Annotated in this window: 114 protein-coding genes (1 of these 114 running past the window's edge); 98 read left to right on the top strand and 16 right to left on the bottom strand. The window is 43.5% G+C overall.

The features are described 5' to 3' along the window. The 3 genes from BUB11_RS13770 to BUB11_RS13760 all read left to right on the top strand — a co-directional run. A protein-coding gene (locus tag BUB11_RS13770; protein ID WP_073030338.1) for an RHS repeat-associated core domain-containing protein crosses the window boundary here: on the top strand, positions 1-2,616 show its 3' portion. It extends 2,097 nt beyond the left edge of the window; 2,616 of the gene's 4,713 nt are visible here — the last part of the coding sequence; its start codon lies off the left edge, out of view; the stop codon is at positions 2,614-2,616. 12 nt (positions 2,617-2,628) lie between these two features. Then, positions 2,629-3,051 (top strand): Imm44 family immunity protein, encoded by a 423-nt coding sequence (locus tag BUB11_RS13765; RefSeq protein WP_073030337.1) that lies wholly within the window; start codon positions 2,629-2,631, stop codon positions 3,049-3,051. A 297-nt stretch (positions 3,052-3,348) separates the two neighbouring features. Continuing rightward, on the top strand, positions 3,349-3,891 hold the full coding sequence (locus tag BUB11_RS13760) for a hypothetical protein (protein WP_207650039.1): 543 nt from the start codon (positions 3,349-3,351) through the stop codon (positions 3,889-3,891). Positions 3,892-4,072: 181 nt separating this feature from the next. Here the strand turns inward: BUB11_RS13760 and BUB11_RS13755 are convergent, their stop codons facing one another. Both BUB11_RS13755 and BUB11_RS27565 read right to left on the bottom strand, forming a co-directional pair. Then, a complete protein-coding gene (locus BUB11_RS13755) occupies positions 4,073-4,450 on the bottom strand; it encodes an Rpn family recombination-promoting nuclease/putative transposase (RefSeq protein ID WP_073030335.1) in 378 nt (125 codons plus the stop codon). A 420-nt stretch (positions 4,451-4,870) separates the two neighbouring features. Next, complete coding sequence (locus BUB11_RS27565) at positions 4,871-5,011, bottom strand: hypothetical protein (protein ID WP_159436937.1); 141 nt, start codon at positions 5,009-5,011, stop codon at positions 4,871-4,873. Between the two features lie 208 nt (positions 5,012-5,219). Between BUB11_RS27565 and aroQ the strand changes: the two genes are divergently transcribed. From aroQ to BUB11_RS13495, 52 genes are all read left to right on the top strand, one after another. Beyond that, positions 5,220-5,660: a type II 3-dehydroquinate dehydratase gene (aroQ, locus tag BUB11_RS13750; RefSeq protein WP_073030334.1), complete on the top strand. Its 441-nt coding sequence runs from the start codon at positions 5,220-5,222 to the stop codon at positions 5,658-5,660. Positions 5,661-5,725: 65 nt separating this feature from the next. Further along, entirely contained in the window at positions 5,726-6,787 is a 1,062-nt protein-coding gene (locus BUB11_RS13745) for a M24 family metallopeptidase (RefSeq protein ID WP_084110289.1), read from the top strand. Positions 6,788-6,968: 181 nt separating this feature from the next. Further along, on the top strand, positions 6,969-7,529 hold the full coding sequence (gene efp, locus BUB11_RS13740) for an elongation factor P (RefSeq protein WP_073030333.1): 561 nt from the start codon (positions 6,969-6,971) through the stop codon (positions 7,527-7,529). A 180-nt stretch (positions 7,530-7,709) separates the two neighbouring features. Beyond that, positions 7,710-9,386, top strand: a complete 1,677-nt coding sequence (locus BUB11_RS13735; RefSeq protein ID WP_073030332.1) for a ribonuclease J — start codon at positions 7,710-7,712, stop codon at positions 9,384-9,386. A 226-nt stretch (positions 9,387-9,612) separates the two neighbouring features. Then, a complete protein-coding gene (locus BUB11_RS13730; RefSeq protein ID WP_073030331.1) occupies positions 9,613-11,922 on the top strand; it encodes a sensor domain-containing protein in 2,310 nt (769 codons plus the stop codon). Between the two features lie 187 nt (positions 11,923-12,109). Continuing rightward, positions 12,110-13,165 carry a stage III sporulation protein AA gene (spoIIIAA, locus tag BUB11_RS13725; protein ID WP_073030330.1) on the top strand — a complete coding sequence of 352 codons (1,056 nt, stop codon included), beginning with the start codon at positions 12,110-12,112 and terminating at the stop codon, positions 13,163-13,165. Then, positions 13,165-13,674 (top strand): stage III sporulation protein AB, encoded by a 510-nt coding sequence (locus tag BUB11_RS13720; protein WP_073030329.1) that lies wholly within the window; start codon positions 13,165-13,167, stop codon positions 13,672-13,674. Before spoIIIAA ends, BUB11_RS13720 begins: the two co-directional genes overlap by 1 nt. Before the next feature lie 20 nt (positions 13,675-13,694). Continuing rightward, positions 13,695-13,892 (top strand): stage III sporulation protein AC, encoded by a 198-nt coding sequence (spoIIIAC, locus tag BUB11_RS13715; protein WP_007779978.1) that lies wholly within the window; start codon positions 13,695-13,697, stop codon positions 13,890-13,892. 11 nt (positions 13,893-13,903) lie between these two features. Next, complete coding sequence (gene spoIIIAD, locus BUB11_RS13710; RefSeq protein WP_073030328.1) at positions 13,904-14,290, top strand: stage III sporulation protein AD; 387 nt, start codon at positions 13,904-13,906, stop codon at positions 14,288-14,290. Between the two features lie 22 nt (positions 14,291-14,312). After that, entirely contained in the window at positions 14,313-15,473 is a 1,161-nt protein-coding gene (gene spoIIIAE / locus BUB11_RS13705; protein WP_242947547.1) for a stage III sporulation protein AE, read from the top strand. A 12-nt stretch (positions 15,474-15,485) separates the two neighbouring features. After that, positions 15,486-16,067, top strand: coding sequence for a stage III sporulation protein AF (locus BUB11_RS13700; RefSeq protein WP_073030326.1), 582 nt, complete (start codon positions 15,486-15,488; stop codon positions 16,065-16,067). Between the two features lie 34 nt (positions 16,068-16,101). Continuing rightward, on the top strand, positions 16,102-16,668 hold the full coding sequence (locus tag BUB11_RS13695) for a stage III sporulation protein AH (RefSeq protein WP_073030325.1): 567 nt from the start codon (positions 16,102-16,104) through the stop codon (positions 16,666-16,668). Next, complete coding sequence (locus BUB11_RS13690) at positions 16,665-17,237, top strand: SpoIIIAH-like family protein (RefSeq protein ID WP_073030324.1); 573 nt, start codon at positions 16,665-16,667, stop codon at positions 17,235-17,237. Before BUB11_RS13695 ends, BUB11_RS13690 begins: the two co-directional genes overlap by 4 nt. A gap of 109 nt (positions 17,238-17,346) precedes the next feature. Then, positions 17,347-17,706, top strand: a complete 360-nt coding sequence (locus BUB11_RS13685; protein ID WP_073030323.1) for a response regulator — start codon at positions 17,347-17,349, stop codon at positions 17,704-17,706. A 254-nt stretch (positions 17,707-17,960) separates the two neighbouring features. Beyond that, positions 17,961-19,850 carry an acetyl-CoA carboxylase biotin carboxyl carrier protein gene (accB, locus tag BUB11_RS13680; protein WP_073030322.1) on the top strand — a complete coding sequence of 630 codons (1,890 nt, stop codon included), beginning with the start codon at positions 17,961-17,963 and terminating at the stop codon, positions 19,848-19,850. 13 nt (positions 19,851-19,863) lie between these two features. Next, the gene (gene accC, locus BUB11_RS13675) at positions 19,864-21,210 is read left to right on the top strand and encodes an acetyl-CoA carboxylase biotin carboxylase subunit (RefSeq protein ID WP_073030321.1); all 1,347 of its coding nucleotides are present in this window, start codon (positions 19,864-19,866) and stop codon (positions 21,208-21,210) included. Positions 21,211-21,445: 235 nt separating this feature from the next. Continuing rightward, on the top strand, positions 21,446-21,841 hold the full coding sequence (locus tag BUB11_RS13670) for an Asp23/Gls24 family envelope stress response protein (RefSeq protein ID WP_073030320.1): 396 nt from the start codon (positions 21,446-21,448) through the stop codon (positions 21,839-21,841). Positions 21,842-22,028: 187 nt separating this feature from the next. Further along, on the top strand, positions 22,029-22,544 hold the full coding sequence (amaP, locus tag BUB11_RS13665) for an alkaline shock response membrane anchor protein AmaP (protein WP_073030319.1): 516 nt from the start codon (positions 22,029-22,031) through the stop codon (positions 22,542-22,544). After that, the gene (locus BUB11_RS13660) at positions 22,541-22,789 is read left to right on the top strand and encodes a DUF2273 domain-containing protein (protein ID WP_073030318.1); all 249 of its coding nucleotides are present in this window, start codon (positions 22,541-22,543) and stop codon (positions 22,787-22,789) included. The genes amaP and BUB11_RS13660 overlap by 4 nt, the downstream gene beginning before the upstream one ends. Positions 22,790-22,835: 46 nt before the next feature. Further along, entirely contained in the window at positions 22,836-23,294 is a 459-nt protein-coding gene (nusB, locus tag BUB11_RS13655; protein ID WP_073030317.1) for a transcription antitermination factor NusB, read from the top strand. Between the two features lie 117 nt (positions 23,295-23,411). Continuing rightward, the gene (locus BUB11_RS13650) at positions 23,412-24,254 is read left to right on the top strand and encodes a sulfide/dihydroorotate dehydrogenase-like FAD/NAD-binding protein (protein WP_073030316.1); all 843 of its coding nucleotides are present in this window, start codon (positions 23,412-23,414) and stop codon (positions 24,252-24,254) included. Continuing rightward, positions 24,254-25,666 carry an NADPH-dependent glutamate synthase gene (gltA, locus tag BUB11_RS13645; RefSeq protein WP_073030315.1) on the top strand — a complete coding sequence of 471 codons (1,413 nt, stop codon included), beginning with the start codon at positions 24,254-24,256 and terminating at the stop codon, positions 25,664-25,666. Before BUB11_RS13650 ends, gltA begins: the two co-directional genes overlap by 1 nt. Positions 25,667-25,774: 108 nt before the next feature. Continuing rightward, positions 25,775-26,626, top strand: coding sequence for a bifunctional 5,10-methylenetetrahydrofolate dehydrogenase/5,10-methenyltetrahydrofolate cyclohydrolase (locus tag BUB11_RS13640; RefSeq protein ID WP_073030314.1), 852 nt, complete (start codon positions 25,775-25,777; stop codon positions 26,624-26,626). Continuing rightward, complete coding sequence (locus BUB11_RS13635; protein WP_073030313.1) at positions 26,626-27,261, top strand: cyclodeaminase/cyclohydrolase family protein; 636 nt, start codon at positions 26,626-26,628, stop codon at positions 27,259-27,261. The genes BUB11_RS13640 and BUB11_RS13635 overlap by 1 nt, the downstream gene beginning before the upstream one ends. 165 nt (positions 27,262-27,426) lie before the next feature. Beyond that, positions 27,427-28,629: an exodeoxyribonuclease VII large subunit gene (xseA, locus tag BUB11_RS13630; protein WP_073030446.1), complete on the top strand. Its 1,203-nt coding sequence runs from the start codon at positions 27,427-27,429 to the stop codon at positions 28,627-28,629. A 3-nt stretch (positions 28,630-28,632) separates the two neighbouring features. Then, on the top strand, positions 28,633-28,932 hold the full coding sequence (gene xseB, locus BUB11_RS13625; protein WP_084110288.1) for an exodeoxyribonuclease VII small subunit: 300 nt from the start codon (positions 28,633-28,635) through the stop codon (positions 28,930-28,932). 9 nt (positions 28,933-28,941) lie between these two features. After that, complete coding sequence (locus BUB11_RS13620; protein ID WP_073030312.1) at positions 28,942-29,808, top strand: polyprenyl synthetase family protein; 867 nt, start codon at positions 28,942-28,944, stop codon at positions 29,806-29,808. A gap of 14 nt (positions 29,809-29,822) precedes the next feature. Next, entirely contained in the window at positions 29,823-30,263 is a 441-nt protein-coding gene (locus BUB11_RS13615; RefSeq protein WP_073030311.1) for a divergent PAP2 family protein, read from the top strand. A gap of 50 nt (positions 30,264-30,313) precedes the next feature. Further along, positions 30,314-32,200 (top strand): 1-deoxy-D-xylulose-5-phosphate synthase, encoded by a 1,887-nt coding sequence (gene dxs, locus BUB11_RS13610; protein ID WP_073030310.1) that lies wholly within the window; start codon positions 30,314-30,316, stop codon positions 32,198-32,200. Between the two features lie 35 nt (positions 32,201-32,235). Further along, positions 32,236-33,045: a TlyA family RNA methyltransferase gene (locus BUB11_RS13605; RefSeq protein WP_073030309.1), complete on the top strand. Its 810-nt coding sequence runs from the start codon at positions 32,236-32,238 to the stop codon at positions 33,043-33,045. Between the two features lie 4 nt (positions 33,046-33,049). Further along, positions 33,050-33,868 carry an NAD(+)/NADH kinase gene (locus BUB11_RS13600; protein ID WP_073030308.1) on the top strand — a complete coding sequence of 273 codons (819 nt, stop codon included), beginning with the start codon at positions 33,050-33,052 and terminating at the stop codon, positions 33,866-33,868. Between the two features lie 99 nt (positions 33,869-33,967). Further along, positions 33,968-34,420 carry an arginine repressor gene (gene argR / locus BUB11_RS13595; protein ID WP_073030307.1) on the top strand — a complete coding sequence of 151 codons (453 nt, stop codon included), beginning with the start codon at positions 33,968-33,970 and terminating at the stop codon, positions 34,418-34,420. A gap of 11 nt (positions 34,421-34,431) precedes the next feature. Continuing rightward, a complete protein-coding gene (recN, locus tag BUB11_RS13590) occupies positions 34,432-36,114 on the top strand; it encodes a DNA repair protein RecN (RefSeq protein WP_073030306.1) in 1,683 nt (560 codons plus the stop codon). 350 nt (positions 36,115-36,464) lie between these two features. Continuing rightward, entirely contained in the window at positions 36,465-37,721 is a 1,257-nt protein-coding gene (spoIVB, locus tag BUB11_RS13585) for a SpoIVB peptidase (protein WP_073030444.1), read from the top strand. A gap of 159 nt (positions 37,722-37,880) precedes the next feature. Further along, positions 37,881-38,729, top strand: coding sequence for a sporulation transcription factor Spo0A (spo0A, locus tag BUB11_RS13580; RefSeq protein ID WP_073030305.1), 849 nt, complete (start codon positions 37,881-37,883; stop codon positions 38,727-38,729). Positions 38,730-38,940: 211 nt separating this feature from the next. After that, positions 38,941-40,359 carry a sigma 54-interacting transcriptional regulator gene (locus BUB11_RS13575; RefSeq protein WP_073030304.1) on the top strand — a complete coding sequence of 473 codons (1,419 nt, stop codon included), beginning with the start codon at positions 38,941-38,943 and terminating at the stop codon, positions 40,357-40,359. A 323-nt stretch (positions 40,360-40,682) separates the two neighbouring features. Beyond that, entirely contained in the window at positions 40,683-41,747 is a 1,065-nt protein-coding gene (locus BUB11_RS13570; RefSeq protein ID WP_073030303.1) for a Leu/Phe/Val dehydrogenase, read from the top strand. Positions 41,748-41,798: 51 nt separating this feature from the next. Continuing rightward, positions 41,799-42,038: a 4Fe-4S dicluster domain-containing protein gene (locus tag BUB11_RS13565; RefSeq protein ID WP_073030302.1), complete on the top strand. Its 240-nt coding sequence runs from the start codon at positions 41,799-41,801 to the stop codon at positions 42,036-42,038. Further along, complete coding sequence (locus BUB11_RS13560; RefSeq protein WP_073030301.1) at positions 42,013-43,083, top strand: 3-methyl-2-oxobutanoate dehydrogenase subunit VorB; 1,071 nt, start codon at positions 42,013-42,015, stop codon at positions 43,081-43,083. Before BUB11_RS13565 ends, BUB11_RS13560 begins: the two co-directional genes overlap by 26 nt. Beyond that, positions 43,080-43,829, top strand: coding sequence for a thiamine pyrophosphate-dependent enzyme (locus BUB11_RS13555; RefSeq protein ID WP_073030300.1), 750 nt, complete (start codon positions 43,080-43,082; stop codon positions 43,827-43,829). The genes BUB11_RS13560 and BUB11_RS13555 overlap by 4 nt, the downstream gene beginning before the upstream one ends. Then, positions 43,829-44,401, top strand: a complete 573-nt coding sequence (locus tag BUB11_RS13550; protein ID WP_073030299.1) for a 2-oxoacid:ferredoxin oxidoreductase subunit gamma family protein — start codon at positions 43,829-43,831, stop codon at positions 44,399-44,401. Before BUB11_RS13555 ends, BUB11_RS13550 begins: the two co-directional genes overlap by 1 nt. A 131-nt stretch (positions 44,402-44,532) precedes the next feature. Continuing rightward, a complete protein-coding gene (locus tag BUB11_RS13545; protein WP_073030298.1) occupies positions 44,533-45,069 on the top strand; it encodes an NUDIX domain-containing protein in 537 nt (178 codons plus the stop codon). Further along, entirely contained in the window at positions 45,066-46,235 is a 1,170-nt protein-coding gene (locus tag BUB11_RS13540) for an endonuclease Q family protein (protein ID WP_073030297.1), read from the top strand. The genes BUB11_RS13545 and BUB11_RS13540 overlap by 4 nt, the downstream gene beginning before the upstream one ends. A gap of 35 nt (positions 46,236-46,270) precedes the next feature. After that, the gene (locus BUB11_RS13535; protein WP_073030296.1) at positions 46,271-46,870 is read left to right on the top strand and encodes a stage II sporulation protein M; all 600 of its coding nucleotides are present in this window, start codon (positions 46,271-46,273) and stop codon (positions 46,868-46,870) included. A 139-nt stretch (positions 46,871-47,009) separates the two neighbouring features. Further along, positions 47,010-48,125 carry an alanine dehydrogenase gene (gene ald, locus BUB11_RS13530; RefSeq protein WP_073030295.1) on the top strand — a complete coding sequence of 372 codons (1,116 nt, stop codon included), beginning with the start codon at positions 47,010-47,012 and terminating at the stop codon, positions 48,123-48,125. 234 nt (positions 48,126-48,359) lie between these two features. Beyond that, positions 48,360-48,560, top strand: a complete 201-nt coding sequence (locus tag BUB11_RS13525) for a hypothetical protein (protein WP_073030294.1) — start codon at positions 48,360-48,362, stop codon at positions 48,558-48,560. Positions 48,561-48,652: 92 nt separating this feature from the next. Next, positions 48,653-49,561: a site-specific tyrosine recombinase XerD gene (gene xerD / locus BUB11_RS13520; protein WP_200797919.1), complete on the top strand. Its 909-nt coding sequence runs from the start codon at positions 48,653-48,655 to the stop codon at positions 49,559-49,561. Between the two features lie 8 nt (positions 49,562-49,569). Next, complete coding sequence (locus BUB11_RS13515; RefSeq protein WP_073030293.1) at positions 49,570-50,742, top strand: phosphopentomutase; 1,173 nt, start codon at positions 49,570-49,572, stop codon at positions 50,740-50,742. Positions 50,743-50,746: 4 nt separating this feature from the next. After that, positions 50,747-51,577 (top strand): purine-nucleoside phosphorylase, encoded by an 831-nt coding sequence (locus BUB11_RS13510; protein WP_073030292.1) that lies wholly within the window; start codon positions 50,747-50,749, stop codon positions 51,575-51,577. Between the two features lie 12 nt (positions 51,578-51,589). Beyond that, a complete protein-coding gene (locus tag BUB11_RS13505) occupies positions 51,590-52,891 on the top strand; it encodes a pyrimidine-nucleoside phosphorylase (protein WP_073030291.1) in 1,302 nt (433 codons plus the stop codon). Positions 52,892-52,988: 97 nt separating this feature from the next. After that, on the top strand, positions 52,989-53,486 hold the full coding sequence (locus BUB11_RS13500) for a CoA-binding protein (RefSeq protein ID WP_073030290.1): 498 nt from the start codon (positions 52,989-52,991) through the stop codon (positions 53,484-53,486). A gap of 186 nt (positions 53,487-53,672) precedes the next feature. Next, positions 53,673-54,821: a D-alanyl-D-alanine carboxypeptidase family protein gene (locus BUB11_RS13495; RefSeq protein WP_073030289.1), complete on the top strand. Its 1,149-nt coding sequence runs from the start codon at positions 53,673-53,675 to the stop codon at positions 54,819-54,821. Positions 54,822-54,833: 12 nt separating this feature from the next. Here BUB11_RS13495 and BUB11_RS13490 read toward each other — a convergent pair whose 3' ends face one another. The 3 genes from BUB11_RS13490 to spoIIAA are packed head-to-tail and all read right to left on the bottom strand — an operon-like array spanning position 54,834 to position 56,430. Further along, positions 54,834-55,631 carry a SigF/SigG family RNA polymerase sporulation sigma factor gene (locus BUB11_RS13490; protein WP_073030288.1) on the bottom strand — a complete coding sequence of 266 codons (798 nt, stop codon included), beginning with the start codon at positions 55,629-55,631 and terminating at the stop codon, positions 54,834-54,836. Between the two features lie 15 nt (positions 55,632-55,646). Then, positions 55,647-56,084, bottom strand: coding sequence for an anti-sigma F factor (spoIIAB, locus tag BUB11_RS13485; RefSeq protein WP_073030287.1), 438 nt, complete (start codon positions 56,082-56,084; stop codon positions 55,647-55,649). 1 nt (position 56,085) lies between these two features. Next, positions 56,086-56,430, bottom strand: a complete 345-nt coding sequence (gene spoIIAA / locus BUB11_RS13480) for an anti-sigma F factor antagonist (RefSeq protein ID WP_073030286.1) — start codon at positions 56,428-56,430, stop codon at positions 56,086-56,088. Positions 56,431-56,681: 251 nt separating this feature from the next. On the opposite strand from spoIIAA, the gene spoVAC reads away from it, so the two are divergent. From spoVAC to BUB11_RS13445, 7 genes are all read left to right on the top strand, one after another. Continuing rightward, the gene (spoVAC, locus tag BUB11_RS13475) at positions 56,682-57,149 is read left to right on the top strand and encodes a stage V sporulation protein AC (RefSeq protein WP_073030285.1); all 468 of its coding nucleotides are present in this window, start codon (positions 56,682-56,684) and stop codon (positions 57,147-57,149) included. Between the two features lie 79 nt (positions 57,150-57,228). After that, complete coding sequence (gene spoVAD, locus BUB11_RS13470) at positions 57,229-58,236, top strand: stage V sporulation protein AD (protein WP_073030284.1); 1,008 nt, start codon at positions 57,229-57,231, stop codon at positions 58,234-58,236. A 19-nt stretch (positions 58,237-58,255) separates the two neighbouring features. Next, positions 58,256-58,618 carry a stage V sporulation protein AE gene (gene spoVAE, locus BUB11_RS13465; RefSeq protein WP_073030442.1) on the top strand — a complete coding sequence of 121 codons (363 nt, stop codon included), beginning with the start codon at positions 58,256-58,258 and terminating at the stop codon, positions 58,616-58,618. Positions 58,619-58,661: 43 nt separating this feature from the next. After that, a complete protein-coding gene (locus BUB11_RS13460) occupies positions 58,662-60,155 on the top strand; it encodes a spore germination protein (RefSeq protein ID WP_073030283.1) in 1,494 nt (497 codons plus the stop codon). Positions 60,156-60,177: 22 nt separating this feature from the next. Further along, positions 60,178-61,293 carry an acyl-CoA dehydratase activase-related protein gene (locus BUB11_RS13455; RefSeq protein ID WP_073030282.1) on the top strand — a complete coding sequence of 372 codons (1,116 nt, stop codon included), beginning with the start codon at positions 60,178-60,180 and terminating at the stop codon, positions 61,291-61,293. After that, positions 61,235-62,383 (top strand): CoA protein activase, encoded by a 1,149-nt coding sequence (locus BUB11_RS13450; protein WP_073030281.1) that lies wholly within the window; start codon positions 61,235-61,237, stop codon positions 62,381-62,383. Before BUB11_RS13455 ends, BUB11_RS13450 begins: the two co-directional genes overlap by 59 nt. Next, complete coding sequence (locus tag BUB11_RS13445) at positions 62,370-63,398, top strand: acyl-CoA dehydratase activase (RefSeq protein WP_073030280.1); 1,029 nt, start codon at positions 62,370-62,372, stop codon at positions 63,396-63,398. Before BUB11_RS13450 ends, BUB11_RS13445 begins: the two co-directional genes overlap by 14 nt. Positions 63,399-63,697: 299 nt before the next feature. Here BUB11_RS13445 and BUB11_RS13440 read toward each other — a convergent pair whose 3' ends face one another. Further along, positions 63,698-64,513: a hypothetical protein gene (locus BUB11_RS13440; RefSeq protein ID WP_073030279.1), complete on the bottom strand. Its 816-nt coding sequence runs from the start codon at positions 64,511-64,513 to the stop codon at positions 63,698-63,700. A gap of 488 nt (positions 64,514-65,001) precedes the next feature. Between BUB11_RS13440 and lysA the strand changes: the two genes are divergently transcribed. Then, the gene (gene lysA / locus BUB11_RS13435) at positions 65,002-66,336 is read left to right on the top strand and encodes a diaminopimelate decarboxylase (RefSeq protein ID WP_073030278.1); all 1,335 of its coding nucleotides are present in this window, start codon (positions 65,002-65,004) and stop codon (positions 66,334-66,336) included. 119 nt (positions 66,337-66,455) lie between these two features. Here the strand turns inward: lysA and BUB11_RS13430 are convergent, their stop codons facing one another. Next, positions 66,456-66,887: a hypothetical protein gene (locus BUB11_RS13430; RefSeq protein WP_073030277.1), complete on the bottom strand. Its 432-nt coding sequence runs from the start codon at positions 66,885-66,887 to the stop codon at positions 66,456-66,458. 267 nt (positions 66,888-67,154) lie between these two features. Here BUB11_RS13430 and BUB11_RS13425 point away from each other — a divergent pair, with 267 nt between their 5' ends. The 9 genes from BUB11_RS13425 to scpB all read left to right on the top strand — a co-directional run bounded on the left by BUB11_RS13425 (position 67,155) and on the right by scpB (position 76,119). Beyond that, a complete protein-coding gene (locus BUB11_RS13425) occupies positions 67,155-68,306 on the top strand; it encodes an LCP family protein (RefSeq protein ID WP_073030441.1) in 1,152 nt (383 codons plus the stop codon). Between the two features lie 116 nt (positions 68,307-68,422). Then, positions 68,423-68,764: a hypothetical protein gene (locus BUB11_RS13420; protein ID WP_073030276.1), complete on the top strand. Its 342-nt coding sequence runs from the start codon at positions 68,423-68,425 to the stop codon at positions 68,762-68,764. Positions 68,765-68,902: 138 nt separating this feature from the next. Beyond that, complete coding sequence (locus BUB11_RS13415) at positions 68,903-69,367, top strand: PspC domain-containing protein (protein WP_073030275.1); 465 nt, start codon at positions 68,903-68,905, stop codon at positions 69,365-69,367. Then, positions 69,364-70,356: a LiaF transmembrane domain-containing protein gene (locus BUB11_RS13410; RefSeq protein WP_073030274.1), complete on the top strand. Its 993-nt coding sequence runs from the start codon at positions 69,364-69,366 to the stop codon at positions 70,354-70,356. Before BUB11_RS13415 ends, BUB11_RS13410 begins: the two co-directional genes overlap by 4 nt. A 185-nt stretch (positions 70,357-70,541) precedes the next feature. Continuing rightward, entirely contained in the window at positions 70,542-73,091 is a 2,550-nt protein-coding gene (locus BUB11_RS13405) for a CBS domain-containing protein (RefSeq protein WP_073030273.1), read from the top strand. A 14-nt stretch (positions 73,092-73,105) separates the two neighbouring features. Next, positions 73,106-73,756, top strand: coding sequence for a site-2 protease family protein (locus BUB11_RS13400; protein WP_427846312.1), 651 nt, complete (start codon positions 73,106-73,108; stop codon positions 73,754-73,756). A gap of 66 nt (positions 73,757-73,822) precedes the next feature. Next, positions 73,823-74,797 (top strand): tryptophan--tRNA ligase, encoded by a 975-nt coding sequence (gene trpS, locus BUB11_RS13395; RefSeq protein ID WP_073030271.1) that lies wholly within the window; start codon positions 73,823-73,825, stop codon positions 74,795-74,797. Next, positions 74,797-75,564, top strand: coding sequence for a segregation and condensation protein A (locus BUB11_RS13390; protein ID WP_073030270.1), 768 nt, complete (start codon positions 74,797-74,799; stop codon positions 75,562-75,564). Before trpS ends, BUB11_RS13390 begins: the two co-directional genes overlap by 1 nt. A gap of 6 nt (positions 75,565-75,570) precedes the next feature. Then, positions 75,571-76,119: an SMC-Scp complex subunit ScpB gene (gene scpB, locus BUB11_RS13385; RefSeq protein WP_073030269.1), complete on the top strand. Its 549-nt coding sequence runs from the start codon at positions 75,571-75,573 to the stop codon at positions 76,117-76,119. Between the two features lie 86 nt (positions 76,120-76,205). On the opposite strand, the gene BUB11_RS13380 is transcribed toward scpB, so the two are convergent. Continuing rightward, positions 76,206-77,147, bottom strand: a complete 942-nt coding sequence (locus tag BUB11_RS13380) for a DUF4474 domain-containing protein (protein WP_143187617.1) — start codon at positions 77,145-77,147, stop codon at positions 76,206-76,208. Between the two features lie 630 nt (positions 77,148-77,777). On the opposite strand from BUB11_RS13380, the gene BUB11_RS13375 reads away from it, so the two are divergent. The 7 genes from BUB11_RS13375 to BUB11_RS13345 all read left to right on the top strand — a co-directional run bounded on the left by BUB11_RS13375 (position 77,778) and on the right by BUB11_RS13345 (position 83,145). Continuing rightward, on the top strand, positions 77,778-78,449 hold the full coding sequence (locus tag BUB11_RS13375) for a DUF2953 domain-containing protein (protein ID WP_073030268.1): 672 nt from the start codon (positions 77,778-77,780) through the stop codon (positions 78,447-78,449). Next, the gene (gene ytfJ, locus BUB11_RS13370) at positions 78,430-78,873 is read left to right on the top strand and encodes a GerW family sporulation protein (RefSeq protein ID WP_073030267.1); all 444 of its coding nucleotides are present in this window, start codon (positions 78,430-78,432) and stop codon (positions 78,871-78,873) included. The genes BUB11_RS13375 and ytfJ overlap by 20 nt, the downstream gene beginning before the upstream one ends. A gap of 98 nt (positions 78,874-78,971) precedes the next feature. After that, on the top strand, positions 78,972-79,553 hold the full coding sequence (locus tag BUB11_RS13365) for a nucleoside recognition domain-containing protein (protein WP_073030266.1): 582 nt from the start codon (positions 78,972-78,974) through the stop codon (positions 79,551-79,553). Next, entirely contained in the window at positions 79,550-80,089 is a 540-nt protein-coding gene (locus tag BUB11_RS13360; protein ID WP_073030265.1) for a spore maturation protein, read from the top strand. Before BUB11_RS13365 ends, BUB11_RS13360 begins: the two co-directional genes overlap by 4 nt. 50 nt (positions 80,090-80,139) lie before the next feature. After that, positions 80,140-80,940, top strand: a complete 801-nt coding sequence (locus tag BUB11_RS13355; protein ID WP_073030264.1) for a glycosyltransferase family 2 protein — start codon at positions 80,140-80,142, stop codon at positions 80,938-80,940. After that, entirely contained in the window at positions 80,925-82,385 is a 1,461-nt protein-coding gene (locus tag BUB11_RS13350; RefSeq protein ID WP_084110287.1) for an ArnT family glycosyltransferase, read from the top strand. Before BUB11_RS13355 ends, BUB11_RS13350 begins: the two co-directional genes overlap by 16 nt. Beyond that, positions 82,372-83,145 (top strand): pseudouridine synthase, encoded by a 774-nt coding sequence (locus tag BUB11_RS13345; RefSeq protein ID WP_073030263.1) that lies wholly within the window; start codon positions 82,372-82,374, stop codon positions 83,143-83,145. The genes BUB11_RS13350 and BUB11_RS13345 overlap by 14 nt, the downstream gene beginning before the upstream one ends. Here BUB11_RS13345 and BUB11_RS13340 read toward each other — a convergent pair. Further along, a complete protein-coding gene (locus BUB11_RS13340; RefSeq protein ID WP_073030262.1) occupies positions 83,140-83,652 on the bottom strand; it encodes a hypothetical protein in 513 nt (170 codons plus the stop codon). The two genes, BUB11_RS13345 and BUB11_RS13340, sit on opposite strands and share 6 nt — an antisense overlap. Positions 83,653-83,828: 176 nt before the next feature. Here BUB11_RS13340 and BUB11_RS13335 point away from each other — a divergent pair, with 176 nt between their 5' ends. The 6 genes from BUB11_RS13335 (at position 83,829) to BUB11_RS13310 (ending at position 91,248) form a co-directional block, all read left to right on the top strand. Then, a complete protein-coding gene (locus BUB11_RS13335) occupies positions 83,829-84,293 on the top strand; it encodes a hypothetical protein (protein ID WP_073030261.1) in 465 nt (154 codons plus the stop codon). A gap of 300 nt (positions 84,294-84,593) precedes the next feature. Next, positions 84,594-86,255 (top strand): L-lactate permease, encoded by a 1,662-nt coding sequence (locus BUB11_RS13330; protein WP_073030260.1) that lies wholly within the window; start codon positions 84,594-84,596, stop codon positions 86,253-86,255. 188 nt (positions 86,256-86,443) lie between these two features. Beyond that, the gene (locus BUB11_RS13325) at positions 86,444-87,832 is read left to right on the top strand and encodes an FAD-binding oxidoreductase (protein WP_073030259.1); all 1,389 of its coding nucleotides are present in this window, start codon (positions 86,444-86,446) and stop codon (positions 87,830-87,832) included. A gap of 2 nt (positions 87,833-87,834) precedes the next feature. After that, a complete protein-coding gene (locus BUB11_RS13320) occupies positions 87,835-89,124 on the top strand; it encodes a (Fe-S)-binding protein (RefSeq protein WP_073030258.1) in 1,290 nt (429 codons plus the stop codon). Between the two features lie 158 nt (positions 89,125-89,282). Beyond that, positions 89,283-90,002, top strand: coding sequence for a FadR/GntR family transcriptional regulator (locus tag BUB11_RS13315; protein ID WP_073030257.1), 720 nt, complete (start codon positions 89,283-89,285; stop codon positions 90,000-90,002). Between the two features lie 166 nt (positions 90,003-90,168). Continuing rightward, positions 90,169-91,248 (top strand): 4Fe-4S binding protein, encoded by a 1,080-nt coding sequence (locus BUB11_RS13310; RefSeq protein WP_073030256.1) that lies wholly within the window; start codon positions 90,169-90,171, stop codon positions 91,246-91,248. 7 nt (positions 91,249-91,255) lie between these two features. On the opposite strand, the gene BUB11_RS13305 is transcribed toward BUB11_RS13310, so the two are convergent. After that, positions 91,256-91,525 carry a hypothetical protein gene (locus BUB11_RS13305; RefSeq protein WP_073030255.1) on the bottom strand — a complete coding sequence of 90 codons (270 nt, stop codon included), beginning with the start codon at positions 91,523-91,525 and terminating at the stop codon, positions 91,256-91,258. A gap of 197 nt (positions 91,526-91,722) precedes the next feature. On the opposite strand from BUB11_RS13305, the gene BUB11_RS13300 reads away from it, so the two are divergent. The 5 genes from BUB11_RS13300 to aroF all read left to right on the top strand — a co-directional run bounded on the left by BUB11_RS13300 (position 91,723) and on the right by aroF (position 95,439). Further along, a complete protein-coding gene (locus tag BUB11_RS13300; protein ID WP_073030254.1) occupies positions 91,723-92,970 on the top strand; it encodes a BaiN/RdsA family NAD(P)/FAD-dependent oxidoreductase in 1,248 nt (415 codons plus the stop codon). A gap of 49 nt (positions 92,971-93,019) precedes the next feature. Then, positions 93,020-93,499 (top strand): hypothetical protein, encoded by a 480-nt coding sequence (locus BUB11_RS13295; protein ID WP_073030253.1) that lies wholly within the window; start codon positions 93,020-93,022, stop codon positions 93,497-93,499. 264 nt (positions 93,500-93,763) lie between these two features. Continuing rightward, entirely contained in the window at positions 93,764-94,180 is a 417-nt protein-coding gene (locus BUB11_RS13290) for a HutP family protein (protein ID WP_073030252.1), read from the top strand. Positions 94,181-94,189: 9 nt separating this feature from the next. Further along, a complete protein-coding gene (gene aroH / locus BUB11_RS13285) occupies positions 94,190-94,561 on the top strand; it encodes a chorismate mutase (protein WP_073030251.1) in 372 nt (123 codons plus the stop codon). A 53-nt stretch (positions 94,562-94,614) separates the two neighbouring features. Then, complete coding sequence (gene aroF, locus BUB11_RS13280; protein WP_073030250.1) at positions 94,615-95,439, top strand: 3-deoxy-7-phosphoheptulonate synthase; 825 nt, start codon at positions 94,615-94,617, stop codon at positions 95,437-95,439. Between the two features lie 202 nt (positions 95,440-95,641). Here aroF and BUB11_RS13275 read toward each other — a convergent pair whose 3' ends face one another. From BUB11_RS13275 to BUB11_RS13250, 6 genes are all read right to left on the bottom strand, one after another. Continuing rightward, positions 95,642-96,955, bottom strand: a complete 1,314-nt coding sequence (locus BUB11_RS13275; protein WP_073030249.1) for a TRAP transporter large permease — start codon at positions 96,953-96,955, stop codon at positions 95,642-95,644. After that, positions 96,952-97,437, bottom strand: coding sequence for a TRAP transporter small permease (locus tag BUB11_RS13270; protein WP_073030248.1), 486 nt, complete (start codon positions 97,435-97,437; stop codon positions 96,952-96,954). The genes BUB11_RS13275 and BUB11_RS13270 overlap by 4 nt, the downstream gene beginning before the upstream one ends. A gap of 105 nt (positions 97,438-97,542) precedes the next feature. Next, positions 97,543-98,637, bottom strand: coding sequence for a TRAP transporter substrate-binding protein (locus BUB11_RS13265; protein WP_073030247.1), 1,095 nt, complete (start codon positions 98,635-98,637; stop codon positions 97,543-97,545). A gap of 431 nt (positions 98,638-99,068) precedes the next feature. Further along, complete coding sequence (locus tag BUB11_RS13260; RefSeq protein ID WP_073030246.1) at positions 99,069-99,845, bottom strand: glucose 1-dehydrogenase; 777 nt, start codon at positions 99,843-99,845, stop codon at positions 99,069-99,071. Between the two features lie 478 nt (positions 99,846-100,323). After that, positions 100,324-102,258 carry a sigma 54-interacting transcriptional regulator gene (locus tag BUB11_RS13255; protein WP_073030245.1) on the bottom strand — a complete coding sequence of 645 codons (1,935 nt, stop codon included), beginning with the start codon at positions 102,256-102,258 and terminating at the stop codon, positions 100,324-100,326. A gap of 185 nt (positions 102,259-102,443) precedes the next feature. Beyond that, complete coding sequence (locus BUB11_RS13250) at positions 102,444-103,214, bottom strand: LytR/AlgR family response regulator transcription factor (protein ID WP_073030244.1); 771 nt, start codon at positions 103,212-103,214, stop codon at positions 102,444-102,446. Between the two features lie 496 nt (positions 103,215-103,710). On the opposite strand from BUB11_RS13250, the gene BUB11_RS13245 reads away from it, so the two are divergent. The 8 genes from BUB11_RS13245 to BUB11_RS13205 form a co-directional block, all read left to right on the top strand. Next, positions 103,711-105,864, top strand: coding sequence for a sigma-54-dependent Fis family transcriptional regulator (locus BUB11_RS13245; protein ID WP_084110284.1), 2,154 nt, complete (start codon positions 103,711-103,713; stop codon positions 105,862-105,864). A gap of 624 nt (positions 105,865-106,488) precedes the next feature. After that, positions 106,489-108,426: an aldehyde ferredoxin oxidoreductase N-terminal domain-containing protein gene (locus BUB11_RS13240; protein WP_073030243.1), complete on the top strand. Its 1,938-nt coding sequence runs from the start codon at positions 106,489-106,491 to the stop codon at positions 108,424-108,426. After that, positions 108,416-108,964, top strand: coding sequence for a 4Fe-4S dicluster domain-containing protein (locus tag BUB11_RS13235; protein ID WP_073030242.1), 549 nt, complete (start codon positions 108,416-108,418; stop codon positions 108,962-108,964). The genes BUB11_RS13240 and BUB11_RS13235 overlap by 11 nt, the downstream gene beginning before the upstream one ends. 31 nt (positions 108,965-108,995) lie before the next feature. Beyond that, entirely contained in the window at positions 108,996-110,147 is a 1,152-nt protein-coding gene (locus tag BUB11_RS13230; protein WP_073030241.1) for a (Fe-S)-binding protein, read from the top strand. Between the two features lie 18 nt (positions 110,148-110,165). Continuing rightward, complete coding sequence (gene fdhD, locus BUB11_RS13225; RefSeq protein ID WP_073030240.1) at positions 110,166-110,963, top strand: formate dehydrogenase accessory sulfurtransferase FdhD; 798 nt, start codon at positions 110,166-110,168, stop codon at positions 110,961-110,963. A gap of 64 nt (positions 110,964-111,027) precedes the next feature. Then, the gene (locus BUB11_RS13215) at positions 111,028-114,132 is read left to right on the top strand and encodes an FAD-dependent oxidoreductase (RefSeq protein ID WP_486598918.1); all 3,105 of its coding nucleotides are present in this window, start codon (positions 111,028-111,030) and stop codon (positions 114,130-114,132) included. 51 nt (positions 114,133-114,183) lie between these two features. Next, positions 114,184-114,951, top strand: a complete 768-nt coding sequence (locus BUB11_RS13210) for a hydrogenase iron-sulfur subunit (RefSeq protein ID WP_084110283.1) — start codon at positions 114,184-114,186, stop codon at positions 114,949-114,951. Between the two features lie 51 nt (positions 114,952-115,002). Next, on the top strand, positions 115,003-115,343 hold a 341-nt coding region (locus tag BUB11_RS13205), incomplete at its 3' end, for a complex I 24 kDa subunit family protein (protein WP_073030238.1).

The following is a 115,343-nucleotide window of genomic DNA, read 5'->3' as shown; positions in this document are numbered from 1 at the left end:
CTAAGCGGAAATCTCAGCACCGATCCCTTGACCGCCGCTTCTGGCAATGGTGCTTCCCTGCAGGTTCTTATCTACAATCAAGCCGGGACTTACGTTCAAACCATTAAATCCAAAGTCGTCTCGGAAAAATCAGGCCTAGCCAAGTATGTAGTACCCTTTAACTCTCCTGTCAACGGAACCGCCAAAGTCCGCTTAGATGTAACCAGTGCTCAAGGGGTTGCCAAGTTTGACAATATTCGCTTCGGATATGGCCGGGAAGTGGTTACCTCAAACTATGATTCCTCGAATAATTATGTTGTCAGCACCACCAATCAGCTGAATAAGACGGTCAGCTATGGGAACGATGCCTATGGACAAGCAACCTCCGTCACTTCTCCTACCGGTGAAGTCATCCGCTACGCCTATGACGGCCAGGAGCGTTTGCGCACCGTCACGGACAACGCCCAAAACCTGACCACCTACGGCCTGGACGCCAACGGCAACGTCTTAAGTGTTAACACCAAGGCTCCTTCAGGGACGATATACAATCAAAGTTCCTTCGTCTATGATGACAAGAACAATCTCCAGGCTGAGAAGAACGCCGCCAACTCCATTGTCAGCAGTTATGCCTATGATGCCAATGGCCGGCTCACTCAAAAAACCAATGCCAGCGGCAGCACCGTCAGCTTAGACTACGGTCCCTTAGGCTTGCTTAAGACTCTGAGATTATCCAGTAATGAAACCTACGGTTTCAGCTATGATCTGGAAGGCCGGCGCAAGCAGGCAACGGTTTCCAAAACACCCACTGGCCCAATCCTTCATACCTTCGATTATGATTACGATGAGGTAGGAAATCTGATCAGCTCTATCGAAAAGGGCAGCAGCGGCACGTTTATCGGGAGCATCACCAAACCTGCCGGAGACATGTACTCCAAGACGGATCAACTTCTGGGCTTTAAGCTTAAGTATCTATCCAATCCTGACGTCCTCTACGCCTTTGTCTATTCCCCCAACAAGTTGGTGGAAAAAGTCTCGGCAGCGGGCAAAGACACTCTCTTTAAGTACGATGAGGGCAGCAAGCTGAAGTTGCAGACCAATCCCAATGGTGTGGAGGATCGATTTGATTATAACGAAGGGAATCAGCTGATTGGAACCTCGACCTTCAAACCCGGCACCGATACAAAAATTACGAACAAGTATGAGTATGATGACGATGGCCGACTGAAAAGCATTACTCGTGACGGTTCAGAAAATCCAACGACAAAATATGTTTACAATAATGGAACTGAGCAGCTAAACCGCTTAACCCAAGCCGAGATCACGGATGATGTAAAAAAGCACACTCTGGATTACAGCTATGATCCGGCGGGAAACCTTAAAACCATGGAGCTGCCCAGCGGACAGACAAATACCTTTGCTTATGATGGGGATAATAAGATCAGCTCCCTCAACGGGTCGGCTGGTAATGTGAGTTATGATGCCAACGGGAATCTGACTAAGCTGACGGTTAACGGCAAAACTCAGCAATATGTTTATGATGCGGCTAACCGTTTAACCAGCGTGAAAAACGGAGCAGGTACTGTCATTGCCAGCTACACCTATGACGGGGATGGCCAGCGCCTCACGAAAACCGTGGGATCTGAGACCATAACCTACCATTACTTTAAGGGTCAGCTGATGTACGAGACCTCCAATCAGTATGCGGATAAAGTTACCGCCCGCTATACCCGAACCCCGGAAGGAAAACTGCTCTCGATCTATATCTTCCGCCCTGTTGGAGAGTATTGGAACTATTATTACTACCATTACAATGCCCATGGGGATGTTGTGGCGGTGACGGATTCCAATGGTGCCTTGTACAGACAGTATGCTTACGATCCTTACGGGAATGTCATCAGTGTTAAGGATGGAGCAGGCGACTCTATTGACATGAGCGCGGATGATGATTTTAATCATGCGTACACTTATGCGGGATATAGATATGATAAGGAAACTGGGCTGTATTTCCTGAATGCCAGGTACTATAATGCAGGGATTGGCAGGTTTTTGACGAAGGATAATATTTATCAGGACCTATCTAATCCTCAGACTCTAAATCGATATACGTATACCGGAGGAGATCCTGTAAATCGACATGATCCTAACGGCCATATTTGGTTTCTATTGCCGTTCTTAGGTGAAGGGGCACTCATGGCCTTAGTCGTTATTGGGAACTATTTTGCTACAGTCGCATCTGCCCCCGATTTCCAACAAGATGTTCAAATGACAGCAATGGATTTGTCTGAAAAAAACTATGTGGGTGCAGCTGTAGACGCAGCTTCAGCAGCAATTCCTGCTGTATCCGCTACAACGGTTAAAGCAATTGGAAAGGCGGTTCATGGTAATTCGCTTCAAACGGCTAAAGCGGCGGTGGGATATGCTCTGAAACACATTGATACTGGAGAAATTTTAAAATATGGAGAAACTACTTTAGGGCCTAAGAGGTATACTAAGAAGTATCTTCTAAAGAATAACGCAGATATGGAAATCATGGTGAGAGGGACTAAAAAAGAGATGCATGATTGGCAACACAATATGATTTTAGAATATAAATTTACTTTTGGAAAAAGACCTACTCTAAACAAAAGCGATTGGTAGGGAGCGTTGCATATGGAAATATTTATGAGCGGTGAAATCGACACGACTATTTCGGAAGCATTTAGAGAAATTCGTAACGAAATTAAACAAAAGCTAAAGATTCTTGAGGTAAATGACTATGGTAATGCGGTTCAGAACCTAGGTATAATACCCATTATCGTTAATTTAGAACCTGAGTTAGAAAGTGCCGGGTTTTTCAAAGAAAGGAAGCTTTACAAAAAGAAAACTAAGGATGCTGACTACAGGCTGAGAATTGATTACGAAAGCTTCCTCAATGCTAACTACGAGAAAAAGAAGTTGTTAATAATCAAAAACGTAGTTGATTGTATAAGGCTTCTTGGCAAAAAAGTTAAAAAGGATTTTGCTGCAGAACAACTTGAAAATGATGTACTTTGTTTATTTGGGATTGCCAAGGAAGAGATCGATTTACTTTGATATTCAATTTTCAGATTAAACATTGGGATAACCTAACCAACTAGGGTAATACCAAAAATAAGAATCAGGTCCAAGTCGTACTCATAAAATCGGGAACAATTCTAACAACCTAAAAGAGGAGTCCTTCGTCTCAGTAAGTAGGACTCCTCTTTTGCTCTTGAAGCTAGACGCTTTTCGAGCGAGGAACGACGCACATTCCAGAGTCTAATGCGCCACATACAGATAGGTTGGGCAAAAGGTAGAAACGGGGACTATATTCATGGTCGTCCCAAAATCATACTAACCCTCACGATCATTATGCAGAGTTTATTAACGGTTTGTGGAGATTTAAGTGAAAACTTTAAATTAAGGGAGGAATTGATCTTGCAGGTTTTCAGAGATAACCACTCTGAATATACCTTTTTATTGGGAAAGGAGCAGTTTTCAAATGAACTAATCTGTTTAGGCGATCAACTAGGAAAAATTTTAAATTGTATTAAGTATGAACTGAGAAACCATTGCTGGTTTGTGTTTGATGTCTTTGGGAGTTCGTACACGCCAATGAACTTCCTGTTCCCTCAAGACCAAGCAGGGATATGTTTGATTAATACAACTGAAGAATTAATTGAAAAGGTTAAGAAGGTAATTCAATTTGAGCGCGGTGTCTTCATCGCATTTCCAATAAATAAGGAGGTACTTTGGAAGAAAAACTTACTACCACAAACTGAAGCTCTAGAGGGGCTCCAGCATCCAGAATCAGAAATTGAGATAAGAGCCTTTGATTATAGCTACTTTGAAGTTTATACGCCAAGAAATGCATTGAGTAAGGTTTTAAAGTCATGTTTCAAGTTCCCTGAATAAGTGCTAAAATAATGCTCGGCTCGGAAAATGCCTTCTTCGAAGGCCTTCTTTTCCTCTCTAGGGTACTTCCCGATAATTGTCGAATCGTTTTTGGGGTAGTAGAAAACAAAGATAATTGAGTTCTTAACTAAAGATTGCCCTGAGTTGCTTAGAGCAGCCCAGGGCAATTTAGTTCCTATCGTTAATTCATTAAGTCCCTGACTTCATCCTCAGTCAGTCCTGTAGCCTTTAGAATCATATCGATTCCCAGGCCTAGCCTCAGCAAATTTTCCGCCACTTCCAGCTTGCCTTTTTCCATCCCCTTCTCCATACCTTCGGTGATCAGTTTCTCCGCAATAGTCATAACGGCTTCACTCCTTTCCAAGGAAATCTCTTTGGCTAGTTCGTAGATTGGCTGAAACGTCAGATCATTACTGTCTTTTTGCGGGGTGATGGTCTCCAAATCAATAATGTCCAGAATTTCCTGGGGCAGATAGTTTTGCAGAAAATCCTTGGCCGTCCCAATGTCACTGAGGGTTTCCTTGAAAAATTTATCATGAGGTTTATGGATAAGACACATTTCACTCACCCCTTGACCGACAAAATGGTTTTGTTGCTAAAACCTATCCGATGGTTAAGGGCAAATTACAGTCTAATTATAACATACCTCGCGGCAGTGAGGAATTGGTTCACTTCAAAAGTAGACGTGAGTCGCCTTACTTCTCTTCCCCTTCCGGATAACCCTATCGTTACAAACAGTATCTTTCCTCTTTTCAGAGGTGGAAGATTAATTTGATTATAATGAAGGAAATCAGCTGATTGGAACCTCGACGTTCAAACTCGGCAGTGAAAATGAGACGAGAATTTGGAGTCGGTATAAATATGATGACGACGGCCGGCCTATCGAAATCCCAGGTAAAGGTCCGGGCAGTCCATCGGCAAAGTTTGCTTCTATAGCTTATGCCATAGAACGGACGGGTGTTCCCGACACAATTTCTCCTTAATGCTCACAGTTTCCGGTTTGAAAATCCGGCTCTAACAAATCGGGCTTGTCCAAGAAACGAATGCGCATTCGTTTCTTGGACAAGCCGTCTGTCAAACTCGATTCCCTGTCTTGGCTACTAATTGCTTTATTATCCAATTGTTTCTATCGTTAATTCATTAATTTCCTGACTTCATCACAGATTATGATATTATGTAAATAATCATGTAAGAGCTTGGGATGATATTAAGGGCGATTGCAATACACTGTTGTCCATTGCTCTTATGCATGGATCACTCCTAAAAATACTATGCTACAATAGAAAATTGTGTTAAAATTTTAAGAAGGTAGTTAAGGAAGTGATTAAATGGGTAAGATATGGGTGTTTAATGGTCCGAATATCAATTTATTAGGGTTGCGTGAGCCTGAGCATTATGGATCGCAAACATTGGCAGAGATTAATCAGGGAATACTAAAATTAGCGGATGAAGCCAAAATAAACGTTGAGTGCCGGCAAACGAATCATGAGGGAGTTCTCATAGATTGGATTCAAGACTTAACACCTGCTGATTTTTTAATCCTTAATCCTGGGGCTTGGACGCATACAAGTTATGCGATTCGAGATGCTATTAGTGGAGTAAAGGTTCCGGCGGTTGAGGTTCATCTGTCCAATATCCATGCTCGTGAAGCATTTCGAGCCAATTCAGTTATTGCGCCGGTCTGCATCGGACAGATTTCAGGGCTTGGTGCAGAGGGGTATGGATTAGCGATGCGTTATGCTATTGACTACCAAGAGCAGCGGGCATAACGCGCGAATCAGATATTCGAACCACGTACTACAAACCACGAACTACGAAAAGGGGGAGACATTTAGTGAGTCGTCTGCAACAAATGCGTCAACAGATGCACAATGGAAATATCGACGCATATGTTGTAATGCGTCCGGAGAATGGACGATACCTAAGCGGGTTTTCCGGTGGAGAAACCACTTTGTACATTACATTAGAAAAAGCCCTTTTATTGACCGACTTTCGCTACATAGAACAAGCCAAAGCCCAGGCCCCTGAGTTTGAAATTATTGACGCGGGACAGGACCACTTTACGACTTTGTCAGAAGTCGGACAACAGGCTCAAAGGGTTGGCTTTGAAGGGGACTTTATCACATATGTGGACTTTGGAAAATTTAAGGATGGATTTTCACAAGCAGAACTTATCTCATTACCTGATCTTGTCAGTCACCTGCGTTCGATAAAGGATAGTTCTGAGATTGAGTTGATTCGACAAGCAGTTAAGATTGCAGATATGGCGTTTGATGAAGCATTAAAGACCATCGAAATCGGACAGACGGAGGAAGAAATTGGCCTCAACTTAGAATTTTCTATGCGCCGGGCTGGTGCAAGCGGGGGTTCATTCGACTTCATCGTGGCTTCGGGTATTCGTTCAGCTATGCCTCATGGGACAGCCAGTTCAAAGAGAGTTCAATCAGGAGAGTTCCTGACAATGGATTTCGGAGCGATTTATCAAGGTTACTGTTCAGATATTACTCGAACTGTGTTCATCGGCGATCCGGAGGACAAGCATCGGCAGGTTTATGATACTGTCTTGGCTGCCCAGCGGGCAGGGATTCAAGCAGTTGCTCCGGGACGAACCGGAAAAGAAGTGGATGCTGTAGCCCGCGCAATGATCGAAAAGGCCGGTTATGGAGATTACTTCGGACATGGATTGGGACACTCTGTAGGACTGGCTATCCATGAAGGTCCGAATCTAAATAAAAGGGAAGAACGATTGCTGGAGCCGGGTATGGTCATTACGGTCGAACCTGGTATCTATATCCCTAATTGGGGCGGTGTCCGAATTGAAGATATTGTTTTGGTGACAGAAAACGGCTGTGAAGTATTAACTAAAGCACCGAAAGAATTCATTATTTTCGAGTAAAATTTGTCCGAATAGCTAACTGTTGGATAACATCTTTCGTAAGCACCGCTGAGGGAGCACGAAGATTCAGACAGGAAAGAACCTTACCGGAATCAGGGATATTGTTTAGGGATTTCTAAGTATTAGACGTTAGAAGAGGACAAACTAACTTATACAAGAATTATTAGGGGGAAGAAATAACATGATTTCTACAAATGATTTTAAGACAGGTCTAACCATCGAATTAGATGGTGATGTATTTTCAGTGGTTGAATTCCAACATGTCAAGCCCGGTAAAGGTGCTGCCTTTGTGCGTACGAAATTGAAAAATGTCAAAACCGGCGGAGTTGTGGAGCGGAGGTTTAATGCCGGAGAAAAGGTTGAAAAGGCCCATGTTGAGCGCAGAGAGATGGATTACCTCTATAAAGATGGGGAACACTTTGTGGTCATGGATAAGGAGACCTATGAGCAAACTTCTTTGACAGAGGCTCAAATCGGAGACGGTGTCAAGTGGTTGAAAGAAAACATGACTTTAGGGGTGCTTTTCTTTGACGTGGAGGTCATCGGAGTTGATGTGCCAAATACAGTTCAGCTAGCGGTTGCCGCCACTGAACCGGGAGTCAAAGGGGACACGGCTACAGGAGGGACTAAGCCTGCAACTTTGGAAACGGGTACTGTTGTGCAAGTTCCGTTCTTTGTCAATGAGGGAGATGTTCTGATCATTGATACAAGAACCGGAAGCTATGTTCAACGGGCTCAGTAAAACAAGGGGTCAGAGACCAGATGCCGGAAGTCGGAATTGTCGCAATGGAAGACTGCCAAGCCTGAGGGTTTGGTCTGGAACCACTTGAACAAAAGTGGGGTCTTGTAAGTATATAATATGACATGAAAACATCTTCTATGGGGCAAAGTAAGTTTAGTGCTACCATAGGAGGTGTTTTTTATGTTGCCCAATAAGACGTCAAAGCTTAGTGTGATTCCCCTGGGAGGAACCGGAGAAATTGGGAAGAATCTGCTTGTCTTTGAATACGAGGATTCCATTGTAATCATCGACGGGGGGGTAAAGTTCCCGGATGAGGAATTACTTGGCATCGATTTAGTGATTCCCGATATAACTTATTTAGAGAAAAACCGTGACCGAATTAAGGGACTCTTTATTACTCATGGACATGAAGATCATATTGGAGGACTTCCCTTCATTTTGCCTAAATTGAATATTCCCATTTATGGAACTAAATTAGCCTTAGGGTTAGTACAGGCAAAGTTTCAGGAGAGGACTCCATACCCAGAGTCTTTGATTAACATTCTTGAACCGGGCGTACCAATTCAGGCAGGGGCCTTTAAAGTAGAAGCGTTTCGGGTTACCCACAGTATTCCTGATGCAGTAGGGTATTCTTTACTTACTCCGGTGGGCAGAGTGATTTATACCGGGGACTTCAAGGTCGACTATACGCCGATTGACGGTCAGGACATGGAACTGGGAAAACTGGCAGCTTGGGGGCAGGAAGGGGTTCTGGCCTTGCTCTGCGATTCAACAAACGCAGAGAGGCCCGGTGTTACTGTGTCCGAGATGGCTGTTGGGAAAGCCTTGCGGGAGTGGTTCGAACGGGCTGAAGGAAAGATTATCATGGCTTCCTTTGCTTCGAATGTGCACCGGATTCAGCAAGCGATCGATGCAGCCGCGGATATTGGACGCAAGGTTTGCGTTGTGGGAAGAAGTATGGAAAATGTGGTTCGAACTGCAATAGAACTGGGATATCTGAAATTGCCGGATGAGAATATCTTAGTTCCCAGTGCTGAGGTTGGAAATATGCCACCTGAAAAATTGCTCGTGCTCACCACCGGCAGTCAAGGAGAGCCGCTGGCCGCCTTGACGAGGATGGCCACTCGAAGCCATCGGCAGATCAATGTTTTGGCTGGGGACATGGTAATTATGGCGGCAACACCGATACCAGGTAACGAGAAATTGGTCGGTAAGACGATCAATCATCTTTATCAAATCGGGGCTGAAGTTGTGACCAAAGAAATGGGACAGGTTCATGTGTCCGGACACGCTAATCAAGAAGAGATTAAGCTCGTGATCCGTCTTGTCCAGCCGCGTTTTCTGATACCGCATCACGGTGAAATCCGTCATCAAGTGGGCTTTCGAAGAATCGGTCATTCCCTTGGCTATGCTGACCAAGACATCGCCATAACCCAGCTTGGCTCACGTGTTGAACTTTCTCCAAATCGAATGGAATTTGGCGAGCGTGTGGAAGCGGGAAGTGTTTACATTGACGGGCTGGGTGTAGGAGATGTGGGGCAAGTTGTTCTGCGGGATCGGCAACAATTGGCACAGGATGGGGTGGTTGTGGTTGTAGCCGCACTTTCCAAGGCCAAGCCTTATAGGATTTTATCCGGGCCCGATATTATCTCCAGAGGATTCACATTTATGAAAGAAGCCGACGCCTTAATTGACGGAGCAAAGAAGGAGGTAGTAAATACCTTAGAAAGACAATTTCAGAAAGACCAAATCGAGTGGGGGGTTTTGAAAGCGAACATTCGGGATAGTCTAAGCAAGTACTTATGGGATAAGACTCGGAGGCGCCCCATGATTCTGCCCGTGTTACTGCATTATTAGCGTGTTTAGGATTCATTTAAGATAGAGCGCTGCGGAAGGTAATTATAGACCGAAGCGCTCTTATTTGTGTGGTGCCTCCTGCAAATAGGGAGATGGTCTCAATGTTAGACTTAGTTAAGCGGATTTCACAGTGGTCTGACCTTTATTTGCTGTACTTAAGTATATTTGCAGGAATATTAATATTATTGAAGAATAAAGCAAATACAAAAGGAGTGAGCTTATTATTATGAATTTTAATTGTAAATGGAATTTTAGCAAGATCACTCCTTTGCGGATTGCTATTCTTTATGGGCTGACTAGTTGGATATGGATTCTCTTTTCTGATGGTTTAATAGCTCTAATTATCTCAAATCAACAGGAGCTCCTCAAGTTTTCGACTCTTAAAGGGGGGCTTTTTGTCTTAGTCACGGCAATATTGCTTTACTTCCTTATTCAATCAGGATATAGCTCCCTTCAGAAATCTGAGCAAGCCCTAAAAAAAGAGTGGGCCGCTTTGGAACGCTATCGGCTTTTGGCAGATGAGGTTCAAGACATAATTATATTTATCAGCCCGGAGGGACAGATTATTGATGCTAATGAAGCAGCAGTGAAACGTTATGGTTATACTCGTCAAGAATTGACAAATATGCCTGTTAATAAGTTGCGTTTGCCGGAGGATCAGTTAACAGTGCCATGCTTTCTTCAAAACGCGCCAAAAGGAATGCAATTTGAACTGAAGCATGTCTGCAAAGATGGTAGTGTATTTCCTATCGACGTTAGCGCTAAGGGGGCAACCTCAAATGGAAAACCGATTATTATAAGTCTCATTCGCGATATTTCTGAACGCAAAAAGGTGGAGGCTGAGGTTTGGCTTGAGAAGGAACGGGCCCAGGTTACCTTAGAGTCCATAGGAGATGCGGTGATCACCACCGATGTTCAAGCGAAGATAGAATATTTTAACCCGGTAGCTGAGGCCTTGACAGGATGGTCGAAGAAAGAGGCAATAGGTTTATCTTTAGAAAAAATTTTTAAGATTATTAATGAAGAAACAGGGGAATCGGTTGAAAGTCCGGTTGCCCGCAGTTTAAGAGAAGGTCGGGTTGTCAGTATAGCAGATCAAACCGTTTTAATAAATAAGCTGGGGAATACAGTTTCAATCGAGGACTCGGCAGCTCCTATACGGGATAGGGATGACACTATAATAGGGGCTGTTTTAGTGTTTCGTGATGTCAGTTATAAGAGGAATCATATGAAAGAACTGGCCCATCAAGCACAACATGATGCCTTAACAGGGCTCCCTAACCGTTTCTTGTTCAATGAGCATTTAAAGCAGGCATTAGCCCGGGCAAAACGGAAAGAGGGTAAGGTGGCGGTCATGTTCTTGGACTTAGACCGCTTTAAACTGATTAATGATACTATGGGGCACAATCTTGGTGATCAACTCCTCAAAAGCGTAGCAGAGCGCATACATCAAACCTTGCGTGAAGGAGATACGGTGGCCAGGCAGGGCGGGGATGAATTCCTGGTCATACTTTCCGAGATCAAAGATGAGATGGAAGCAAAATCAGTGTCAGAACGGATTTTAGGGGTTTTCTCCAAACCAATAATCTTAGAGGACAATGAAATCTACATAAGTACCAGTATTGGAATTAGCCTCTATCCCGACGATAGCATCGATAGGGAGACCTTGGTGAAGCAGGCAGATACTGCCATGTACTATGCTAAGGAAAGGGGGCGAAATAACTGCCAGTTTTTCACTCCGGGACTTAATATTAAAGCGAATCAAAGGCTCTCCACCGAAAATAGTCTCCGCAAGGCTTTAATTCGCGAAGAATTTGTCCTGCACTATCAGCCTCAAGTCAATTTAGACACTGGACACATTGTGGGTCTGGAAGCCCTCCTTCGCTGGAACTCAGTCGAATTTGGACTGGTTTCCCCAGCGGCCTTCATTCCTGTAGCGGAAGAGACAGGGCTGATTATACCTATCGGAGAATGGGTTTTACGAACTGCCTGTGCTCAAAATAAGGACTGGCAAGATCAAGGGTTTATCCCTTTAAGAATAGCAGTCAATATCTCTGCTCGACAATTTCAAGAACCGGGTTTTATCAAATTAGTTAAACAAGTTCTGCAGGAAACTAAATTAGATCCCCAATGGCTGGAGCTTGAAATCACGGAAAGAATTGCCATGGAAAAGGGCGAAATCACCCTTAAAATGTTGGCTGCCTTTAAAGAGTTGGGAATTCGAATTTCTATTGATGATTTTGGAACGGGATTTTCCTCCCTAAATTATTTAAGCCGCATGCCAATCGATACCTTGAAAATAGATCAGACCTTTATTCAAGACATTAGTAGCGGAGATAATGGGAAGGAAGTTGTCACAGCTATAATTCAGCTTGCCAAAAACCTTCAGTTGAAAGTGATTGCTGAAGGAGTGGAAACAAATAACCAATGCTCCTTCCTTAAAGACAAGCTCTGCGATGAAATGCAAGGATACCTCTTCAGTAAAGCGGTTCCTTCGGAAGAAGCTGAAAAGTTGTTTGAGCGACTCGCCAAATAAGTCAATATAGTTGCAAACAGTTCTTTTAAAGACTGGTACATGAGTCAAAAATGCTCCCCTTAAGGCAGATATAATCTGTCTGCCTTAAGGGGAGCATTTTAGTGCCCGGCTTTAATACTTTTTTTACCAAGGATTCATGTCTAAAACTTATAAGGTGGACATACCTTCTATCAAGGGGGGCAATGACGTGTCGCTACATTACACTCTATCTGTCGTTCAGGCACCTAAGGTGACTTCGAAGGCCATGGGCCCTCAAAGGGAGGGAAGCCTTCCCGGGCTTAATAAAAGCGCAACATTATGGGCAGACATGGCCAGATGGTTTGGGGATGATATCCGTTCGATTTTAAATAACCTTAAAGGAATAGACTTTAATGAGGTTGAAGAGTTGCGTTTGCGAGTGGGGCAACCGCTTTTGGTTCGGACCTTAGACAAGGACCTTTTTATAAACCAAGAAGGGCTGGCAGCGAGTCCCCAAAAGGCGTACTTCATAAAGCATGAAGATCTGGCTTCGGCCATAGAACGAATGACTCATAGCTCGGTTTATGCTGTAGAAGAGGATCTCAAGCAGGGTTTCATAACCCTTCCGGGAGGGAATCGAGTGGGCATAACGGGTGAGGCGGTACTCTTAAATGGTCAAATACAAACAATAAAACACATCTCATCTTTAAATCTTCGTATTGCCAGAGATATTCGGGGACTTAGTTTAAAGATCCTGCCCTTGTTATTAAGTTCAGATGGCAGCATTTGTCATACACTTATAATTTCTCCTCCCCGTGCCGGTAAAACAACCCTCTTGAGGGATCTTATTCGTTTAATTAGTAATGGGGTTCCTCAAGTAGGATTAAAGGGTCAGACGGTTGGGGTTGTGGATGAACGAGGTGAACTTGCCGGGATGTGGCAAGGTGTGCCGACCTACGACTTGGGATTTCGCACGGATGTCTTAGATGGTTGCCCGAAAGCCAGCGGGATGAGCATGATGGTTCGCTCCATGTCTCCTCAAGTGCTGGCTATGGATGAGATTGGCCATAGTGATGATGTTATCGCCATAGCGGATGCCTTGCGCACTGGGGTCCGGATTTTGAGTACGGCCCATGCCAGTTCTATAGAAGAAGCACGAAGCAGACCGGTTATAACTCATTTGTTGGATCAGGGAGTTTTTGAGCGTTTGGTTGTGTTAAGCAGGCAACATGGACCGGGAACCATAGAAGGAGTTTACGATCTGAGAACAGGGAGGATCCTGTGATGCTTGTACTGGGATGTATTGCACTGATTGCCGGATGCGGGTGTTTGGGACTGTGGCTTGCTTATCGGATTCGGCGGCGACCCATAGAGTTACGAGAATGTTCAATGGCTTTGGCACTATTAGACACTGAAATCGTCTGGGGGGCAACTCCCTTGCCTGAGGCATTCTGTATTCTAAAAGAACGAACAGATTCACCTTGGCAAGATTTCTTTGCCGAACTTCAAGAACGATTGCAACAGGGTGAGTCGGCAAGCACAGCTTGGAGAGAAACTGTGATAACTCGAAATGCTCAATTTTGTCTTAAACCGGAAGACTGGCAAGTGATCGGGGATGTCGGTAAAGGCTTAGGACGGTCTGATCGCACAGAACAACATAAACAGATTGAACTCGTTCAACGTCAGCTCATTATAATGAAGGAACAAGCGGAAGCGTGGTCGAGTAAACAAGCCAAAATGTGGTCGTATCTGGGCTTTCTGGGCGGAATAGCGGGAGTGCTCATTTTGATTTAACCAAGGAGAGGAGTGGGGGAATGAGCTTTAATTTAATCATTACGGTTGCTGGAATTGGGATTTTAGTAGGAGTTTTAGCTTCCGTATTAAATCAATCCGGCCGCAGTGAAATGGCTCAGGGGGTTACAATTATGGGAGTCATTGTAGTCCTCTATATCGTTGTACAGTCTATAGCAGAATTATTTACTCTGGTTAAGAGTGTTTTTAACCTTTACTAGGGGGCTAAAGTGTGGAAATATGGCAAATCGTGGGACTAGCCCTGATCGTTACAGTTTTCAGTGTAGTTCTTAAACAGATCCGCCCGGAAATTGCGTTACAACTTTCGATCTTAGCAGGTGCATCCATCTTTATTCTTATTCTAAGTAAAGTGCGAGTAATTGTTGATTTACTGCAGACCCTTGCGGATCAAGCAAATATTAGTTCCTATTATCTGCTTATTATCTTAAAAATTGTCGGTGTAGCCTATCTCGCAGAGTTCGGTGCCCAAATTTGCCGTGATGCCGGAGAAGGTGCGTTAGCTACGAAGATCGAACTTGCTGCCAAAGTCGGGGTGATAATTTTAGCGATTCCTATTATTGTAGCCATTACAGAGTCCTTGGTACGACTTGTTCCGTGAGGTGATGTATTTGCCGCGTTTTATGGTGAGTTTGGTATTATTAGTTTTCTTCTTCTGTGGGACAACTCCTCCGGTTTTAGCTGAGGAGGTTTCCCCTCAACCACTTGGAAATGTTGATCTTTTGCAAGAGGTCGATTTAAGCCAAATGCGTGGTTTTTTGGAGCAACTGGATAGTGATGTTCAAAAGGCAATGCCGGGATTTTCCTTAGTTCGCACCTTTGAGGATCTTAAGAGTGGAAAGCTGAGTCTGAAACCGGAAAACTTAGGGAAAACCTTGTTGACGGTATTGGGTCATCAAATATTAGGGACTGCACCCCTGATTGGTAAGCTGCTTATCTTAGCGGTACTGGGGGCTGTTCTGGGACAACTTCAAGCAGCTTTTGGTGGAAGTGTCGGCAAAACTGCTCGGGTCATGACTTATCTGGTTCTGCTGAGCTTGGCGATAACTTCATTCAGAGAGGCCTTAGAGATAGCTACCGGAACGATTGATCAAATGGTAGGTCTGATGCAAACTATGTTTCCGGTGATACTGACATTATTAATTACTATGGGAAACTTGACCAGTGCAGCTTTGTTCAAACCTCTTATTATGGGTAGTTTGACAGTCTTAGCAACAATTATCAAAACGGTGATTTTACCCCTCTTTTTTCTGGCCGCAGTACTTAAGCTTTTTAACCAAATCTCTGAACAATTTAAGCTCGGTAAGCTGGCCGGACTCTTTGAATTCGCTGGTAAACTGTCTCTGGGTGTAATTATGACTGTTTTTATCGGAGTCATGACGGTTCAGGGGGTAACGGGTGGGGTTGCAGACAGCGTAGTTTTTCGTACAGCCAAGTATTCTGCTGATCTCGTCCCAGTCGTCGGGAAGTTCTTTAAAGATGCAGTTGAACTTGTAATTACGTCGGGTTTACTTTTAAAAAACGCAGTCGGTATTGTTGCCTTGCTGGCAATTATTGTGATTTGTTTGGGACCTTTGATCAAAATCTTAGCTATGATCCTCGTATTTCGAATTTCAGCTGCCCTCATTGAGCCTCTCGGTGAAAAGCCTCTTGCGGATAGTCTTCAAGAAATGTCAAAAAGTCTAATTTTAGTTTTAGTTTCCGTTGCGTCAGTTGGAATTATGTTTTTTATGGCCGTTGCTGTCGTTGTTGGGACGGGAACCTTTTCAGTGATGTTGCACTAAGGAGGAGAGACTGTGCAGACGCTACAAACACTAGTGCGAAATTTGGCGTTAATTTTACTGCTGGCAACTTTTCTGGAGATGCTTCTGCCTAATAAATCAATGCGTGGGTTTGTTCAAATGGTGATGGGGCTATTTGTAATTTCGGCGGTTCTCGCTCCGATTACTGCATTCTTACATACTCCCTTGTCAATGGAGATCCCGGCATGGACTGCCACAACTCCTCAAGATTTACCGGCTATTGCCGTCGAAGGGCAAGGGGCTAAAATTGGGCGCGATGCTGTTCAGGAACAATATCGACAGATACTGATCAATCAGATTAAAGGATTGGTGTTAGGTACTTCAGGAGTTGAGGACGCGGAGGTAGACGTTGAATTTGAAGAAGAAGCAGGAGGGTTAATCGATCAACCAAGAATTGCCCAGGTAAATGTTTTGCTCAAAGCGACCCGGGGAACTATTCAATCGGTACAACCCGTGATTATAGGGAATTCGCCAAGGCCATTAGAAATACAAACTCCAAAAGCTGAAGAGGTGAAAGAGCGAATTGCCACCTTCATGAGCTTGGCCAAAGAAAATATTTTTGTTGCAGAAAGTTAGAGAGGGTTAATAGGATTTGGAAGGAGGTAAACTGGTGGATTGGATGAAAAAAATCTCGACAGATAGAATGTTGGTGGGGTTAGTGTCTCTAATCGCAGTGGGGATGTCCTTTATTTATCTTGGCAAGGGACCGGCAGACCCTGAGCAGAGTGTCCAAACAAAATCAGCGTTGACAGCTCCCGCCAACCCAAGTACTAAAATTGGTGTTTTAGAAAAAGAATTAGAGAGTAAACTGCAAACCAATATTTTGATGATGGAGGGGGTAGGGCGGGTCCAAGTCTCAGTGAATTTTTTGACGGGGCTTAAGAATGAGTATGTGCGTAATAATAATGTCACGAAAAGAACGAATAAAGAAACAGATAAAGTTGGTGGAACTCGTGAAACCACAGAGATTACGGAAAATAACCAAGTGGTCATGCCGAGTGGTTCCTCCCAGCCAGTCATCGCCATGGAGGATCGTCCGGAAATCGGTGGAGTATTAGTTATAGCAGAAGGAGCACGTGACCCAAAAGTCAGAGAAGGAATTCATACCGCTGTGCAAACTCTTTTAAATATTCCCAGTGCTAGAATTACTGTTGTACCTATGGGTGGAACATCATGACGAAGCGCATTCATCGGCCGATTCTATTAATTGTTGGGCACAAATCCAGGGTATGGTTAATTGGTTTTATAGGATTGGTCGCTATCCTTGGAATCTTGGGATTAAAGTTGATGGCTTCCGAACCCCACGCCTATATACCGGAACAAGCAAGTTTGCCTGTAAATTCACAAATGGAGAAATCATTAATTCAGTTTGAAGTTGAGACGGTTAAGCCTAATAGCTCTGGGGGGGACTATTTCGTTAATTATCGCTTAAAAAGAGAACAGTTACGCCAAGAGTCGAAGGCAATGCTTTCTATACTGTTAGATTCGACGGTAGAAGAAAGTAAAGCACAGGCCCAAGAAAAATGGCTGGAACTCAGCTCGAAAATTCAAAGAGAAGAAGAGATTGAGAACTTACTTAAGATAAAAGGGTTTCAAGATGTTGTGGCCGATGTTTTTTCAGAACATGTCACGATAATTGTGTATGCACCCAGTTTAACTCCTCATGAAATAAGTCTTATTCAAGATGTTGCAGTTAGAGTAACCGGAGTTCGCATTGATAAAATTACAATATCTGCCAAAAAATAGGGATAATAGACAAGAAGTCTATTAATAATGTGCAGGAAAATCACTGTGTCAGAGCGAATTATATGAAGATAGGACGAAAGTCCCAGTGAGAGGGTGAGAGACACTGATAATGAGCAAAATTCTTATTGCTGATGATGCGAGTTTCATGCGTTTGATGATTAGTCAGATTCTTGCTCGGCAGGGTCTAACGAACATTATGGAGGCTGAAAATGGCCGGCAGGCCGTGGAACTATACAAGTCTTACAAGCCAGACCTTACGCTGATGGATATTACTATGCCCGAACTGGATGGATTGGCCGCACTTGCAGAAATTCTTATGATTGACCCAGCGGCTAAAGTCGTCATTTGCAGTGCAGTCGCAGATGAAAACATTGTCAAAGAATCCATGCGAATGGGTGCCACAGGCTTTATCGCTAAACCCTTTCGTCCTGATGAGCTCTTGTACACTGTTCTCAAACAGTTGAACTAGTTGCGCTTTAGCCCACCGGTAATTAAGTTGCTGCCTTATGTTTGGCGGCAACTTTTTATGTCTTAGACAGTTGAATCCCAAATCAGACATTATTATGTATAATAAGAGTTATATTGTATACTTAAACTGGATTCGTTGAAAAAGGTAAATCGCACCCATATAATAAGACATATGTGTTTCATTTTCATTTAATAGAAAATTACCCATTGTTTGAATTCAGAGAAATGGGGATAATACAAAGAGGGGTGACGGCAGTGAAACCAATTAAGATTACAGATACGACACTGAGAGATGCTCACCAAAGCCTTTGGGCAACTCGGATGCGTACAGAAGACATGCTGCCAATCCTAACAGAATTGGATGAGGCAGGATATTTTTCGTTAGAAGTTTGGGGAGGAGCCACCTTTGATGTCTGTTTGCGCTTCTTAGGGGAGGATCCATGGGAACGGTTAAGGCAGATTAAAAGTCGTGTCAAAAAGACACCATTGCAAATGTTACTTAGAGCCCAGTCATTAGTCGGGTATCAACATTATCCGGATGATGTGGTAAGGGAATTTGTGACCCTGAGTGTAAAAAACGGAATTGATATTATACGGATTTTCGATTCTCTGAATGATGTTCGAAATATGGTTGTTCCGATGGAGGCAGCCAAAAAGGCAGGAGCCCATGTTCAGGCGTCTGTTGTTTATACAATCAGCCCGGTTCATACCACAAAACATTACTTGGAAACAGCCACGGCACTTGCTGAACTTGGTGCAGATTCTCTCTGTATTAAAGATATGGCCGGCTTGCTTACCCCGATCAAGGCTTATGAACTAATTTCGTTGTTGAAAAAAGAATTAGGAATTATGATTCATCTGCATAGCCATTATATTGGCGGAATGGCTGTCGGAACGTATTTAAAGGCAGCAGAAGCAGGCGCGGATATCATAGATACCGCCAGCGTTCCTTTAGCCTTTGGTGCCAGTCAACCGCCGGTGGAAACAGTGGTTCGGGCTTTTCAGGAAACCGAATTTGATACGGGCCTAAGTCTGCGTAAACTGTTCCATATTGCTAAGTATTTTGAGGCACTTCGAAAAAATCGAGGTTTCGAGCGGGGGATCACTCGGATCTCGGATATGAGAGTATTTGAACATCAAGTTCCCGGAGGAATGATCTCCAATTTAGTATCACAACTGGAAGAACAAGGTGCCTTAGAGCGAATACATGATGTCTTAGAAGAGATTCCCAAGGTGCGTGCAGAATTAGGATATCCGCCCTTGGTTACCCCTACCAGTCAAATTGTGGGAACTCAAGCGGTATTAAATGTCCTTACGGGGGCAAGATATAAATTAGTTCCGGGAGAAGTAAAAGGCTATGTACGCGGGTTGTACGGCCGTCCTCCGGCACCAATAAACGTTGAAATTCAGAAGAAGATTATTGGAGATGAGGAGCCGTTGTCTGTTCGCCCTGCAGATAAACTTGAACCGGGCATGGCGAAAGCAAAGCAAGACAGTCTTGAGTTAGCTCTATCTCCGGAAGACGTTGTGAGTTATGCTTTGTTTCCGCAAATAGCCAAGAAGTTTTTTGAAGAGCGAAAAAGTGGGGTTGTATCAAGAGAGGAACGCAAAGAGGTTAAAGAAACGAAGGGAGAACGCCCTTCATTGTTATCTAAGGAGGATTCGAAGTTGAATTTACAAGAAATAAAAGAATTAATCCAAATTATAGATGAGACTGATATCAGTGAATTAAATCTTGAAAGTGATGGTGTGAAAATCGCCATTCGCAAAGGACCAAGTGCAATAATGGGTGTTCCGGTAACTGCTGCACGTCAAGAAGGGAACCCACCGTCCGTAACAGTTGGGGTCCCTGCTCAAAACAGTGTCGAACCTGCAGTAAAAGCAGCCGCACCTATTATCAGCGCTAATACGGAAACGATCACCTCTCCTATGGTAGGAACGTTCTATAGTTCACAATCTCCTGAGGCAGCTCCTTTTGTAAAAGTAGGACAGCATATCGAAGCGGGTCAACCTGTTTGCATCGTTGAGGCCATGAAACTCATGAACGAAATCGAGTCGGAAATCGAAGGAAAAGTTATTCAAATTCTTGTAGAGAACGGTCAACCTGTTGAATATGGCCAACCGTTGTTCGTCATTGAAAAATAAGGAGAAAAAGAGAATGTTTAAGAAAATCCTGATCGCTAATCGTGGGGAAATTGCCTTGCGCATCATTAGAGCATGTCGCGAGCTTGATATTGAGACTGTCGCTGTTTTTTCTGAGGGAGATCGGGAAGCGTTGCACGTAAAGGCAGCTGACGAAGCGGTCTGCATTGGCCCTGTAGCAAGTGCCAGGAGTTATCTTAATATCCCAAATATCATCAGCGCAGCAGAATTAACAGGGGTTGACGCAATTCATCCCGGATACGGCTTCTTATCTGAAAATGCCCGCTTCTCTGAAATATGTAGATCGTGTAATATTACATTTATCGGACCATCTCCTACGGTTATTGAAACTATGGGAGATAAGGCCATGGCTCGCAAGACGATGATTGAAGGCGGAGTCCCCGTGGTTCCTGGCTCAAAAGATGTTATCACAGATGAAGAAACGGCTGGGGCAGTGGCTGAAGAAATTGGATATCCTGTCTTGATTAAAGCCTCAGCAGGCGGTGGCGGCAAGGGAATGAGGGTTGCACAGAATGCTAAGGAATTGAGTAAATCGATTCAGGCGGCCCAGAATGAAGCGAAAGCTTCCTTTGGCAATTCAGAGGTTTACCTTGAGAAATATGTTGAGGAACCGAGACACATAGAGATTCAAATTTTGGGAGATAATTATGGCAATGTTATTCATTTAGGGGAGCGAGATTGTTCCTTGCAACGTCGCCATCAAAAATTGCTTGAAGAATCTCCTTCCAGTGCCATAAGTCCTGAGTTGAGAGCTGAAATGGGTGCTGTAGCGGTTAAAGCCGCCAAGTCTGCTAACTATTCGAATGCCGGAACAATTGAGTTTTTGTTGGATCGGCACGGAAAGTTCTACTTCATTGAAATGAACACACGCATTCAAGTAGAGCATCCTGTTACCGAGATGGTTACCGGGCTTGACTTAGTGAAAGAACAAATCCGTTTAGCTGCAGGCGAACCCCTTGGCTATACTCAAGAAGATATTCAAATGCGTGGTTGGGCTATTGAGTGCCGAATTAATGCGGAAGACCCGGATAAGAATTTTATGCCTTCCCCAGGGTTGATCAATATCTACCATGTTCCAGGCGGACCGGGAGTGCGAGTTGACAGCGCGGTCTACCAAGGGTATACAGTTTCGCCTTATTATGACTCCATGGTTGGTAAATTAATTGTCTGGGGTGCCACCAGGCAGGAAGCTATTGCTCGAATGAAGCGTGCCCTTGAAGAATTTGTTATCGAAGGGATTCATACAACCATCCCCTTTCATTTAAAAGTATTGGACAATGCTTTTTATCAGCGGGGGGAAGTATATACAAACTTTATTCAGCGCCGAATCCTGGGAGAGTGAAGTCGAGGTTCGATGTTCGAACCTCGAATATCGAATTGCTAGATCAGGCTTAATTTGATATAATGTCAACGACATGTAGATAATGGAAACAAACTATAGATGGAGCGTTTAACTCCATCTATAGTTTAGTTGACTTATCGGGAAATAACACGATATGTGAGGGTAATGCGAGGTATGAAGTTCAATATTCGAACCACGAACATCGAACTTCGAACCTCGAGTAAGGGGTGTGAGCATGGAAAGTTTGGGAACAGATAATTCCCTTGGGTCTATCCGAATTGCTGATGAAGTAGTGGAAGTTATTGCCGGATTAGCTGCTTCTGAGGTAGAAGGCGTCGTGGGTATGAGCGGGGGCATAGTGGGAGACCTTGCGAACATGTTAGGCAGAAATAAAAACCTGTCCAAAGGGGTTAAGGTCGAAGTCGGTGAACATGAAGTAGCCGTGGACTTATTTATTGTTGTAGAGTATGGTGTCTCAATTCCCGACGTAGCTCTTAATGTACAGGAAGCAGTAAAAGAAGCCATTGAGAGTATGACCGGTCTTAAAGTGGTAGAAGCGAATGTCCATGTGCAAGGGGTTAATTTTAAACCGGTATTGGATACCAAAGAAGAAGACTTCCGTCTGAAGTAAAGAAAACTTAGCTGGCGTCCGAAGACACTGTCTTCGCACGTGTTAGCTTAGCGGAGAAGCCGCAGGTGCAGGCGGCAGCTCTAGTTACACTCGTCAGAAAGTATTAATGATAAGTTATACTTTCTGACGAGTGTAAAGAAGGCCCCCCCTGGAAGACCAGGGGGGGTTTCTGAAAGAAGGGACGACGATGTTGGCATATGCTTTAGGACTCTTTTTGATCCTCGGGGCACTTTGGATATTAGCAATTGCCACAGGATGGGGGCTTCCTTATTTTTTAATTGCCCAAGGGCTTAACTGGTTGAGATGGAACCCTTGGGAAAGTATCATCGCGGCTGGAGTGTTACTTGTGCTAGGTTTGTTATTGTTTATGCGTCCCCGTACGAGGACGGACTATTCCTTTCGAACCTCGTTAAAAGGCGGAGATGTTCGGATTTCACACGATGCTTTGCAGGAGATTATTGCTCGCAGCGCAATGGCGTTGCCTGGTGTGTTACAAGTGAAATCAAACCTTAGACAACGTGACGCAGGCCTGGAGATTTTAGTTTTATGTCAGTTTGAACAGGGGGTTCTGATACCTCAAATATCTGGTGAGCTTTTGACGAAGGTCAAAGAGGATGTCGAGCTTTATACTGGAATAATTGTTGCAGAGGTGAAAGTGCTGGTGCGCCGCTTAGAAAAAGTTCAATCGGTACGCGTACGATGAATGGCTTTTGGTTGAAAGTTGGAGAGAAGATTTCGCAGTTTTTAGTTTGGGCCTTGGAGAGCCATCCGGGTAAACTCTTCGGAACATCAATAGGATTTTTGCTGGGATTGCTATTGGTAACTCTTGGCTTTTGGCGAACGTTAGTATTAGCCCTGTTTGTTGTGCTGGGATTTGTTTTAGGAAAGCGCCAAGATGAGCACAAAGATATTTCAACCTGGTTAGAAAAAAATTTTAACAAGTTTTAAGGTCATTATGATTTAAGAATTATGCTTACTTAGGGAGGAATTTTCTTTGAGTCGAAGATTAGCCCGTGAAACGGCATTACAGGTGCTTTTTCAAAGGGACCTGACGAAAGAACCATTTATTATAGCGGAAGAAATTCAACGTTGGGCTAAGGAATTTGTCGTCCCCGAGCCGAGTAAAGACTTTGCCCAGGAACTTGTGGAGGGTACAATAGCGCATCAAGAGCAGATTGATCAAACGATTGCTTCATTTGCCCAAGATTGGACTATTAACCGTATGGCCAAAGTGGATCGAAATGTGATGCGTTTGGCTACCTATGAGATTCTCTTTCGGTCGGATATACCCGGTCGAGTAAGTCTCAACGAAGCAATTGAGTTAGCGAAGCGTTTTGGCGGAGAGGAATCTGCAAAATTCGTTAACGGGATTTTAGACCGTATTGTGGAGAGCGCAGTGAAAGCAGAGCAGAAAGGCGCCGATGTTTCTTCGAAAGCGACATCGAACCCTTAATGAGAATAAGTTTGAATATTACAATTTTTTCAGTGCATTTAAAATTGAAGGAAATTGAGCAAAGATCTCGAATTAAAAATTATATGAGAATTTTTGTTCACATTGAGGAGGAGACAAATGTACCACGTTGTTAAAAAAAGATTGTTGGCAACCGGTATCGCCTTGCTGGAAGTCAATGCACCGGCCGTTGCCGCGAAAGTTGAACCCGGGCAGTTTGTAATTGTTCGTATGGATGAGCTTAGTGAGCGTATTCCACTGACTGTCATGGATTTTGATCGAGAAAAAGGCACTATCACCATTGTTATTCAAGATGTAGGGTATTCATCAGCTATCATTACCGGCATGAATGAAGGGGATGAATTCCAGGATTTCGTAGGTCCTTTAGGGGTTGCTTCTGAAATTGAAAATTATGGTACGGTTGTTTGCATCGGCGGCGGCTTAGGTATTGCTCCCGTTCATCCCATCGCTCGGGCTTTAAAAGAAGCGGGAAATCACGTAATATCCGTCTTAGGTTCCAGGAGTGCAGATTTGCTGATTCTTGAAGATGAGATGCGCGCTGCCAGCAGCGAAGTTGTAATTGCCACAAACGACGGGAGCCAAGGAGTTAAAGGATTTGTTACCGACGGATTGGCAGAGGTTTTAGCTCAAGGACATCAAGTTAAGGCAATTTGGGCTATCGGCCCCATGATCATGATGAAAGCCGTAGTCGATTATACTCGGTCACTGGGTATTAAAACAATTGTCAGCATGAATCCAATTATGGTTGACGGGACAGGAATGTGCGGTGCTTGCCGAATTAGTGTAGGTAACGAAACAAAATTTGCCTGTGTCGATGGACCGGAGTTTGATGGCCACTTGGTAGATTTCGATTTAGCTATGAAACGTCTGGCTTTTTATAAAGATGAAGAAAACAGGGCTAAGGCACGGTTGGAATGTAACCATGAAGGAGGGCATCATTAATGACAGAGAAAGTTGAAAGCGCAAAAAAAGTAAAAATCCCTCGTCATGATATGCCTTGCCAGGAGCCTCAGGTAAGGGCACATAACTTTGAAGAAGTCGCTTTGGGATACTCACAAGAAACAGCTATCGAAGAAGCTAAGCGTTGTTTACAATGTAAAAATCCTAAATGCGTAACAGGATGTCCTGTCTCAGTTATGATTCCGGAGTTTATTAAGAAAATTGCGGAAGGAGATTTTCAGGAAGCTGGAAATGTCCTGAAAGTTAAAAATTCATTGCCTGCGGTTTGTGGTCGAGTATGTCCGCAAGAAGCTCAATGTGAAAGTAAATGTATTCTGGGAATCAAAGGGGAGTCAGTGGCTATTGGCCGACTAGAGCGCTTCGCGGCTGACTTTGGCATGCAATCCGGTAAATCTGAGGTTGTGAAACCCCAGGCGAGCGGTAAGCGTGTCGCCATCATAGGTGCAGGGCCTGCGGGATTAGCATGTGCCGGAGACTTGGCGAAAGCTGGGCATGCTGTGACTGTTTTTGAAGCATTGCACGTTGCCGGGGGCGTATTGATGTATGGAATTCCTCAGTTCCGTCTGCCGAAAGAGATTGTGCAAACTGAAATTGATAACCTTAAGCAAATGGGCGTAGAAATCCTTACGAATCAGGTAGTAGGTAAAATCACCTCCGTCGATGAACTTATGGAAAACGGATATGATGCGGTATTTATCGGTACCGGTGCCGGACTTCCCTACTTTATGGATATCCCCGGAGAAAATTTAAATGGGGTTTATTCGGCCAATGAGTTTTTAACCCGGACAAATTTGATGAAGGGTTATAAGTTCCCTGAGTACGCCACCCCTGTAAAAGTTGGAAAGAATGTCGCTGTGTTAGGTGCAGGGAATGTGGCGATGGATTCTGCTCGTACTGCCTTGCGCTTGGGTGCGGAAAATGTTTATATCATCTATCGCCGTTCTCGTGATGAGATGCCAGCCCGTAAAGAAGAGCTTGAACATGCGGAAGAAGAGGGTATCCAATTCCGTCTGTTAACAAATCCTGTTGCTATAGAAGGGGACGAGCGTGGATGGGTAAAAAGTCTGACCTGCTTGCGCTACGAACTCGGAGAGCCGGATGCTTCAGGACGACGTGCTCCGGTTGCTATTAAAGGATCTGAATTTGATATTCCCATGGACACGGTAGTAGTTGCCATCGGACAAGGTCCAAACCCTCTTGTAACAACATCTACTCCTGGATTGGAGTTAAACAAGCGAGGCAACATCGTCGCAGATCCAGAAACATTGGTGACCTCAAAACCAGGAGTTTTTGCAGGCGGTGACATCGTTACCGGTGCTGCAACGGTTATTTTAGCTATGGGCGCCGGCAAGAAGGCTGCGGCAGGTATTGATGAATATCTCAAAGGAAAATAATCTCGTTCTGCTCAAGCTGGACATCAACTGAACATCAGAACTCCCACTTCATAGAAGTGGGAGTCTTGTAAGTTTAAAAATCACAATATTTTGAAAGGAGTGTGTCCTTTGGCTCAATTATTAGATGGAAAAGCTGTATCCAAGATTCTTAAAGAAGAAATCCGTGAGGAGATTGCAACGTGGAAAGAAAAAGGAGTACAACCTAAACTTGCCGTGATACTTGTCGGAGATGACCCGGCATCGGTAGTTTATGCACGGTCCAAGCAGAAAGTCTGTGAGGGCATAGGTATGGCCTTTGAACTCTTCACCATGCCGAGTTCTACCCCTGAAGCCGAAATCTTGGCGACGATTGAAAAGCTTAATAATGATCAAAATGTGCATGGCATCATGATTGAACTCCCGCTTCCTAAAGGGATTCGGAAGGAAACGGTTATGGCTGCAGTGCGCCCGGATAAGGATGTAGACGGAGTTCATCCTATCAATCGCGGATATATTCTAAGCGGTGAAGAAGGATTATTTCCAGCCACCCCGCAAAGTTGTATTGAGTTGCTTTTGCGCTCAGGCGTTGAAATTGCAGGAAAGCATGTGGTGATTGTTGGCCGAGGAGAAACCGTTGGCAAACCTTTAGTTTTCCTGATTCTCAAGCACAATGCTACTGTGACGATTTGCCACTCAAAAACTCCTGACTTAGGAGCCTTTACCCGTCAGGCAGATATTCTAATTGCTGCCGTAGGTCGTGCTAAGCTGATCAAAAAGGAAATGGTCAAAGCAGGAGCGATTGTTGTTGACGCTGGGATCAATGAAATCCCGGGAGGAATTTGTGGGGATGTTGATTTCGAGGCTGTTCAAGATGTGGCTGCGTTGATTTCTCCCGTACCGGGTGGCGTAGGTTCCTTGACCACTGCCTTAATTATGCGCAATGTCTTGAAGGGAATCGTTCTGCAAGGAGGGGTTCGCTGATGGATACGAACAAAATATGGGAGTGGACCACTGAAGAATTTTTGACTGTGTCTGCCAGTTCTTCTCCAACACCTGGTGGGGGAAGCGTTTCTGCTTATGTCGGAGCACTGGCGGCCTCAATGACTTGTATGGTTGCTAACCTTACAATTGGTAAGGAAAAGTATAAAGAGGTTGAACCTCAAGCAAAAGAAATTTTGGCTGAAGCGGAAGCTGTTTTGGGCCTGTTGAAGAGTGGATTAAGTCAAGATATTGCTGAATTCTCGAATTTCATGGACGTCTTAAAATTACCCAAAGGGACGGATGAAGAAAAAGCCCTGCGCACCGAGAAAATGCAAGAAGTCTTGGTGTCGGCTACGGATACTCCACTGGGAATCTCCCAAAACTGTTTCAGAGTGTTGCAATTAGCTCAGAAACTTGCACCCATCGGAAATAAGGGAGCGATCAGTGATGTAGGTGTGTCCGCTTACTTAGCAGAGAGTGCTCTGAAATCAGCAATGCTTAGTGTTGATATTAACCTGCCTGGAATTAAAGACGTTGCTTATCAAGAGCGGGTTAAGGCAGAACGAGCCAGACTCTTTGAGCAGGCCGCTGTCATTTGTGCTGAGACAGTTGCTGTTGTTCAAAGTCGTATGTAAAATACGATGCACGTGGCTCGAAGCACGATGCACGAAGAAAAGTAGGTATGATGCTTGTTGTTCGGACTTCGGGTATCGTATCTCGTGCATCGATAAAGAAAAGTGGGGTGGAATTATTTCCACCCCACTTTTCTTTATGTTATGATAGGCATTGAGGTGAAGGGTGTGCCGAAAATATGGACAGTTTCTGAGTTGGTAGGCCGAATTGGTCAAGTCCTGCAGGAACGAACGGAGTTGCAAAACTGTTGGATCAGTGGTGAACTTTCGAACTTTAAAAATCATCGTGCTTCCGGACACTGGTATTTTACTCTTAAAGATGAATCCTCAAGCCTTAAAGGGGTTATGTTTAAAAGTCGGTCGGAACGCGTGCGCTTCATCCCCTCCGATGGCTTAAAAGTCTTGATTCGCGGAAATATTCGGATGTATGATCGCGATGGAACCATTCAGCTATACGGAGAGGAAATGGAACCGAGTGGACTCGGACAGCTGTATTTAGCATTTGAGCAACTTAAAAAGAAACTCGCTGAGGAAGGATTATTTGATCCCTTACGCAAGAAGAGTATACCTCGTTTGCCGCGGCGTATTGGGATTGTAACGAGTCCAACGGGAGCAGCGATTCGAGATATCATTAATATTATTGAACGGCGGCATCCGGGGATGTCGTGGATATTAGCTCCTGCTGCTGTTCAAGGAGAAGCCGCCCCACATGAAGTAGCTCAAGCGATTGCCCGACTTAATCGACATGGAGATGTAGATGTTATCATTGTTGGTCGTGGCGGAGGTTCTTTGGAAGAGTTATGGGCGTTTAATACAGATATAGTCGCCCGTGCTATCTCAGCATCTGTAATTCCGATTATTTCAGCGGTGGGACACGAAACAGATGTGACTATCTCAGACTATGTAGCTGATCTCAGGGCGCCGACCCCTTCTGCAGCCGCTGAACTAGCGGTGCCGATACTCATAGACCTACAGCTCCAAGTGGCTCAACTGCGTGTTCGACTAACGGGTGCTATGGGGACTCTCATTGAGCGGAAACGTCAATATGTAGAAGGAATCGCCAATAAGGGACCTCTCAGGGACCCATTTTGGCGTATTGATCAGAGCCGTCAACGCTTAGATGCCCTGCAAATGCGCCTTCAAGAGGGTATGACTAGATTTGTAATTGATAAAAATGGTATACTAAAGCTATTGGCTGCTAAGCTTGATTTACTAAGCCCATTGGCTATTTTAGGCAGGGGATACTCACTGACTTATAATGCAGAAGGACTCCTTCTGCGCTCCGTAAACCAAGCAGAGGTCGATGAACAAATTCGGATTCGTTTAGGAGAAGGAAGTTTACACTGCCGAGTGTTGGAGAAGGGAAATTGATCTATGAGTACAGATATATGGACAGAGGACCTTTTTGAGCAAGTGCAAGATAAAATAAACGCGAATGCAACAGAAGAACCCTCTCTGGAGACAGGGCTTCAACATTTGGAGATGATTGTCAAAACCCTTGAACAAAAAGATCTGCCTTTAGAAAAGGCCTTGAGCTTATTTAAAGAAGGTATAGGCCTTGTTCAATATTGTTCTAAGGTGTTGGACCAAGCGGAAAAACAAATGGAGATCTTGCTTGAAGGCCCGGATGGACAATTACAAATAATGCCTGCCAGTTTCGATGGGGAAGGATGAACGTAAAAAGTGTTTAAGGAAACCTTTCAACGTTATCTCACAATGATTGAACAAACTCTCGCTCAGTTGCCGTGGGATGAAGACAGTTTAAATGAGAGTATGTATTATTCCCTAATTGGAGGGGGCAAACGAATTCGACCTGTCTTAGCTTTGGCCTCAGCAGAGGCTGTAGGCGGTAATCCTGAAACTGTTTTACAAGCTGCTCTGGCCATAGAGCTTATTCATACGTACTCCTTAATTCATGATGATTTACCAGCCATGGATAATGACGATTATCGAAGGGGAAGACTATCTAATCACAAAGTTTTTGGAGAGGCTCAGGCAATTCTGGCTGGTGATGCCTTGTTGACCTATGCTTTTGAAATTCTGGCCAATTTAGAACTTGGTCAACCTGAAAGAGAGTTGCGCGTTATACGCGAGGTTGCACTTGCTGCAGGGAAAGATGGAATGGTCGGCGGACAGGTAGCGGATATCGCTGGAGAAGGAAAAGCCCTTAGTTTAAATGAAATTGAGGAAATTCATAAAGCAAAAACCGGTGCCATATTGACGGTTTCAGCTCGGCTCGGAGGGATTTTAGCAGGAGGCACGGAGGAACAAATCGAGGCACTGACGGATTATGCCCAAGCCTTAGGATTAGCTTTTCAGATAAAGGATGATATTTTGGATATAGTTGGGGATAGCGAAACTCTCGGTAAACCTGCCGGAAGCGATATTCGGCAGGGTAAATCAACTTATGTGTCTCTACTGGGACTTGAAGGCGCTGGTCACCAATTGCATGCTCAAATTCTTAAAGCTCAGGCAGCCATAAAACCATTGGGGGAAAGGGCAAGCTTTCTAAATGAGCTGGCATTCTATATTGAAGAACGCAAACATTAAATGAGGTCGTTATTATGCCGATATTTCCAGGGATTTACCACAATGCAATTCTGATTTCAGCTCTAACCGCATGGCTTTTAGCTCAAATTTTAAAAGTTGCGGTTAATCTATTATTAGTAAGGAAACTGAATTTCTCACTTTTTTTTAGTTCAGGCGGTTTTCCAAGTTCCCACTCCGCAACGGTGAGTGCCTTAGCCTTAGGAGTTGGAAAATACTATGGATGGGATTCGCCTATCTTCGCAGTAGCGGCTGTTTTCGGAATGATTGTCTTGTATGATGCTACTGGAGTGAGACGGGCTGCCGGGAAACAGGCAGAGGTTCTAAACCGGTTAGTCGAACGTTTATACCATGGACCTGACCTGGCTCAAGAACGGCTTAAGGAACTGATTGGACATACCCCTTTAGAGGTTTTTGGGGGCGTAATGGTAGGAATCATTGTTGGACTTTTAGTTTAGATAAATGAAGGGCAATTAGAATATAGACCTAATTACGAGGGGGAAGAAGGATGGGACTGCTCGAAAAAATTCATGAACCGAAGGACTTGCGTGGGTTGGATCTGACAGACCTAAATAGTCTGGCGCAGGAGATTCGGCAAGAAATGATTAAAGTGGTCTCCAAAAATGGAGGGCATTTAGCGCCGAACCTTGGGGTCGTGGAATTAACCTTGGCGTTACACCGAATATTTAACAGCCCCCATGATAAGATTGTCTGGGATGTTGGTCATCAGACCTATGTGCATAAGCTCTTAACCGGACGGCTCAAACAGTTTAAGACGATTCGCCAATACAAAGGCTTGTCCGGCTTTCCCAAACGGGGGGAAAGTGCCCACGACAGTTTTGAAACCGGACACTCCAGTACTTCCATTTCGGCAGCTGTTGGGTTTGCTAAAGCTCGGGATGTTCTCAAAGAGAGTCACCACGTTGTGGCGGTCATCGGAGATGGAGCTATGACTGGCGGAATGGCCTATGAGGCCTTAAATCATGCAGGACATAGTGAGACAAATGTGATCGTGGTCTTGAATGATAATGAGATGTCCATTTCTCCTAACGTAGGGGCAATGTCTACATATCTTAATCGATTGAGGACAGATCCGCTCTATGATAAACGTAAAGAGGATCTGGAATACTTATTGAAACGAATTCCCGGAATAGGACCACAGGTTGCTAAGTTAGCAGCTAAAGCCAAAGACAGCCTAAAATATTTGCTGGTACCGGGATTACTTTTTGAAGAATTGGGGTTCACATACTTAGGGCCGATTGATGGACATGATCTGGCTTTGGTCGAAAAGGTATTAGACCAAGCTAAGAATAAGAAAGGGCCGGTTCTGGTCCATGTCGTGACTTGTAAAGGAAAAGGATACAAACCTGCAGAGGAAAATCCGGATATCTTTCATGGGATAGGCCCTTTTGATCCCGAAACCGGAAAAGTGACTAAGAAATCTGCTCCTCCCACCTATACGGCGGTTTTCGGAGAGACCCTTTGTCAGCTTGCCAGGGAAAATCCGAAAATCGTGGCAATTACTGCGGCGATGCCAGGTGGAACAGGTCTTAATGAGTTTGCCAAGGAATTACCGGATCGTTTCTTTGATGTTGGAATTGCGGAACAACATGCCGTAACCTTTGCCGCAGGATTGGCTTTCGGGGGCTTGAAGCCTGTTGTTGCCATCTATTCCACCTTTTATCAAAGAGCCTATGATCAAGTCCTGCATGACGTCTGTTTACAACAGGCTAATGTTGTCTTAGCGATTGACCGGGCCGGAATTGTTGGGGATGATGGACCTACGCATCATGGTGTATTTGACATATCCTTTTTTAGGATCATTCCCAACTTAGTCTTTATGGCACCTAAAGATGAAAATGAGTTGCGCCATATGCTCTATACAGCGATAAAACATGACGGACCTGTTGCCCTGCGCTATCCGAGATCTGTCGGACAGGGCGTGACGCTGGATAAAAAGTTAAAGCAAATCCCCATTGGTAAAGCGGAAGTCTTAAGAGACGGTCGGGACGTAACCTTAATTGGAATTGGTCCCATGGTTAATACTTGTCTCCTAGCAGCTCAAGAATTAAGTTATCGCGGCGTAGATGCTGCAGTCATTAACTTGCGGTATATAAATCCTCTGGATCGGAAACTCTTATCACACTACGCTCGGCTTACAAAAAAAATAATCACTATAGAAGACCATTCTCTTAAAGGAGGCATGGGCAGCGCGATTTTGGAATTTCTTGAAGAAGAAGGAATTGACGGGGTAACGGTTGAACGCTTGGGATATCCAGGGTTCGTCGATCAAGGATCCATTCCTCATTTGTTTACGGTCCATGGCTTATCAACAAAAGGAATCCTGCAAGCAGCAGAACGCTTAAAATTGTTTCGTGACGTCGCGCAATCTTAAAAAAGTTCTGCTCACAGATAAAAGGACGGGGTACAGTGGCTAAAGGGAAAGAACGTATTGATGTATTAATCGTCAAGAACGGGTTGGCAACCAGTCGTGAAAAAGCGAAAGCTATGGTAATGGCAGGGATAGTGTTTGTCGGAGGGCAACGCGTGGATAAGCCCGGAACGGAATTATCTCAAGATGCGTTGATTGAATTGAAAGGGGAAATCCTGCCGTTTGTTTCACGTGGCGGATTAAAGTTAGCTAAGGCTCTGGAAGCCTTTCCAATCTCCTTTAAGGATAAAGTAGTGGTCGATATAGGCGCTTCAACGGGGGGCTTTACAGATTGTGCCTTGCAAAATGGAGCAAAACGAGTTTATGCCGTAGATGTAGGGTATGGACAGTTAGACTGGAAACTCCGAACTGATCCGCGAGTAGTCTCAATGGAGCGAGTAAATGCTCGTTATCTCTCCACGGACACTTTGCCGGAGAAGGTGGACTGGATCGTTTCCGATGTAGCGTTTATCTCAATTACAAAGATATTTCCTGCAATGATCGCTATTCTTAAAGAGGATGGACAAGTAGTATCCCTAATTAAGCCTCAATTTGAAGCCGGACGAGAGCATGTCGGTAAAAAGGGCGTGGTTAAAGACAAAAATGTACATAAACAGGTTATTGAGACTGTCCTTGGTCAGGCAGAGGGTATAGGATTTCAGGTCTTAGGGTTAGATTATTCACCAATTCGCGGCCCAGAGGGAAATATTGAATATTTGGCTTGGTTGGGTTTGCAAAATGAATCGGGAATAGATTGGCATTCAGAGCTGGAACTTGTAGTTCACAACGCTCAGAAAGAGACGGAATAATAAAATGGAAAAAATCGTTGGTTTGTGGCGCAATATGAGTAAACCAGAAGCCTTAACATTGGCTCCTAAAATTGAGGCATGGTTTCGAGCTCGCGGCTGGGAGGTTTTTACAGAGTGGGAGGATATTATCAAGCATAAAGCGGAATTCCTGATATCCTTAGGAGGGGATGGTACCCTTCTCCAAGCAGCGCGTGAAGCCTCTTCGTTCGGAATCCCTGTTTTGGGGGTTAATTTTGGGCGCTTAGGGTTTCTGTGTGAAATTGAACGTGAAGAAGTTTACGGTGCTTTGGAAAAGATTCTGAGCAAAGATTTTGAAATCCAAGAGCGTTTAATGTTGAATGTAGTTGTTAACGGTGGCGCTGAGGACGGAATTTCTTACAGGGTCTTAAATGATGTTGTGTTTTCCAGAGAAGGCAGAGATGGAATAATTACTCTGCAAGCAAACCTTTCGGGAGAACCTACCGTAAGCTATCCAGCGGACGGCTTGATTGTTGCTACTCCAACCGGTTCCACTGCCTATTCACTTTCTGCCGGCGGACCTATTATCAGTCCTAATGTTCAAGCAATCTTACTGACTCCGTTAGCTGCCCACTCTCTCTCAGCTCGTCCTATGCTTGTCTCAGATGAGGAGGAAATCCAAATTCTCTTAGCTAACGGAGAAAAGTGTATGGTGACTTTTGATGGCCGTCAAAGTATCGTGATTTATTCAGGCCAAACCGTCATTATAAAAACCGATCCGATAAAAGCGTTATTAATCCGGCTGGGTACGCGCAGTTTTCCTCAGGTCGTTCGAGAAAAGCTAAGAGATCGTTGGCATGAGTGAAATCGATCCGCAATGCATGATACTCGGGACACGAATCAGGGATGGGATGGGCGAGGTTAGGGATTCGCGCCTCACACTTCGCGTAAAGGAGGCTAGTGTATGAAAGCACGTCGCCAGATGAAGGTTCAAGAAATCATCACGAAGCAAATTATTCATACTCAGGAAGATCTTGCAGATAAACTGCGCTTAGCCGGTTTCGATGTCACACAGGCAACAGTTTCTAGGGATATTAAGGAAATGGGATTGATTAAAGTCCCTAGTCAGGGAGACGAATATCGCTATGCTGTTCCGAGCGAACATCATCCGGCAAACTTGCAAGACCGTCTTAAGCGTTTATTAAGAGAGGCTATGGTTTCCATTAATGACACTGACAGTCTTATTGTAATTCGAACTATACCAGGAAATGCACATGCCTTAGCCGCTGTTATGGATAATAGCAACTGGGAAGAACTCATTGGAACAGTAGCCGGAGATGACACGATTCTTTTGGTTATTAAGCCAAAAGAGGCTGTTCAGACGGTTCTGGGACGGATAAGCGCCTTGCTTGGATAGGAGGTTTTGTTATGCTAGCAGAGTTGCACGTAGAGAATTTTGGACTAATGGAGACAGTTCGTCTGAATTTCGGTTGTGGTTTAACTGTGTTTACAGGAGAGACCGGCGCAGGAAAATCGATGCTGATCGACGCGCTTGGGGTTCTTTTAGGTGGACGTGCCAATACAGATCTTATCCGGCATGGAGAATCACGAGCACGAATTGAAGGCGTCTTCGATGATCTGGCACCTGAGTATTTACTGAGGCTTGAAGAGGCTGGTTATCCGGCAGAAGACGGGCAATTATTTCTTTTTCGTGAGATAAACTCCACAGGAAAAAATGTCTGTCGTGTTCAAGGCCGGTCAATTCCGTTAACCCTCTATCGTTCGCTTTGTGTAGGGCTTGTAGATATTCACGGTCAAATAGAACATCTTTCTCTCTTTCGCCCCGAAACCCATCAAGATCTTTTGGATGCCTTGGGGGGTCTCCAAGGCGAAGTGGATGTGGTGAATGAAGCCGCCAAAACCTACCAGAGGATTATCCGTAAAGAGCGTGAATTATCCATTTCAGAAGATGAACGTCAAAAACGTGAAGAGTATCTTCGTTATCAAATTGAGGAAATTGAACGAGTTAGTCCGGTACCGGGCGAAGAAGAAGAACTCCTTCAGGAAAAGAAACGCCTAAGCAACTCGGAGAGAATTACCAGTCTGGTCTCTGAAGCCTATGGAGCACTCTATGAAGGTTCAGCGGGCAAACCGGCAGCCATTGATATGTTAGGGCAGGCGCGCAAAGCTCTGCAAGAATTAGATCGTTTAGATGACACATTAAATGTTTATGGACAAATCGAGTCTGTCTATTACTCGGTGGAAGACTTAGCTGAACAAATTAGGGCCTATCGTGATGATTTTGAGTTCGAACCGGAAAGACTCGACCAGATCGAAGAGCGTCTTATTCTACTCAAAAAGCTTCGGAGATTTGGGACAACGCTTGAAGAAGTTTTGGAAAAAAATGCGAGCATGCTTGAAGAATTGGATCAAATCACTCATGTTCAGGAGCAGTTCGAAAAGATAAATAACGAGAAACAGACAACTCGAAAAGCCTATGAGATTGTTGCTGAGCAACTAAGCTTAAAACGGCGCGAAATAGCAACGGGTATCGAGAAGGGATTGGCGCTTGAACTGGCGGATTTAGGCTTAGAGAAAAGTCGGTTTGAAGTTCGGTTTATGCCGAATGAGGAGCCTGCCAAGGGTGGCGCAGAAACAGCTGAGTTTTATTTCTCCGCCAATTTGGGAGAGCCTCCTAAACCCTTAGCGAAAGTCGCTTCCGGAGGAGAAATGTCACGCTTGATGCTGGCTTTAAAAAGTCTGCTGGCGAAAGTTGAGTCGGTTGGAACCTTCATCTTCGATGAGGTAGACAGTGGAGTCGGAGGCAGAACAATTCATAGAGTCGGTGAAAAGTTGGCTAAAATCGCCCAGGATAAACAGGTTTTTTGTATCACACATGCCGCACAAGTTGCAGCCTTTGCAGAGGCCCACTATGGTATAGTTAAAGAAGTCAACGGGGAAAGGACTCGAACTCGAGTTGACTCCTTATCCGAGGTTGACCGTGTTGAAGAACTTGCCCGAATGCTTGGGGGCGGGGAAATAGAAATAACACGTAAACACGCTCAAGAATTACGGCAACGTTCTGCTCGAGGCACAATGTTTGGGGCATAATACACGAAGGGCGTGGCTGATTTACGAAGCGAAAAATTCACAATATAAGTGAGATTTGAATCTATAGTGTCAGTCCAATTATTTCAAAAAGTGAATTTAAATAGGTTTTTAAATAGGGTTTTGGTTTAAGATTGCGTAAAGTTTTTTATGCAATCTTTTTATATTGTCTAATTTGCCATTGTTTTAGAGAATATGGAACACTTTTGTCAGGATGAAACAGAAGTGATTTGGATAATTTAACATTAGAATTCAAACAAAAAAACCTTCACTTCACTTATTATATTGACCGCTCTAAAACGAGGAAAAAGGGGAGATACAATGGGGAGAATAGAGTGGAGGATGATAAGAGAGTGAAAAAAAGAAGTATTTTATTATTAATCAGTCTCTTGTTTTGCACCTTCCTTCAACTGTTAGTTGAATTGCCTCAGATTCATCAAACTCAAGTTAGTCACACGGAATCTAACTTTAAGGGTATTTGGTCCAATATTATTCAAGTAGAGAAAACTTCACCTAATCACGAGACGGTTTCAGTAGCTGCTTCAGGAGTGTCTCACTCTCAGATATCAGAAAAAATGGATGTCGCCTACAAACTTTTTGGAATTTTTCCGTTAAGTTCGGGGGAAGTGGAAGTAATGAGTCCCATAAAATTAATACCCGGAGGGCAATCGATTGGTGTAACCTTACAAACTAAGGGTGTTATGGTAGTGGGACAGGCTCCTGTAGTAGACAAAAACGGAAAGAACTCATTTCCTGCGAAAGAAGCTGGAATCCAAGTTGGGGATATTCTTTTGAAAATTGAAAATCAGGAAGTTAAGACGGATCAAGAGGTATCCAATGCCATCAATCTAGCAGGAAAACAAAAAGGATCTGTCAATGTTTTATTTAAACGTCAAGATCAAGTTGTAGAGAAAACAGTTCATCCAATTTTTTGTGTTGAGACCGGAAGATACCGCATGGGTTTATTTGTTCGAGACGAAGCAGCAGGAGTCGGGACTCTGTCATTTTTAGATCCGGTTACTAATCTATATGGTGCCTTAGGACATGTAATAACAGATGCGGATACTAATCAGAAGATTGAAGTCTATGATGGTAAAATCATTGCGTCAACAATATATGCTATTGAAAAAGGGAAACGAGGGCATCCAGGCGAAAAAATCGGTTCCTTTGTTCCTAACTCTATTTTTAGTGGAACCATTGAAAAAAATACTATGACCGGTATCTTTGGTAAAATGAGTGGACGAATTGAGAACCCTTATTTTAAAGAAGCTATCCCGGTTGGTTGGGAATCGGAGGTTAAAGTTGGTCCGGCTAAGATTTACACGGTAATACAAGGAGAAAAGATTGAGGAGTTTGCTGTTAATATCGATCGTGTTATGAAAAATCGAACGGACAGCAAAAATATGATTGTGAGAGTAACAGATCCAAGGCTCCTGGAAGTCACAGGCGGTATCATCCAAGGAATGAGTGGCAGCCCGATTGTTCAGGATGGTAAACTAATCGGAGCAGTAACCCACGTTTTCGTGAATGACAGTCAACGGGGTTATGGAGTCTTCATTCAAAACATGCTGAATGACAGTTCTCAACTCGATAAAAAACAAGCGGCTTAAAGATTAACTTGGAAAATTATATATTAGAGCAGCCTTTCTAAAGGCTGCTCTAAATAATTCAAAATAAAAATTGTAAAATTCTATGGGGAAAAGAAGGAGTATTTAAACAATTGTCGAAAATATAAATTGAATGCGGCTGAAATGAGGGGGATCCTGGGAATGCAAAGGCCTATACGTGTGCTACTAGCGGATGACAACCGAGAATTTGTCGAGGTGGTTAAGGAGTATATTGAACGGCAGGAAGATATGAGCCTTGTTGGGGTGGCATATCATGGAAATGAGGCTCTGGAATTAATTTCTCGGGAAGAACCTCATGTAGTGTTATTAGATATTATTATGCCCCACCTTGACGGGTTAGGTGTCTTGGAAAAACTTCAGAATGCACCTCTTAGACCAAAAATAATTATTTTAACTGCCTTTGGGCAGGAATCAATGACCCAGCGAGCAGTAAGTCTTGGAGCAAATTACTACATTTTAAAACCTTTTGACTTAGACATCTTAGGTAAACGTATTCGCCAATTACAAGATGATTTTTCAAGCTCCGTAAATATTGCTTCAAACTCCAGTACCGTGTCTAATCGAAACAGTGTCTCAAACGCTAACTCAAATTCCAATTCTAATTCACAAATTTCCACTGGGGTACTGCCTCCAACCTCTAAAAACCTTGAGGTCGAAGTGACAAGGATGATTCACCAGATGGGAGTGCCTGCTCACGTCAAGGGGTACCAGTACTTAAGAGATGCTATTGTAAACGTGGTATCTGATGTGTCGCTGCTTGGAGCAGTTACCAAAGAGCTGTATCCGATGATTGCTGTGAAATATCAAACAACTCCCAGTCGCGTTGAACGGGCTATTCGTCATGCCATCGAATTGGCTTGGGATCGTGGAAATGTAGATTTCATGAATCGCTTTTTTGGGTACACCATTAACGTTGATCGCGGTAAACCCACCAATTCGGAATTTGTGGCAATGGTGGCTGATAAACTGCGCATGTCGATAATGTATTAAAAGCAGTACATATATAAAAAATTTTTTAGTAAAAATTCTAAAGTTAACACCTTTATTATACCTGCTTTGGGTACAAATAAAGGTGTTTTATTTTTAATAAAATGGTAAATCGCAAATATTATTGAGTAAATTATTGCTAGCAGGATTTTGCCGATAGAAAGAGAATGAACTTATCCATAGCAAAAGGTGATAGTTGGAAGGGGCAATTGAAATGGAGGAATTTGACGAGCTAAGAGCCAAAGTAAACACGCTGCAGGAGGTTCGTATTCTGCTTTCCGCAATTATTGATTCCTCCCAGGATGCGATTTCAGTGGTGGATGAAAACGGACTTGGATTATTAATTAACCCTGCTTATACCAGATTGACAGGCCTGACAGCGAGTGATGTCATTGGTAAACCTCCTACCGTAGATATTGCTGAAGGAGAAAGTATGCACATCCAAGTCTTGAAAACTCGTCAGTCTGTTAAAGGCGTTTTTATGAAAGTGGGGCCTAAACGCAAAGAGGTGATTGTCAATGTCGCTCCGATCATCGTATCTGGGCAGTTGAGGGGAAGTGTAGGCGTGCTCCACGACATCTCCGAGATCCATAAACTTTCAGAGGAGTTGGAAAGAGCGAAACGATTAATTCGTCATTTGGAAGCAAAGTATACCTTTAGTGACATTATCGGTGAAAGCGATGCCATTAAAGCATCCATCGAACAAGCAAGGCGTGCAGCGGTGACGCCGGCAACGGTCCTCTTACGCGGCGAAAGCGGGACTGGTAAAGAACTGTTTGCTCATGCCATCCACCGCTCAAGTGACCGACAAAAAGGGCAGTTTATCCGAGTGAATTGCGGAGCATTGGCGGAGGGCCTTTTGGAGAGCGAGTTGTTTGGTTATGTTGAAGGTGCTTTTACTGGTGCCAAACGCGGTGGTAAGTCAGGCCTTTTTGAAGAGGCCAACGGGGGAACTATTTTTCTCGATGAGATTGGAGAAATCAGTCTTAACCTTCAAGCTAAACTTTTGCGCGCGCTTCAAGAACGTGAAATTGTAAAAGTCGGAGATAACCGTCCGTTTAACATAGATGTGCGAGTGATTACAGCTACTAATGCAAATTTAGAAGCTGAATTGCGAGCCAGCAGATTTCGGGAAGATTTATATTATCGTTTAAATGTGATTCCGGTCATTATTCCGCCCTTGAGACAGCGAAGAGAGGATATCCCTTTACTTGTCCACCACCTCATTGGAAGTTTCAATCAAGACTACGGACGCTGTGTTGAAAGAGTAAGTGACGAGGCGTTACAAATTTTGATGGGCTATCACTGGCCGGGAAACGTTCGAGAGTTAGAAAACATTTTAGGGAGAGCAATTATTAATATGAGGTTAGGAGAAACAGTTGTGGAATTACAGCATCTTCCGGTTTTGGCCTATCCGAATGTCAATTATCCGGAGCTGGGTTACGACAACTCGGTACAGTCTGGGTTAACGACTGAGGAAGGAGGATTTGAAAGCTTGCAACGACAATGGGAACGCGCCATACTATTAGTTACCCTCCAAAAAAATGGGGGCAATAAAACAAAGTCAGCTCAGGATCTGAAAATGTCTCTGCGCAATTTCTATTATAAATTAGAGCGGCATGCTCTTATCTGAATAAATGCCAGCTCTTTGGAAAGAAATCTAAGGGATGATTTTTTACTTTATTCATGGTTTGCAATCATGGCCTGCAATTTATTGCATGCAAGTTGTTGCAAACCATGAATTTTTTTGCACTACTGACAAGACTGCTAACTATGAATTTATCCTAGGCGCAGTCTTTTTTTCAAGGTGTTTCCTAAACTAAAACCCTGTAAATTCAGAAAATTCTTTACTTAAGGAGAATAAATATCTTAGGCTTTGGATTTCAGGAATGTCCTGGCAACGTTATTGCATTAAATAAGGAGAATATGATTCCGAAGACCTGAGGGGGAAAAACAATGGAAATTTTTGAATGCTTACAGAAGTATGATTACGAACAGCTCGTTATTTGTCAGGATCAGACGTCAGGTTTGAAGGCCGTTATTTGTATACACGATACAACTTTAGGACCAGCTTTGGGCGGAACACGGATGTGGGATTATGCCTGCGAAGAAGATGCAATCTTTGATGCATTAAGGCTTGCTCGAGGGATGACCTATAAAAATGCAGCAGCAGGCTTAAATCTTGGCGGCGGAAAAACCGTGATTATTGGGGACTCCCGCACCCAAAAAAATGAAGAATTGTTCCGAGCCTTTGGCCGATATGTGCAATCACTGAACGGACGGTACATTACCGCTGAAGATGTTGGGACAACTGTTCAAGATATGGATTGGGTACATTTAGAGACCGATTTTGTGACAGGAGTATCTTCCTGCGGTGCTTCCGGAGATCCTTCCCCGATGACAGCTCGTGGAGTATGGCGCGGGATGAAAGCTGCCGCCATGGAAGCCTATGGCAGCGACTCCTTGAGTGGAAAAACAATTGCGATTCAGGGACTGGGGCATGTCGGCTATTATTTGGCAAAACACTTGCACGAAGAGGGTGCCAAACTCATTGTCACGGATATTCATGATGACCTTATAAAACGTGTCATTGATGAAATAGGAGCCACCGCTGTCCGGCCTGAAGAAATCTTTGGCGTTAAGGCAGATATCTTCGCACCCTGTGCCATGGGGGCAGTGGTTAATGATCAAACGATTTCACAATTTAAGTTCCAAATTATCGCGGGTGCTGCTAATAATGTGCTAAAAGAAGAACACCACGGAGACAAGTTGCATGAACTTGGAATTCTCTATGCGCCTGACTACGTCATTAATTGTGGCGGTGTTATCAATGTTGCAGATGAATTGGACGGGTACAATTATGAGCGTGCCCTGAAAAAAGTTGAAAAGGTCTATGACAATGTTGCTAAAGTTCTTAAAATCGCCAAAGAGTTTAAAATACCGACCTATATTGCTGCAGATCGTATGGCTGAACAGCGCATTGAGAGGATCGGACGAATTCGCTCGAATTACTTAAGCTAAGCATTCGTCAACGTTGATTGGTCTGAATTTACCAGACAAGGAGGAGCTTTTATGCTGAGAGTTGAGTTTGATGAAGACCGCTGTAAAGGGTGTGAGCTTTGTGTGGAGGCTTGCCCAAAACATATTGTGATTATGGCCGATCATTTGAATGCCATGGGCTTTCACCCAGCCACCGTGGCAGATCAAGAAAAGTGCATTTCTTGTGGCTTTTGTGCCAGAATGTGTCCGGATGTCGCAATCACAGTACGAAAGGAGGAGAAGAATAATGGCCAAGGTACTAATGAAGGGTAATGAGGCTTTAGCAGAAGCGGCGATTCGCGCCGGTTGCCGTTATTTTTTCGGGTATCCCATTACTCCGCAAAATGAAATTCCCCAGTATCTCGCGAAACGTCTTCCGGAAGTCGGAGGAGTATTTGTTCAAGCAGAGTCTGAGATTGCTGCCATTAATATGGTCTACGGTGCTGCGGGTGCCGGGGCACGAGTAATGACATCCTCATCCGGCCCGGGAATCAGCCTTAAACAGGAGGGAATTACCTATATGGCGGGCGCAGAGCTCCCTTGTGTCATTGTAAATATCCAGCGAGGGGGACCGGGGCTTGGCGGCATTCAGCCTGCCCAATCCGACTATTTCCAAGCAGTCAAAGGGGGTGGGCATGGGGATTATAGATTGCTTGTGCTCGCCCCGGCCACCGTTCAGGAAATGGTCGATCTGATGGAGAAAGCCTTTGACCTTGCCGATGAATACCGTAATCCCGTTATGATTTTAGGGGATGGCATTCTCGGACAAATGATGGAGCCCGTTGAATTCTCGGAAGAAAAAGAAACTCTCAGACAGGAGAAACCCTGGGCAACGACCGGTGCCAAGGGGCGAAACCCCAATATAATTAACTCATTATTTCTTGATCCTGCAGAACTTGAAAAGCACAACCATCATTTGCAACAAAAGTATGATCGGATGGGCAAAGAAGTGCTCTGGGAAAACTATCAGACGAATGATGCTGAACTGATCTTAGTTGGTTACGGCACTTCGGCCAGGATAGCTAAAGCGGTTGTAGATCAAGCAAGAGCTCAAGGAATCAAGGCAGGGTTGTTCCGACCCATTTCCTTATTTCCTTTTCCGAAAGTCGCTCTGCAGGAGGCCTGTAAAAAAGCTGAATGTGTCCTCACTGTCGAGATGAGCATGGGGCAACTTGTAGAAGACATTCGCTATAACCTTGAGTTTAAAGTTCCGGTCCACTTGTATGGGCGTGTCGGGGGCATGGTTCCTGCCACTCGCGCAGTTCTTGAGGAAGTTAAACGTTTGGTCAATAGCGGAAAGGCGGGTGAAAACCCATGATAACAGTTTTTGATCGACCGGAAGCATTAACCTCGGCCAAGACTCACTATTGCCCAGGCTGCACACACGGCATTATTCACCGCCTAGTGGCTGAAGTGATTGACGAACTGGGAGTCAGGGAAGAAACCATTGGCGTATCTCCCGTAGGATGCTCTGTCTTGGCCTATAACTACTTTAATCTTGATATGCAACAAGCGGCTCATGGCAGGGCACCGGCTGTTGCTACGGGAATTAAACGAGTTCATCCTCAAAAGATCGTTTTTACCTATCAGGGTGATGGGGATCTGGCTGCCATTGGTACTGCAGAAATCGTGCATGCCGCTGCCCGGGGTGAGAAAATCACAACGATTTTCGTGAATAATGCCATTTATGGTATGACCGGTGGGCAAATGGCCCCTACGACTCTGCTGAAGCAAGTAAGTATGACTTCTCCTCAAGGCAGAGATGCCGCTCCCCAAGGGTATCCCATCAGAGTATCGGAAATGTTAGCGACTCTGGATGGGCCGGCCTATATTGCCCGGGTGTCCGTGCACACCCCCCAAGAAGTTTCCAAAGCGAAAAAAGCAATTAAGACTGCCTTTGAATATCAGATGGCTGGTGTCGGGTTCACTTTAGTTGAAATCTTATCTACCTGTCCTACGAACTGGGGGTGCACACCTAAAGAATCCTTAAGATGGTTAGTCGATAATATGATTCCTGTTTACCCGCTCGGGGTGAAAAAAATGGTAGAAGGGGTGAAGGTCTAATGCTGCATGAAATTATCTTGGCAGGTTTTGGAGGGCAAGGGGTTATGTCCATGGGACAGCTTCTTGCTTATGCGGGCCTCGTAGAAGGAAAACGTGTAAGTTGGATTCCTTCCTACGGCCCGGAAATGCGTGGCGGAACGGCCAACTGTTCTGTCACCATATCAGATGAAGAGGTAAGTTCTCCGATCATTACCGAACCGGATACGCTGATAGTTCTGAATCGTCCCTCCCTTGAAAAGTTCGAACAGGATGTCAAACCCGGAGGACGATTACTCATTAACTCGTCACTGATCGACATTGAGCCCAAGCGCCAAGATCTTAAGGTTTTGAAAATCCCTGTGACTGAACTGGGGCGTGAAATATTAGGAAATAATCGAGTTTCAAATATGATTATTCTCGGTGCTTTTGTCGAGTTGACCCGTGCTGTGAGCCTGGAATCCGTAATTGGGGCTTTGAAGAAAGTACTGCCGGAGTACAGACATAATCTTATTCCCCTTAACCGTAAGGCGCTTGAGACAGGGATAGAGTTGGCTAAAGGTAGAGAGTTCCTCCATTTTAGATCTTGCGGTTGATCGAGGGGTGAAAGCAGTTGGTTGTCTTTTCAACTAACTGCTTTTTTGTTTTCTTTATTTTTCTTGGCATTATGGACAGAACATAGGGTAAAATAAGTAAAGGAGTCAAGTTAAGGAAAGAGGGAAATTCATTGGAAAAGCAAAACCGACAAGAAGAACGTCTCGATGGAGAAGTGCTTTTTGAGGGGAGAATGCTCCGTTTGGATCGGGATAGGGTTCGTTTGCCTAACGGACATGAGTCAACGCGTGAAGTTGTAAGGCATCCGGGAGCAGTAGGGATCATTGCTATACAGAATCAGCAGGTGCTTTTAGTTCGGCAATACAGATACGCCATTGCCCAGGAAACCTTAGAAATCCCTGCAGGAAAACTCGATCCTCAGGAGCCTCCCCTTGATTGTGCTGTACGAGAGCTTCGCGAAGAAACAGGTTATCGAGGGACCATGGAACATATCAGCACATTTTATACCACCCCAGGTTTTACGGATGAGGTGATGCATCTCTTTCTAGCTCGAGATTTGGTCTGGGATCCCCTCACTCCAGATGATGACGAATTTATAGGGGTAGAAAAAATTGCATGGGATGAAGCAGTGCAAAGGGCGAAACAGAATGAGTTCATTGACGCTAAAACCATACTGGGGATTTTACTTGTTCAAGGTCGAATGGGATGATTTTTGCAGATTTGCATATACATATCGGGCAAAGTTTAGACGGCAAATACGTAAAGATCACTGGGGCGAAGACTTTAACCTTACCCAATATCCTTCAAGTTGCAAGGGAAGTGAAAGGACTTTCTCTGGTTGGGATTGTTGATTCACATTCGCCGGGAGTCCAACGGGATTTCAAGACTTTACTTGCTTCAGGAGTCTTAAAACCTCTATCAACTGGAGGGTATGGAGCCAACGGGTTAGCGGTGATTCCCGGACATGAGATTGAACTGCAAGTCGGTGAAGGAAATGCTCATTTCTTGGCTTATTTCCCTTATCTCGAACAAGTAGAACAGTATGTCCGGTCTATAAAGAATGGTATTAAAAACTGGCAGTTAAGTACTCAGAGGGGATTTCTTCCTATTGAGCTATGGCTTGAGGCTGTTACTAAGGCAGAGGGACTATGGTTTCCTGCTCATGCCTTTACTCCCCATAAGGGAATTTACGGCGCTTGTTGCCGGAGGTTGAGAGATGTTCTGCCAATCTTGCCCAAAGCTGTAGAAATTGGGCTCAGTGCCGACAGGGCAATGGCGGAGAGCATCAGTGAACTGGATTCAATGGTCATGTTTAGTAACTCAGATGCCCACTCTCTGCCAAACATTGCCCGAGAGTATAACTCTTTTGCTAAAACAGACCCCTCGTTTGGAGGATTGTTGGATTTAATTCTAGGGAAAAGCAAACAGGTTGTTCGAAATTATGGTTTGCCCCCAAGAGTTGGTAAATATCATCGTACATATTGTCTGAGCTGTGAAAAGGTAATCAAGAACCCCGCTCCACAATTGACGTGTCCTAATTGCGGGAGCAGGCAGGTTGTCATGGGTGTCTTGGATCGTTTAGTCAGTATAGCGGATCGTCCGATGGGAAAACACGATGTTTCAAACTATGTCCATCAGGTCCCCCTGCGACAACTTCCGGGAATTGGGCCTAAAATGTATGAACGACTTTTAAAGGCTTTTGGCACAGAAATGGCCATTCTTCATCAGGTTAACATGGAAGAGCTGCAGTCCATCGCTGGAGAAAAGATCGCTGCTTGGATTATTAAAGATCGTTATGGTGAATTAATAATAGAAGCTGGCGGAGGGGGAGTATTTGGCAGAGTTGTGGACATACTTTCGCCTGAAGTGGAATAAAATCCCATAGGAGACTATGGGAAGGGGTGCAAAGGATGTGGAAACAACTCGGCGAACACATTCGTCAATATTGGGTTATTTATCTCACGCTTTCAAGTGTTTATCTTGCAGGTGTGGTGTTTGGGGGAGTGGGGGTTAACGCTTTAGGAGTTTCTGAAACCTCCCAATTAGTAAATTTTTTAGATACACTTTTAAAAAATCAACCGACTGCTTTTGAACCTGCCTTTCTTGGACAACTTGCCAGGGATATGTTTATCATGATGGCTGGAATATGGATCTTAGGGCTAACCATTATCGGTGCACCCTTAATCTATTTAATTGTCTTTACCCGAGGATTTATTCTTGGCTTTACCATCAGTTTTATTATTGGAGCGAAAGGAACACTAGGAATTGCCTTGGTATTAACGACTGTCTTCGTGCCGACAATATTTGCTGTTCCTTTACTGCTCCTTGGAGCAGGACTGGCAACAATCTTTTCATTTCTGTTACTTCGCGGGAAAGCTAGAGGGGAGTCATTGCGCAGAGAATTTCTTTACTATACAGCGGCGGCCGCCTTTGTTTCTATTGGTGCAGTTGCAGTAGGTGTCGCCCAAGGTTACTTTTCGATCCTTGGTTTGCGCTTATTAACCCTTTAACAGGTTGCTGTTTGATGCCACGGATCCTAATAAAAGTGCAATTGTAAGTAAGACTGAGAATTCAAGGCTTGCTATCCGTACAATGGTTGCATTATAATAAAACTATAATAGTGTTAATGATTGAGATGGAGGTTTAATCATGCTGATTGGAGTACCGAAAGAGACAAAAAATAATGAGAGTCGTGTGGCTATCACCCCAGCCGGAGTCCACGCTTTTACTTTGACTGGGCATAAAGTTCTTGTGGAGATGTCTGCTGGAGAAGGAAGTGGTATCACCGATCAACAGTATATTGATGCTGGTGCTCAGATCGTTGATTCATCAGAAAAAGTATGGCAAGCCGAAATGATTATTAAGGTTAAAGAACCGGTAGCCGAAGAATATGCCTATTTCAAAAAGGGACAAATTCTATTTACTTATTTGCATCTGGCAAGAGAACCGGAATTAACGAAAGCACTGATGGAGAAACAAGTAGTAGCAATAGCCTACGAAACCATTCAATTGGATAATGGCTCATTGCCATTGCTTATTCCAATGAGTGAAGTAGCTGGACGCATGTCAATTCAAATAGGAGCTGAATTACTCGAAAAACCTAATGGTGGAAAAGGCATTCTGCTTGGTGGTGTTCCAGGAGTTACTCCTGCAAACGTCACCATCATTGGAGGCGGAATTGTTGGAACAAATGCTGCAAGGATGGCCATTGGCTTGGGAGCAGGAGTTACGATAGTGGAAAAAAGCACTCAGCGGCTTAGGGACATTGATGAAATGTTTAATGGCCGAGTGAGAACTTTGGCTTCAAATCCCTTTAATATAGCCAATAGTGTGGCTAAAGCGGATTTATTAGTTGGAGCGGTTCTTATTCCCGGCGCCCGTGCACCTCACCTGGTAACTGAGGACATGGTGAAAGCAATGTCTCCCGGAAGTGTTATTGTCGATGTTGCTATCGACCAAGGCGGCAGTATTGCGACTATTGATCGTGTTACAACCCATGATGATCCCACCTTTATTAAATATGGGGTTGTTCATTACGCAGTTCCAAATATCGCCGGAGCAGTTGCCCGTACATCAACCTTTGCCTTGACTAATGTTACACTTGGTTATGCCCTTGAAATCGTAAATAAGGGTTATTTTAAGGCGATTCAAGAGAATAGATCCCTGCGTAAAGGGGTTAATGTCATCAATGGCAAGTTGACCTATAAGGCTGTCGCTCAATCCTTGAACATTATGTATACTCCATTAGAAGAAGCTCTGCTCTAAGCAGAGTGCGCCGATTTAATTAGAAATGTTCAAATACGAATAAACTGCAGAGCATGGTTTGTTTATCATCGAGTGGAATCCGTTAATTCGGAGACCGCTCTTTTTTATTGCAGCAATGGTGGCTACGAGCCCGCCTGATGGGAGCGTTATGAAGATAAGATTACGGTCCCTTTCTTTTTTCTAGGATAAGGACAATCAGGAGGTGCATAGGTTTTAGGGATAGGGGGGGGCGTGATGCGGCCAACAAAAAGCTGGGTGGATTTTTTTCTTTATCTTGGCAGGGTATTTGTGCTTTTAATAATACTTGCCGTTCTTCTGCCAAAACTAGTTGCTGTGTGTAATAACTTAATGTCTTCTCTGTTACATAATGAGAAAAATCCACATGGCAATCCTCTGCGGGTAGAAATAACTCTTTCCAGAGAGATAAATAGTTAATACAGGATGTGCCTTAGTTGAATTTATACTTTCCGCTAGTACAAGGAAAATCCCCTCTCTGTGTAGAACATAGTAAGAAAGGGGGGATAGAAGTGACCTCCGAAGAGAAGATTTTGAAAAAGTACTTGACCTACTTGCATGTTGAGCGGGGGCTTTCTGAGAACACTAGGCAGGCGTATGAACGTGACTTGCGTCAGTTGATGAGCTACCTTGAACAGCGTGGTACGGACATTTCCGTCTGTGAGGGCAATGATTTGTTTCTGTTTCTGCTAAAATGCAAGGAAGCTGGAAAATCCCCTCGAACTATTGCACGATGTAATGCAACACTCCGAGGATTTTTTGCGTTTTTGCTGGATGAAGGGCAACGTGGCGATAATCCAAGTACATATTTAGTGACTCCAAAGCTGAATCAACCACTTCCGAAGGTGTTGTCGGAAGTTACAATGGACAAACTATTAAAATCAGAGGAGGAAACGGATCTTACTCTGAGAAATTTAACGATGCTGGAAGTTCTCTATAGCAGCGGGCTTCGAGTTTCGGAACTGATTGGGCTGCGCTTGTCGGATGTTTCATTGGATGTGGGGTATGTACGCTGTATCGGCAAAGGGAATAAGGAGCGGATTGTACCGTTAGGCGAACCTGCAATTCGAGGTCTGGAGCGTTACTTAAACGGGCCGCGCGGGCGTTTATGCGGTAAGCAAAAAAGCGATATTCTTTTTTTGAATTCTCATGGACGTCCTCTGACTCGTCAAGGAGTCGTGTATATTCTGAAAAAATGGGGAAAAGATCATAATCTTGAGCAATCGATTTCTCCTCATATGTTTCGCCACAGTTTTGCAACCCATCTTCTGGATCATGGGGCGGATTTGCGTTCGGTTCAAGAAATGTTAGGACATGCAGACATCTCGACCACTCAGATCTATACCCATCTGACACGGAGGCGCTTGTTAGATGTTTTTCAGAAAGCTCATCCACGAGCGGATTATAAGATTAGGGAGTGAAGGAAGACATGCCACGGAGAGTTATAATTATTGTATTGGACAGCGTTGGAATAGGTGAAATGCCCGATGCTGAGAAATACGGGGACTTGGGGAGCTATACATTAGGCAATGTTGCTCGTCGGCGAGGAGGACTTAACCTCCCTCATCTTCAAAAACTTGGTTTGGGAAATATTAATTCCATCACGGGAGTACCCGCAGCTCCTGCCCCTGAGGGCAATTTTGGAAAAATGGCAGAACGATCTCTAGGTAAGGATACAACAACCGGGCATTGGGAGATGGCGGGAGTAATACTGGAGAGAGCCCTTCCAACCTTTCCCCAAGGTTTTCCAAGGGATTTTATCGAACGCTATGAGCTAGAGATTGGGAGAAAGGTGATCGGTAATGAAGTTGCTTCTGGGACCGAGATCATTCAGCGTCTTGGTGAAGAGCATGTACGGACAGGGAAACCTATTGTCTATACTTCAGCTGACTCCGTTTTTCAAGTGGCTGCCCATGAAGAGATTATTCCTTTGCCTGAGCTCATGCGCATATGTCAGACAGCACGTACTATGCTGACGGATGAATTGCGTGTTGGACGCGTAATTGCACGGCCATTTCTCGGAGAGAGAGGGAATTTTTACCGCACCTCAAACAGGCATGACTTTGCTCTCCAACCCCCTCATAAAATATTATTAGAATATATAAAGGAACGCGGGCTAGAAGTTTGCACGGTGGGCAAGATAAATGATATTTATGCTGGCCGGGGTGTAACTGACTATGTTCCCTCAAAAGGGAATATGGAGAGCGTTGATAAAACTTTAGCATATATGGCCAAGGTAGAAACCGGCCTGATTATGGCCAATCTTGTCGATTTCGATATGATATATGGACACCGAAATGATGTCGAAGGGTATGCTAAGGCTTTAGAGGATTTTGATGCCCGCTTACCGGAGATATTTGAAGCCCTGCGGTCAGAGGACATGCTTATCATTACGGCGGATCATGGGTGTGATCCAACCATGCCTGGTACAGATCACACCCGGGAATATGTTCCGTTATTGGTTTGTGGGCCAATCCTGAACAAGGGGGTCAACCTGGGCGTGAGATCTACCTTCGCAGATTTAGGGGCAACTGTGGTCGAATACCTTAATACTGAGGCAATGGCAAATGGAAAAAGTTTTTATTCAGATATAAGGAGGTAATTTAATGATTTCGGAAAAGGAATATAATTCTAAATTAGCTGAGGCGCGCAGTTACCTTATAGAGAGAGTTCCTTCGCTGCCTGAGCTGGGTATTATTCTAGGCTCGGGGTTAGGGGCTTTTGCTGATCTAGTTAAGGATAAGGTAACAATTAGCTACAAAGACATTCCACATTTTCCTGTTTCGACGGTTGAGGGACATGCGGGCAAATTAGTTTTTGGAAAAGTTGAGGATCGCTCAGTTGTAGTCATGCAAGGCCGCTTTCACTATTATGAAGGCTATACGATGCAGGAAGTGACCTTCCCGATACGGGTAATGCAAGTCTTAGGAGTAACTGGACTTGTGGTTACGAATGCAGCAGGGGGAATAAATCCAGAATTCCGTCCGGGAGATCTAATACTCATTAAAGATCATCTCAACATGATGGGTGAAAATCCTTTGCGTGGGTCGAATCTTTCAAATCTAGGTCCTCGCTTTCCAGACCTAAGCGAGGGATATAATTCAGAGTGGCGTAAAAAAGCGTTAGCTATTGTGCAAGAGCATGAAATTCATCCTCACGAAGGGGTTTATGCGGCCATGAGCGGTCCCAGCTATGAAACCCCTGCCGAAATTCGCCATTTGCGTGTGATTGGGGCAGATATGGTGGGCATGAGTACTGTTCCCGAAGTTATAGTTGCCAATCATGGTGGCATGAAGGTCTTAGGGATCTCGTGTGTAACCAATATGGCAGCTGGCATATTGCCCCAAAAACTTAGTCACACAGAAGTTATGGAAACAGCTGAACGGGTTGAAAAGAAATTTGTCAACTTTGTGCAGGGACTCATGAGAGTACTTTAGGAGTGATTTCATATGCGCATGACAGATCTAATTGTGAAGAAAAGAGACGGGGAATCCCTTTCTAAGAAGGAAATCCGATTTATTATCAAAGGGTATGTTCAAGGAGATATCCCAGATTACCAAATGTCTGCTTGGGCTATGGCGGTTTATTTTCGGGGTATGTCCCTTGAGGAAACTGCCGAACTTACCTTGGCGATGGCCAATAGCGGAGATCAACTGGATCTCTCTACTATTGGCGGGCGATTTGTCGATAAACACAGCACAGGAGGGGTGGGGGATAAAGCTACCTTACTGATCGGGCCAATGGTTGCAGCCTGTGGGGTGCCTGTGGCAAAAATGTCAGGGAGAGGGCTTGGGCATACTGGTGGAACGATCGATAAGCTTAGCTCGATACCTGGATTTCGGGTTGAGCTTACACAGGAAGAATTCCTGACGCAAGTTAAGAAGATCGGATTATCCGTCATCGCCCAAACGGGGAATCTCGTACCTGCCGACAAAAAACTTTATGCTCTCCGCGATGTCACTGGGACTGTCAGTTCCATTCCTCTGATTGCCTCTTCTGTAATGAGTAAGAAGATTGCTGCAGGAGCCCAAGGGATCGTCTTGGACGTAAAGTACGGTTCTGGCGCCTTCATGAAGACGGTTGAAGATGCCCGAATATTAGCAAGGACAATGGTGGACATTGGCAAAGCTCTTGGGCGACAGACGATTGCAGTATTAAGCAATATGAATCAGCCCCTGGGCCGCGCTGTCGGAAATAGCTTGGAAGTCCTTGAAGTGGCGGATGCCTTGCAGGGGAAGGGTCCGGATGATTTAATGAAAGTCTGTTTAGAATTGGGAGCTTGGATGCTTGTGGCTGGAGACTCTGTACCCAATGTTGGGGCAGGCAAGAAATGCTTGCTTCATAGCATAGAAAGTGGTGCAGCGTGGAATAAATTTTTAGCCTTTATAACAGAGCAGGGGGGAGATGCTCAAGCTGTAATCGATCGAAGCCTTAAGGTCACACCATGGAATTTACCCATCCTTGCTCATCAATCTGGGTACGTACAACCCTTTGATGCACAAAAAGTTGGGATTTTAGCTATGACTCTCGGTGCAGGTCGAACTACAAAGGACAGTCCCATTGATTTAGGTACAGGGGTCTTACTAGTTAAAAAGGCTGGAGAGTGGGTAGAAGCCGGAGAACCTCTATTGCAGCTCTATGGCAGTGATAAAGAAAAGTTAGCAGAGGGACTGCTATTAGCTAAAGACTTAGTTTCTGTAGGAAATGAAGCTCCTGAGTTGCCTTCTTTAATTGAGGAGGTTATACAGTAAACGATTTATAATTATCGTAACACTCCCACTTCACTCATAATATTCCCCTCCTCACGTATGCATATTATAAGTGCAACTGGGGAGGGGGATTTTTGTTATGGCGCGTGAGAAAAATTTTTACCCTTTGGCCGAAGGGTTATCAACTCAGGATACGTTTGCCGTGCTAGGGGATGCCCAAAAATTTCAAAAACATAAACATGCTTGGAAGGTTTGGCGGGCATTGAAAGATTTCAGATGTGTTGTATATCCCGTTGCTGAGGGTTTATCTCGCATAGACGGGAGCAAGGTCTACTCCAATCTAGCGCAACTGACAGACAAGGTAACGGTCGTTGTACCGTGTCTGTTGCCTGAAAGGCTCAAGTCTCTGGTTCCGGATGCGGTGTCTGCAGGATGCAGTAAGATTTGGTTCCAAGAACAAACCTGGACTCGGGAACTCCAACAAGAATGCGACAGCTCAGGAATTGAGGTTATTCGCGGGTGTGTGCTGAGGCACAGACTTTATCCTTCTAAAATAAGTTTGCGCTATTTAAGTCCCTGTTATTGGCATGGACTTAGAGATGTTAAAGTACCTATGAAGCGGTTTGGCAGGTATTGAAGCGAGTGGGTGGAGTTCCCAATGAAGATAACGTCTCGGTTAAATTAGATATAAAAAAGGCCTTTGGTAACCTGCTTAAGCAATTTACAAAGGCTTTTTCCTATTTTATAGGAGCAATATAATTTACTTTTTCGGGAATAATAAATTTACATTTAATTTCACTAATTTTATGAGGGGGGACAAAAGATGCGCAAAGTTTTATCAATCGTTTTAGCTATGGCAGTTGTACTTGGAAACATAGGCTTTGCTAACGTGCAGCCAGTATTAGGAGTTGAGATCGAGACGGAAGCAGCGAGTGCAATTTTGATGGACGCGGCTTCTGGTCGAATACTGTATGAAAAAGAAGCACAGAAGGAATTGCCGCCGGCAAGTGTCACTAAGATTATGACACTATTGGTAGCGGCAGAAGCAGTGGCTTCAGAAAAAGTTAAGTTGACAGATATCGTAACAGCGAGTGAGAATGCCTGTAAACTTGGAGGTTCTCAAATCTACCTTGAGCCTGGAGAAACTTTCACCTTAGAGCAGATGTTAATTGCTATTGCGGTAGGATCAGCTAATGATGGCTGTGTCGCAGTAGCTGAACATATCAATGGGACACATGAGGCTTTTGTAGAGGAAATGAATCGCAAGGCTCAAGAATTAGGACTAAAAAACACGCATTTTGCTAATGCATACGGACTGCCTGCAGAAGGGCACTATACGAGTGCATACGATTTGGCGATGATTTCTAAGGAAGCAATTAATTATCCCCTTATTCGTAAGCTGACCAGCATGAAGGAATATGACCTGCGGGAGGGCAAATTTAAGCTTTGGAATACTAACAAGTTGCTGTGGTGGTACCCCGGTGCGGATGGTCTCAAAACAGGTTGGACTAATGAGGCTAAATATTGTCTGGCATCGACGGTTGAAAGAAATGGATTAAGGTTAATTTGTGTCGTTATGGGTGTACCTCAAGTTAGGGGACATTTTGCTGAATCCATGAAAATCTACAACTATGGTTTTGCTAAATATGAATTTAAACAGTTTGCCCCAGCTGAAGAGAAGCAGGGAGTCGTTAAAGTTAGTAAAGGGGTAGAAAATGAGATAATAGCTATCACAGAAAAATCCTTGGGAGCAACAGTGGAAAAAGGAAAAGATAAAAATTTCTGGGTCGAGACAAAGCTTAACCCAGAAATCAGTGCACCTATTGAGAAGGGTCAAAAATTAGGAGAAGTTTTACTTTATCAAAATGACCAGTTGCAAGCGAGCGTTAATTTAATTGCTGATCATCCTGTTGCCAAAGCTGGGCTGATCGATCAGTTGGGACGTACTATGAAGGGTGTTTTCGGTTTCTAGCCGTTAAGCATTCTACTCTGGATCTATGTCTGAACGATCATTAATTTGGGCTAATTTGCGGATTCTAAGGAGCGCGGCACGTTCGATTCGAGAAATCTGAACTTGAGAGAGATTAAGCTGACTGGCGATTTGACTCTGGGTCTTATCTTCAAAAAATCGCATTAAAAGGACACGCTTCTCTCTCTCAGGCAACTTGTCCAAGACCTCATTAAGGGCGATTTTTTCGAACCAGCCAGGCTCAAGACCCTTTTCATCAGAGAGTTGATCGAGAACGTAGATGGGATCCGAGTCGTCCTGATAAAGGGTATCGTAGATGGAAGTAGGGCTTTGGATAGCTTCAAGTGCTATGACGATCTCATCTCGATCAATGCCAATACTATTGGCAATTTCTCCGATTGTTGCTTCTCTGCCTAGCGTGGCTGACAGTTCATCACGAGCACGATTCACTTTATATACAAGTTCCTTATAGGAGCGAGGAACTTTCACGGGATGATCATCCCGGAGAAAACGCCGTATTTCTCCGATAATCATTGGTACGGCATAAGTTGAGAACTTGACACCATAGGTGAAGTCGAATTTGTCGATGGCTTTAATCAGCCCGATAGTACCAATCTGAAAGAGGTCTTCCATCTCATAGCCTCGATGAGTGAAACGTTGAACCAAATTAAAAATTAGTTTCAAGTTACAATTGATTAGACGTTCTCGGGCCGCTGTATCACCTTCTTTAGCAGCATGAAGGTATTCCATCATCTCTTTATCCGAGAGCAAAGGAAAGTGGGGGAGATTCATTTCTGATAGTCGTTGAATCATAATTTCGCCCCCCCCCTAATGAGAGGAGATGGGTGTTTGCTTGAAGCGCTTCTTCATGGTAACAGTTGTTCCCACTTCAAGTTTAGATTCTACTTGAAGCTCGTCCATGAAAGATTGCATGAAGACAAAGCCTAGGCCCATTCGCTCAGGATCAGTACTGTAAGCAGGTTGCATTGCTTGCTCAACATTAGAGATGCCACATCCTTCATCCTTTACAACAATAATGAGGGTGTCGTCAGCGATCTCCAGATCGAGGTAAACAATGTTATTGGGGACACTCTGGTATCCGTGGATAATAGCATTAGAAACTGCTTCGGAAACCGCGACTTTAAGCTCTTCGATGTCATTAAGTGAAAGATCCAATTGCCCTCCTATAGAAGCAATGAGTAAACGGGCAATGCTCACATTTTCAGCAATACTGGAAAACGTAAGGGTTATTTGGTTAGATTTCATATTAAGCTCCCCTTCCTTCCTCATAGGCATGTGCTTCGTCAACATAGAAGCTAATAATTTTTGGTAAACCGGATAATTCCATGATCTTATAAATGTGAGGGGGTACATTCGTGATTTTAAGTTTTCCGCCTAAAGGAAGCAGTTTCTTGTACCTGCCCAGAATAACACCCAGTCCAGAACTATCGACAAACTGAACATCTTGAAGATTAAGGATGACTGTACGAATTCCTCTTTTCTCAATCTCACTGTCTATGGCTTGTCGAAGATCGGATGCAGTGTGCATGTCCAGTTCGCCGTCTATGCGCAGAAGTAGGGTCAGGCGTTCTCTTTTTTTTTCAAGGTTCAAGACCATTCCCCCTAAATTTATCAATACTAATGATTTCGCTATAACCCATAATTTTCCTGCTTGAATTTTAGGAATTACTTGTAAGGCTCTGTCGAAATAGAAAAATTATTAAAGACTGTGGTAATAAGTATAATATATCCCATTATGCCAAATAATAGAAAGTGCTTGACGCTGTAAAGAAAACATGCTTTCAGAAAGTATATAACGAAAAGTTATACTATCTGACTAGTATAAAAAAGGAGGAATTGGGGATGGCTGACCAAACTCTAAAAAAGCCCTTGTTATCTGTAACTGCGGAAAAATATCAAACCTTAATTAAGCAATATACACCCAAACCAACAATTATCAAAAATGTAGTTCGAGCATTTATTGTAGGCGGGATTATCTGTTCGATCGGGCAGATTTTCATCAATTTATTTAGCTCGTTTGGTTTAGCACGCGTCGAAGCATCGACTGCGGCGACCGCAACGATGATTTTCTTGGGAGCTTTATTAACTGGTTTAGGGGTTTATGATGAAATCGGGAAATTTGGAGGTGCGGGTTCAATTGTTCCGGTAACGGGGTTTGCAAATTCTATTGTTGCACCTGCTATGGAATTTAAGCGTGAAGGATATGTAATGGGTGTTGGGGCAAAATTGTTCACGGTTGCAGGACCAGTACTAGTATACGGCATCGCGACCTCGATTGTCGTGGGTTTTGTGTACTTTCTTTTACACTAGTCAAAGCAGATGCTGACTAGCAACCTCAGTTTACTAATTATATGGAAATACTCCACCTTATGAATGGGGATAGGTTGAAATGAACTTAAAACGAGTAGGAAACCAGACAGTGGTATTTGCTAAACCGCCAGTTATTTTATCGTCCTATTCTGTAGTGGGTCCTAAAGAAGGACAAGGACCTCTTGGAAAGACCTTTGATAAGGTTTGGAAAGACGACCTAAATGGCGAAAAATCCTGGGAAGTTGCAGAGAGCAAAATGCTTCAAGAGGCGATGAATGGGGCCATAAATCAAGCATCAGTCCCAAAGGAGCAAATTGACTTTATGTTAGCGGGAGATTTACTGAATCAAATTATCTCTTCAAATTTTGCGGCTCGCCAAATGGCGTTACCTTTTATCGGCTTGTATGGAGCTTGCTCTACTATGGCTTTAGGTATAGCTGTAGGGAGTATGTTAATTGATGGCGGATTTGCCCAAAAAGTGCTAGTGGGGGTATCCAGCCACCATGATACTGCTGAGCGTCAATATCGGTTGCCCACCGAGCAGGGTGCGCAAAGGGCTATGAGTGCACAGTGGACAGTAACAGGGGCAGGCAGTGTACTTCTCGGAAGCGACGGAGCGGGTCCGCGCGTTACTTCAGCAACAATTGGAAGAGTAATAGACTTTGCGGTGAAAGATGTGAATAATATGGGCGCAGCAATGGCTCCTGCGGTTGCTGATACGATCCTAAATCACTTTCATGATAGGCAACTTCGACCGGTTGACTATAATCTGATTGCATCGGGAGATCTGGGAGCGGTCGGTTTGGCACTGGCCTGTGAACTATTGAAGCAAAGCGGTATGGATATGGGGACGAACTTTACTGATTGCGGGGTCATGATTTATGACGAGAGTCAAGATACCCACTCAGGAGCAAGTGGGTGCGGTTGTTCATCGGTAGTTTTGGCTGGGGATATTCTGCAGAGGATTAAAGCTGGGGAGCTAAAAAGAGTCATGCTGGTAGGCAGTGGTGCCCTGCATAGTCCAACGTCTGCCTTACAGGGAGAATCAATTCCCGGTATTGGACACGCAGTGGTTATTGAAGGGTAACAGAAAGGATCGTAAGAATATGTTTGAGATGATTGTTCCGGCTTTTATTGTCGGAGGGATAATTTGTATGATAGGACAGCTTCTTATGGACTTAACAAAGCCCACATTTACTCCGGCCCACGTGTTAGTTTCTTTTGTGTCTGGCGGAGCAATTCTTGGGGCGTTGGGGATATACGAACCTTTGGTGAAAATAGGTGGAGCTGGCGCTTCGATTCCCCTGTCTGGTTTTGGTTATTCTTTAGCGAAAGGGGCCATGGAGGCGGTTGAAAAACGGGGGATTATGGGAGCCTTTTCCGGAGGGGTTGAAGCAACAGCAGTAGGGATTGCGGCAGCTGTCTTTTTTGGCTATTTGATGTCAGTTGCTTTTAAACCAAAGGGATAAGGCGATGTGAACTACGAACCACGATTAAAGGGAGCTGCAAAGTATGGATGACAATTCAAGCGAGAAAAATATTCCCGTAAGTAAGAATTATCAAGAAAATATCGAGTATCTAAATCGGGAATTGGGAGTGCCTGACAGTTTTGATATCGTGCTCCGTGAAATGTCCATTGGCGGTAAAAGAGTTGCTATCTATTCCGTTAATGGGATGGTAAACTCGCAAGTCGCGAGTTATATACTGGATGCCTTGATCGACTTAGAACGCTCCGACCTCATTGTCAATGCCTTAGATAAACTTGTTAAGGGACGTATCGTTAATTTACAAGTCTCTGAAGTTCAAACCATGGATAAAGTATTCTATTTCGTTTTATCAGGGCCCATGGCCATCTTTGTTGAGGGACAGGATAAGGCCATTATTGTGGATGTACGGTCCTATCCTGCTCGTATGCCTCAGGAGCCTGATATCGAGCGTGTGACACGAGGAAGTCGTGACGGATTTACAGAGACGCTGGTCACGAATACAGCTTTAATACGAAGACGGTTACGAGATCCCAAACTGCGTATGAAGTTGGTTCAGGTGGGCGGTCGATCAAAGACTGATGTTTGTATTGCCTACATTGAAGATATCACCAACTTAGACATGGTCCAAAAAATTCAAAAAGACATACAGTCCATTAAAATTGACGGTATTCCTATGGCAGAAAAAAGTGTCGAAGAGTTTATTCTCGGAAGTAAATTCTGGAACCCTTATCCTCGTGTCAGGTATACGGAACGACCGGATGTGGCGGCTATTCATTTGCTGGAAGGGTATGTCGTCATTATAGTTGATACTTCTCCATCCGTTATGATAGCACCGTCGACCTTCTGGAGTCATGTTCAGCATGCGGAAGAGTATCGGCAAGAACCGATTGTAGGAGCATATCTGCGTTGGATACGATTTGGAGGGATTTTTGCAGCCCTTTTTCTTCTCCCGCTCTGGTTGGGTGCGGCTCTGAATCCGCAATTACTGCCGGAATCAATTCAATTCATCGGTCTCACGGAGCAAACAACAGTTCCTTTACTGGTACAGGTAATATTGGCTGAGTTTGGTGTGGATCTCTTGCGTTTAGGAACAATTCATACTCCAGGTCCCCTTGGAACTGCCTTAGGTCTGATCGCGGCTTTTATGCTCGGGGATATCGCCGTGAAAGTAGGTCTGTTTACTCCGGAGGTTGTCATGTATATTGCGATTGTCTCAGTAGGGACATTTGCAACGCCCAGCTATGAATTGGGGTTAGCTAACCGCTTAGCACGGTTGTTCCTCATCATAATGACAGGACTTTTTAATTTTATTGGTTTTTGGATCGGGGCAGCAGCGGTATTCTTCCTTTTATGGCGAACAAAATCCTTTGGTGTGCCTTACCTCTGGCCGCTCCTGCCCTTTGATGCTAAGGCAATGAAGGCAATTATAGTTCGTTCTCCCGTTCCAATCGCAAATAAACGCCCAAGCATTTTAAAACCACAAGACAATGATCGCCAGCCGCGGGGCGGCGGCAAATAGGATCTGAAAGGATGCAGCATAAGTGAGAATTGGGTTTCCTCGTGCTCTTTACTATTTTGACCATTTCCCTTTTTGGGCCGGTTTTTTCCATCGTTTAGGTATTGAGGTGGTAACATCACCGGCCACTCATCGACAAATTATGGAACAGGGCTTAAAGAAAGCCAGTGACGAAACGTGTTTACCTCTTAAACTTCTAGCAGGTCATATTCAGGCCTTAAAGGATGTAGATTGGATTTTTTTGCCTCGCATTGTGAGTGTCGAAGCAGATACATATACTTGTCCGAAATTCCTGGGTATTCCAGAAAGTCTGCTTCCGGCAGTTCCTCCGGGAATGCCTGTGTTAACTGTTACCCTGAATTGGCGAAAGGGTAAACGTCAGGTGTTAAAGGACCTGGAGGGGTTGGGAGTGCAACTGGGCAAGAGCAGCTCAGATGTTCGTAAGGCCCTTAACGAAGGCTTAGAGTGGCAGAAAAGATATCAAGACTCTATGGGAGCAGGGTGGGATTTTGAAGAGAGTATTCGTGAGATTGGACGAGCGGCAAAGGACTTAACGGAAAGTGCTAAGGTCCCCACCCTAGTGACATGGAAAGAGCGGATGTTTGCAAAAATGTCATCGACGGCATTGAAACGTACAGCTGAGTTTCCAATAGTTGATCAGAATAGGGATCGTTTGAGAATTGCTTTAGTTGGGCATTCTTACCTAACACATGAATCTTATGCTAACTTAAACCTTCTCAGAAAGCTTCGCGAGAAAGCGAAGGTGGAATTGGTTCAAAACGTCAATCAAGAAGAAGTCAAGACTAACTTGTTCGGATTGCGGAAAAAGTTATTTTGGAGTCACTCTAAGCAAATATTTGGCGCCGGTAATAAATTTGTTGCGGATCAAAGCGTTGATGGAATCATCTATCTTACTTGCTTTGGTTGCGGGACGGACTCGATGGTACAAGAACTAGTGTCCCGAAAAGCCAGAGAACAACATAAGCCCTATATGGTGGTTACTTTAGATGAACACAGTGGAGAGGCGGGTCTCGTTACTCGGCTTGAAGCCTTTTTGGATATGGTCGAAAGGAGGAGGGTCCATGAAGGTTACGTTTCCACATATGGGGAATGCTTGGATCGTAATTCAAACGCTCTTTGAATCTCTCAATGTTGATGTGGTGGTCCCGCCGTTTAACAGTAAACGAACTTTGAATTTAGGGACGAAATTATCACCGGAATCGGCCTGTTTACCATTAAAATTAAATCTTGGAAATTATCTGGAAGCTGCGAATGCAGGGGCAGATACGATTGTGATCACAGGTGGAATCGGCCCTTGCCGGTTTGGCTATTATGGTGAAGTGGAACGACAAATCCTTCGGGACGCAGGGTATAACTACGATGTAGTTACTCTGGAGCCTCCTGATGGAAGTATGGCGGGGTTGGCCAAACGTATTCGCTTTTTAGCTGGAAGGAAAAATTCCTGGGTGAAGATTCTAAAGGCTATGCGATTCGCCTATTTGAAAAGTGTGGCTTTAGATCGAGTTGAAGATTTGATCCATGCAGCTCGACCAAGGCTCCCACACCCTTTGCATACAGAAAAACTATATGAAAGTGCCAAGCAAAGGCTTGCGCAGACTATGACGGAAAAAGGGGTTCAGGATACGGTTCGTTGGGTTCAAGAGACTATTCGGGAACGTCAAGAAGGGCTAAACAGCATGGCTGAAGGGATTAATAAACCCCTTCGTATAGGAATTGTTGGTGAGATTTATACAATTCTTGATCCCTTTAGTTCAGTGGGTATAGAGGAAGAACTGGGACGTCTAGGGGTGGAAGTTGATCGTTCTATTTATCTTTCAGGGTGGGTCGGAAGTCATATCTTTCGAGGAATCGCTCCGGGCTATCGATCGATCAGATCCTATCCCAGACATGCCAAACCCTTTTTGCCCCACTTTGTAGGGGGGCATGGTCTGGAAACAGTTGGGGCTGCCGTGAAATTTGCACGGGAAGGATATGATGGAATCATTCAAGTTTTCCCTTTATCCTGCATGCCTGAAATTGTGGCGGCCAGTGTCTTACCTAAGGTTCAAGAAACTTATAAGATACCGATTATGACTCTTATTGTGGATGAGCATACTGGTCATGCAGGGATACAAACTCGCTTGGAAGCGTATGTCGACCTGCTTGAAAGACCGCGCCTTCTGCGAGAGAGCATACAAACAAGAGAAGGAGTGTTAGGTGTTGGTGGATGATAAATACTTTCTTGGTGTTGATGTTGGGTCGGTAAGTACAAATATGGTCTTACTGAGACCAGACAATACTGTGAAAGAAGCACTTTATCTAAGAACACAAGGACGTCCTATGCAAATTATTCAAGAGGGGATTAAACTTCTAAGATCTAAAATAGGGAAGTCAGCTGAAATTATGGGAGTCGGAGCTACGGGCAGTGCCCGTCAGCTTGCGGCGACTTTATTAGGAGCGGATGTCGTAAAGAACGAAATCACAGCCCATGCCGTAGCTGCTTCAAGAGTAAATCCTCAAGTACAAACTATCCTTGAAATAGGCGGACAGGATTCGAAGATAATTATTCTCAGAGATGGGGTCGTTTCTGATTTTGCCATGAATACGGTTTGCGCGGCAGGGACAGGTTCATTTCTTGACCAGCAAGCCTCTAGATTAGGAATCAAGATTGAAGAATTTGGTCCTTTGGCCCTTGAAGCAAAAAATCCGGTGCGAATTGCCGGACGATGCTCAGTTTTTGCAGAATCTGATATGATTCACAAACAGCAGTTAGGGCACTCATTGCCGGATATTTTGGCAGGACTTTGTCAGGCCATGGTGCGGAACTATTTAAACAATGTGGGCAAAAACAAAGACATCAAGGGCCCCATCTTTTTTCAAGGGGGTGTGGCTGCCAACCCAGGAATATGTAAAGCCTTTGAAGAAGAGTTAGGGCAACCGATTATTGTACCTGAGAATTATGATGTCATGGGTGCTTTAGGAGCGGCTTATCTGGCCCAAGAAAAAGTTGGATCACGCCCGGGTACTCGGACCCGATTTCGTGGCTTAGACCTAGGTGAAACTCGTTTTCTGGCTAAAAGCTTTGATTGCACAGGGTGTGCGAACCGATGTGAGGTAGTAGAGATCACACAGGATGGCAGGAGTTTGGCCAGATGGGGAGATCGGTGCGGAAAGTGGTCGGTTGCCGGAGTTGCTGATACTGCTATTAGTGGATTAGAACAAAAGGAAGAACAACGGGGAGCTTAAACAAGGTACTTGTGGTTGGCTATTCTGATTGACCAGCTATGTCAGGATTGCAGTAAGTATAAGAAAACTCACAGTCTGAAGACCGCTTGAAGAGCGGGTATCAGACTGTGAGTTGAATTTTTTTGGTATTTAAATTAAATTCGTTCTAGTCACCATTCATACTTAACACCTCTTTAACTTAATACCTCTTAACAAAATTATACTATTCTTAGTATAGACAAGCAATCATTTTGTTATACTTTTTGATTCATAATATGCCTCTGGCTTTTTTTAGTGACATACAGTTAGTGACACACAGATCAAACAAATTCCCAGTTCATTCTATAAAAATATAATAAACTTGGATTATCAATTTCCCATTCATACATATCAATATTGCCAATATAACGAGGATTTATTATTTGAGGCAGTGATAAACTAATTTGCGCAGAAGAATCAGCATAAATACATTTTTTCACACTAGTTACCATCCCCTTAGGAACACAAAGTCTCAAAATGATCTTTTCAGTAGGGTTTTTTACAACATGACCCAGAAAAGGCTGCATTTTTCGCAAGGAATCGCCTAATTCGTACATTAGTACACAATCGGTCTCATGATTTTTTTGTAGAGGTACTTCAAATATAACGTTAATGGTCTTCCTGGGCTCGTCTTTACACAGCTCAACTTTATGATTGCTTGTTTTTGACTTAATAATTGGCAGTTCGCTTATAGTAGTTCCTGTCCATTCATGAGTGCGTTTCATGCCTTTGATTTCTTTTAATGCGAGGATATTAAAACATGAGGTATAGGTGATTTCTTCTCGCGTGATAAAGTGGATTTCAGTATCAATTTTTTTGTACATATAGTCCATTGAAAGTGAAGGAAATTTAGGCTTAAATTTATTTGTTTTATCCTTATAAAATACAACAGAAGCAGTTAATGCAACTCCAATGGAAATTCCTGCAACAAAGTACTGCCATGGCAAAACAACCTTGTTCTGTAATAACGAAATGAGATTCGCAGCTATTAATGACCATAAACTTCCAAGGAGAATCCAAATGACTGTTGCTGAGAGACTTGAGACAAATCCAATTTTGTATTCTAACCCTATCCCTAAACTATCTCTTTTTCTCATAAAAATATTCCTTATCTGTATAATGTTGTAAATTATTACTTTTATAATATCATTGTAAGACAGGCCCTTCAATACCTCTGCAATAATTTTTTAAAAGGCATAACCCTGCTTGTAATTTCCATAGATGTGGTTTGATTCATGGGACGACCAATATTGAAGTTGGAGCATTATGATGACATAATAATGACATTGAGTGAGAGGTGAGTATAGTATGCTGCAAATGAGATCGAGAAAGATTTGAGAAATACAAATGAAATTTCAGAGGGTATTTCGTAATCATAAGCATTGATACTTTCAAGCTGTCAGGATTTGTTTTAACATCATAGAATATTAAGAGGACCTAGTTAAAGTTGATTTAGGTGAAAATAAAATTTAACGACAGAACTGTCACGTGATGTGAAGGATCAAGACAACGTGCGGGGAGCCAGCTGTGCATAAGAGAGGAGAGGGTCGAGACATTATTTGAGTAAGAAAGAGGTGGAAAAAGCGTGAGACTGCACGGAACACAAACCTTTAATCAGCAGGGCCATTTGGAAATAGGCGGATGTGATACTGTAGAGCTGGCCAGCCAATTTGGAACCCCATTATACATCATGGATGAAGCCCATATTCGTGACATTTGCAGACAATATCATAGTTCATTTGTTAAAGGTATGGAAAATACAGAGGTGATTTATGCATCCAAAGCATTTTTAACCTTGGCTATGTGTCGAATTATTGAAGAGGAAAGCTTGGGCTTAGATGTCGTTTCAGGGGGAGAACTCTACACGGCACTTCAAGCGAATTTTTCACCTGAACATATTTATTTTCATGGCAATAATAAATCAAGCGAAGAATTGTTAATGGCAATTAACGCCGGAGTTGGTCGAATTGTCATAGATAACTTTTATGAGATGAGCGTATTAAATGATCTGGCAAAAGAGCTGAATCAACAAGTAAATGTTCTTCTCCGAATAACCCCAGGAATTGAAGCACATACACATGAATATATTCAGACCGGTCAGATCGATTCTAAGTTTGGTTTTACCTTATCTAACGGAACTGCCGACCAGGCACTCGATTTAGCGTTTTGTTACTCCAATCTTGAGGTTACAGGGCTGCATGCTCATATCGGATCGCAGATCTTTGAATTAGATTCCTTCCGGCATGAAGTTCAGATTATGATCAAGTATATGGCAGATACCCATGTGCGGACGAGTTGCCTGCTCAAGGAATTGAATCTTGGCGGAGGATTCGGAATATACTACGCTTCTGGAGATGAACCTGCCAAAATCTCGGATTATGCCAAAGCGATTAAGGATGCTCTGGACGAAGCTTGTCAATGTCAAAATTTTCCCCGCCCTAAAATTGTCATTGAGCCGGGTCGTTCGATTGTGGGGACGGCAGGAACGACCCTTTATACGATTGGTTCGATTAAAGAAATTCCTGGAATTCGTAAATATGTCGCGGTAGATGGAGGGATGGCAGATAACCCTCGGCCTTCCCTTTATCAAGCACGTTACGAGTCAATCCTAGCCAATCGTTCCAATGAAGAAGCAACTGAGTCTGTGTCTATTACAGGAAAATGCTGTGAGTCTGGCGATATGCTGATTTGGGATATTGATTTGCCTAAAGTGAACTCAGGTGACCTATTGGCGGTTACATCTACGGGTGCTTATAATTATTCCATGTCTTCCAATTACAATCGGCTTACACGGCCTGGGGTGGTTTTAGTGAAGGATGGTCAGGCAGATGTAATTGTAAAACGTGAAACCCACTCGGATTTGTTGAGGAATGATGTTTTGCCAGAACGGTTGAAGCATGTAAAAATGGCCTGTCGATAATCTTTACAGCTTAAAGGACGTATGCGCGTTGATAATGCGTAATACGTCCTTTTTTATGAGTCAGAATGTAGAACTTATAGCACCAAGTCAAGTTTTCATATATCAGCGAGGGCTATATGCTAAGGGCGAAATTCCGTATCCGAACTTTGAACTGTTGCCCTGGATTTTTGTGGACGAACAATTACAAGGTCGAGAGCCACCAATACAAGAGTAGCGATAAGAATGATGGTTAGACCTTTAGAAGAGGCTGTTGGTGCATAAGAAAAGGCAGGCATAGAATATGAAGAGAAAGGAATCAACGAAGGGACAGGGGATCGCTGTAAATTAGGATAATTAGAATAGGAATTTGGTAAATAGGGCATAGGGGATTGACCGATATACGAGGATTGACGTGTATAGAGGGCAGGAGTGGGAGGATATGCATTGAGCACTGATGAAGCGGGGCGTTGAGCGGGATAATAGGTGGGGGTAGGACGAATGGTATTTTGATGGAAGAGGCAAGGATTTCTCATTACAGGTGTATAGAGACGATGAGAATATCCATGATTCAATGCTGTCTCCCCCTTTCGTTAAAACATCAGGTTAATTCTAAGGCGATTGGGATTAAAGGTTTTATGTCCAGAAGAGGTTTTGTATTGGTATTATATGTATATTTTTTCATGATGCTACATTTTTAGAAGGATGTAATCAATAAGTTGCAGGCAAAAATTGGGCCTAATTGTGAGGCGCTTTTTTTGTCTTTTTATGTTTTATCGAGAATATTTCAGAGGGGATTGTTTGATGCTAAGGAAAAGAGTTTTAGAATGGAGTGGACTCTGATGCAGGAAAAAAAGAATCATATCAAAACGCTTTTCCGGGTCATTAGGGCCTATAAAAAACCTATGCTTCTCGGGTTATTTCTAGGTATTAGTCTCGTTATAGGTGATCTCTTAGTGAATCAGTTTATTACTGGAAATGAAAATATCCCCATTACTCTTGCGAAGATGGAGACAGAATCCAGCCAAGAAAACGGTATCTCACAAAGCGAGGATCAAATCGTTACGGAAACCATGGAGACTGAGAATAAGCAAGGGACCGAAAATATCGGCAATGCAAATGATACAAATGACTTTGACTTCAATAATTCTGATCAAGCTCAGACAGTAAATGGTTCAAATGATTTTAATGATGAAGAGACTGTCTCCACTATTAATAAGAAGCACTTCACAGTGCTTTTAGTTGGCGTGGACCAAAGACCGGGTGAAAAATCCTTTAGTAACACGGATACTCTATTAGTAGCCAATATCAATACTGTAAACGGCCAAGTCTCTCTCATTTCTATCCCAAGGGACACACAAGTTAATATTCCCGGCTATGGAAAGGAAAAAATCAATGCTGCAGCGCGCCTGGGAAAGGGACTTAAAACTACTAAGGCCTTAGTTGAAGAACTAACAGGCCAGCCTATAGACGGCTATGTGCTGACGAATTTTAAAGGGTTTAAAACAATGATCGATACATTAGGGGGAGTAACCCTAACAATTGAAAAAGATATGTATTACGTTACCGGGGACGCGGAAGATGGAATTATCAACCTAAAAAAAGGAACGCAACGCTTAAATGGGACACAGGCTTTGCAATATGCCAGGTTTCGTCAAGATGCTTTGGCAGATATATCAAGGACATCCCGGCAACAAGCAGTTCTTAAAGCTATGCAAAAGGAGCTGTTGCAAGTTAAGACCTTACCAAAATTGCCTGGGCTTATTTCTCAGCTGAATAAATCGATGGAAACAGATCTTTCGGTAAGTGAATTATGGTCACTGGCAAATATTATGAATCGCTTTAAAAACCCTGAGATTATATCCCAGACTTTACCGGGTAATTTTCTTATCGAAAATGATATTAGTTATTGGAGAGTTGATCCCCTGAAGTCACATTCCGTGGTTAAACGGCTTATAGAAGAGGGGAAAACCACATCTGTATTTTTTCAGTAGACTTGAGGAGTAGACTTAGTTTGTTAGCTCAATAAGTGTAACCCTTGTCATTTAACTTAAACGGTTATATACTATATAAGATTAATTTAGTAGGCTAAATTTTTGGAGGGTGAACATTGGATAAGTTGCTTGAGAAGTTGAAAGAATACTTGCACATGGAAACGGAAATCCCTTTTGATGAGTTTTCCGAATATTATCGTACCCTAATTGAGGAACTAAATCTGAAATTCAATGACCTTAATAATGATGATCGTGTAAAGGCTCTTTATATTTGTTCAATTGTACAATCTAATGCGGATGCCAGGGCAAAAGAGAGTAAAGTTAACGCTAAGGCATTCAAAAAGATGAGTGCAAAATGTGCATTTTGGGCTGATGCGATCAAATTCAATTTAGGTAAAAGTGGAATGTCTCCTGAGGAGATTGAAAAAGCAACGGAAGAGATTAATGAGAACATCTAATCTGACAAAGATTTAGAATGATAAAAGAAGCATCATAGGCTGATGCTTCTTTTTTTTATTTTTGGGTGAAACATTTCCTTCCCTTCAAACGTAATAAGAGTGTAGAGAAATTTAGTGATAAATAGGAGGAAATAAAAAATGCCTGAAAGAGTTTATCGATCGGTAAGAGATAAGATGATTGGAGGGGTTTGTGGGGGACTTGCAGACTATTTTAGAGTCGATGTCACCTTAGTGCGGCTCATTGCTTTAATTGCTTTGTTTGCGGGGGGAGTTGGTTTTCTGGCGTATTTAGTAGCCTGGGTGATTATTCCAGTTAATCCGACAGAGCATGGTGGATACCCAGGGAATTATAAACATGATGTTGGGGATGGCGTTAAGGAATTGGTCGATGATTTAGACGAGGGGACTAAGGAATTTGGGAAACCAGAAAATCACCAGAATCACGAAAATCGCACTAAAATTGCAGGTGGTGTTTTGGTTGTTTTAGGACTGGTATTTTTACTTGAACGCTGGTTTCCATACTGGTTCGATATGAGTAAAATGTGGCCAGTATTTCTTATCTTTATTGGGCTCGCTATTATTGTGCGGGGGGGAAGAAAATGAAAAGAGTCTTTGATAGCGTAAGTCGAGGACTGCTTCTAATTACAATGGGAATTATCTTCTTCCTGCTCAATTATGGGTTCTTATCTTGGAATTTATGGGCGCACGTCCTTGATTTATGGCCTTTAATTCTTATTTTGGCCGGAATTGGGTTGTTGCTTAACCGGAGGATTCCCCTCAGTGCGATTTTGTTAATCTTTCTCTTGAGTATGGTCGGGTATTCACTAGTTGTGGGGGATAAGCCCGTACCTTGGAGAATGTCAAATAATTTTCATGGTAATTTAAGAGGAACTGAAGCAATTGAGGTACCTGCCAGGATAGGAGGATCCGGAACAATAGACGTTCCATTACCTTCAGAGGTCAAAAAAGCACAGTTAAATCTTGAATTAGGGGGAGCGCAATTTAAGGTAAAGGCACTAGAGAACAACCAAAGCCAAGGGCAACTTATGACGGGGAATTACAGGTGGGAACGCAGAGGTTCAGACCCGACAGTAAACGGATCGCCCATAGTCATTGAGCAATCAGGAGATACCATAATTGCTAAGCTTTCCTCATCAACGCCAAGAACAGGGCCAGGCAACTTTAAAGATATCTCGCTAAATCTTTCACCGAAAGTACACTATGATTTTGATATAGAAGCCGGAGCAATCAACGGAGACATTGATTTAAGCCAACTCTTCGTGGATAAATTTAAAATTAGTACTGGAGCCAGCGAATTGAAACTTCAATTTGGTGACTTGGGAAGTGCGACCGACGGGGAAATTGAGAGTGGAGCCTCTAAACTTACTTTGGTTGTCCCCGAAGAAACCGGCTTAAAGATTCGTTTAAACGGAGTGGCCACTAGTACGAATTTCATGGGCACGGGATTACTGTTAGAGAACAAAGACTGGGTTAGTCCGAACTATGCAGAAGCTAAGAGCAAAATTGACTTAGAAATTTCCACCGCGGCTGGAACCCTGCGATTGGAGCGGCCATCAAACAGTATACTTTAGTGGCTTATCAGAATTGAATAGTCGCTATTGTCTGAAGGCTTGGCGTTAGCCAAGTTTTCTTATTAAAATCAATATCTGCAAGCTTGCTTAACTTAGTTCTGACTGTAACCAACAAGTTGCTGTGAATAGACTAAAGATGGTATAATTTAAAGATAGTCATAAGGATAGGAGATTGAGGATGTAGAATGGATATCATTTTGGCTCATCGCCAAATCGATTTTGATGCCTTAGCATCTATGGTGGCTGCCCAGAAAATTTATCCAAACAGTGTTTTGGTCATGGACGGGAAACCGAACGTCTTTGTTCAAGACTTTTTGGCGTTATCAAGAGATCAATTGAGGTTTCGTAAAGCTCAGGATATTAATCTGGAAGAGGTTTCTCGGGTTATCTTAGTAGATACCCATGAACTTCATCGAGTAGGATTTTTAGGGGAAAAAGTGGCTAGACTACCTGGAATTGAGGTGGAGATCTATGATCACCATCCCTATGCGGGTGAGCTCAAACAGGGTATGGTTATCGAGCCTGTCGGGGCGTGTGCTACTCTTTTAGTTGAAAAACTAGCTGGACTTGGATTGCCCTTAAGCAGTTTTGAAGCAACGTTAATTGCCATAGGAATCTATGATGATACCGGGAGCTTATTGTTTGATAATACCACAGTTCGTGATGTTCACGCTGTGGCTTATTTATTAGAGCAAGGGGCAAACTTGGGAGTAATTGCTAAAAATTTGCGTCGACCGCTTGCTGAGGAGCAGAAAGAACTCTTACAACAATTGTTAGATCAAGGACAAACAGAGTTTTTTGATGGATTAGCCGTATATATCTCGTATGCTGAGATTAAGGACTATGTAGGCGGTCTTGCCTTATTAGCTCACCGAGTGGGTGAACTTGAAGGTGCCGAAACTTGGTTTTTGTTGGTTAAGATGGAGAACCGGGTGTACATAGTAGGCCGTTCCAGGGGCAGAGGTTTACCTGTCAATGGATTAGTTCAGTTATTTGGCGGTGCAGGACATGAAAGAGCTGCTTCTGCAACCATCAAGGATGCTGAACTCCCCGACATATTGAAGCAATTGCGTTCGGCTATTCAGAGTCGCGCTAAACGTCCTCATCTTGTTAGAGATATCATGAGCTTCCCGGTTAAAACTGTCTCTCCAGAGACACGGCTGGGTGAAGTGGAACAAATTTTATTGCGTTATGGGCACACAGGAGTACCTGTCACAGAAGATAAGAATTTAGTAGGGATTATTTCCCGACGTGATGTCGATAAAGCAATTAAACATGGCCTGCAACATGCACCGGTAAAAGGTTTTATGACCACAAAGGTGGCTACAGTAGAGGCTGATGTGCCTTGGGATGAAGTGCAGCGCCTGATGGTCCAACACGATATCGGACGTCTGCCTGTTGTGGAAGATGGAAATCTCGTTGGCATCGTTTCCAGGTCAGACGTTTTACGTCTGGTTCACGGCGGATCAGTTCCTATCGAAACGCAGCTCGCACGAGAACGCAGTATTGCCATGCGTCAGGATATCTTGGATTTGATAGAACGCCTGCCTAAGGAAGTTCAAAATCTCCTTGAAGCGGTGAGCGAAACTGCCGAGGAAGAAGAGTGTTCAGTTTATATCGTGGGAGGATTTGTCAGAGATTTATTGCTCTCCGTACCTACCCAAGATTTAGATTTTGTAGTTGAAGGCAGCGGCGGTCAATTTGCCCAGGCACTGATGCGGCGTATCCCGGATGGAAAGCTGACGCAGCATATTAAGTTTGGAACTGCTCAGATTATTTTTCCTGACGGAAGTCATCTTGACATAGCCAGTACGAGATGGGAACATTATTCTTTTCCGGGAGCACTTCCTCAAGTGGAAGAATCTTGTTTGCGGGATGATCTGTTTCGACGGGATTTTACGATTAATTCGATGGCGATTTGTCTGAATACTGAGCGCTTCGGAGAACTTGTTGATTATTATGGCGGTAAGCAAGATTTGCAACAAAGGAAAATTCGCTTCCTGCATAATATCAGTTTTATAGATGACCCTACTCGAATGCTTCGAGCAATACGTTTTGCTGAACGCTATCATTTTGATTTTGCTAAAGAAACTCTAGATGCGTTACATACTGCGATAGAGACAGGTGTCCTTTCTAAACTCAGTGTGGAACGTTTTACGGAAGAGGTACTACTCATCTTTAGAGAGGTTAACTATCTGGCGATGGGTCAGATCTTAGTGGAGAGCGGCTTGTTTAAAGCGTGGTTTGGCAAGGAGCTTGCTTGGAATTTCAACTTAGATGATGCGGAGAACAGCAAGGATTGGTCAATTAACATGCGTTGGCTAGTCTCTGTATCCCAAATGGAATCTGCCGAAATTGGCACCTTGCTTGAACGAGTAATTTTAAATAGATCCCTTCGGGATGAAACAATTGCCTATGTACAATTGCGTGAATCATTAATGGAGCGGTTAACTATAAGCGAAATGGACCGTTTGTTAAACAAGGCCCCCAAGGAAGTTGTGATTGTTTTAGCGCGGGATGAACGATTTAAAGTGCGAATACTGGAATGTCTTGAGGCTGGTCAAAGAATTAACATGTCCCTTGATGGAAAGGCTCTCTTACAGATGGGTTTGAAGCAAGGTCCAGAAATCGGGGAAATTCTAGATCGAGTACGAATGGCTTGGCTCGAGGGCAGAATTAGCACCTCAGAAGAAGAGCAGGGAATGGCTCGTCAGTGGGTTAATACCCAGCGTTAGAAGGAGGTATGAATTTGTTCGATTTCAATTTAGTCACTATTATCGCGAATATTCCTGCTTTGATGATAGGGTTTGCCTTTCATGAGTTTGCTCATGCTTGGGTGGCTGACCGTTTAGGGGACCCGACACCGCGAAGTCAGGGGCGTTTAACCTTAAACCCTTTCGTGCACTTAGATCTTTTTGGAACCCTTATGGCGCTCTTATATCGATTTGGTTGGGCAAAGCCCGTTATGACTAATCCTCATTATTACCGAGGGGACAAGAGGCGCGGGCAAATTATGGTATCGTTGGCAGGTTCGGTTATGAATTTGATCGTGGCCTTTGTGGTAATGCTGTTATGGTTTGTGACCATGCTTTGGATTCAAGGTTCAGAGTGGTATGATATTATCTATCTTGTTTTCGAGTCTATCGTCTATATGAATCTTGGTTTAGGAGTTTTTAATCTTCTGCCGATTCCTCCTCTCGATGGTTTTGGCGTACTTAGTGGGCTGTTGCCTGAACGGTTTGCTCCCCAGTTGAACATGGTTGAACAGTATGGGATGATTATTCTAATCGTACTTCTCTTCACAGATATTCTCGGAAAAGTACTTTCTCCTGCGGTATTTGGAATATTGCTGGTTTATCAGAAAATCATTACATTACTATTAACACCATTTCTAGGGTGAAGGTAATAGACAGAATCAGAGGTTGTTGGTCAAGAGTGACCAGAGATTTACAAAAGGGGTGTAAATATGAAGGGAAGAATATTTAGTGGAATGCGTCCGACAGGGGCATTACATATTGGGCACCTGAGTGTGATTCAGAACTGGGTGACATTACAGGAGGATTATGAAAGCTATTTTTCGATCGTAGATTTGCATGCCTTGACAACAGGGTATGAAGACAGATTAGACTTTTCCAGCTTAAGGAGGGAGATAGCTTTAGATTGGCTTAGTGTGGGAATTGACCCTCAAAAGAGTGCTATCTTTTTACAGTCTGCAGTTAAAGAACACGCTGAGCTTCATTTGCTATTTTCTATGTTTACCCCCTTATCATGGCTGGAACGGGTACCAACCTACAAGGATCAAATTCAACAATTAAGCCAACAGGGAAAAGATCTTGGAACTTACGGATTCTTAGGGTATCCTCTCTTAATGGCCGCAGATATTTTGGTTTATAAAGCAAATGTGGTGCCGGTCGGAGAAGATCAAATTCCGCATGTCGAGCTTTGCCGGGAGATTGCTCGACGGTTTAATCATCTTTATGGACCAGTGTTTCCCGAACCTAAAGATCTTGTGGGCAAAGTACCTCTCTTGCCTGGGGTTGACGGGCGGAAGATGAGTAAGAGTTATCATAATGCCATATCCCTTACGGCTTCTTCTGAGGAGATTAAGACGAGAGTGCAACAAATGGTAACAGATCCAGCTCGGCTGCGAAAAGATGATCCGGGTCACCCTGAAGTTTGTGTCGTGGATAAATTCCATAAAATCTACACTCCGGAAGTTGCCGAGGTAGAAGAAAAATGTCGCGCAGGAAAAGTGGGCTGTGTGGCGTGTAAACGGCATCTGGCAGAGAATTTAGAGAAGTTAATAAGTCCTTTTAGAGAAAGGCGTGCTTATTGGGAAGAGCCCGGTCGAGTGGAAAAGGTCTTAGAAGAAGGTGCCCAGCGTGCGCGGGTAACCACCTCAGAGACAATGAAAGAAGTTCGTTGCGTCATGGGGCTGTAATGGAACGTGAAAACACTGGTCATCAGGTCGAACTTCCTGCCTACCAGGGCCCGCTTGATTTGTTGTTAACTCTTATTCAACAAGAAAAAGTGGATATCTATGATATCCCGATTGCACGAGTTGCTGACCAATTTGTGGAAGCTGTACGCCAAATGGAATCTATGGACATGGAAGTTACCACAGAATTTCTGGTGCTTGCAGCTCAGTTACTCTATATTAAATCACGCGAGCTTTTGCCAAAACCCCCAAAAAGTGAGCAAAATCCGGTCGAAGAGGAAGATTTACGACAGGAACTGGTTGAACGCTTACTGGCCTACAGGGCCTTTAAACAAGCGGCTAAAGTACTTGAGAACTTGGAAACCTCATCAGGACGATCCTATTATCGCGAAATCAATGTCGAGGGGTTATTGACCAATGTCAAACCGGAAGATCCTCTTAAGGGCATAGATTTTGATGATTTATGGCAAGCGTTTTGCAGAGTAATTGAACGTGCCGAAAAAGGGGAAGAAATTAGATACGTTGAACCGGACGAAATTGCGATTGACATTATGCTTGCAGATGTTTTGCGTCGTGTTTTGCTTCATCCGAAGGGGCTTCGTTTTAACCAGCTCATGAGAATAGGAACGCGTATGGAAATGATTGTATCTTTCTTGGCGTTGTTAGAACTTTTGAAATCTGGAAAGGTGCGCGCTGAGCAAGTAACACTGCTTAGCGAGATTATGTTATATCCAACTGAAAAAGCCTGGGAATTCACGGAAGAGGAGTAGATAGAATTGCTATTTAGGGAACCGGAAACGGCTGCCTTAGAAGCTCTTTTATTTGTTGCCAAGGATCCGCTGACACCAGAATTGCTCGGGGAGATTCTGGAGTTAGACTTAGCGATGATCAAAGAGCTTCTTTATGAGCTTCGTACTCGGTACGCTGTAGACTCCTGCGGATTAACCATTTTAGAGATTAATGGCGGCTTTAAACTAGGTACGAAGCCCAAGGTAGCGCGCTATATAGAAATTTTGTATAAACAACCTGCACAAGCTCTCTCCAATGCAGCGCTTGAAGTGCTCTCTATCATTGCTTACAAGCAACCGGTGACGAGAGGAGAGGTGGACTTCATAAGAGGAGTTCAATCTGATCGCGCCCTAGCAACTCTAGTTGAGAAAGGTCTGGTGAAAGATGTAGGTCGCAAGGATGGACCGGGGCGACCCATTCTTTATGCCACGACAGAGCAGTTTTTACTTCATTTTGGCTTGCGTTCCCTTGAGGATATGCCAGACTTAGAAGCAGGATCGTTTAGTGATGATGAGGTGGCCAGCACTCTAGAGTAGCCGATAAACATAATAAAAGCAATCTTCATTTAATTGGAGATTGCTTTTATTTATCATAGCTATTGCCAATGACACTGTAAAAAGAATCAATTACCTTCATCGAGGATTATTCGAGATGCCAGATAGGTTCCGACTGCAAGTATAATAACAACTAAAACTGTTTCATAGACTTCGAGTAATGGTTTTGATTTCCCTATCTTAAGAATTTTTTGATATAGTTCAGGGGCTTGTTCTTCAATAGCTTTTACTTTATCCTGGAGACTGTCAAACTCTTTCGTAATCTCTTGATATTTTTCGCAAAGCAGTTCGTTTTTCCTTTGTATAATTCTGTCAGTTGAGTTGGTGCGAGTAATAGGTTGCGTTGAATGCGGAGTAGCAAATCTAAAACTTACTGAGTTTCCATCAATTGAAAATTCATTAGCTGAATATCCCGTTTTTCGCAGACCGCCGATAAAGGCATCACGCATAAGCTTGTTTTTCAAGGTGATGTTGATATCCATTGTCAACTCTGAGGGTTCGGAGAATTCGCCCAGCTTAAAACCGGTTAACCACCAATGTTCTCCTTCCCGCGTGAATAGTACATTTCCATTCTTCCTTAAGATAAAGGACATCTGCAACAGGTCGGCATCGCTTGCACAATTATAAAAGGTACCTGTAAAGAAGCCAGGTATCTTTAAATCCAGTGCTCCGGTATAAACTCCTATTTCCCCCCCGGTGACTAAGTCATACTGACCTTTCCAAAATCCAATCATCCATTTTTTTTCATTGTATTCGAAATGAATAGGTTCACAGTCGATGATCATTCCCAGTGGCGCTGCCGCTTCATCAAAAAGTCGGCAGTAGCCAATACTTCTTTGCCAAGGATTCATGATGGAATAGAAAATATCCTGAATTGAATCATAGGAATAACCTGCGATTTCAATTGCTTTATCCAATTCAGAGTTATCTGTTTCCTGAGTTGAAAAGCCGATCTTGTCAACATTTTTGCTGATTGACATTTCGCCTTGAGATTTTATTTGAACGGACATACAGTATCCCCCCTTAGTACATATTATTGGGTTAATGCATTGATTGGTGCATAAATTGTCAAATTTGTTTAAACACAAAATTTAACAAGGGGAGGCAGAAGATGTTCAATTAGTTGATGACTGATAGTATAGCTTTAGAAGGATAACTGCAAATGAAGTGGAATATCATTGCTATATTGCACTCAACAGTTTAGTTTCTGTAGGTTTGAGTTAAAATACGGGTAATATTTAGGGGATAATTCCCTCTCGTGAATAGCGAGAAAGAAAGATTTCTTGCTTATTGCATAATTTTGCATTAACTGGGGAATCTTATCTTTTTAGCACTAGACAGAAAGTATGCTTCGGTTACATACTTTCTGAGTGTCCCTTCTCGCCATCACGGCACCTTGTCTTCCATGGCGGTGCACTAACTCGAACTTCCATGTTTGTGTCATGGCTGAAGGGGCACTCGGTCATCACGGAGCCTTGCCATTCATGGCGGCGCTCTAGTCTCGAACGTCCTGTTCTGTTCGAGTCATGGCCAGCGCATATCAGTGCAAATGAGGCGATCGCCGCCGACTAAAGTCTTGGCTATGGCCAAGTTCTTTAGCTCAGTTTCTAGGATGATGAATGGAGTACGGAGGGGTTTAGGTGCGAGTTTTAGCGTTATTGCTCGCTATGGTTATCTTACTGCTAATCAGCTTTGTTTTAAAAGTACAAGTAGATTTTCGATACCGTCGTATCGAAGAAGAAGATCATATTGATATTGATTTTCGTGCTTTTAAAGGATTATGGCGGGCAAACTATCAGATTCCAACCCTTCAATTAGAGTGGGAAAAAGGACCACAGGTTGAATTTGAACAGGTTGCACAATCAAAAGGAGGAACTCGTAAGACTAAGACTACTGCACGTATTCGCTATATACGGCGCGGCTTTTTAAGCCGGCTGTGGCAGAACATTCCCATGCTGTTGAAGCACATAAATCGCATTAAGAGACAGTTTTATCGAGGGATTCATTGTAAGTCGATCAATTGGCGAGTTGAAATTGGGTACAAAGATGCATGTCATACAGCTATCGCAGCAGGATCTTTTTGGACGATGTTTGGGTTTGCTTTCTCGTACCTTTACAGACAGGTGACGATGGAAGTGCAATCTCCAGCAATAGTAGTAATTCCCCAGTTTAAAAAAGAGGGTTTCTTTTGTGATATTCAATGCATATTCCATCTAAGAATAGGCCATATTATTTTCGTAGGACTGAGATTATTACGAACGTTTAAGCGGGGTATAAGGGGGAAGACAATGCATGGGGAATCATCCGATTGAATCATTAATGAAAACAGCGATGGAGAGTATCCAACAAATAGTCGACGTTAATACCATAGTTGGCGACCCGGTTGAGAGCCCGGACGGTTCGGTGATTATTCCAATTTCCAAGGTTTCATGCGGTTTTGCAGCAGGCGGCAGCGAATTTGCTCCACCTGATGACAAAGAGGGAGGAAATTCTGGAGGAGGCACACCGGGTCAAGGTCCAGCTCTGCCGTTTGGCGGTGGTGCCGGAGCAGGAGTATCAGTGCAGCCAGTAGGCTTTTTGGTTGTCGGCAACGGAAACATTCGACTTCTTCCTGTCGATAGTAATGTGGTAGTTGACCGTTTGATTGATACTGTTCCAGATCTATTAGAGCGAATTACAGGTATGTTTCAAAAGAAAAAGAGAACTACAGACGAGATCATTATTGCCCGAGACTAGACAGGTCGCAATCTGAGAATATGGATCAAGCAGAAAGAACGGGATATCTCGTTCTTTTTTGTTTGTCCCTTTCATACATTTTAGGCAGGGGGTGGGAAATGGTTAATCTCATCTGGCTTTTAATGTTGGCGATCGGAATAATCGTCTCTGCGTTTAATGGTCACATTGAAAATGTTACAATATCTGCGATGAAGGCTGCAGAACTCGGAGTGGAGGTTGCAATAGAACTAATTGGCGTGATGAGTTTATGGTTGGGTCTTATGCGTTTGGCAGAGGAAGCTGGTCTAGTTAAGGGGATTGCGCGTATTTTTGGGCCAGCAATTCGGCGACTGTTTCCATCGCTTAGACCTGATAGTCCTGCCTTGGGTGCTATTATTATGAATTTAAGCGCTAATATATTGGGGTTAGGTAATGCAGCAACACCCTTTGGACTTAAGGCCATGCAAGAACTCCAAAAGGAAAATCCTACACCTGATGTGGCAAGCCCTGCCATGATTACATTTTTAGCGTTAAATACTTCTTGTATTACCCTAATCCCGGCTACGATTATTGGAGTGCGATTAAAAGCAAATTCAGCCAATCCTACTGAAATTATTGGGACGACTATAGTCGCAACCGGATGTGCTATGTTCATGGCGATTTTAGTGGATTACTTTATACGTCACAGGAGGAAGACATGAACGTAATTGCAGAAATATCCCGCTGGGCAATTCCCCTTCTCTTATTACTTATTCCGGTGACAGCCTATCTGCGTAAGGTTCCTGTCTATGAGTCGTTTGTAGAGGGAGCTGAAGAGGGTTTTAAGACAGGTGTGCGGATACTTCCGTTCTTAATTGGGATGCTTGTCTCAATTAGAGTGTTTGTAGACTCCGGTGCTTTAAATATACTGTCGCATTGGCTGCAACCGCTTTTTGCCCTTTTAGGACTGGAGGCTGATTTCGCTGCCATCATTCCTTTAGCAATTATGCGTCCTCTAAGTGGATCGGGAGCCTTAGGAGTAGCAACACAACTAATTAATGAATATGGACCGGATTCCTACATCGGGCGTTTAGCGTCAACTTTACAAGGGAGTACAGATACCACATTCTTTGTGCTAACAGTCTATTTTGGCTCGGTAGGAATCAAAAAGTATCGTTATGCACTTAAATTAGGATTACTGGCGGATATCATTGGATTGATCATCTCGGTCTGGATAGTGACTAAAGTGTTTTATTGACCCCTACTTTGTGCATACTAACAATGAACCGAAAGGGGGCATTGTTAAGTATGCTATATATTGTTTTACCCGCGTATAATGAGGACCAAGCACTTCCGGAATTACTGGCAGATATAGATCACAATTGTGCGGCTATTCCTCACCAAATCGTTGTTGTCAATGATGGAAGTACTGATAGTACTTTCGATGTTATTCAGAATTACGCCCAAACACATGACAACGTGCACGGAGTTAATCATGAGCAAAACCAAGGGTTAGGGGCAGCCATAAACAGTGGTTTCCAATACGTTTTAAATCATAATTATCAAGTCAATTCACCGGACAAGCTCCCCGCTGAAAAACAAGATTCTCCTGATATTGTTATCACCATGGATGCAGATAATACTCAACCTGCAGACTGTATTCCCGTATTGTATGATGAGATTTGTTCAGGTGCAGATCTAGTGATTGCTTCACGATATGTTCAAGGCGGAGAGCAGCACGGACTTTCGTTTGGGCGCAGAGGACTGTCTTGGGGAGCCGGAAGAGTCATGCGGTTTTTTGCACCAATCAAGGGAGTTCGGGATTATTCATGTGGATATCGAGCATATCGACTCAGATTGCTGGCCGAGGGAACCCGACAATACGGACCGAATATCATTAAGAGTCGGAATTTTTCTGGGATGGTTGAACTATTGCTAAAAGTTGCCCCTTTCGCAGAGCGTGTCACCGAAGTTCCCTTAAAACTTCACTATGAACTAAAAAAGGGTGCCAGTAAAATGAGAATTGGAGCAACCATTTGGGGATATTTACAACTCATATATCAGTTGAAACGCAACAAGTGGAGTACCGTGAAATGGGCCGAGGAATAAACCGTATACTCTTGGCAATGATTCTGCTTATTGCCTTAGTGCTCCGTTTACGTGGAATTACGAATCCGCTTTTAGATGATCAGGCCTGGAGGCAGGCAGATACGGCAAGTATGGCAACCCATATGATGGGTCATTTAATGGATTTTCCAAATGTTTTCATACCCCAACTTAATTACGACGGGGTGATACCCCAAAGTGTTGAGTTGGAATTTCCCTTTTTGCCTTATCTTTTGGCTTGGAGTTGGAGTATCTTCGGTTGGGCGGATCTTTGGGGACGTTTGTGGTCGGTCGCCTTATCCTTGGTTACAGTGGCAGGAATTTATAATTTGGGGCGAAATATATTCTCCGATAGGGTTGGACTTTTTGCGGCCGCGATATATTCCTTAATCCCTTTGTCAATCTACTATGGACGAGTTGTTATGCCCGAACCTATGGCCCAAGCCTGGAGCATTTGGGCATTAGCAATGATCTGGAGATGGAGGACTGCTCAAAAGGAGAGCGGGATTTGGCAAGCAGGTTTGGTGATGGCTGGGGCAATACTAGCTAAGCTTCCTCAGCTTATGTTGTTTCCCGTTGCCCTTCTGTTGGGTTTTTGGCCGCATACTGATCGCCGGATAGGGCAACTTATCCGTTACAGCATGATTGTGCTTATCCCGCCATTGGTATATTATTTATGGGTACATTTTAACGTTGCATCTTCCAGTCAATTTGTTTCAGGAATATTGACTGGACAAGTTGTCAATGCAACAAGCTTAGATTGGGAGATATTGAAAAAAAATATTGAACATGGATTTACTGAGACAGTCCTGTTTCTATCCGGAGCTGGGATGCTCCGCATCCTCTTTTTTCGCTCTCAGGCGCGTCTGGCCCTATTGGCTTGGTGTGGGATTAGTGTTTTATATATTGGAATAGTTTGTGCCAGTATTCCTTTAGATTATTACTTAGTGCCTATTTTACCTTTAGCCGCCTTATTAAGTGCTTATGCCCTTGACTGGATACCCTCCCTGCCAGGAACGGCGATTGGTATTGTCTTCCTGGTGTTAATCAACAATGGTTCCTATACTGACTTGGCTCCAAAGTATCAATGGAATCAGGAATATCTCAGTCAAGCTAAGTGGATTAAAGAGCATACTGTACCATCAAGCATCCTGGTATTAAGCGATTCGCCGCCGATGACGTTTTATTATGCACAGAGGGTTGGATTTCGGTTAGACCCTGCCGATACTGAAGTTGCCTTCGAAGTTCTTCAAAGGTTACAGGGGGATTACCTTGTTCATCTTCCTCATAGCACACAGAGCGAACAATTTTGGGGAAAAGTTCAGAATAGTTATCCTGAGGTTGGACCCGGCGTATATGATTTAAGTAATTTAGACAACCCTAGTGACACAAAGGAACTAAATACTAGCAACGGACAGTTAGGAAGGGGAGAATATGGCTCAAGATAAAGAGAATAGAGAACGTTTGCAAAAAGTGTTAGCGCAAGCTGGGGTGGCTTCACGGAGACATGCTGAGCAACTTATTCTAGAAGGTAGAGTAAGTGTAAATGGAGTAAAGATCCCTGCCTTAGGGCATAAAGTGGGGACGGAGGACTATATTGAAGTCGATGGAAAGCCAGTCCAACGCTCTGAAAAACTGCACTATTATCTTCTTAATAAACCCGTTAGTGTAATTACCAGCGTAAATGACCCACAAGGGCGACCCACTGTTATTGATTTAATGAAGGAAGTTCCAGTACGAGTTTACCCGGTTGGAAGGTTAGATTATGACACCTCGGGCGCATTACTGCTTACTAATGATGGGGAATTGGCCCATCGCTTGATGCATCCTTCATATGGAGTCGAGAAGACTTACCGTGTCTGGGTACAAGGTCCGGTTGGTATTAGCGCTCTTGACAATTTGCGCCAAGGTGTACTCCTGGAAGATGGGAACACCGCACCAGCTATTGTAGAGCGTGTTGTGTGCGGTGTTCTCAAAAAGAGTACCGAGAAGTCTAAATCGGATCGTTTAGAAATCTTGGAAGTGACAATTCATGAAGGACGAAATCGCCAAGTTCGTCGGATGTTTGCAGCTGTCGGATATCCTGTACTTAAGCTTGAGCGGGTCCGCTTCGGTTCACTTAGCCAAGGGAATACTCTTCGTCCCGGTGCTTACAGAGCTCTTACCAAAGAGGAAATCCAGGAATTGCGGACCAAAGCAGGATTATGATTTAGGGTAAGTAGGATGATCGAGTTCCTTATTCCACTTCTCAATATCTCTTCCGCCATAGCCGCGCAGGGTATTAGTAACCGCATTAATTTTTTCGTGCTCTGTTTGGATTAGAACAAACCAATGCCCGGTGCGCACTTCATGTTCATAATGGCGTGCGCGAATTTCTGAAAGGCCATAGCTAAGTAGTACCTCAGCAAGCCCGCGACCTTGAGGTTGATGCATGAGCTGACTGGCTAGAGGTCCGGCGACAACCACTTCCCCTAAATTGGGTACGAGAAACGGTGGAGCTTGAACTAGCCAGGTATGATATTTGTCGAAAAAGGGTTCGCTCGGATAATAGGCTAATTCGTTAGCAATTTCTTCACGGTATTGACCTTGATGGAGGTATTCACTTAGAACCACCACGGATACTTTACTATTTGCCAAGGATTCCCCTTGAATTTCTTCAATTGCCTCCTTGGTTTGTTGAGGGCCTTTGAAAATAGCAACGGCTGTTTTTAACATGTAATTTATCCTCCTTTTAAACGCATATATACCCGTTGAAGTTTTCTTAGTATGTCCACAAATTCCAACCCTAAAGCAAGGCTTGCAGGAGAAAATCAAATCTATGGAGAATATTTAATTTATGATGAAATAAAAAGACAGAATGTAGTAAGATGGGGAAACGGAGAGAACCAGTAATGAAGATTCGGATTGGGAATGAGCTCCTGACAGAACACATTCGCGTACGGATTAGAGTGGATTTTCGCGGTGAATCAAAAAATGGACGCTTTTTCTTTGGAGGGAAGAGTAAGGAAATAATGGCTGAAACAATGCGAGAGCAACAAGTTGCTTTACTTCGCAATGTGCCGCTTCAAGGAATCATTATCGAGGATGTAGATCTAAGTTTAGATGTTTATACAGTAGCAGAAGAGAATGGACGCCGACACCATGAGGTTGCCTATGCTCCGATCATTCTAACCTTGCGTATTGAGAATATCGATGATTTGCTCCCTCTCTTGATTAAACCAGAGTTCCGCAAAATTGAATTTTTAAGCCCTGAAAACATATCTCTTCACAGATTAGATATGGAGCGTTTACTCTTTCGACTTAGTCAATCATTTCAGCAGGAATTAAGATTGCTTGAACAAAAATATTTACGCTGACAGGTTATTATTGAAACCAAATACCATAACAAAGAGCAAGGAATGCTAGGGAGAGCTTTTCTTGCTCTTTTGATTTTGAGACATCTATGCATAGTTAAAGAGAAAATAGTAAACAATTTTTAAAGGAGTAATGAATTGGACTTGAAATATCAGGAAAGCAGAGTTATAGTATTCAATGGTGTGATGGTAGAATGGCAAGATGGTCAGGCCACGCTAAGAATGAATATTTAGGAAAGGAGAAGTCAAACGGGGAAAAATGGATAAATATAAAAGTCTACATAAGGAAAGGTGGTATTTGACTTGGAATGGACACAGAACTATTCCGCACTTGGAGGTAGCGTCGGACTAACTGCACTTGTGGTTTCGTTACCGATTTTTTATTTATTATGGGCTTTAGCCATTAAACGTATGAAGGGCCATATCGCTGGGGTATCAACGCTTTTATTTACTATTATTATAGTTGTGCTTGTTTACAAGATGCCATTAGGTATTGCACTTTCAGCAAGTGCTCTTGGAATTCTGAATGGATTGTTTCCTATCGCTTGGATTATTGTAACAGCTGTTTTTCTATATAACCTTACCGTTGAAGCTGGACAATTTGATATAATTAAGAGTTCAATTGCTTCTTTGTCCAATGACCGTCGTCTTCAGGCCCTTCTCATTGCCTTTTCGTTCGGTGCGTTTTTAGAGGGGGCGGCTGGATTTGGTACTCCCGTTGCAATTACGGGTGCGATCTTAATTGGGCTGGGTTTTGAACCTCTCTATGCGGCAGGTCTTTGCTTGATTGCAAACACTGCCCCGGTTGCCTTCGGAGGGATTGGTGCTCCGATTATTGCCGCTGGTGCAGTAACAGGTGTTGATGCCAACCTTATCTCGGCAGCAGTTGGACGTCAACTTCCCTTCCTTTCGGTGTTCATTCCATTATATCTAATTATTCTCATGGCCGGCTGGAAAGGGGCTAAAGAGGTTCTTCCTGCCATTGCTGTTTCAGGAACCACCTTTGCCGTTGCACAGTGGTGGTCATCAAACTATCTCGGACCTATGCTTCCGGATATTATATCCTCGCTATTTTCCCTCATCGCTACTGCTATTTTACTCAAATTCTGGAAACCTAAAAATATTTGGCGCTTTCCGAATGAGAAGGGGGAAAAAATCGAACAATATAAAAAATATTCCGGTGGTCAAATCCTTAAAGCTTGGTCTCCATTTATAATACTTACTATTATAGTGGGAATTTGGGGAACATCTAGCTTTAAGGATTTCATTACAAAGCAACTTCAATGGTTTATAAGCATTCCGCATTGGCCGGGGTTGGATGGATTAGTTGTAAAAACGATGCCAATTGTTACTAAACCAACAGTTTATTCAGCTTATTACAAGTGGGAATTCTTTACTGCTGCGGGGACTGCAATCCTAATCACAGCAATTATAACCATGTTTATTCTTCAAATTAGCCCTGCTAGAGGAGCCAAAGTGGCAAGGGCTACATTGAAAACTCTCATCTATCCCACTATTACGATTGCTTCAGTACTGGGTTTTGCCTATATTGCAAACTATTCCGGACTTTCATATACACTAGGTCTTTTGTTTGCCCAAACTGGTCATTTATTTCCTTTCTTCGCACCTGTACTTGGTTGGATGGGCGTTTTCTTAACCGGTTCAGACACCTCGGCAAACGCTTTATTTGGCCAACTCCAAAATGTTACAGGCCAACAAGTCGGTGTCAACCCTGTTCTGACCATAGCATCGAACAGCTCTGGTGGAGTAGTGGGAAAAATGATTTCTCCACAATCCATTGCTGTAGCGGCAGCAGCAACTGGCTTAGTTGGAAGAGAGTCTGACCTTTTCCGCTTTACACTTAAACATTCACTCTTTCTTTTACTTCTTGTTTGCATTATGACCTACCTGCAGGCATATGTGGTTCCGGGTATGATACCGACGATCGAAACATTTATCCAGTGAACACAAGAAGCTTAAACTGAAAAATTGGCTCTATTATGGGGAAGCGGCAGTTTTTAAAGCCCTTCCCCTTATTATTTGAAGAGAATTTAATTTACATATTGAAATTTAATGATAATTGCATTAATATATGGTTAGATGGTCTGACAGTCAGACAAAATTAAAATTTTCACAATATAGGGGGTAGATGGATGTTAGCTCGTGAAGTCTTACAAGAACTCATTCAAGTGCTGGGTGCGGAGAACGTTCTCACTGAGCAGGAAGACTTACTGACCTATGCTTATGATGCGACCGCCGCGATGAAACATCATAAGCCAGATGTTGTGGTTTCACCGCTTTCTACTGAACAAGTGGCAGAGGTCGTAAAAATTGCTGTACGCCACAATATTCCGATCTATCCACGCGGTTCTGGTACTAATCTTAGTGGAGGAACTATTCCCACAAAGGGTGGTATTGTTCTCTCTATGCTTAATCTCAATAAGATCTTAGAAATAGACCAGGATAACTTGACGGCGACCGTTCAACCGGGGGTGATCATCCAGGCGCTTAATGATGAAGTGCTAAAACTCGGTTTGTTATATCCACCGGATCCTGGAACAGTCACGACCGCAACGATGGGTGGTTCTCTTTCGGAATGCTCGGGTGGATTGCGTGGTCTAAAATACGGGGTAACCAAGCATTATATTATGGGATTGCAAATAGTTTTGGCCAATGGCGAGGTCATTCGGTGGGGCGGAAAAACGGTTAAGAATGTTACAGGATACGATCTAGTAGCCCTCTTTACCGGAGCTGAAGGAACGCTGGGAATTGTTACGGAAATTATCGTGAAATTAATACCATCTCCCGAGGCTCGCAAGAGTATTTTAGCCGTTTTTGATGACGTTGATAAGGCAGGAAAAGCTATTGCTTCGATAATCCGTAATAAGATTATTCCAGCAACCCTCGAAATTATGGATAATGTAACGATTCAAACCGTTGAACATTTTGTCCATGCTGGACTTCCGTTAGATGCTGAAGCTGTCCTCTTGATTGAAGTCGACGGATATAAAGAAGTGGTCGAAAGGGAAGCTGTTTTGGTAGAGCAAATTTTAAAGGACGAGCAGGCTGTCGAAGTTAAAATTGCTAAAGATGATAAAGAACGCGATCTTTTGTGGTTAGCTCGCCGGAGTGCACTTCCCGCCCTTGCTCAAAAAAGACCGACAACAGTCCTTGAAGATGCAACCGTACCCAGAAGTAAAATTCCCGATATGCTTAAAGCAATTCGTAGAATTGCCGATAAGCATAATCTCAATATTGCCACATTTGGGCATGCTGGAGACGGAAACCTGCATCCTACGATTTTGACGGATGAACGAGATCAGGACGAAATGAAGCGGGTTCACTTAGCGGTCGATGAAATCTTCCAGACCGCCATATCTTTAGGAGGGACTCTTTCAGGTGAACACGGGATCGGGATTGCAAAAATGAAATATCTAGATTGGGAGTTTGGAGAAGCTGGTGTCGCTGCATTAAGGCGAATAAAAGAAGCCCTGGATCCCAACTATTTGTTGAACCCTGGGAAGATAGTAAGGAGGGACTAATCGTGTCCGTATATAATTCGCTGGATTCGATTACCGAAGAACTCCATAAATGCATGAAATGTGGAAACTGTATGGCGGTTTGTCCTATCTATAAGGAAACACGCCAAGAGGTTGGAGTTGCAAGGGGAAAGATAAGTTTAGTGGAATACCTCCTTTCTGGAGAAATTGAAATGACCGAGAGGCTGGCTGATCGCTTTTCCCTGTGTACAACCTGTATGGCTTGTAACACTAACTGTCCCTGTGGAGTTCGATTTGATAAGATAATCTTGGCTGCGAGGGCAGAAGCTGTTCGCAAAAAAGGATTGCACCCAGTCAAAAAGATTGCCTTTACTGCGCTCAAGATGCAACGAATGTTTGATTTTGGGATGAAGACAGGAAGCCTTTTTCAGGGCGTAGCCTTAAAGCACGTACCCCACAAAAGTGATCGTATTGCTCGCATGCGTTTTGATATAGGTATAGGAACAGACAAGGTATTTCCTATGCTTGCCAGCAAAACATTGCGTTCTGAGTTTCCGGAAGTGGTTAAGGTCAAAAATCCAAAGATGAGAGTGGCCTTCTTCACAGGATGTATGATAAACTATTTCTATACAGATATTGGAAAAGCAGTTGTTGAGGTTCTCAAAGAAAACGACATTGAAGTGGTCATTCCAAAGGGTCAGGGTTGCTGTGGTATTCCTGCCTCAGTTAATGGGGATGTAGCCTCTGCCAGTGCTTTGGCAAAACGCAATTTAAGAGCATTTGAGAAGTTGGGTGCGGACGCATTAGTTGTTGCCTGTTCTTCTGGAGGGACTGCTTGGAAGCATGTTTTTGGTGAATTGCTAGAGAATGACCCGGAATTTAAAGCATTGGCCGACAAGTGGGCTGGCAAATCATATGATATTTCCGAATTTTTGATTCATAAAGTCCCTTTCAAAAAACAAGGGTTAGGCCGAGTGGACCGGAAAGTCACTTATCATGATCCTTGTCATTTAAATCGTGGTCAAGGGATTAATAAAGAACCGCGAGAAATATTAAAGAGTATTCCCGGGGTAACATTGATTGAAATGAAAGAGCCTGGTCGTTGTTGCGGGATGGCTGGATCCTTTAGTCTCGTTCACCCTGATCTTTCTGTACAGATTTCGGATCGGAAAACAGCCGATATTGAATTGACACACACGGATACAGTCGCAACTGGTTGCCCGGCTTGCAGGTTACAGCTGAAAAGCGGGGTGGAAAATGCAGGAATTGAAGAAGAGGTCCTGCATACAATCCAGATATTGGCTGAATCTTACAGAGCTGGTAAAAATAACTAAATTAGTTCTTTAAAAGTGAGCATACTCACGACCTTAATTGTTGTAAAACATGGGAACACTTTATAATAATAAAGTGTTCCCATGTTTCATATAGGGGTTAGCTATGGTACACTAAGAACGGTTATAGGTATACAACTGGTGTGCGAGGAGTGAATAGGGTGATACTAAAACCCATTAGAACCCGAAAAATATATGAGCAAATTGTTGATCAGATCGGTCAACTAGTTGCTCAAGGGCAGCTAAAACCTGGCGACCGGTTGCCTTCTGAGCGGGAATTAGTTGAACGGTTTCAGGTAAGTCGTGCGTCTATACGGGAAGCCATCAGTGCCCTTGAGATGATGGGATTAATTGAAGTTCGTTCTGGTGAAGGGACTTACATCAGGCAGGTTAACATAGAATCAGTAGTTACACCCCTAGCCTGGATGCTCTTCATCGAGAAAGATACTGATCTGGAACTTTACGAAGCACGCAAAATTCTCGAGGTACAAGCTGCGGGACTGGCGGCTGAGAGAGCAGAGGAAAATGAGATTTGTGAAATGTTTGAAGCCTTGGAAGTCATGCGCAGAGATCTGGAATTGTATCATTTAGGAGAAGAGGCGGATCATAATTTTCATTATGCAATTGCCAGAGCGACGCATAACAAGATCTTGTTTCGTCTAATGAACACTCTTTCGGATACAATGAGAAAGACTTTGAAAAGCAGTCGCAGTAAACTTTATGAACATAAAGATACTCCTGAAAAACTTTATAGAGAGCATCTTTTTATCTACGAAGCCATTAAAAATCACGATGCAGAGAAAGCTCAGAAACTCATGCTAGATCACTTAGTTGGGGTAGAGAACCAACTTGCCAAAGCTATAATCTTAGAGGGTAAATAAAAGAGGCGGAAACACTGCTGAAGTGTTTCCTGCCTCTTTTGGCTAAGAAAGTGAACTCTTAAGAATGAGGGAGATAGCGGAAGGTAATCATACTATGTAGGAAGGAAATCCGAGATGGAAAGCGAATAGTCATGGACAAGAAGTAATTATTAGCGAGGATGTAACTATGATATGTCAAATGATATACCACAATGGGAATTGTCTAAATACTAAAAGACCTTATGCCCGTTCGTGTAAATTATGTATAGAGAGTTGTCCGCATCAAGCTATCTCAGAGTATCGAGAGCTAGATACTAAACAATGCACAGAATGCGGAGTTTGTATGGCTGTTTGCCCGAGTGGCGGTTTTGTAGATCATTCAATTGACAAGCTCCATAATTATCTGTCAGAGTCAGAAAGAATCGTTTTAAACTGCCCAAGGGCGGTCCCTCAGGGTTTTGAGATTCCGTGCTTAGGGATACTGGATCGAGACAGTTGGATGACTCTGATGTTGCTGGCTAAGGAAAAAACAGCAACTATTATAACGGGAGTTTGCTCAGACTGTGAGGATCGACAGGCATGTGCATCCAGTGTTGAGATCTTTAAACAGGTTCATGCCGACTGGCCGGATCATCCTGCTGTCCATATTAAAGTACGACCTGATCAAGGGCTTGCTGAGAAACCAGTGCTTACTGAAGTTAGCGGACGCAGGATCGTTACTAAAAAGGATTCTAAATTGGGCTGGCGGCAAAAAAGTCGGGAGAAAATCGAGGAATGGTTGCCAAGCATGGCGGCGGATGAATCCTATCAAATTCCAAAAACTCGTCAGTGGCTCCTCGAAGCCTTTGAGGCTTCGGCAGAGGAAAAGATCCCTTTTCATGCTTTAGCTGTAGTTGCTGATTCATGTACCAGTTGTGGTGTTTGTGCGGCAATTTGTCCCCAAGAAGCCTTGCAAAAGCGAGAAGAAAGGAACTCAGACACTGGTGAGGAAGATCAGACAAAAGAGGAGCAGATCACATCCATGCGGCTTATTTTTGAACCCCAGAAGTGCGTTCAATGTCACCGTTGTGTGGAAACCTGTCGGTCAAAAGCTCTGACATTTAGTTTTAAGCCCTTATCTCATCGGTTAATTACTGGAAAAATATTAGTCCACGAAGGCTGTCCCAAGTATTGTAACCAATGTGGAAAACGTATTTTTGATAAAGGAGAATTATGCTTAGTCTGTGCCACCAGTGATCCTGCCAACAGAGGATTCTTCTCCCTCTAGTTGTACGTTAAGCATGGTGTCCGCCACATCCGCAATGAGCGCTATGTTCGTGTGCTTTTTTCTTGGGTTCACGCAAAACTTGGTCAGTTAGATGGGTTACATGAGAAATAGGTTGTTGTTGAATATCTTTAGCTAAGCTTATAATTTCTTGGATTTCTGCTTTAGATAAACCTGCATTTGTTCCCTCGGTAATTGCTAGACGGAGTGCTGCCAGGGCATTACAGGCAACTGCAGCAGAAATTTGTGCTAAAATGATAGAACGTTGGTCAAGACTCATTAAACATTCCTCCCAAACTAATTTTATATGTAAGCTATTCTCAATCTTAGCACAGAATAGTTTCTGGGGCAAAAAACAAGCTAATCCTTAACGGATGTCTACCCTGAATCCGTAAAGGACTAGAAGGCCGATAACATAACTATTGACTCAATTAAGCCGCTAATATGAAGCTGAGTCAATGAAAGAAAGGAATTAAGATGAACGAGTATCAAGTTATAGTAGTAGGTGGCGGGGCTGCAGGCATGATGGCTGCCGGACAAGCTGCAAGAGGAGGTGCAAAGGTTCTTTTACTTGAAAAGAAGGAACGTTTAGGCCGGAAAATTGCAATTTCAGGTAAGGGACGCTGTAACATAACTAATGTTGAAAATGTGTCTGATTTTATTAGCCATTATCCTGGAAATGGACGCTTTTTACACGGCATTTTGCGGGATTTTGATAATGTGGCCTTGAGAGAATTTTTCGCCAGTTATGGAGTTGAGACAAAAGTTGAACGAGGAGGACGAGTTTTTCCTGTCTCCGATGATGCTGAAAAAATCGTTGATGCCTTAGTGACGTTTCTCAAGAATAAAGGAGTCACTATAAAATCGGGAATTGCAGTGGAAGAAGTTTTGGTTGAGAATGGACAGGTAATAGGGGTGCGAGGGAATGGACAAAGGTATCTGGCTCCTAGGGTGCTCATTTGTACCGGCGGATCTTCCTATCCCGCGACTGGGTCAAACGGGGACGGATTCCGGTTTGCTCGAAAACTGGGTCACAGTGTGATTACCCCTCGACCTGCGTTGGTTCCTCTCAAGACAGCTGAAGACTGGGTAAAAGAGCTTCAGGGACTTGCCCTGAGAAATGTTGAAGCATCATTATGGATTGGGGGCAAGAAGCAGATTGCTGAGTTTGGGGAAATGCTGTTTACACACTTTGGAGTATCCGGTCCCATTATTTTGACGTTGAGTCGTCAAGCGGGGGATGCCCTTCGTGAAGGAAAGCAAGTCGAACTTCGGATTAATCTTAAACCAGCCCTTTCAGCAGAACAGTTAGATCTCCGAGTTCAACGGGATTTTCAAAAGTATAGTAATAAGCAGTCTAAAAATGCCCTGGATGATCTTCTACCCCAAAGCTTGATTCCAGTTCTAATCCGTCTCAGCGGGATAAATCCAGAAGGGGTTGTTCATCAAATCAGCCGTGAAGAGCGCAAGTCCTTGGTTAAATTATTACAAGGATTACCCCTCACCATCACAGACACTCTCTCCATAGAGACAGCGATTGTAACGGCAGGGGGAATTAGTGTCAAAGAAATAAATCCTAAAACCATGGCCTCAAAATGTGTTGAAGGACTTTATTGGGCTGGTGAGGTTGTAGATGTTGACGGCATAACAGGTGGATATAACCTTCAAGCTGCTTTTGCCATGGGGTACAGAGCTGGTCAAGCAGCAGGGAATGTTGTCAGTTAATGGTCTGATTAATACGCTTTCTGCATAGACTCTTTTCGAGGTGATGTTCGTGCGTCGAAGAGGAAGTTTATTAGAGTGGTTGTGGAACATAGTTCAGCGAGGAGAACGACGGATTATCAGGGTTATGGTTTTGGCATCAGTTTTACTTTTATTAATGCAGTTAAGTGCGGTAAGGGATCCACTTGATTTTTATATGACAGTAGCGGCCAAGGTGGAAGCTCCTCCTATGGAACTGCCTGCACTCGCCAATGCTGAGCGTGAAGGAGTGGCTAAGACATGGCAGATAACTTTAAAAGCTACACCAGCAGCTCCAATTCGTGTGGTTCAAAATGGTACGGTAATTGCTGATTTGGCAAAAGGAGAACAACAAATTGCGGTTCAATCCGGGCAAATTCAGTTGGATGGGATAGGGGTTGCTCAGACCATAAGAGTTCAGGTCATTAAAAAAGATGCTCGGTTACTTGAACCCCGTCATAACCAGATCATGATATTACAAGGTAATATCATGAACTTTACTGTGAAGCCCTAGTGTTGCAAAGCGCTCTTCGTAGTACTATAATTATTGGTAATTATTGTTTTGTTATATTCTCATTTATTAGATGAGAAAAGGAGGGTAGTATGGCAGGACGGTATAAAGGTTAACTTTAATAAAGTTTGCAAATTAGAATTGCATAAGTGAAGAATGGTGGGATGGTTTTATAAGAAAACTAAGACACTGAAAGGTGTCTTTTTCTACCATTTATACTGCTGTTTAATATTTAATAAGTACTGATAAGAGAGGAAGAACGCTTAGATGACACAGAGCAAAAAAATTGCGCTTGCTGCGTTAAAGATGGCTATGACAGAAAGCAGAGAAGAAGAGGTCCATTTAAAAGAGTCCTATCTCAGAAATGGTGTTAAGACAGCCGCTGTCGATTATGGTGGCGAGTACATCGCTTCGGTTCGTAAGATTGTAGAACGAGCTATAGTAGCCGCTAAACGCGAAGGGGCAATTCAAGAGACACATGGGGATGAAGGAGCAGTAGCTGGTGCAACTCGTGAAGCCTTAAGTCAGATAATGAATAAAGCAATGGGCTTAAATATTGGTGGGAAAATTGGAATTGCTCGTCAGAATGATCATTTAAGTGTTGCAGTATTTTTTGGAATAGGACTCTTACATTTAGATGAAGTGGCAGTAGGATTGGGACATCGCGTTGCTCCCAAGGAATAGGGGGAGAAGATGGTGCGAGGAATACGAGGTGCGACAACCGTTGATCGCAATGATCCAGAGGAGATACGGGAAGCAACCCAAGAACTTCTAACAATGATTCTCAACGAAAATTCACTTTGCACAGAAGACTTGGTTAGTGCGATTTTCACGGTTACACCGGATTTAAATGCTGATTTTCCGGCATCAAGTGCAAGAGCAATAGGCTGGCAGTTAGTACCGCTTCTATGTTCGACGGAAATTCCGGTACCTGATGCACTTCCATATTGCATTCGGGTACTTTTACATGCAAATACTGACTGTAGCCAAAAGGAAATTCGGCATATTTTTTTGCGCAATGCGGTAAATTTACGTAAAGATCTTGTAGTAGATATTGATAGTTAGATAATCAAGGGATTAATTAAGCTGTAACTTTAATAAGGAAGTAGGGGAGCGCGGTGAATCTAATCGCTCGACGGAAGAATGAACAACAAGAAACCACTACGGTTCGAGTGGGAGATGTTATCATCGGGGGCCCTCAGTTGGTCGTTATTGCTGGTCCTTGTGCTATTGAAAGTTATGAGCAGTTATTGAGTACAGCCTTGGAAGTGCAACGTCTTGGAGCCACAATGCTTAGAGGCGGAGCCTATAAACCAAGAACTTCTCCCTATTCTTTTCGTGGTAAAGGGATAGGCGGCTTGGAAATGTTATCCCAAATTAAGGCACTAACCGGACTGCCGGTAGTTACAGAGGTTATGGATGCTCGTGACATCGAGCGGGTTGGGGAAGTCGCTGATATGTTTCAGATTGGATCCCGCAATATGCAAAATTATACCCTGCTAACTGAAGTCGGGAAAACCAAGCATCCAGTTTTACTAAAACGTGGTTTGGCTTCAACCTTAGAAGAATGGATTTATGCTGCAGAGTATATCATGGCAGAAGGGAACGATCAGGTGGTTTTATGTGAACGAGGGATTAGGACGTTTGAGACGTATACCCGCAACACAGTAGATATCGCTGCAATTCCTGCCTTAAAGGAATTAACGCACCTCCCTGTCTTTTTAGATCCCAGCCACGGTACAGGTAAATGGTCACTGGTCAGCCCGGTAGCTTTAGCTGGAATAGCCGCGGGTGCTGACGGCTTAATGATTGAAGTTCACCCTCAACCGGAGCTTGCTTTAAGCGACGGTGATCAATCTTTAAATTTCGAACATTTTGCGGAACTCATGGGAAGGGTAAGACCTGTGGCTGAAGCTGTGGGACGGGAATTATTTTCGGAATGACAGAGTTCTGGGGATTGGATAAATGGCATTGAGAAGAGGCTGTCCGAAAACTCAGCCTCCAAAATCCTAAATGGTTACAACAATCAAAAAGCGTCCTCTTTTCACTATCAGAGTGGAGCGAGGACGCTTGTGTTTTGTCGTTATTATTACCCAGAATTGCTCTCTCAAATTTGTTAAACATTGATAATTTTCGATTGTTATATTAATCCAATAAGTTAGGCAAATAAGTAACAATTTGAGGAAAGGCAATCAGAAGTATAGTAACAATTGCGGCGGCACCTATAAATGGCCAAACTCCCCGGAAAACGGTTCCCAGAGGTACGTCTTTTGCTACCCCTCTAATAACATAGGCATTGATCCCGACAGGCGGGGTTATTACTCCGATTGCCACTGTCATACAGATGATGACCCCAAACCAGATGGGGTCGTAACCCAAAGTATCCACGACGATTGGGTAAAAAATCGGTATTGTCAGTAAAATTAGCGGAATCATCTCGACAAGTGCACCCAAACCCATATAAATAAACAGAATAATCAGCATGATAAAGAAACGTGGAAGAACTAAACCGCTGACCCATTCAGCCATTTCAGAAGGAAGTCGACTGATACCTAAAAAACGGGTGAAGATGACTGCTCCGGCTACCATAAATAAAATCATGGCTGTTGTGTTGGTGGTATCCTTTAGAGCGTGGTTGAATCTTTCCCAATTCATCGTCCGACCAATTAATGTAACAAGGCACACACCTGCCGCGCCTACAGCTCCCGCTTCTGTCGGCGTAAAAAGCCCTATAAAAAGACCCCCAATAGAAATGACGAAGACAGCTATGATTTCTATTAAACCATCGCGCAGTGCAATTAAAATTTCTCGTCCAGTGGCTCTTGGCCCTCCAGAGGATGGACACAAAGCAGGATTTAGTTTAGTCACTATATAAATAGTAATCATATAAGCAATCATCAGCATAATACCCGGAGTAATGCCAGCGATGAACAACTTGGAAATCGATTGTTCGGTAGATACTCCGTAGATCACAAAAATAGTACTTGGGGGAATTAAAATACCCAGCGCGCCTCCTGCAGCCACACTGGCAGTGGCGAGTGAATCATTGTATTGGTACTTCTTCATTTCTGGAAGAGCGATAGAACCGATGGTCGCCGTGGTAGCCGTACTGGAACCGCAAACTGCTCCGAAAATAGCACAGGCTACCTGACTTGCCATAGCTAATCCACCACCTAGGTGTCCCACTGTAGCATGGGCAAACTTAAAAAGTCGAGTACCTACTCCAGAGTAATACGATAAATAACCCATTAAAACAAACATTGGAATCACGCTCAGAGAGTAGCTGGCAAAAGAGGTATAAAATTCGGAAGCCAGCATACGGAAGGCTGCTTCAGGAGTCACCAAATAACTAAAACCTACTAAACCTACAAGCCCCATGGAGATTGCGATAGGCATCCTTAATACTAACAAAACTAAGAAGGCGAGAATGCCAACAAATCCTGTCATGGTTGGACTCATCTCTGCACCCCCTTTCTAAGGCTGTCAGCCATAGATCCTAAAGTTACGAGAGCGTATGCCAACAAACCAAAAGCAACCACATAGATAAACATATAATAGGGCGTTTTAGTCGTCATAGAGACTTGTCCGCTAAGCTTCATGTCGTTGGCGTAAAGGATAATTCTCCAAAAAGATAGGCTCAGAAAAACCATAGACAATAGATCGATCACTATCTGTAGCCAATGCTGTACCTTTATGGGAAATTTATCGGTAAATAATTCTAAAAAAATATGGCCGCTTTGTGCTCCACAATAGGCGAGAGAAAGACCTATAACCATCGCAGCCAAGAATTCTGTCCACTCAATTGTACCAGGTATGTTAATTCCAAAAAAGCGTGTTATGACATTGGTAACGCCCAGTACCATTATAGCTACTACAAGCGCCCTTGCAATGAGGTCAAGGATATGACTGAATTTTACGGCAAATTTGCTTACTACTCCCATTTTGTCACCACCCTTAAGTATTAAAGAAATAAGATTAAACGAGGGCTAAGTGCCTAAATTGCATTGAAAACTTCTCTGGCACTTGAAGCCCTCGTCATCATAGTACTAATATTTCTTATTATTTTTATCAACTATCTCTTTAACAGCAGTTAAGATTTTTTCTCCTTCTAAGCCTTTACCGTTTAATGTCGTAATATAATTAGTTTGCAGAGGTTTAAGAAGGTCCAGCCATTTTGCGGTTTCAGATTCGGAGAGGGTTATTATTTCAACCTTCTTTTTGTCCTGTGTATATTTCACGCCCGCCGCATTAATTTTGTCCCACATACCTGGGACAACTCCGCCATAATAGCCTTCAGTAGCCTCAGCGATTTGTTTCTGGACATCAGCGGGGATAGAATTCCACTTATCCAAATTCATAGTAACGAAGAAAGCTTGATTGTAAATGAAAGGTGTCTGAGTAATATAATCACCAGTAACATCACCTAATTTAAAACCCTTTAATAATTCCCCCGCAGAAAGTCCACCTTTCATGATACCTTTTTGCAATGCCTCATACCATTCGGGCATTGGCATTGTGACCGGTGTAGCGCCTAATAATTTAAGCGCATCACCTACTAGGCCTGTACTCGCACCAATTTGTAGCCCTTGTATATCTTTTAATTCTCGATAAGGAGCCTTTGACATCAAATTACCTGGTCCAGAGGCCCAACTAAAGAGGTGATGAGTATCTTGCAACTCTTTAGGATTGAGAGTTTTGATCCCTTCCATAAGCGAATAACTCGCTGACATGGAATTCTTATTAAGAATACCTGGCAATAAAAAAGTTTCAACGACCGGAAAACGTCCTCTGGTGTAGGCGTAAGCGGACATACCGATATCAGAGACACCCTTAACAACACCCTCATAGGTTTCTGCAGATTTCAAAAGCGTTTCAGCAGGATAACTCGTAACTTTAACCCGGCCATTCGTTGCTTTGTCCACAGCTTTTATCCAACCCTGAGTGATTTCGGTTTCAACGGGGTGGGTAGCAGGAAAAAAGGAGGCCAGTTTTAATTCTATCGGCTTCGTTGTCTCAGCAGCGTTGCCGCCAGAACTTGCAGGACTTGAACCGCATCCCGCTGTGCTTAATACTAAACTTATGGCTAATATGAAAATGAATAATCTCGAATTAGAAGAAATAGTTCGTTTTTTCGCAAACATATGATACATCTTCCTTTCGTTATAAAGCGTTAGTGCAGTGTCTGACCGTTGGAAAACTTTGCGTAAGTAATTTATTTTTTGTTGTCAGTCCACCCCCTTTGATAAAAAGTATCTAATTGCAAAAATTATGCCATATAATTTAGAATATAAATAATTTTCTGTGAATTATCAATACGATGACTTGAATGGCATCTTTTAGTTGTCAACGGATATGAAACAATTAAAGTTACCACAACCAAAGAGGAATTGCACGATATCTTCAATCTAAATTGGTGCGGCAACACACCATTTGGAGAGACATAACACCGAAACTATTTTATAAGTCCAAAATTGCAAAAAATATCTCTCTATCTGTAATGGAGCAGGATTAAGCAATCTTACTACAATGCGGATAGAGAGACTTTTTAGCTGATAGAGTTTAAGCAACATCATTAAATCAAAGTGAAACATCCATCGATAATCAGATCACACCCTGATGTATAGGAAGCTGAGTCTGAAAGCAGATATATAACTGCGCCAGCTAGTTCTTCCGGAGTTCCCATGCGTTTATAGGGCGTTGAATTTATCCAGCTGTCCTGAAACTCTTGAGGAACATTGCGTGTCAACTCTGTAAAAATATATCCGGGACTGATACAGTTTACTCGTATTCCTTTGCTGCACCATTCCACTGCGAGGGACTTTGTCAAATGTACTACACCTGCTTTGGATGTATTATAGGATGCCGTCTTTTGCGGAGAATTAATTATTGTTCCTGACATAGAAGCGGTATTAACAATTGCGCCTTTTTTATCATGAGCAACCAAATATTTCGCAAATGCTTGTGAAACAAAGAAAACGCCATTTAAATTTATGTTTATAACTTTAAGCCAGTCATCGGGTTTTACGTCTAAGGCTGCTTTTGGCAGAGCAATTCCGGCATTGTTAAAAAGTAAATCTAAAGTGCCCATTTCGGCAGCTGCCTTTTCAATTGCCTGAGCTACGATTTCCGGATTGGTAACGTCTACACATACCGCCATAGTTTTACAATTGTATTCTTTTGCAATAGAATCAGCAGTGGCCTTAGCTTTTTCTTCTTGCATGTCAAAAATAACAATATCAGCACCAACGGCTGCAATATGTTCAGCAACTATTTTTCCGATTCCTTGTGCTCCACCTGTTACAATGACTACTTTACCTTCAAGTGAAAACAACTTTTTCAACATATTCATATTTCTGTCTCCTTTTTTAATACTGACCAATATCCATTTTTTTATCATAATGCTAAATAATGGAGGTGTGTTTGGGTTAATAATAGCATGTAAATACTAAAAAAAGAAGCCTAAATAATCAGAAAATTCTCTTGAATAAATGTTATGTTAGGTTAGGTTAATAAGACAAGGGCTATCATGATCTTTAGTGCGCTCCCTTCAGTATTTTAACTAAGCTCCTTTCCCAAAGGGTAATGACTGATATCTCATATCATAATTATAAGCAAAATATGGGCCAAATATTTTTATTTATCCGGATGTTGGGCTAAGAGTCGTTTATTATATCCCAAAGGGCAGGAAAAGACTGCTAACGGATAATTAGCTTTAACTGAAGGACCTCTAAAGAATTAGCAAGAAATTAATGAGTGGTGTAACAGTGCACTGAATTGGTGTAGGATTGCACCGCCAATTATAAACACCCCTGACTAACATCTTTTGATCATGAATAGATTTTGTATTCCTTTTTGATTCCATATTTTGTAGCTTTACGCATTACATTTGAGTGGTCAAGACCTAAAGCCTCGGCTGCTTTTCTAATTGAGGGGTAACAATTGAAAGCCATAATGATCAGCTCCTTTTCCAACATCTCTTTAGCTTGTTGAATCGGTAAGATCTCATTTACTGTAATTGGAGAATTAACCTTGTTCTTAAATTTAGACAACTGTGTGAGGACATGCATGGGTTGAACTAAATCTTCCTCTGTGACGACTAACAGTCTCTCGATTACATTTTGAAGTTCACGCACATTACCAGGCCAACCATAGGATTCTAAGATAGAAATAGCCTTGGGATCAAAATGTTTTTCAACACCATATTTTTCGTTATACAGGTGGATAAAGTGCATAGTCAGAGGCAGAATATCCTCTTTTCTCTCCCGCAGGGGAGGGACCTCTATTGGTAAAACGTATAAGCGATAAAAGAGGTCTTCTCTAAACACTCCTTCCTGCACTCTTTCCCAGATGTTGCAGTTGGTGGCAGCAATAATACGGACATTTAGTTTTATTGGGCTGATGCCACCGAGACGATAGACCTCTTGCTCTTGTAGTACACGTAAGAGTTTAACCTGCAAATTCGCTGACAAATCTCCGATTTCGTCAAGCAAAAGTGTGCCAAGGTTGGCAAGTTCAAACATACCAGGCTTTCCTTGAGGATTCGCCCCGGTAAAAGCTCCTGCTTCGTAGCCAAATAGTTCTGATTCTAAGAGGGTTTCTGGAATAGCTCCACAGTTTATTTGGATAAATCTTCCTGAAGAGGCTCGGGTGCTTGTGTTATGAATGACTCGGGATAATACTTCTTTTCCTACGCCTGATTCTCCTAAAAGCAAAACAGTGGAGTCTGTTCGGGCAGTACGAATTGCCAAGTTAAAGAGCTTCAGCATCTCGGGGCTTTTCACTATAATTTTATCCTTCCGGAGTTGCTCTATCATCAATTCCGGCAGTTCGGTCTGATGGGTTGCCAGGAATTTGGATTGGCTTAGTTCATCACCTAATCGTGAGACTGCCGTGTCTATTAGTGGGCGCGGCAGAATGTATTGTCTTTCTTGATAGGAATACTTGGAAGCGGAGGTGGCAGACTCACCCATCGAAGACTCTATGCTCAACTCCAGTTGAACGAGGTCGCTAAGTTTATGCAGTTCAGAGATATCTTGGATATTGCTTACAACTCTCGAAACCTTCCCCTCATTGTCAAAAATCGGATAGCTGGTAACCAGTACTTGCTTGCCGGTAGGACTAATATTCTGAACACTGGTGATAGTTCGTCCTTCGCGAAGGGCTTTAGCGGTTATGGATTCATACTCGAAAATGCCTTTTTCGAATAAGTCGTTAATATGCTGGCCGATAAAGTGTGAGGCGTCCAAGCCGGTTAAGCGCGCATGGGCCTGATTAAATCTCATACCTCGCCCTTCGTGATCGCAAATTGCTATTCCGTCAAAAGAGGATTCGATAATGGTATCTAATTCCAGGTTTAGTTGCTTCACTGAAGCTTGTTCAAATAGTTCTTGGCTGTGTTGACTTTGATTGACCAGCTTATTGCTTAAGTAGCTAATTAGTGTCTTTGTCATAATTATTCCAACAAAGTTGCCCTGAGCATCTTCCGCTGGGAACCAAGAATTATTCTCCAGTAAAGCATCTTCTAGTTCCATGCCTTCTTTGTAAATAATGATGTCTGTCTGCATAGCATCCTTCACAAGAACTGCACCCTTGTGAATCTTTTTCTGGGCTGATGCCAAATTGAGAATGCCAACTATTTTTTTATTTTGCACTACTGGAGCAGAAATGAGTTCATGAGCAATCATACTATCCACTGTCTTGGCTAAGGGCTGATCAGGGTCAAACTGCACCAGACTGGGTCTAGCTAATTTAATAAGTTTCATAAGCCGCTGCTCCTTAATTTTTAGATTAGTATATATATTCATTATATTTCTATATTTCAATAAAATAAAGTCTAATTTACTGGTTGTTCGATTAATAGTTTATGCCAGAGCTAAAGTCTAAGCTTCAAAAAATAATGCCCTTAACTATTCCCTGTGGAATGTTAAGGGCATTAAAAATCAGAACCCTAAAGACCTAACATCTCTTTGAAAATTCGGGTTTTGGTCCGGCTCATTGGAATCTTGCTGCGCACATCGTCATCGACCACAATGTTATAAGTTCCATTAAAATATGGAATCAGTTCCTGCATGCGTCGAATGTTAACTAAATAACAACGATGGGAGCGGAAAAAAAGAGTAGAGTTTAAACGTAATTCCAACTCGCGTAAAGTAAAGCGAGTCAGGTAAGCGTCCTTTTGAGTTTTAATGTAGACATTCTCTTTATCGGTATAGATAAAGATGATATCATTTGGGTGTAATAGAATTATTTTATCTCTTTGTTCAACAGGTACAACTTCCAAAGGCTTAGGATGTATAACTGCTTCACTCTTATCGGAGAGCAGTGGAGTATTCTTTGATGCATTTAGGTTGTCTTTTAACTGGCGTACTTTCATTAGCGCTTCTTCTAGGCGCACAGGGTGAATGGGTTTCAGAAGATAGTCTACCGCATTTACGGCAAAGGCAAATGCGGATGCGTACTCTTCTTGAGCGGTAGTCAAGATGATTGTGGGTGAATCGAGCTTTTCTCGCAATAGATCAGTCAGATCAGTCCCATTTAGGCCTAGCATAGCAATGTCTAAAAAGATTAGAGAGTAATCCAGGTTGTAGATTAACTCTAGAGCTTCCAAAGCATTTGCGGCTTCCCCAACAACCTGCACATCCTCAAAGAGCTCGAGTAAATAGCGAAGTTCTTTACGTGCGGAGCACTCGTCATCGACCAGTAGGACACGAAGTTTCAAGCTAATCCCTCTTTTCTTGGCATATCGGGAAGTATAATTTTGTAGTGAGCTTTCATCATCCATTAGCCGTTGTATTCGCGCAATCGTTTGGAGTAGATTATTCGATTAATAATTTCTGACAATTTAAATATTCAGATAATATTTTATGCAAATATCATCACATGTAATGTCCTTCCTTGTCAAGAAAATATTTTTTGGAAATAGGATTCTCAAAGCTTCGAAAAACACTTACGGTAAAGAATTTGCAGAATATTGTCAAAATATACTTTGATATAAGTCATATAGTGGGTGATATCGTAATAATGCGGATATTTTTCTAAATAAACTCGGGAAATTGCTGCTTTGTCTGTTGTTAATTGACTGATAATCTTAGCACAGATATAATTAAGAAAACCCTAATAACTTTTATGACTTATTCGGTTCATAAAGGGTTGTCGTAAAAGACAGAATATTCACCGATTTTCATTACAGTTTGTCCCAAAAGGGGTATGAAAGGGTGAAAGGCTTTGTTTTCAGCAACACTAATAGAAATATTGGAAACTGGGATGCTGTCATGAGATGGGTAGAAGAGGTCATGACCCCTCTATCGGTTTGTCTGAGCGATACTAATTCTTGTTTAGAGGCATTGCAAAGACTTAGCGAAATTAACTCTTCCGGTTGTCCTGTAGTGGATAAAGCAGGGGAGTTACTGGGAATAGTCACAATGAAGGTGCTTATCGAGAGAACGATCCATAATGACCGTTCACCTGCAGAGGTGAGTTGTCTAGAAGCAGTGGAACGCAACCCTGTGGTTATTAAGCCTTCTCTTCGTTTAGCAGAGGCCTGGGCTTGCCAATTTGATTTGGCAGTAGTAATTGAAGAGGATGGGCAGGTCGTTGGAGTTTTAAGCCGAGCTGATCTGGCTGTGGCTTTATATCAAGAAGCCGAATTTCAAGTTAAAGAACTTGAAGCGATATTAAACTCTGCGCATAATGGAATTGTAGTTATCAATAGCGATGGCAGGATAACTTCATTTAATAATAGGGCAGTCCAACTATTTACCGAAGTTTCACGTGAAGCTATTGGCCGCCATGTCTTAGATGTAGTGCCGATTGGTCTAATGGAGACATTGGAAACGGGAAAATCGGAGTATTCCCAAGAGTTTCGAGTGGGGCAGAGGACATATATCATGAATAGGGCTCCAGTAATTCAAGAAGGACAGATAACAGGGGCTGTCGGTGTATTTCAAGATATTTCCGAAATTAAATCGTTATCGCAAGAATTGGCCGCAGTTAAGGAACTTAACAGTGAACTTAATTCAATTATACAGTCCTCCACGGATGGTTTATGCGTCACCGATTCGGCTGGTATTGTCCGCAGAATTAATCGAATATTTCAAAAAGTGAGTCTGGGCAACGCGCAGGATTTGATTGGAAGAGGAATCCAAGAAATTGAAGAGGCTGTCTATGGTCATCCGTTGTTTGACTTAGTTTTGCAACGTAAGCAACCCGTTACCATTATAGACAATAAAAATAATCGCAGTCTGCTTGTCTCCGGTAATCCTGTTTTTGATGAGGACGGAAAGCTTTTACAGGTTGTAATAAACTTAAGAGATATGACCTTTCTTAATCAAATGCAACAGGAGTTGATTGATGCCAAGCGAATAAGAGAAAATTGTCAGGAGCTGTCTGAATCGCGAGATCATTTGGAAACTGGGGGGATGATTGGCACTGGTCCTGAGATGATACGGGTATTCGAATTAATTAGGCGGGTAGCTAAGGTTGAGTCTACCGTGCTTTTATTTGGAGAATCAGGTGTTGGCAAGGAAGGTATCGGGAAACTCCTTCATACTCAGAGCAACCGAGCCGAAGGCCCTTTTATAAAACTTAATTGCGGGGCCATTCCAGAGCAATTATTAGAATCAGAACTTTTCGGATATGAGCAGGGAGCGTTTACGGGGGCCCGTCGAGAAGGTAAGATCGGTATGTTTGAGCTGGCTCATAATGGAACGCTTTTACTCGATGAAATTGGTGATTTTCCCCTTAATCTTCAGCCCAAGCTTTTAAGAGTTCTGCAAGAACGGGAGATTGTTCCTATTGGCGGCGCAATGCCGCGTCAAATAAATGTTAGAATCTTGGCGGCAACCCATAAAGACCTTGAAGAGATGATCAGGGCGGGCCAATTTAGAGAGGATCTGTACTTTCGATTGAATGTGGTTCCGATTTCGATTCCGCCTTTGCGACAACGGCATGAGGATATCATTCCTCTTCTTAATCATTTTCGAGATAAATTTAGTAAGAAGTACGGCTTTAAGCGAGAATTCTCGCCAGAGGTAATTGAGGCTTTTCTGGAGTATGACTGGCCAGGTAATGTACGGGAGCTGGAGAATATGGTTGAGCGATTAATGGTTGTTTCGGCAGGAGATTTGATACAGGTATCTCAGTTGCCAATTTCTTTTAAATCCAGTTCCAGCAAATCAGCAAGAGTATCAGTCAATTCCTTAATGCCACTGAAAGAGGCTGTAGATGAAGTAGAGCGTCAACTTATTGACAAGGCCTTAGAGAAATTTGGAAGCACTTATAAGGCCGCCGCTGCCTTAGGAGTTAATCAGTCTACAGTAGTCAGAAGAATGGCTCGTTTTCGGCGGACCGACGCAGAGTCGCCTGCTTAGCATTAGAATATTTGCGTAACCATGATTGAAATTAAATTTAATTTTCTAGGAAAACCGAGTCATACTTGCATTATTTCGATGCAGATATGACTCGGTCCAAGCTGTGATCTAATAGTCTTTTTATAGAGAATGATAGATAACACTGCAATTTTGCAGTGTTATCTATCATTCTCTTATTTTAATTATTTTAAAAATGCTGATCTTAAACCGTTGGGCGTTGGCTTTTGACAATTCGACTCTAGATTCCGACTGGTCGATAATAAAATGGGGCGAGAGTGTGAAAAATTGGCATTACACTTGCAATAGACTTTGCGTTAAGTGAATTATCTAAATATTTTAAAAAAACAAAAAAGAAGGAGATGGTTGCGAAATTCTTAGGAAAATCTGCAGAGCTGTATAATTTTCAACTGAATTTTGCAGTTAGTTAAATGTATCTAAAACATATAACAAAAATTCTGAGTGCACGTGCTACACCAAACAACAGACGTGATTACTTAGCTCCAGAATCTATAGGTGTATTCCAATTTTAAACTCAGCAGATAATATGGTCCACATTTTGGGTGGGGTTAACCTTCGGGCGGATGGAAGAAATATAAAAACATACCTAAATAGAGGGGTTGTAAAATGAGGTACGCAGAGACAGGGTATAATTTAGAAATTGATTTATCTCGAGGAAGCATTGAGAGGGTAGAAACTGACCCCCGGTTAACAGAACTCCATCTGGGGGGGCAGGGTACTGCCGCGAAGATAATATGGGATAGGGTTCCTCCGGAAACTGACCCTTTTTCTCCCGATAATCTAATAATATTCAGCAGCGGTCTTTTAAATTGCACACCCGTTCCCGGTGCCAATCGTTGCATTGTTAATACTATTAGTCCACAGACAAACCTGTTTGTTAATTCAATGTTAGGTGGATATTTTGGAACGGAAATGAAATATGCTGGTTACGACAGAATAATCATTCGGGGGAAGTCCCCTAATCTGGTTTATTTGTGGATAAATAATGACAAAGTAGAAATTCGTGATGCCTCGCATTTGCAGGGTAAAGGTGCTATGGAAACACAAGGAATCCTTCAAGCTGAGTTGGATGCCAGTGCCCAAGTGGCCGCTATCGGCTTAGCTGGTGAGAACAGGGTTTATGGGGCCAGCATCGAACACGCCAGCTCTGCTGCAGCTCGTATGGCAGGTGTGATTATGGGGGATAAAAGGTTAAAGGCGATAGCTATACGTGGTACAAAGGACATCAATGTTGCCCATCCGACTGAACTTTGGGGGCTGTGCGAGCCCAAATATAAGTCCATTGCTGATGATCCGGAGAATGGAGATCCGATGCGTTTGGATCCCTCTAACGATGCCTGGCACATGGAAAATTTCGCTTGGGGCAATGCACGGGAGCGACGGAGAGGTTATTTTACCAAAGATGTTTACAACGACGATGTAACGACTACTGATAAAGCGCGGCTGCGCTGGGTTGGTTGCTATAACTGCCCGAAGATGTGCAAGCAAATGCTTGAACTGGAAGATGGGAGGAAATTCTTCACAAAATGCTTCAATAGGCTTATCTATATGATGGCGGCCTACGTGGAAGATTTTGGCTTTAGTTACGAGATGTTGAGTAGAACCACACAGTACGGAATGGATGGATTCGCAACGCCGCAACTTCTGGCCTTCGCTGTTGAACTTTACGAAGCGGGCATTCTTACTAATGAGGATCTGCCAGATTTCCCGACTGATAACGCGGAAAGATTCTTCTATCTGCTTGATATAACTGTTCGACGTGAAGGTATGGTTGGTGATGCTTTAGCCGATGGCGTTTATTGGGCGGCTCGTAAGATTGGCAGGGGCGCAGAAAAATTTGACCATAATACCACTAAAAAAGTGGAGCAGGTGCCACTTAAGCTGGGAAAAGTAAATTTCCCCTATTATCTAATGTATGCCACCGGTGAGAAGATGTCTATCACCCAGATTGAAGGGTCGTACCCCCAAGCACCGGAGCCTGATTTGGAAAAGAGAAAAAAACTTGTAGAAGGTTGGGAAGCTGCTCCGGAGAGGTTCAAGAAATGGTTCTTAGCCTGGGAACCGCGTGTCGATCCTACAATTGAAGAGTCTGTAAATATTACTGATTGGAACGAAATGATGCATTATGTTGATGACTCCATCGGGACATGCGCTTGGTTGTCCTCCTTTAGAGGCCAATTCGGTTGCAGGCCTGCGTATCATATGTATAATTTACCGGAATTCATCTCCTATGCCAGTGGAATTGAGCTGGATCCAGACAAACTATGGAAAATAGCTACGAGAAACCGAACTTTGGTCAGAGCCATTAATAACCGAAGAGGCTTAAGAAGAATTGATGAGGCTCCGCCTGCCGATCACTGGAAAATTAGAGAACCTGAGAAGGAAAAAGCATATCTTGATGGGTATTATGCTTTCAAGGGCTGGACCCATGAGGGGATTCCTACCAAAGAGACCCTGGAAAAATTAGGCCTGGATTACGTGAGTGAAGACTTCATCCGGAGGGGGATCTTGACAAGCGACGGAGGTGAGATCCGTGAAGGGTGAAAAGAAAAAAGTTAAATTAATCAAAGTTGATCTTGACAAATGCATTGCATGTCGTGCTTGTGAGTTGGCCTGTTCAGCATTTCACGCCAAGCCGAAATACAGTAGCATCAATCCGGCTAGGTCTCGGATTCGGTTGGTAATGGATGTACTGAATGATGAGTATGTGCCGATACGTGCCACTGAATATACCAAATCTGAATGTGTCGGCAGACAGATTTTTACGATCAACGAAAAGGAATACAGTGAGTGCAGCTTCTGCGGAGCTTCTTGCCCATCACGGGACTTATTTAGAGAACCTGATTCGGGTCTTCCTTTGAAATGCGATATGTGTGAAGATGAGTCAGGTCATGAGCCAAAGTGTGTAAAGGTGTGCACTGTTGGAGCCCTGGTTTATGAAGAATACGAAGAAGAAGTCAATGAGGAAGTTAAAGAAAAAGAGAAGCAGATCGCGCTGGAAATGGGATTGAAATCATTGCTAGACAAATATGGAGCTCAGAGACTATTGGATAGCTTTGTCCGAATGTCCCAGAAGGGCTAAAGCATTAATGGGAAAGGAGGGATTATAAATAGTGGAGACAGTAGCTCCCTTCAAAGAGGCAATAGATGAAATCAAAGAGAGCGGTGCAGACGCCGTCAAATACTGCTATCAATGCGGAAAATGCGATACTGTTTGTCCCTGGAACAGGGTTAGAACCTTCAGTATGCGCAAGCTGATCCGAGAGGCAACCTTCGGTTTGACAGAAATAGAAAATGAAGAGATCTGGCGTTGTACTACCTGTGGAAAATGCCATCAGAGATGCCCCAGGGACGTAAAGCAGATCAATAACATGATTGCCTTGCGCAGGTTTGCTACGGGATATGGTGTTTTCCCTGAGGCTGTTAAGCCTGTCCGCGCCGCAAGTGCAGGCCTTTTTGCAGAAGGAAATCCCTTCGGTGAAGCGCGAAGCAAGAGGGCAGAATGGGCAGAGGGTCTTTCAATAAAACCATTCACTGAAGGCATGGAAGTCTTGTATTTCCCGGGCTGCTACTTAAGCTATGACTCAAGATTAAAGAAGGTAGCCAGGGCCACAGTCAATATCCTTAATAAGGCAGGGGTGGATTTCGGGATACTGGGTACTCAGGAGAATTGCTGTGGAGAAAGCATCCGCAAGACCGGCAATGAGGAATTATTCAAACGCATGGCCAGAGAAAACATCAAAACGTTTATCGATAACGGTGTCAAAAAGATTCTTGTTTCCTCCCCTCATTGCTATCACACTTTCAAGAATGAGTATCCAGAATTCAATGTGAACTTTGAGGTGATTCATATATCCCAGTATTTGTTCGAGCTTATAAATGAGGGAAGACTCCAGATCAGCAAGGAGTATGCGAAAAAAGTTACGTATCATGACCCATGTTACCTGGGACGGCATAATGGCATCTATGACGAACCGCGAGGGGTCTTAAAGAAGATACCTGGTTTGATATTAAACGAGATGGAGGAGTCGCGGGAAGATAGTATGTGTTGTGGAATGGGCGGGGGCAGGATTTGGATGGAAACTCAAAAGTCCGACAGATTCGCCAATCTTAGATTGGATCAAGCTATTGGCGTTGGTGCTGAGGTACTGGTTACTTCCTGCCCCTATTGCATCACCAATTTTGAAGATAGCAGGTTAGTCCTGAATTATGATGACGTCATACAGGTTAAGGACATCACGGAGATTCTCCAGGAAATTATTTAGAGGACGGAGAAGCTAAGCATGCAAAAGGAAATTGGCGTATCATATATGAAAAATGTGGCAGTGGAAATAGTCGGTGATCGCTTTTCGGAAGAGGGCTGGGGCAGGACCTCAGTTCACGTGCCAAGCGAGATGGGACTCACAATCTATGTGAATCACCAGGAACTGGTCACCATCCAGTGTACTCCAACTAAGATGGAGTGTCTTGTCCTTGGATTCCTGTACGGAGAGGGAATCATCTCAGGTATCGGCGACGTGGTGATAATGAAGATGTGTGAAGTGGAATCAATGGTCGATGTGAGGCTGATTAACCCCGAGTTCGAATTGCCAACTCAGCGGACACTCACCTCAGGGTGCGGTGGAGGTTCAGTTTTCAAAACGTACGGACAGAAGGTTGAATCGGGTCTTGTTGTGACACCAACGGAAGTGTTGTCTCTAATGAAGCAATTTCAAGAGAAGATGGATCTGTACCGGCTTAGTGGCGGTGTGCACACTTCAGCTTTGTCCGATACTGGGAATCTGCTGGTAGTGGCCGAGGATATCGGACGGCATAACACTTTGGACAAGATCCATGGCGAATGTCTAGAGAGGGCACTATCAACCCGGGACCGATTGTTGCTGACCACTGGTCGAGTTTCGTCGGAGATGTTGCTTAAGGCCGCAAAGATGCAGGTCCCGGTTGTTGTTTCGCGTCATTCGCCGACGGGGAGGGCCGTTTCACTTGCTTCCGATCTAGGCATTGCTCTAATTGGTCATGCACGCGGAAACCGCCTGTTGGTGTATTCGCACCCGGAGCGGCTTGACTGCTCTGCAAACTAGGTGCGGTTGGCTGATCCGGTACTTGGACAGTATGCGCACATAAAACCTGAAGAGGTGATAAAAAGTGGAACAAGAACTATTGCTAAAAGAACAAATTCAACAACTTTGTAATCGTGCTGGAAACAATAATTTTGGAGACGTAATGGTTGTTGGTGGAGGGATCAGCGGTATTCAAGCCTCCCTTGATCTTGCTGCTGCCGGTTATAAAGTTTACTTGGTTGACAAAGCGCCGAGTATTGGTGGTCATATGGCCCAGCTTGACAAGACCTTTCCAACCAATGACTGCTCCAGTTGAATACTCAACCCCAAACTGGTCGAGGTCGACCGGCAGCCGAATATTGAGGTCCTAACCTACACTGAAGTTGACAGTGTAGACGGGGAAGCAGGAAACTTCAAAGTAACCCTGATTAAAAAGCCTAAATACGTTGACGAGAGCAAATGCACGGGGTGTAAAGCCTGTGTAGAATACTGCCCGGTTAAGTACCCTGATCAATTTAATCAGGAAATATCTCAGAATAAAGCCATTCATATATATTTTACTCAAGCAATTCCGCTTGCCACTTATATTGATGAAAGTTGCCTTTACCTTAAAGAAAAGAAATGTACTATTTGCCAAGCAATCTGTAAGGCTGACGCCATAGATTTTAATCAAACGGAGGAGAAGGTAGAAGTCAATGTAGGGGCCATCGTTCTGGCTCTGGGGTTTGAGCCATTTGACCCCATGCTCCGGAATGACTATGGCTACGGGAAGTTTAAGAACGTTGTATCCAGTCTTGATTATGAACGGATATTAAGTCCTTCCGGGGCATACGAAGGGGAGATACTGCGAGCTTCCGACAAAAAGCATCCCCATAAAATAGCTTGGATTCAATGTGTCGGGTCCAGACAAGTTAACCCGGCAGGCGGAAATAGCTATTGTTCAGCCGTATGTTGCTCGTATGCCCAGAAACAGGTGATTCTCACCAAAGAGCATGACGCAGAGGCCGAGTGTACCATATTCCATAACGATGTTCGTTCCCATAACAAGGATTTAGAGCGATATTTCCAAAAAGCAGAGCAACTTCCCGGGGTTCGATTTATTAGAAGCTACGTATCAATAGGAAAAGAGATCCCGGAAAGCAAGAATGTAACGATTAGATATTCAACACCGGATGATGGAGTAAAAGAAGAAGAATTCGATATGGTGGTATTATCCATAGGCTTGAATCCCCCTGCTAATTATCAGGCTCTGGCCGATAAGTTCGGCATCGAGCTCAATTCCCACGGATTCTGTAAAACAAGTCTTTCCAATCCTATGGAGGCCAGCAAGCCTGGGGTCTTTGTCAGCGGATCCTTCCAGGGTCCTACAGATATTCCTGAGTCGGTTTATACCGCCAGCGGGGCTGGCTCGCAATGTGGTGAACTTCTTGACTACAGAAGAGGGAAGCTGTCCAAAGAAAGGATCTATCCGCCGGAAAGGGATGTATCCCTAGAGGAACCAAAGGTAGGCGTCTTTGTATGTCATTGCGGGGCTAATATCTCAAGGGTAGTAAATGTACCTTCCGCCGTCGAATATGCCTTGACCTTACCTAATGTTGTCTACGCCCAGGAACAGCTATTTTCATGTGCCACTAATTCTGCCAAAGAAATTGCAGACATGGCCAAGGAAAAAGGGCTCAATCGATTGGTTATCGCTGCCTGCTCCATCAGGACCCTTGAACCGTTATTCAGGGACACCCTTCGGGAGGCGGGAATTAATCAATATTATTTAGATATGGCTAATATCAGAGAACATTGCTCCTGGGTCCACTCGAAGGAAAAGGAAGAGGCCACCCATAAGGCAAAGGATCTAATCCGGATGTCTGTAGCCCGGTCTAGCCAGTTGAAACCTTTGCAGGAATTTGCGCTGAACGTCAATAAGACGGCTTTAGTGGTCGGAGGAGGCGTAGCCGGCCTGACCAGTGCTCTGAGCGTGGCTAACCAAGGACATGAAGTTTACCTGGTGGAAAAGGATACCGACTTGGGGGGAATGGCGCGCAGAATCCATTACACCTTAGAAGGGTTGGATGTTCAAGAATATTTGCACGATGTGATTCGCCGGGTTTATCAGCACCCCTTAATCCGTGTCTATACCGAGGCTGCCATCACTGAGACGGGCGGTTTTGTGGGAAATTTCATTACCAAGGTGAAGGCTCAAGGAAGAGTCACCGAGATAAAGCATGGGGCAACCATTCTTGCTACAGGTGCTGAAGTATACCAACCCATCGAGTACCTTTATGGAAAAGATGATAGGGTAATAACCCACTTGGAGTTAGAAGAGCAAATCGTCAAAAGGGAAGAAAGCCTGCTTAAGACTCGGAGTCTAGTGATGATTCAATGCGTAGGCTGCAGAAATGAAGACCGAAACTACTGTAGTAGGATATGTTGCAGCGAGTCTATTAAAAACGCTCTAAAACTCAAAGAGCTAAACACCCAGATGGATATCTACATTTTGTTTAGGGATATGAGGACCTATGGGTTAAAAGAGGATTATTACCGAGAAGCGGCTGGTAAGGATGTGAGGTTCATCCGCTATGAGGCGCAGGATCAACCTCAGGTAGAAGAAGCTGTTGACGAGGATGGTCGGAATGTCTTAAGAATTAGTGTGACCGATCTTATTTTAGGCAAGAAGCTTGAAATTGATGCTGATAAACTCGCTTTGGCAGTCGCTGTTATTCCGTCAGCGGGAAGTCAGGAGGCTGTTGACCTATTCAAGGTAACTACCAATCAAGATGGGTTTTTCAAAGAGGCTCATGTCAAACTAAGGCCTGTTGAGTTTGCTGTCGATGGCGTTTATCTTTGCGGAATGGCTCACTATCCAAAGCATATTGCGGAAACGATTAGTCAGTCTTATGCAGCTGCAGGCCGGGCCTTAACCCTGCTCTCACGTGATTCAGTGGTAGCCTCAGGCGCTGTTGCAGAGGTGAATGGGAATGACTGCATTTCCTGCGGGGCTTGTATCACGGCGTGTTCGTATGGTGCCATCGAGTTCGTTATGACACCACAAGGCAGAAAAGCTGGGGTTAATCCTCCTCTATGCAAGGGAGATGGTCTTTGTAACACCGTATGTCCGACAGGGGCTATTCAACTTAAGAATTTTACTGATGAGCAGATATTGAGCCAAATCGATGCAGCGGTTGCAGGCTTGTAGATGTTCGCTATGCACAAAGACAGGATTACTAAGTAAGGCGGTGAGAAAAGCATGAGTACTGGACTTAAATTTAAACCGAAAATATTAGGTTTTGTCTGCCAATCGTGAGCATACGGGGCTGCAGACCTAGCTGGCGTGTCCAGACTACAATATACACCTGAGAGCAGGGTTATTCGTGTCATGTGTACTGGCAGAGTTGACCTGTCATTTGTATTAAGGGCTTTTTCCAATGGAATGGATGGAGTGTTTCTGGGCGGTTGTAAATACAATGATTGTAATTATGGTACCCAAGGAAATTATCATGCGCTAAACATGGTACTCCTATGTAAGAAAATAATGGAGCACATCGGCCTGAACCCGGACAGATTAAGGATCGAAACGATGTCTTCAGCTGATGGAAACTTGTTTGCTGAAATTATGACTGACTTTGGCAAACAGGTGAAGGAGTTAGGCCCTCTCGGCAAAGGGGAAGGAATCGACGACTTGGTCTTAAAGTCTAGAATACAAGCAGCTGCCGATATCGTCCCCTACATTAGACTGGTGGAAAGAGAAAGAATGAGAATACCCGTCCAATCGCAGGAAGTGTATCATAATTTTTTCAGCAGTGACGAGTTCGCCAAATTGTTTAAGGAAACAGTTATCGAGAAATTGGTAGACAGCCAAATTATTTCCCTCTTGCGAGAAGGACCCCAGACAACCGGAGAGATCGCTAAGGTTTTAGACCTGACCCCATCTGAAGTATCAAGACACCTGAATAGTTCGTCAAGGCAAGGATTAGTTAGGTATGAGGAAGGCCGGAAGTGCTTTGCCCTGGCCTAAGGTGAAAGAGCAGACCGTGGATTAGGGGAAGGAGGTCAGGACAAAGAAGTTATGGATAACGATGCAATTGATAAGATTTTAGATCAATATCAGGGCCAAGCCGGTTCTCTGATTCGAGCCATGATGGAGATTCAGGAAGAGGAACATTGGCTTCCCAGAGAAGTATTAGCGAAGATCAGTGTAACATTGGGGGTACCCTTTAGTCGGGTTCTGCGAATCGCTTCCTATTATAAAACCTTCAGTTTGACTCCCAAAGGACGTCATGAAATTCAAATTTGTACGGGCACCGCCTGTCATATTCGGGGTGCGCAAGAGGTTCTCGATGCGGTGGAAGAACTGACCGGAATTAAACCTGGCGAAACGGATTTGGATCAGAAGTTCAGCTTGGAGAC

Origin of the sequence: Desulfosporosinus lacus DSM 15449 (assembly GCF_900129935.1) — a bacterium.
Classification (GTDB): domain Bacteria; phylum Bacillota; class Desulfitobacteriia; order Desulfitobacteriales; family Desulfitobacteriaceae; genus Desulfosporosinus; species Desulfosporosinus lacus.
Note: the sequence above shows the minus strand (reverse complement) of the source record. Positions and strands in the feature narration are given on the sequence as shown.

What these genes read in the sequence shown, in the direction of transcription:
- BUB11_RS13500 (WP_073030290.1), top strand. Translation starts at nt 52,989, where the DNA reads ATGGCGCGTGAGAAAAATTTTTACCCTTTGGCCGAAGGGTTATCAACT.
- BUB11_RS13720 (WP_073030329.1), top strand. Translation starts at nt 13,165, where the DNA reads ATGCTTGTACTGGGATGTATTGCACTGATTGCCGGATGCGGGTGTTTG.
- BUB11_RS13335 (WP_073030261.1), top strand. Translation starts at nt 83,829, where the DNA reads ATGAAGATTCGGATTGGGAATGAGCTCCTGACAGAACACATTCGCGTA.
- spoVAD (WP_073030284.1), top strand. Translation starts at nt 57,229, where the DNA reads ATGAACTTAAAACGAGTAGGAAACCAGACAGTGGTATTTGCTAAACCG.
- BUB11_RS13255 (WP_073030245.1), bottom strand. Translation starts at nt 102,258, where the DNA reads ATGAAACTTATTAAATTAGCTAGACCCAGTCTGGTGCAGTTTGACCCT.
- BUB11_RS13260 (WP_073030246.1), bottom strand. Translation starts at nt 99,845, where the DNA reads ATGAATATGTTGAAAAAGTTGTTTTCACTTGAAGGTAAAGTAGTCATT.
- BUB11_RS13300 (WP_073030254.1), top strand. Translation starts at nt 91,723, where the DNA reads ATGAACGAGTATCAAGTTATAGTAGTAGGTGGCGGGGCTGCAGGCATG.
- spoVAC (WP_073030285.1), top strand. Translation starts at nt 56,682, where the DNA reads ATGGCTGACCAAACTCTAAAAAAGCCCTTGTTATCTGTAACTGCGGAA.
- BUB11_RS13380 (WP_143187617.1), bottom strand. Translation starts at nt 77,147, where the DNA reads ATGTCCGTTCAAATAAAATCTCAAGGCGAAATGTCAATCAGCAAAAAT.
- efp (WP_073030333.1), top strand. Translation starts at nt 6,969, where the DNA reads ATGATTTCTACAAATGATTTTAAGACAGGTCTAACCATCGAATTAGAT.
- BUB11_RS13405 (WP_073030273.1), top strand. Translation starts at nt 70,542, where the DNA reads ATGGATATCATTTTGGCTCATCGCCAAATCGATTTTGATGCCTTAGCA.
- spoVAE (WP_073030442.1), top strand. Translation starts at nt 58,256, where the DNA reads ATGTTTGAGATGATTGTTCCGGCTTTTATTGTCGGAGGGATAATTTGT.
- accC (WP_073030321.1), top strand. Translation starts at nt 19,864, where the DNA reads ATGTTTAAGAAAATCCTGATCGCTAATCGTGGGGAAATTGCCTTGCGC.
- BUB11_RS13290 (WP_073030252.1), top strand. Translation starts at nt 93,764, where the DNA reads ATGACACAGAGCAAAAAAATTGCGCTTGCTGCGTTAAAGATGGCTATG.
- fdhD (WP_073030240.1), top strand. Translation starts at nt 110,166, where the DNA reads ATGCAAAAGGAAATTGGCGTATCATATATGAAAAATGTGGCAGTGGAA.
- aroH (WP_073030251.1), top strand. Translation starts at nt 94,190, where the DNA reads ATGGTGCGAGGAATACGAGGTGCGACAACCGTTGATCGCAATGATCCA.
- spo0A (WP_073030305.1), top strand. Translation starts at nt 37,881, where the DNA reads ATGCAAAGGCCTATACGTGTGCTACTAGCGGATGACAACCGAGAATTT.
- amaP (WP_073030319.1), top strand. Translation starts at nt 22,029, where the DNA reads ATGTTGGCATATGCTTTAGGACTCTTTTTGATCCTCGGGGCACTTTGG.
- BUB11_RS13575 (WP_073030304.1), top strand. Translation starts at nt 38,941, where the DNA reads ATGGAGGAATTTGACGAGCTAAGAGCCAAAGTAAACACGCTGCAGGAG.
- BUB11_RS13540 (WP_073030297.1), top strand. Translation starts at nt 45,066, where the DNA reads ATGATTTTTGCAGATTTGCATATACATATCGGGCAAAGTTTAGACGGC.
- BUB11_RS13240 (WP_073030243.1), top strand. Translation starts at nt 106,489, where the DNA reads ATGAGGTACGCAGAGACAGGGTATAATTTAGAAATTGATTTATCTCGA.
- BUB11_RS13365 (WP_073030266.1), top strand. Translation starts at nt 78,972, where the DNA reads ATGGTTAATCTCATCTGGCTTTTAATGTTGGCGATCGGAATAATCGTC.
- aroQ (WP_073030334.1), top strand. Translation starts at nt 5,220, where the DNA reads ATGGGTAAGATATGGGTGTTTAATGGTCCGAATATCAATTTATTAGGG.
- BUB11_RS13460 (WP_073030283.1), top strand. Translation starts at nt 58,662, where the DNA reads ATGGATGACAATTCAAGCGAGAAAAATATTCCCGTAAGTAAGAATTAT.
- BUB11_RS13660 (WP_073030318.1), top strand. Translation starts at nt 22,541, where the DNA reads ATGAATGGCTTTTGGTTGAAAGTTGGAGAGAAGATTTCGCAGTTTTTA.
- BUB11_RS13350 (WP_084110287.1), top strand. Translation starts at nt 80,925, where the DNA reads ATGGGCCGAGGAATAAACCGTATACTCTTGGCAATGATTCTGCTTATT.
- BUB11_RS13345 (WP_073030263.1), top strand. Translation starts at nt 82,372, where the DNA reads ATGGCTCAAGATAAAGAGAATAGAGAACGTTTGCAAAAAGTGTTAGCG.
- BUB11_RS13550 (WP_073030299.1), top strand. Translation starts at nt 43,829, where the DNA reads ATGCTGCATGAAATTATCTTGGCAGGTTTTGGAGGGCAAGGGGTTATG.
- BUB11_RS13415 (WP_073030275.1), top strand. Translation starts at nt 68,903, where the DNA reads ATGCCTGAAAGAGTTTATCGATCGGTAAGAGATAAGATGATTGGAGGG.
- dxs (WP_073030310.1), top strand. Translation starts at nt 30,314, where the DNA reads ATGGGACTGCTCGAAAAAATTCATGAACCGAAGGACTTGCGTGGGTTG.
- BUB11_RS13265 (WP_073030247.1), bottom strand. Translation starts at nt 98,637, where the DNA reads ATGTTTGCGAAAAAACGAACTATTTCTTCTAATTCGAGATTATTCATT.
- BUB11_RS13765 (WP_073030337.1), top strand. Translation starts at nt 2,629, where the DNA reads ATGGAAATATTTATGAGCGGTGAAATCGACACGACTATTTCGGAAGCA.
- BUB11_RS13305 (WP_073030255.1), bottom strand. Translation starts at nt 91,525, where the DNA reads ATGAGTCTTGACCAACGTTCTATCATTTTAGCACAAATTTCTGCTGCA.
- BUB11_RS13275 (WP_073030249.1), bottom strand. Translation starts at nt 96,955, where the DNA reads ATGAGTCCAACCATGACAGGATTTGTTGGCATTCTCGCCTTCTTAGTT.
- BUB11_RS13450 (WP_073030281.1), top strand. Translation starts at nt 61,235, where the DNA reads ATGAAGGTTACGTTTCCACATATGGGGAATGCTTGGATCGTAATTCAA.
- BUB11_RS13685 (WP_073030323.1), top strand. Translation starts at nt 17,347, where the DNA reads ATGAGCAAAATTCTTATTGCTGATGATGCGAGTTTCATGCGTTTGATG.
- spoIIIAE (WP_242947547.1), top strand. Translation starts at nt 14,313, where the DNA reads ATGGTGAGTTTGGTATTATTAGTTTTCTTCTTCTGTGGGACAACTCCT.
- BUB11_RS13310 (WP_073030256.1), top strand. Translation starts at nt 90,169, where the DNA reads ATGATATGTCAAATGATATACCACAATGGGAATTGTCTAAATACTAAA.
- spoIIIAC (WP_007779978.1), top strand. Translation starts at nt 13,695, where the DNA reads ATGAGCTTTAATTTAATCATTACGGTTGCTGGAATTGGGATTTTAGTA.
- BUB11_RS13565 (WP_073030302.1), top strand. Translation starts at nt 41,799, where the DNA reads ATGCTGAGAGTTGAGTTTGATGAAGACCGCTGTAAAGGGTGTGAGCTT.
- BUB11_RS13690 (WP_073030324.1), top strand. Translation starts at nt 16,665, where the DNA reads ATGACGAAGCGCATTCATCGGCCGATTCTATTAATTGTTGGGCACAAA.
- recN (WP_073030306.1), top strand. Translation starts at nt 34,432, where the DNA reads ATGCTAGCAGAGTTGCACGTAGAGAATTTTGGACTAATGGAGACAGTT.
- BUB11_RS13615 (WP_073030311.1), top strand. Translation starts at nt 29,823, where the DNA reads ATGCCGATATTTCCAGGGATTTACCACAATGCAATTCTGATTTCAGCT.
- BUB11_RS13635 (WP_073030313.1), top strand. Translation starts at nt 26,626, where the DNA reads ATGGATACGAACAAAATATGGGAGTGGACCACTGAAGAATTTTTGACT.
- BUB11_RS13360 (WP_073030265.1), top strand. Translation starts at nt 79,550, where the DNA reads ATGAACGTAATTGCAGAAATATCCCGCTGGGCAATTCCCCTTCTCTTA.
- BUB11_RS13390 (WP_073030270.1), top strand. Translation starts at nt 74,797, where the DNA reads ATGGAACGTGAAAACACTGGTCATCAGGTCGAACTTCCTGCCTACCAG.
- BUB11_RS13505 (WP_073030291.1), top strand. Translation starts at nt 51,590, where the DNA reads ATGCGCATGACAGATCTAATTGTGAAGAAAAGAGACGGGGAATCCCTT.
- argR (WP_073030307.1), top strand. Translation starts at nt 33,968, where the DNA reads ATGAAAGCACGTCGCCAGATGAAGGTTCAAGAAATCATCACGAAGCAA.
- BUB11_RS13340 (WP_073030262.1), bottom strand. Translation starts at nt 83,652, where the DNA reads ATGTTAAAAACAGCCGTTGCTATTTTCAAAGGCCCTCAACAAACCAAG.
- BUB11_RS13515 (WP_073030293.1), top strand. Translation starts at nt 49,570, where the DNA reads ATGCCACGGAGAGTTATAATTATTGTATTGGACAGCGTTGGAATAGGT.
- spoIIAB (WP_073030287.1), bottom strand. Translation starts at nt 56,084, where the DNA reads ATGAAATCTAACCAAATAACCCTTACGTTTTCCAGTATTGCTGAAAAT.
- BUB11_RS13570 (WP_073030303.1), top strand. Translation starts at nt 40,683, where the DNA reads ATGGAAATTTTTGAATGCTTACAGAAGTATGATTACGAACAGCTCGTT.
- BUB11_RS13730 (WP_073030331.1), top strand. Translation starts at nt 9,613, where the DNA reads ATGAATTTTAATTGTAAATGGAATTTTAGCAAGATCACTCCTTTGCGG.
- BUB11_RS13440 (WP_073030279.1), bottom strand. Translation starts at nt 64,513, where the DNA reads ATGAGAAAAAGAGATAGTTTAGGGATAGGGTTAGAATACAAAATTGGA.
- ytfJ (WP_073030267.1), top strand. Translation starts at nt 78,430, where the DNA reads ATGGGGAATCATCCGATTGAATCATTAATGAAAACAGCGATGGAGAGT.
- BUB11_RS13755 (WP_073030335.1), bottom strand. Translation starts at nt 4,450, where the DNA reads ATGTGTCTTATCCATAAACCTCATGATAAATTTTTCAAGGAAACCCTC.
- BUB11_RS13495 (WP_073030289.1), top strand. Translation starts at nt 53,673, where the DNA reads ATGCGCAAAGTTTTATCAATCGTTTTAGCTATGGCAGTTGTACTTGGA.
- trpS (WP_073030271.1), top strand. Translation starts at nt 73,823, where the DNA reads ATGAAGGGAAGAATATTTAGTGGAATGCGTCCGACAGGGGCATTACAT.
- BUB11_RS13760 (WP_207650039.1), top strand. Translation starts at nt 3,349, where the DNA reads ATGCAGAGTTTATTAACGGTTTGTGGAGATTTAAGTGAAAACTTTAAA.
- BUB11_RS13650 (WP_073030316.1), top strand. Translation starts at nt 23,412, where the DNA reads ATGTACCACGTTGTTAAAAAAAGATTGTTGGCAACCGGTATCGCCTTG.
- BUB11_RS13510 (WP_073030292.1), top strand. Translation starts at nt 50,747, where the DNA reads ATGATTTCGGAAAAGGAATATAATTCTAAATTAGCTGAGGCGCGCAGT.
- BUB11_RS13535 (WP_073030296.1), top strand. Translation starts at nt 46,271, where the DNA reads ATGTGGAAACAACTCGGCGAACACATTCGTCAATATTGGGTTATTTAT.
- BUB11_RS13600 (WP_073030308.1), top strand. Translation starts at nt 33,050, where the DNA reads ATGGAAAAAATCGTTGGTTTGTGGCGCAATATGAGTAAACCAGAAGCC.
- BUB11_RS13410 (WP_073030274.1), top strand. Translation starts at nt 69,364, where the DNA reads ATGAAAAGAGTCTTTGATAGCGTAAGTCGAGGACTGCTTCTAATTACA.
- ald (WP_073030295.1), top strand. Translation starts at nt 47,010, where the DNA reads ATGCTGATTGGAGTACCGAAAGAGACAAAAAATAATGAGAGTCGTGTG.
- BUB11_RS13555 (WP_073030300.1), top strand. Translation starts at nt 43,080, where the DNA reads ATGATAACAGTTTTTGATCGACCGGAAGCATTAACCTCGGCCAAGACT.
- gltA (WP_073030315.1), top strand. Translation starts at nt 24,254, where the DNA reads ATGACAGAGAAAGTTGAAAGCGCAAAAAAAGTAAAAATCCCTCGTCAT.
- BUB11_RS13670 (WP_073030320.1), top strand. Translation starts at nt 21,446, where the DNA reads ATGGAAAGTTTGGGAACAGATAATTCCCTTGGGTCTATCCGAATTGCT.
- BUB11_RS13425 (WP_073030441.1), top strand. Translation starts at nt 67,155, where the DNA reads ATGCAGGAAAAAAAGAATCATATCAAAACGCTTTTCCGGGTCATTAGG.
- BUB11_RS13325 (WP_073030259.1), top strand. Translation starts at nt 86,444, where the DNA reads ATGTTAGCTCGTGAAGTCTTACAAGAACTCATTCAAGTGCTGGGTGCG.
- xseB (WP_084110288.1), top strand. Translation starts at nt 28,633, where the DNA reads ATGAGTACAGATATATGGACAGAGGACCTTTTTGAGCAAGTGCAAGAT.
- BUB11_RS13560 (WP_073030301.1), top strand. Translation starts at nt 42,013, where the DNA reads ATGGCCAAGGTACTAATGAAGGGTAATGAGGCTTTAGCAGAAGCGGCG.
- BUB11_RS13355 (WP_073030264.1), top strand. Translation starts at nt 80,140, where the DNA reads ATGCTATATATTGTTTTACCCGCGTATAATGAGGACCAAGCACTTCCG.
- BUB11_RS13735 (WP_073030332.1), top strand. Translation starts at nt 7,710, where the DNA reads ATGTTGCCCAATAAGACGTCAAAGCTTAGTGTGATTCCCCTGGGAGGA.
- BUB11_RS13490 (WP_073030288.1), bottom strand. Translation starts at nt 55,631, where the DNA reads ATGATTCAACGACTATCAGAAATGAATCTCCCCCACTTTCCTTTGCTC.
- BUB11_RS13270 (WP_073030248.1), bottom strand. Translation starts at nt 97,437, where the DNA reads ATGGGAGTAGTAAGCAAATTTGCCGTAAAATTCAGTCATATCCTTGAC.
- BUB11_RS13525 (WP_073030294.1), top strand. Translation starts at nt 48,360, where the DNA reads ATGCGGCCAACAAAAAGCTGGGTGGATTTTTTTCTTTATCTTGGCAGG.